The sequence below is a fragment of the Staphylococcus caprae genome (genome assembly GCF_002902725.1).
GTDB lineage: Bacteria > Bacillota > Bacilli > Staphylococcales > Staphylococcaceae > Staphylococcus > Staphylococcus caprae.
This window is the reverse complement of sequence record NZ_PPRT01000028.1, coordinates 115,344-196,830: the sequence shown is the minus strand read 5'-3', so window position 1 is coordinate 196,830 and position 81,487 is coordinate 115,344. Positions and strand designations below refer to the sequence as shown.

At 32.9% G+C, this 81,487-nt stretch carries 85 protein-coding genes and 1 riboswitch; of the genes, 77 read left to right on the top strand and 8 right to left on the bottom strand.

What is annotated here, in order from left to right; genetic code table 11:
• Together CD155_RS06285 and holA are read left to right on the top strand one after the other, a co-directional pair.
• The coding region (locus CD155_RS06285; protein WP_373364703.1) for a ComEC/Rec2 family competence protein at positions 1-437 on the top strand (437 nt) is incomplete at its 5' end.
• Positions 438-482: 45 nt separating this feature from the next.
• Positions 483-1,457 (top strand): DNA polymerase III subunit delta, encoded by a 975-nt coding sequence (holA, locus tag CD155_RS06280; RefSeq protein WP_103212828.1) that lies wholly within the window; start codon positions 483-485, stop codon positions 1,455-1,457.
• Positions 1,458-1,503: 46 nt separating this feature from the next.
• Here holA and rpsT read toward each other — a convergent pair whose 3' ends face one another.
• Positions 1,504-1,755: a 30S ribosomal protein S20 gene (gene rpsT / locus CD155_RS06275; RefSeq protein WP_002443172.1), complete on the bottom strand. Its 252-nt coding sequence runs from the start codon at positions 1,753-1,755 to the stop codon at positions 1,504-1,506.
• 390 nt (positions 1,756-2,145) lie between these two features.
• On the opposite strand from rpsT, the gene lepA reads away from it, so the two are divergent.
• The 19 genes from lepA to recO all read left to right on the top strand — a co-directional run bounded on the left by lepA (position 2,146) and on the right by recO (position 20,462).
• Positions 2,146-3,969, top strand: a complete 1,824-nt coding sequence (lepA, locus tag CD155_RS06270; RefSeq protein WP_070831056.1) for a translation elongation factor 4 — start codon at positions 2,146-2,148, stop codon at positions 3,967-3,969.
• A gap of 215 nt (positions 3,970-4,184) precedes the next feature.
• Positions 4,185-5,309, top strand: a complete 1,125-nt coding sequence (hemW, locus tag CD155_RS06265; RefSeq protein ID WP_103212827.1) for a radical SAM family heme chaperone HemW — start codon at positions 4,185-4,187, stop codon at positions 5,307-5,309.
• Between the two features lie 99 nt (positions 5,310-5,408).
• The gene (gene hrcA / locus CD155_RS06260; protein WP_103212826.1) at positions 5,409-6,386 is read left to right on the top strand and encodes a heat-inducible transcriptional repressor HrcA; all 978 of its coding nucleotides are present in this window, start codon (positions 5,409-5,411) and stop codon (positions 6,384-6,386) included.
• Between the two features lie 28 nt (positions 6,387-6,414).
• Positions 6,415-7,050: a nucleotide exchange factor GrpE gene (gene grpE / locus CD155_RS06255; protein ID WP_103212825.1), complete on the top strand. Its 636-nt coding sequence runs from the start codon at positions 6,415-6,417 to the stop codon at positions 7,048-7,050.
• Positions 7,051-7,105: 55 nt separating this feature from the next.
• Positions 7,106-8,935: a molecular chaperone DnaK gene (gene dnaK / locus CD155_RS06250; protein WP_002443161.1), complete on the top strand. Its 1,830-nt coding sequence runs from the start codon at positions 7,106-7,108 to the stop codon at positions 8,933-8,935.
• Between the two features lie 147 nt (positions 8,936-9,082).
• On the top strand, positions 9,083-10,219 hold the full coding sequence (gene dnaJ, locus CD155_RS06245) for a molecular chaperone DnaJ (protein WP_070831065.1): 1,137 nt from the start codon (positions 9,083-9,085) through the stop codon (positions 10,217-10,219).
• A 3-nt stretch (positions 10,220-10,222) separates the two neighbouring features.
• On the top strand, positions 10,223-11,161 hold the full coding sequence (gene prmA, locus CD155_RS06240) for a 50S ribosomal protein L11 methyltransferase (RefSeq protein ID WP_103212824.1): 939 nt from the start codon (positions 10,223-10,225) through the stop codon (positions 11,159-11,161).
• 1 nt (position 11,162) lies between these two features.
• Positions 11,163-11,915: a 16S rRNA (uracil(1498)-N(3))-methyltransferase gene (locus CD155_RS06235; RefSeq protein ID WP_172605820.1), complete on the top strand. Its 753-nt coding sequence runs from the start codon at positions 11,163-11,165 to the stop codon at positions 11,913-11,915.
• A gap of 5 nt (positions 11,916-11,920) precedes the next feature.
• Entirely contained in the window at positions 11,921-13,267 is a 1,347-nt protein-coding gene (gene mtaB / locus CD155_RS06230; RefSeq protein ID WP_103212822.1) for a tRNA (N(6)-L-threonylcarbamoyladenosine(37)-C(2))-methylthiotransferase MtaB, read from the top strand.
• A gap of 126 nt (positions 13,268-13,393) precedes the next feature.
• Positions 13,394-13,570 carry a 30S ribosomal protein S21 gene (gene rpsU / locus CD155_RS06225; protein WP_000048060.1) on the top strand — a complete coding sequence of 59 codons (177 nt, stop codon included), beginning with the start codon at positions 13,394-13,396 and terminating at the stop codon, positions 13,568-13,570.
• 320 nt (positions 13,571-13,890) lie between these two features.
• Entirely contained in the window at positions 13,891-14,571 is a 681-nt protein-coding gene (locus tag CD155_RS06220) for an NfeD family protein (protein WP_241159034.1), read from the top strand.
• A gap of 17 nt (positions 14,572-14,588) precedes the next feature.
• Complete coding sequence (gene floA / locus CD155_RS06215) at positions 14,589-15,578, top strand: flotillin-like protein FloA (RefSeq protein ID WP_002443149.1); 990 nt, start codon at positions 14,589-14,591, stop codon at positions 15,576-15,578.
• A 17-nt stretch (positions 15,579-15,595) separates the two neighbouring features.
• Positions 15,596-16,285 carry a hypothetical protein gene (locus CD155_RS06210; protein WP_002443148.1) on the top strand — a complete coding sequence of 230 codons (690 nt, stop codon included), beginning with the start codon at positions 15,596-15,598 and terminating at the stop codon, positions 16,283-16,285.
• Positions 16,286-16,594: 309 nt separating this feature from the next.
• Positions 16,595-17,542, top strand: a complete 948-nt coding sequence (locus CD155_RS06205; protein WP_002443146.1) for a PhoH family protein — start codon at positions 16,595-16,597, stop codon at positions 17,540-17,542.
• A complete protein-coding gene (gene ybeY / locus CD155_RS06200) occupies positions 17,543-18,010 on the top strand; it encodes an rRNA maturation RNase YbeY (protein ID WP_002443144.1) in 468 nt (155 codons plus the stop codon). It abuts the gene before it with no gap.
• Between the two features lie 2 nt (positions 18,011-18,012).
• Positions 18,013-18,357, top strand: a complete 345-nt coding sequence (locus CD155_RS06195; protein WP_002443141.1) for a diacylglycerol kinase family protein — start codon at positions 18,013-18,015, stop codon at positions 18,355-18,357.
• A gap of 11 nt (positions 18,358-18,368) precedes the next feature.
• A complete protein-coding gene (cdd, locus tag CD155_RS06190; RefSeq protein ID WP_103212821.1) occupies positions 18,369-18,773 on the top strand; it encodes a cytidine deaminase in 405 nt (134 codons plus the stop codon).
• A complete protein-coding gene (gene era, locus CD155_RS06185; protein ID WP_002443137.1) occupies positions 18,773-19,675 on the top strand; it encodes a GTPase Era in 903 nt (300 codons plus the stop codon). Before cdd ends, era begins: the two co-directional genes overlap by 1 nt.
• A 31-nt stretch (positions 19,676-19,706) precedes the next feature.
• Positions 19,707-20,462: a DNA repair protein RecO gene (gene recO, locus CD155_RS06180; protein WP_172605867.1), complete on the top strand. Its 756-nt coding sequence runs from the start codon at positions 19,707-19,709 to the stop codon at positions 20,460-20,462.
• A 133-nt stretch (positions 20,463-20,595) separates the two neighbouring features.
• On the opposite strand, the gene CD155_RS06175 is transcribed toward recO, so the two are convergent.
• A complete protein-coding gene (locus CD155_RS06175; protein ID WP_002443132.1) occupies positions 20,596-21,987 on the bottom strand; it encodes a glycine--tRNA ligase in 1,392 nt (463 codons plus the stop codon).
• A gap of 340 nt (positions 21,988-22,327) precedes the next feature.
• Between CD155_RS06175 and ccpN the strand changes: the two genes are divergently transcribed.
• From ccpN to gcvPB, 30 genes are all read left to right on the top strand, one after another.
• On the top strand, positions 22,328-22,951 hold the full coding sequence (ccpN, locus tag CD155_RS06170) for a transcriptional regulator CcpN (protein WP_080981459.1): 624 nt from the start codon (positions 22,328-22,330) through the stop codon (positions 22,949-22,951).
• A gap of 11 nt (positions 22,952-22,962) precedes the next feature.
• Positions 22,963-23,781 carry a pyruvate, water dikinase regulatory protein gene (locus tag CD155_RS06165; RefSeq protein WP_002443128.1) on the top strand — a complete coding sequence of 273 codons (819 nt, stop codon included), beginning with the start codon at positions 22,963-22,965 and terminating at the stop codon, positions 23,779-23,781.
• A gap of 60 nt (positions 23,782-23,841) precedes the next feature.
• Complete coding sequence (gene dnaG, locus CD155_RS06160) at positions 23,842-25,638, top strand: DNA primase (RefSeq protein ID WP_103212819.1); 1,797 nt, start codon at positions 23,842-23,844, stop codon at positions 25,636-25,638.
• A 294-nt stretch (positions 25,639-25,932) separates the two neighbouring features.
• On the top strand, positions 25,933-27,039 hold the full coding sequence (rpoD, locus tag CD155_RS06155; protein ID WP_002443124.1) for an RNA polymerase sigma factor RpoD: 1,107 nt from the start codon (positions 25,933-25,935) through the stop codon (positions 27,037-27,039).
• Positions 27,040-27,196: 157 nt separating this feature from the next.
• On the top strand, positions 27,197-27,889 hold the full coding sequence (locus CD155_RS06150) for a tRNA (adenine(22)-N(1))-methyltransferase (protein ID WP_103212818.1): 693 nt from the start codon (positions 27,197-27,199) through the stop codon (positions 27,887-27,889).
• Positions 27,876-28,976, top strand: a complete 1,101-nt coding sequence (locus tag CD155_RS06145) for a Nif3-like dinuclear metal center hexameric protein (RefSeq protein WP_103212817.1) — start codon at positions 27,876-27,878, stop codon at positions 28,974-28,976. The genes CD155_RS06150 and CD155_RS06145 overlap by 14 nt, the downstream gene beginning before the upstream one ends.
• 35 nt (positions 28,977-29,011) lie before the next feature.
• A complete protein-coding gene (locus tag CD155_RS06140; RefSeq protein ID WP_103212816.1) occupies positions 29,012-30,355 on the top strand; it encodes a DEAD/DEAH box helicase in 1,344 nt (447 codons plus the stop codon).
• Between the two features lie 9 nt (positions 30,356-30,364).
• A complete protein-coding gene (locus tag CD155_RS06135; RefSeq protein WP_070831099.1) occupies positions 30,365-31,255 on the top strand; it encodes a deoxyribonuclease IV in 891 nt (296 codons plus the stop codon).
• A 139-nt stretch (positions 31,256-31,394) separates the two neighbouring features.
• Positions 31,395-32,201 (top strand): metal ABC transporter ATP-binding protein, encoded by an 807-nt coding sequence (locus tag CD155_RS06130; protein ID WP_103212815.1) that lies wholly within the window; start codon positions 31,395-31,397, stop codon positions 32,199-32,201.
• A gap of 25 nt (positions 32,202-32,226) precedes the next feature.
• Positions 32,227-33,090: a metal ABC transporter permease gene (locus tag CD155_RS06125; protein WP_002443110.1), complete on the top strand. Its 864-nt coding sequence runs from the start codon at positions 32,227-32,229 to the stop codon at positions 33,088-33,090.
• Complete coding sequence (locus CD155_RS06120; protein WP_002443108.1) at positions 33,077-33,493, top strand: Fur family transcriptional regulator; 417 nt, start codon at positions 33,077-33,079, stop codon at positions 33,491-33,493. The genes CD155_RS06125 and CD155_RS06120 overlap by 14 nt, the downstream gene beginning before the upstream one ends.
• 261 nt (positions 33,494-33,754) lie before the next feature.
• On the top strand, positions 33,755-34,354 hold the full coding sequence (locus tag CD155_RS06115) for a superoxide dismutase (RefSeq protein WP_002433778.1): 600 nt from the start codon (positions 33,755-33,757) through the stop codon (positions 34,352-34,354).
• A 120-nt stretch (positions 34,355-34,474) separates the two neighbouring features.
• Positions 34,475-36,619 (top strand): peptidoglycan D,D-transpeptidase FtsI family protein, encoded by a 2,145-nt coding sequence (locus CD155_RS06110; RefSeq protein WP_103212814.1) that lies wholly within the window; start codon positions 34,475-34,477, stop codon positions 36,617-36,619.
• 95 nt (positions 36,620-36,714) lie between these two features.
• Positions 36,715-36,864: a 50S ribosomal protein L33 gene (gene rpmG, locus CD155_RS06105; protein WP_002433802.1), complete on the top strand. Its 150-nt coding sequence runs from the start codon at positions 36,715-36,717 to the stop codon at positions 36,862-36,864.
• Between the two features lie 129 nt (positions 36,865-36,993).
• Positions 36,994-37,545 (top strand): 5-formyltetrahydrofolate cyclo-ligase, encoded by a 552-nt coding sequence (locus tag CD155_RS06100; RefSeq protein WP_070872166.1) that lies wholly within the window; start codon positions 36,994-36,996, stop codon positions 37,543-37,545.
• Entirely contained in the window at positions 37,546-39,009 is a 1,464-nt protein-coding gene (locus CD155_RS06095) for a rhomboid family protein (protein WP_103212813.1), read from the top strand.
• Positions 38,990-39,193 carry a YqgQ family protein gene (locus CD155_RS06090; protein ID WP_002443096.1) on the top strand — a complete coding sequence of 68 codons (204 nt, stop codon included), beginning with the start codon at positions 38,990-38,992 and terminating at the stop codon, positions 39,191-39,193. The genes CD155_RS06095 and CD155_RS06090 overlap by 20 nt, the downstream gene beginning before the upstream one ends.
• The gene (locus CD155_RS06085) at positions 39,190-40,176 is read left to right on the top strand and encodes an ROK family glucokinase (protein WP_103212812.1); all 987 of its coding nucleotides are present in this window, start codon (positions 39,190-39,192) and stop codon (positions 40,174-40,176) included. Before CD155_RS06090 ends, CD155_RS06085 begins: the two co-directional genes overlap by 4 nt.
• Positions 40,176-40,499, top strand: coding sequence for an MTH1187 family thiamine-binding protein (locus tag CD155_RS06080; protein WP_002443093.1), 324 nt, complete (start codon positions 40,176-40,178; stop codon positions 40,497-40,499). Before CD155_RS06085 ends, CD155_RS06080 begins: the two co-directional genes overlap by 1 nt.
• Before the next feature lie 3 nt (positions 40,500-40,502).
• Positions 40,503-41,126 (top strand): MBL fold metallo-hydrolase, encoded by a 624-nt coding sequence (locus CD155_RS06075; RefSeq protein ID WP_002443090.1) that lies wholly within the window; start codon positions 40,503-40,505, stop codon positions 41,124-41,126.
• A gap of 54 nt (positions 41,127-41,180) precedes the next feature.
• The gene (comGA, locus tag CD155_RS06070) at positions 41,181-42,155 is read left to right on the top strand and encodes a competence type IV pilus ATPase ComGA (RefSeq protein WP_103212811.1); all 975 of its coding nucleotides are present in this window, start codon (positions 41,181-41,183) and stop codon (positions 42,153-42,155) included.
• Positions 42,127-43,194, top strand: coding sequence for a competence type IV pilus assembly protein ComGB (gene comGB, locus CD155_RS06065; RefSeq protein ID WP_103212810.1), 1,068 nt, complete (start codon positions 42,127-42,129; stop codon positions 43,192-43,194). Before comGA ends, comGB begins: the two co-directional genes overlap by 29 nt.
• Before the next feature lie 13 nt (positions 43,195-43,207).
• A complete protein-coding gene (gene comGC / locus CD155_RS06060; protein ID WP_002443081.1) occupies positions 43,208-43,525 on the top strand; it encodes a competence type IV pilus major pilin ComGC in 318 nt (105 codons plus the stop codon).
• Positions 43,515-43,952 carry a competence type IV pilus minor pilin ComGD gene (comGD, locus tag CD155_RS06055; protein ID WP_115177457.1) on the top strand — a complete coding sequence of 146 codons (438 nt, stop codon included), beginning with the start codon at positions 43,515-43,517 and terminating at the stop codon, positions 43,950-43,952. Before comGC ends, comGD begins: the two co-directional genes overlap by 11 nt.
• Complete coding sequence (locus tag CD155_RS06050; protein WP_103212809.1) at positions 43,939-44,232, top strand: hypothetical protein; 294 nt, start codon at positions 43,939-43,941, stop codon at positions 44,230-44,232. The genes comGD and CD155_RS06050 overlap by 14 nt, the downstream gene beginning before the upstream one ends.
• Entirely contained in the window at positions 44,219-44,647 is a 429-nt protein-coding gene (locus CD155_RS06045; protein ID WP_256605058.1) for a competence type IV pilus minor pilin ComGF, read from the top strand. Before CD155_RS06050 ends, CD155_RS06045 begins: the two co-directional genes overlap by 14 nt.
• A gap of 168 nt (positions 44,648-44,815) precedes the next feature.
• Positions 44,816-45,325, top strand: coding sequence for a shikimate kinase (locus tag CD155_RS06035; protein ID WP_172605822.1), 510 nt, complete (start codon positions 44,816-44,818; stop codon positions 45,323-45,325).
• Positions 45,322-45,473: riboswitch (glycine riboswitch) on the top strand. Its footprint overlaps the gene before it by 4 nt.
• 76 nt (positions 45,474-45,549) lie before the next feature.
• Positions 45,550-46,641 carry a glycine cleavage system aminomethyltransferase GcvT gene (gene gcvT, locus CD155_RS06030; RefSeq protein WP_103212806.1) on the top strand — a complete coding sequence of 364 codons (1,092 nt, stop codon included), beginning with the start codon at positions 45,550-45,552 and terminating at the stop codon, positions 46,639-46,641.
• A gap of 17 nt (positions 46,642-46,658) precedes the next feature.
• On the top strand, positions 46,659-48,005 hold the full coding sequence (gene gcvPA / locus CD155_RS06025; RefSeq protein WP_103212805.1) for an aminomethyl-transferring glycine dehydrogenase subunit GcvPA: 1,347 nt from the start codon (positions 46,659-46,661) through the stop codon (positions 48,003-48,005).
• Complete coding sequence (gcvPB, locus tag CD155_RS06020; RefSeq protein WP_103212804.1) at positions 47,998-49,482, top strand: aminomethyl-transferring glycine dehydrogenase subunit GcvPB; 1,485 nt, start codon at positions 47,998-48,000, stop codon at positions 49,480-49,482. Before gcvPA ends, gcvPB begins: the two co-directional genes overlap by 8 nt.
• 244 nt (positions 49,483-49,726) lie before the next feature.
• On the opposite strand, the gene CD155_RS06015 is transcribed toward gcvPB, so the two are convergent.
• Positions 49,727-50,113 (bottom strand): rhodanese-like domain-containing protein, encoded by a 387-nt coding sequence (locus tag CD155_RS06015; RefSeq protein WP_002443066.1) that lies wholly within the window; start codon positions 50,111-50,113, stop codon positions 49,727-49,729.
• A gap of 160 nt (positions 50,114-50,273) precedes the next feature.
• Here CD155_RS06015 and lipM point away from each other — a divergent pair, with 160 nt between their 5' ends.
• Positions 50,274-51,104, top strand: coding sequence for an octanoyltransferase LipM (lipM, locus tag CD155_RS06010; protein ID WP_002443064.1), 831 nt, complete (start codon positions 50,274-50,276; stop codon positions 51,102-51,104).
• 105 nt (positions 51,105-51,209) lie between these two features.
• On the opposite strand, the gene CD155_RS06005 is transcribed toward lipM, so the two are convergent.
• Positions 51,210-51,428, bottom strand: coding sequence for an SA1362 family protein (locus CD155_RS06005; RefSeq protein ID WP_002443063.1), 219 nt, complete (start codon positions 51,426-51,428; stop codon positions 51,210-51,212).
• Between the two features lie 13 nt (positions 51,429-51,441).
• Entirely contained in the window at positions 51,442-52,020 is a 579-nt protein-coding gene (locus tag CD155_RS06000; RefSeq protein ID WP_049402082.1) for a hypothetical protein, read from the bottom strand.
• A gap of 103 nt (positions 52,021-52,123) precedes the next feature.
• Between CD155_RS06000 and CD155_RS05995 the strand changes: the two genes are divergently transcribed.
• The 21 genes from CD155_RS05995 to CD155_RS05895 all read left to right on the top strand — a co-directional run bounded on the left by CD155_RS05995 (position 52,124) and on the right by CD155_RS05895 (position 72,744).
• Positions 52,124-53,185, top strand: coding sequence for a M24 family metallopeptidase (locus CD155_RS05995; protein ID WP_103212803.1), 1,062 nt, complete (start codon positions 52,124-52,126; stop codon positions 53,183-53,185).
• Between the two features lie 26 nt (positions 53,186-53,211).
• Positions 53,212-53,769 (top strand): elongation factor P, encoded by a 558-nt coding sequence (gene efp, locus CD155_RS05990; protein WP_002443060.1) that lies wholly within the window; start codon positions 53,212-53,214, stop codon positions 53,767-53,769.
• Between the two features lie 160 nt (positions 53,770-53,929).
• On the top strand, positions 53,930-54,952 hold the full coding sequence (gene argC / locus CD155_RS05985; RefSeq protein ID WP_103212802.1) for an N-acetyl-gamma-glutamyl-phosphate reductase: 1,023 nt from the start codon (positions 53,930-53,932) through the stop codon (positions 54,950-54,952).
• 16 nt (positions 54,953-54,968) lie between these two features.
• A complete protein-coding gene (gene argJ, locus CD155_RS05980; protein ID WP_103212801.1) occupies positions 54,969-56,162 on the top strand; it encodes a bifunctional glutamate N-acetyltransferase/amino-acid acetyltransferase ArgJ in 1,194 nt (397 codons plus the stop codon).
• A 9-nt stretch (positions 56,163-56,171) separates the two neighbouring features.
• Positions 56,172-56,915, top strand: coding sequence for an acetylglutamate kinase (argB, locus tag CD155_RS05975; RefSeq protein ID WP_103212800.1), 744 nt, complete (start codon positions 56,172-56,174; stop codon positions 56,913-56,915).
• Positions 56,912-58,060: an acetylornithine transaminase gene (locus CD155_RS05970; RefSeq protein ID WP_070872138.1), complete on the top strand. Its 1,149-nt coding sequence runs from the start codon at positions 56,912-56,914 to the stop codon at positions 58,058-58,060. Before argB ends, CD155_RS05970 begins: the two co-directional genes overlap by 4 nt.
• A 250-nt stretch (positions 58,061-58,310) precedes the next feature.
• Positions 58,311-58,784, top strand: a complete 474-nt coding sequence (gene accB / locus CD155_RS05965) for an acetyl-CoA carboxylase biotin carboxyl carrier protein (RefSeq protein WP_002443055.1) — start codon at positions 58,311-58,313, stop codon at positions 58,782-58,784.
• Positions 58,784-60,142 (top strand): acetyl-CoA carboxylase biotin carboxylase subunit, encoded by a 1,359-nt coding sequence (accC, locus tag CD155_RS05960; RefSeq protein WP_044466723.1) that lies wholly within the window; start codon positions 58,784-58,786, stop codon positions 60,140-60,142. Before accB ends, accC begins: the two co-directional genes overlap by 1 nt.
• A gap of 11 nt (positions 60,143-60,153) precedes the next feature.
• The gene (locus CD155_RS05955) at positions 60,154-60,516 is read left to right on the top strand and encodes an Asp23/Gls24 family envelope stress response protein (protein WP_002443053.1); all 363 of its coding nucleotides are present in this window, start codon (positions 60,154-60,156) and stop codon (positions 60,514-60,516) included.
• Between the two features lie 212 nt (positions 60,517-60,728).
• On the top strand, positions 60,729-61,115 hold the full coding sequence (nusB, locus tag CD155_RS05950) for a transcription antitermination factor NusB (RefSeq protein ID WP_103212799.1): 387 nt from the start codon (positions 60,729-60,731) through the stop codon (positions 61,113-61,115).
• Positions 61,116-61,133: 18 nt separating this feature from the next.
• A complete protein-coding gene (gene xseA, locus CD155_RS05945) occupies positions 61,134-62,471 on the top strand; it encodes an exodeoxyribonuclease VII large subunit (RefSeq protein WP_103212798.1) in 1,338 nt (445 codons plus the stop codon).
• The gene (locus CD155_RS05940; protein WP_037541476.1) at positions 62,464-62,694 is read left to right on the top strand and encodes an exodeoxyribonuclease VII small subunit; all 231 of its coding nucleotides are present in this window, start codon (positions 62,464-62,466) and stop codon (positions 62,692-62,694) included. The genes xseA and CD155_RS05940 overlap by 8 nt, the downstream gene beginning before the upstream one ends.
• A complete protein-coding gene (locus CD155_RS05935; protein WP_172605823.1) occupies positions 62,672-63,553 on the top strand; it encodes a polyprenyl synthetase family protein in 882 nt (293 codons plus the stop codon). Before CD155_RS05940 ends, CD155_RS05935 begins: the two co-directional genes overlap by 23 nt.
• Positions 63,554-63,817: 264 nt before the next feature.
• Positions 63,818-64,270, top strand: a complete 453-nt coding sequence (gene ahrC / locus CD155_RS05930) for a transcriptional regulator AhrC/ArgR (protein ID WP_037541473.1) — start codon at positions 63,818-63,820, stop codon at positions 64,268-64,270.
• Between the two features lie 15 nt (positions 64,271-64,285).
• Positions 64,286-65,962, top strand: a complete 1,677-nt coding sequence (recN, locus tag CD155_RS05925) for a DNA repair protein RecN (RefSeq protein ID WP_070872142.1) — start codon at positions 64,286-64,288, stop codon at positions 65,960-65,962.
• Between the two features lie 276 nt (positions 65,963-66,238).
• The gene (gene lpdA, locus CD155_RS05920; RefSeq protein WP_103212796.1) at positions 66,239-67,660 is read left to right on the top strand and encodes a dihydrolipoyl dehydrogenase; all 1,422 of its coding nucleotides are present in this window, start codon (positions 66,239-66,241) and stop codon (positions 67,658-67,660) included.
• A 14-nt stretch (positions 67,661-67,674) separates the two neighbouring features.
• Positions 67,675-68,673, top strand: a complete 999-nt coding sequence (locus CD155_RS05915) for a thiamine pyrophosphate-dependent dehydrogenase E1 component subunit alpha (protein WP_103212795.1) — start codon at positions 67,675-67,677, stop codon at positions 68,671-68,673.
• On the top strand, positions 68,666-69,649 hold the full coding sequence (locus CD155_RS05910; RefSeq protein WP_002443035.1) for an alpha-ketoacid dehydrogenase subunit beta: 984 nt from the start codon (positions 68,666-68,668) through the stop codon (positions 69,647-69,649). The genes CD155_RS05915 and CD155_RS05910 overlap by 8 nt, the downstream gene beginning before the upstream one ends.
• A gap of 12 nt (positions 69,650-69,661) precedes the next feature.
• A complete protein-coding gene (locus tag CD155_RS05905; protein WP_103212794.1) occupies positions 69,662-70,984 on the top strand; it encodes a dihydrolipoamide acetyltransferase family protein in 1,323 nt (440 codons plus the stop codon).
• A 330-nt stretch (positions 70,985-71,314) separates the two neighbouring features.
• Positions 71,315-71,752, top strand: a complete 438-nt coding sequence (gene brxB / locus CD155_RS05900) for a bacilliredoxin BrxB (protein ID WP_103212793.1) — start codon at positions 71,315-71,317, stop codon at positions 71,750-71,752.
• Between the two features lie 14 nt (positions 71,753-71,766).
• Positions 71,767-72,744 carry an aromatic acid exporter family protein gene (locus tag CD155_RS05895; protein WP_070872151.1) on the top strand — a complete coding sequence of 326 codons (978 nt, stop codon included), beginning with the start codon at positions 71,767-71,769 and terminating at the stop codon, positions 72,742-72,744.
• Positions 72,745-72,797: 53 nt separating this feature from the next.
• On the opposite strand, the gene prli42 is transcribed toward CD155_RS05895, so the two are convergent.
• On the bottom strand, positions 72,798-72,893 hold the full coding sequence (prli42, locus tag CD155_RS12950) for a stressosome-associated protein Prli42 (RefSeq protein ID WP_152333550.1): 96 nt from the start codon (positions 72,891-72,893) through the stop codon (positions 72,798-72,800).
• Between the two features lie 172 nt (positions 72,894-73,065).
• On the opposite strand from prli42, the gene CD155_RS05890 reads away from it, so the two are divergent.
• The 4 genes from CD155_RS05890 (at position 73,066) to CD155_RS05875 (ending at position 78,513) form a co-directional block, all read left to right on the top strand.
• Complete coding sequence (locus tag CD155_RS05890; RefSeq protein WP_103212792.1) at positions 73,066-74,190, top strand: M20/M25/M40 family metallo-hydrolase; 1,125 nt, start codon at positions 73,066-73,068, stop codon at positions 74,188-74,190.
• Between the two features lie 78 nt (positions 74,191-74,268).
• The gene (gene gnd, locus CD155_RS05885) at positions 74,269-75,675 is read left to right on the top strand and encodes an NADP-dependent phosphogluconate dehydrogenase (protein WP_070872155.1); all 1,407 of its coding nucleotides are present in this window, start codon (positions 74,269-74,271) and stop codon (positions 75,673-75,675) included.
• Between the two features lie 163 nt (positions 75,676-75,838).
• Positions 75,839-76,855 (top strand): LacI family DNA-binding transcriptional regulator, encoded by a 1,017-nt coding sequence (locus CD155_RS05880; RefSeq protein ID WP_256605092.1) that lies wholly within the window; start codon positions 75,839-75,841, stop codon positions 76,853-76,855.
• Between the two features lie 5 nt (positions 76,856-76,860).
• Complete coding sequence (locus CD155_RS05875; protein WP_103212790.1) at positions 76,861-78,513, top strand: glycoside hydrolase family 13 protein; 1,653 nt, start codon at positions 76,861-76,863, stop codon at positions 78,511-78,513.
• A gap of 187 nt (positions 78,514-78,700) precedes the next feature.
• Here CD155_RS05875 and CD155_RS05870 read toward each other — a convergent pair whose 3' ends face one another.
• Together CD155_RS05870 and zwf are read right to left on the bottom strand one after the other, a co-directional pair.
• Positions 78,701-79,576, bottom strand: coding sequence for an AraC family transcriptional regulator (locus CD155_RS05870; protein ID WP_172605824.1), 876 nt, complete (start codon positions 79,574-79,576; stop codon positions 78,701-78,703).
• A 250-nt stretch (positions 79,577-79,826) separates the two neighbouring features.
• Positions 79,827-81,311, bottom strand: coding sequence for a glucose-6-phosphate dehydrogenase (gene zwf, locus CD155_RS05865; protein WP_002443014.1), 1,485 nt, complete (start codon positions 81,309-81,311; stop codon positions 79,827-79,829).
• Positions 81,312-81,487 lie beyond the last annotated feature (176 nt).

Below are 81,487 nucleotides of genomic sequence, written 5' to 3'. Positions count from 1 at the left end.
AATTAAAATTTTTCAATACATTTATACCCGCCAGTTCAGATAAAAATGAACAATCCATTATCACACTCATCCAATACCGTAATAAAAATATTCTATTAATGGGGGATGCGACTAAGAACAATGAATCAATTCTTTTACAAAATTACAAATTGCCAAAAATAGATATATTAAAAGTAGGACATCACGGTAGTAGAACAAGCAGTTCTGAAGAATTTGTTAAAAACATACAACCCAAAATAAGTTTAATTTCAAGTGGCAAGCATAATAAATATCATCTTCCCAATGATGATGTTATATCTCGTTTAAAAGAGAATGGAAGCGAAGTTTATGATACACAGGATAATGGGGAACTAAGTATTAATTTAGATGACATAAAAACGAAGATTCAACGTATATATCAACGTCAATCAACTAATGCTAGAGAAGTAACGCAATAAAATGATATAATTTACAGGTATGAGAAATAGAGGAAGGGTGTACTTATGAGCGATAATATTGTGGCTATATACGGTGAAGTGCCTGAACTTGTTGAGAAGAAAAGTTCTGAAATAGTCAATCAATATCTTGGACAAGACAAAGATGATTTCAACTTTGTGAAATTTAATATGTATGAAAACGACTTGACGCCTATCATTGAAGAAACATTAACGATGCCCTTTTTCTCAGATAAAAAGGCTATTGTAGTAAAAAATGCCTATGTGTTTACTGGCGAAAAAGTAACTAAAGAACTCAATCATAGTGCTGAACAACTCATAGAGTTTATTGAAAAGTATGATGGCGAAAACTTAATTATCTTTGAAGTTTATCAAAATAAATTAGATGAACGTAAAAAGCTAACGAAATCGCTTAAAAAATATGCTCAATTAAAAAAAGTAGAACAGATGTCTGAAGAAGAAATAAAAAAATGGATTCAGCGCAAATTAAATGAGAATTATAAAGATATAAAACAAGATGCATTAAATCTTTTTATTGAGCTCACAGGCATTAATTTTAATATTGTCTCTCAAGAACTTGAAAAATTAATGCTTTTCTTAGGGGATAGACCTACAATAAATAAAGATGATGTCAATCAAATTATCAATAGAAGCTTAGAACAAAATGTGTTTTTATTAACTGAATTTATTCAAAAAGGCAGAAAAAATAAAGCAGTACGGTTAGTGAATGATTTAATCACAATGAAAGAAGAGCCTATTAAACTTTTAGCATTAATAACAAGTAACTATAGATTGTATTATCAATGTAAAATATTAGGTCAAAAGGGCTACAGCGGTCAACAAATAGCTAAAACAGTTAATGCGCATCCTTATAGGGTGAAATTAGCTTTAAATCAAGCTCGGAATTATCAATTAAATGATTTATTAAATATTATTGATTCATGTGCAGAAACTGATTATAAATTAAAATCTTCATATATGGATAAACAGCTTATTTTAGAACTATTTATCTTATCTCTTTAAAATAAAAAAGATCAAGCTCACCGCTTGATCTTTTTAATAAGTAGAATTATTTATTAGCTGTCATAAGTTTTGATTTAATACGATCAGCTTTGTTTGAGTGGATTAAGTTGCTTTGAGCAGCTTTATCAACTTGTTTAATCGCAAAATTTAATAATTCATTTTTGTTTTCAGCATCAGTTGAGATAGCTGTTTTCGCGCGTTTAACTGCTGTACGCATAGCATTCTTTTTAGAGATATTACGTGCTTCAGCTGTTTCAGTTGTTCTCACACGTTTAACTGCAGATTTAATGTTTGGCATTTCTGTCACCTCCTAAAAGTGAACTTAACTTATCAAAATTTATTTGATTACAACAAGAAATATTTTATCAAATGTCTAATCTTTGTGCAATCATTTATTTATCAGTATTGTGAATATAGTTTAAAGTCTTTAACTATTGGAAAGTGACCATTAACTCTATATAATTAAAATTGTTAGAACTTAAATGATACTGGAATAAAGGGGTTTATTCTGGATAGAAACCATTGTAATGACATAGAATGAAGTTTTCTTAGGAATAATGAAAATGTTATGAATGTCTCAACCTCAATAACTTTCTTTAAGTTCGTTTGCATTTAAACTTTAAAAACGTTATCATATCAAAGATGTATACATAAATCGGGTTATTTTTATGAAAGTGAGAAGGATAAGATGGATAAGCAAGAACGCTATAATAGAAGAGAAAATATAAGAAATTTCTCTATCATCGCACATATTGACCACGGGAAATCGACATTAGCTGATAGAATCTTGGAAAATACTAAATCAGTCGAAACACGCGAAATGCAAGATCAATTACTTGATTCTATGGATTTAGAGAGAGAACGTGGAATAACAATTAAATTGAATGCTGTTCGTTTAAAATACGACGCTAAAGATGGTCAAACTTATACTTTCCATCTTATTGATACACCAGGACATGTAGATTTTACATATGAAGTGTCACGTTCTTTGGCAGCATGTGAAGGTGCAATTCTTGTCGTCGATGCGGCTCAAGGAATCGAAGCACAAACCTTAGCTAATGTTTATTTAGCTTTAGATAATGATTTAGAATTATTACCTGTGGTGAATAAAATTGATTTACCAGCAGCAGAACCTGAAAGAGTAAAACAAGAATTAGAAGATGTTATCGGCTTAGATCAAGACGATGTTGTTTTAGCTAGTGCCAAATCAAATATTGGTATTGAAGATATATTAGAAAAAATAGTCGAAGTCGTACCAGCTCCAGATGGAGATCCAGAAGCACCATTAAAAGCCCTCATATTTGATTCAGAGTATGATCCATATAGAGGCGTTATATCTTCTATCAGAATTATAGATGGTGTAGTCAAAGCTGGAGATAAAATTAAAATGATGGCGACTGGTAAGGAATTCGAAGTAACTGAAGTGGGTATCAATACACCTAAACAGTTACCTGTTGAAGAATTAACAGTAGGTGATGTTGGTTATATTATCGCCAGCATTAAAAATGTAGATGATTCACGTGTTGGTGATACAATCACATTAGCTCATCGACCAGCTGACAAGCCACTTAAAGGCTATAAAAAGATGAATCCAATGGTTTATTGCGGATTATTCCCAATAGATAATAAAGATTATAATGATTTAAGAGAAGCATTGGAAAAACTTCAACTCAATGATGCGTCATTAGAATTCGAACCTGAATCTTCACAAGCTCTTGGTTTTGGCTATAGAACTGGATTCTTAGGTATGTTACACATGGAAATTATTCAAGAAAGAATTGAAAGAGAATTTGGAATTGAATTAATTGCGACTGCACCATCAGTAATTTACCAATGTATTTTAAAAGACGGCTCAGAAGTTACTGTAGATAATCCAGCCCAAATGCCTGAAAGAGATAAAATCGAACATATTTACGAACCTTTCGTTAGAGCTACAATGATGGTTCCTAATGATTACGTCGGTGCTGTTATGGAATTATGTCAACGTAAACGTGGTCAATTTGTGAATATGGACTATCTGGATGATATACGAGTAAATATTGTGTATGAAATTCCATTATCAGAAGTCGTATTTGATTTCTTTGATCAACTAAAATCTAATACTAAAGGATATGCTTCTTTCGATTATGAATTCATTGAGAATAAAGAAAGTAACTTAGTTAAGATGGATATTCTACTTAATGGTGATAAAGTTGATGCGTTAAGTTTCATAGTTCATAGAGACTTTGCTTATGAAAGAGGTAAAGCACTCGTAGAAAAATTAAAAACACTTATCCCAAGACAGCAATTCGAAGTACCAGTGCAAGCAGCCATCGGTCAAAAAATTATTGCTCGTACAAATATTAAATCGATGGGTAAAAATGTCTTATCAAAATGTTATGGTGGCGATATTAGCCGTAAACGTAAATTACTAGAAAAACAAAAAGCCGGTAAAGCTAAAATGAAAGCTGTAGGTAATGTTGAAATTCCTCAAGATGCTTTCTTAGCAGTGCTTAAAATGGATGATGAATAAAACTTTAATTCAAAGGTTGAGACATAAACACATGAGTCTCAGCCTTTAAAAACGTATCGAAAATGCCTAAATATGAGATAATCGAATAAATCCAATTTTTCTTTTATCCACTAGTTCAGCAACAATCATCCTTACCGAAGCGGAGCGATGAAATCATTTTAACTACAAGATTTCGCTTCCGCTCTTTTTTATGTTCATTATTGGGGGGGAGAATTTTGACAGTTACAAGCGCATATATTCATATTCCTTTCTGCGTACGAATTTGTACTTATTGTGATTTCAATAAGTATTTTATAGATAAACAGCCAGTAGATGAATACTTAGATGCTCTTATTAAAGAAATGCAGGTTAATAATAATAGACAACTTCAAACGATGTATGTTGGAGGAGGAACGCCTACTGCTTTAAATTTAACGCAACTTGAAAAATTACTTAAAGCGATTAATAATACGTTTACTATAAGTGGCGAATATTCATTTGAAGCTAATCCAGATGAGTTAACTTATGAAAAGGTAGCACTCTTAAAAAGGTATGGCGTCAATAGAATTTCAATGGGTGTGCAAACATTTAAACCAGAATTATTAGAAATACTTGGCAGAACTCATAAAAAAGAAGACATATACGAAGCTGTTGAAAATGCACGCAAAGTTGGAATTGAATCAATTAGTCTTGATTTGATGTATCATCTACCACAACAAACTTTGGATGATTTCAAACAAAGTTTGGAATTAGCTCTAAAGATGGATATTGATCATATATCTAGTTATGGGCTTATACTAGAACCTAAAACTCAATTTTATAATATGTATAGAAAGGGACATCTCAAACTTCCAAATGAAGATTTAGGTGCTGAAATGTACCAATATTTAATGCAAAGATTAGAACAATCAAATCTAAAGCAGTACGAGATTTCTAATTTTGGAAAAGCAGGGCACGAATCTACACATAATAAAGTTTATTGGCTAAATGAGGAATATTATGGATTTGGTGCAGGTGCAAGTGGTTACGTAGACGGGGTAAGATATACCAACTTAAATCCTGTTCGTCATTATATTGATGCTATTAGTAAAAATGAACAACCTATACTTACTCAAACAGAACCAACTTTTGAAGAAAAAATGGAAGAAGAAATGTTTCTTGGTTTAAGAATGAACCAAGGCGTTAATACTGAGAGATTTAAATACAAATTCGGATTACCGATTGAAAGTGTTTTTGGTCAAACAATTGAAAATTTATTAGGAAGAAATCTATTACAAATACAACAACAAAACATTTCATTAACTGAACGTGGTAAAGTGATTGGTAATGAGGTTTTCGAGGCATTTTTACTTAACCTCTAAAAATTTCGATATTTTAATGCTTTAACATTGACTTACTTTGACCTTTTTGATAAATTATAATTAGCACTTGAGATAAAAGAGTGCTAATGAGGTGAAAACATGATTACAAAAAGACAATTAAGCATCCTTAATGCAATTGTTGAAGATTATGTTGATTTTGGACAACCGATTGGTTCTAAAACTTTAATTCATCGACATAATTTAGATGTTAGTCCTGCTACCATTAGAAATGAAATGAAACAACTTGAAGATATGAACTTCATTGAGAAGACACATACCTCTTCAGGTAGGACACCATCCGAATTAGGTTTTAGATATTATGTCAATCGTTTATTAGAACAAACATCTCATCAAAATCAAAACAAAATTCAACGTTTAAATCAGTTATTGATTGAGAATCATTATGATATTTCTACCGCATTGACTTATTTTGCAAATGAATTATCAATGCAATCTCAATATGCAACGTTGGTTGTACGTCCAAATCACAATCAAGATATTATTAGTAATATTCATTTGATTCAAGCTAACAATCATTTGGTTATTTTAATTATGGTATTTTCATCAGGTCATGTTGAGAACATTCATGTTGTAACTCATGTAGAACTGAATCGTCTTAACTTAAATAAAATAGCTAACTTTTTGACTACACATTTTAATGAGAATCATAAAAATTTATCTCGTGATATTCATATGGTTGTAAATTCAGATGAAGAGAAAAAGTTAGTAAGCGAAATGATTGATTTGATGGAACAACATATTAATAATCAAAGTAATAGCATTTATATGGGAGGAAAGGTTAAACTTATTGATGCGTTGAATGAAACAAACGTGTCATCTATACAACCAATTCTTCAATATATCGAATCAAATCGAATCACTGAATTATTAGATGAAATATCAACATCTCAAATCAATGTTCGTATTGGCAAAGAAATTGATGAAAGTTTAAGTGATATTTCTATCGTGACAAGTCAGTATCATTTTGACGAGTCACTAAAAGGTCAAATTGCGGTCATAGGACCAACTGCTATGCATTATCAAAATGTAATTCAATTACTTAACCAAATATGGTAGTAATGAGAATTGTATTGGAGGTCAGACAATGACAGAAAAAGATCATACAGTGAATCAAACTGAGGAAGAAGTTAATTCAAAAGAAAGCGAAGATAATCAAACTTTTGAAAATAACGAAGAATCAGTAGATCACACTGATAAGAATGAAGTTAAAGATAATCAATTGAAAGATGATTCTGAAGAAACAGAGCAACAAGAAGATGTTGATCCTAAAGATGAAAAAATTCAAGAATTAGAAAAATTAGCAAATGATAATGAAGAAAAATATTTAAGATTATATGCTGAATTCGAAAATTATAAGCGTCGAATTCAAAATGAAAATCAAATTAATAAAACTTATCAAGCTCAAGGTGTTTTAACTGATATTCTTCCGTCAATAGATAATATTGAACGCGCACTTCAAATTGAAGGTGATGATGAATCTTTTAAATCACTTCAAAAAGGTGTGCAAATGGTACACGAAAGTTTACTAAGAGCTTTAAAAGATAATGGTCTTGAAGAAATTCAAGCCGAAGGGCAAGAATTTGATCCTAATTTACATCAAGCAGTGGTTCAAGATGATAATCCTGATTTCAAATCAGGTGAAGTCACTCAAGAATTACAAAAAGGATATAAACTTAAGGATCGTGTATTAAGACCATCAATGGTTAAAGTAAATCAATAAGTTGATTGAAAAAACATTGTAAATTTAAAACATATTAAATTGGAGGAATTTTATTATGAGTAAAGTAATCGGAATCGACTTAGGTACTACAAACTCTTGTGTTGCTGTATTAGAAGGCGACGAACCAAAAGTAATTCAAAATCCAGAAGGTGCACGTACAACTCCTTCAGTAGTTGCGTTTAAAAATGGAGAAACTCAAGTAGGTGAAGTTGCTAAACGTCAAGCAATTACAAATCCTAACACTGTTCAATCTATTAAACGTCATATGGGTACAGATTATAAAGTAGATATCGAAGGTAAATCATATACACCTCAAGAAATCTCAGCTATGATTTTACAAAACTTAAAAAGTACTGCAGAAAGCTATTTAGGTGATACTGTAGATAAAGCAGTTATCACAGTGCCAGCTTACTTTAACGACGCTGAACGTCAAGCTACTAAAGATGCTGGTAAAATTGCAGGTTTAGAAGTGGAACGTATTATTAATGAACCAACAGCTGCTGCATTAGCTTATGGTTTAGACAAAACTGATAAAGATCAAAAAGTTCTTGTATTCGACTTAGGTGGCGGTACTTTTGACGTATCTATCCTTGAATTAGGCGATGGCGTATTCGAAGTACTATCTACTGCAGGAGATAACAAACTTGGTGGTGACGACTTTGACCAAGTTATCATTGACTATTTAGTTTCTGAATTCAAAAAAGAAAATGGCGTAGATTTATCTCAAGACAAAATGGCATTACAAAGATTAAAAGATGCTGCTGAAAAAGCTAAAAAAGATTTATCTGGCGTATCTCAAACTCAAATTTCACTACCATTCATCTCAGCTGGTGAAAGTGGTCCATTACACTTAGAAATGAGCCTAAGCCGTTCTAAATTTGAAGAATTAGCAGATTCATTAATCAGAAAAACAATGGAACCAACTCGTCAAGCATTAAAAGATGCTGGTCTATCAACTTCAGAAATCGATGAAGTAATCCTCGTTGGTGGTTCAACTCGTATTCCAGCTGTACAAGAAGCAGTTAAAAAAGAAGTAGGAAAAGATCCTCATAAAGGTGTGAACCCAGATGAAGTAGTAGCAATGGGTGCAGCTATCCAAGGTGGCGTTATCACTGGTGATGTTAAAGACGTAGTATTATTAGACGTTACACCATTATCACTTGGTATCGAAATTATGGGTGGACGTATGAATACGTTAATCGAACGTAATACTACTATTCCAACATCTAAATCACAAGTTTATTCAACAGCTGCAGATAATCAACCAGCAGTTGATATTCACGTATTACAAGGTGAACGTCCAATGGCATCTGACAACAAAACATTAGGTCGTTTCCAATTAACTGATATTCCACCAGCTCCACGTGGTGTACCTCAAATCGAAGTAACATTCGATATCGATAAAAACGGTATTGTTAATGTAACCGCTAAAGATTTAGGTACAAACAAAGAACAAAATATCACTATCCAATCAAGCTCAGCTTTATCTGATGAAGAAATCGACCGTATGGTGAAAGACGCTGAAGAAAATGCTGAAGCAGATAAAAAACGTCGTGAAGAAGTTGACTTACGCAATGAAGCTGATAGCTTAGTATTCCAAGTTGAAAAAACTATCAGCGATTTAGGCGACAATATTGGCGAAGATGATAAGAAAAATGCTGAAGAGAAAAAAGATGCACTTAAATCTGCGCTTGAAGGCGAAGATATTGAAGACATCAAATCTAAAAAAGAAGAACTTGAAAAAGTTGTTCAAGAGTTATCAGCTAAAGTATACGAGCAAGCTCAACAAGCACAACAACAGGCTCAAGGAGAACAAGGTTCTCAAGATAGCACTGTAGAAGACGCTGATTTCAAAGAAGTTAAAGACGACGAAGATAAAAAATAATTCTGAGATGAGTTAGTAAATGAATTTAATTCATAACTAAGCCAAAAAAGTCAAAGTCAATTGAACATTGGCTTTGGCTTTTTATTTGGATAGTTAGAGTGAATTAGATAAACTAATCTTGTTAAACGTATAAAAGGAGAGATAGTTGTGGCCAAAAGAGACTATTATGAGGTCTTAGGCGTAAGTAAAAGCGCTTCTAAGGACGAAATCAAAAAAGCTTACCGTAAATTATCCAAAAAATATCATCCTGACATCAATAAAGAAGAAGGCGCAGATGAAAAATTTAAAGAGATCTCCGAAGCTTATGAAGTCTTAAGTGATGATAATAAACGTGCAAACTATGACCAATTTGGTCACGAAGGCCCTCAAGGTGGATTTGGCAGTCAAGGCTTCGGCGGTGCAGACTTTGGCGGATTTAGCGGAGGTGGATTCGAAGATATCTTCAGTTCATTCTTCGGTGGTGGTTCAAGACAAAGAGATCCAAATGCACCTCGTAAAGGTGATGATTTACAATATACTATGACCGTTACGTTCGAAGAGGCCGTGTTTGGTACTAAAAAAGAAATATCTATACGTAAAGACGTTACATGTCATACATGTGATGGTGAAGGTGCTAAACCAGGTACAAGCAAGAAAACTTGTAGTTACTGTAACGGCGCAGGACACGTATCTGTGGAACAAAATACTATCCTAGGTAGAGTGCGCACAGAACAAGTTTGTCCTAAATGTGAAGGTAGTGGACAAGAATTTGAAGAACCATGTCCTACATGTCATGGTAAAGGAACTGAAAATAAAACAGTTAAATTAGAAGTAACTGTACCTGAAGGTGTGGATACAGAACAACAAATTCGATTAGCCGGAGAAGGTTCACCTGGAATTAACGGTGGTCCTCATGGTGATTTATATGTTGTGTTTAGAGTTCAACCTTCTGATACGTTTGAACGTGATGGAGACGACATATACTATAATTTAAACGTAAGTTTCCCTCAAGCTGCTTTAGGCGACGAAATCAAAATACCTACATTAAAAAGTAATGTTGTTCTTACAATCCCTGCAGGAACACAAACAGGTAAACAATTCCGTCTTAAAGATAAAGGTATTAAAAACGTTCATGGCTATGGTCATGGTGACTTATTTGTAAATATTAAAGTAGTTACTCCAACTAAAATGAATGACAGACAAAAAGAAATCATGAAAGAATTTGCTGAAATTAATGGTGAAGAAGTGAATGAACAGCCATCAAATTTTAAAGATAGAGCAAAACGATTCTTCAAAGGAGAATAAGTAATGAATTGGACGGAACTCTCAATTGTAGTCAATCACGAAGTAGAATATGATGTAACAGACATACTTGAAAGTCATGGATCTAATGGCGTTGTGATAGAAGACTCCAAAGATTTAGTGGACCAACCTGCTGATAAATTTGGAGAAATTTATGAATTAAACCCTGACGACTATCCTGATCAAGGCGTCAGATTAAAAGCGTATTTCAATGAACTTACCTTTGATGACATGCTTAGAACTAATATTAAAAACGCAGTTCTGAATCTTCCAGAATTAGATAAAAATATAGTTACGTTTTCGGAAAAAGAAATCGCTGAAGTAGATTGGGCTAATGAATGGAAAAACTATTTTCATCCTTTTAAAGCTTCAGAACGATTTACAATAGTTCCAAGTTGGGAAACATATGAAAAAGAAAGTAATAATGAATTATGTATTGAACTAGATCCAGGCATGGCGTTTGGTACTGGAGATCATCCTACGACAAGCATGTGTCTGAAAGCCATTGAAAAATATGTCAAGCCTACAGATTCTGTGATAGATGTTGGAACAGGCTCTGGAATATTGAGTATCGCAAGTCATTTAATTGGTGTAAAACGAATTAAAGCATTAGATATTGATGAAATGGCTGTAAATGTTGCAAAAGAAAATTTCAAGAAGAATCACTGTGAAAACGCAATTGAAGCAGTTCCAGGTAATTTATTACAAGATGAAGAAAAAAAATTTAACATTGTTATAGCAAATATTCTTGCTCACATTATTGAAGAAATGATTGAAGATGCTTATAATACTTTAGTTGAAGAAGGTTATTTCATAACTTCTGGTATTATAGAAGAAAAATATGAAGAAATAGAATCTCAAATGAAGCGTGTTGGCTTTAATATCATTTCTGTTGAACATGACAACGGTTGGGTATGTATAGTTGGTCAGAAAGTGAGTGATTAATTTGCAAAGGTATTTTATTAATCAAAACGCTGATGAAAATCAGCGTTTTTTTATTGAAGATAGGGATGATGTACATCACATTACTCATGTAATGCGTTATAAAGAAGGTAATCATATCATTATTACCTTTTCAGATAAAAAGGTGTATAAATGCGAAATTATCTCTATCAACGACAATAATATCGAACTACGATTAGATGAAAAACAAGATATTAATACTGAATTACCTCAACATATTACTATTTGTAGCGGTTTGATTAAAGCAGATAAATATGAATGGATGATCCAGAAAGCTACTGAAATGGGTGCAAGCGAGTTTATCGCCGTGGGAATGGATCGCTCAGTCGTAAAATTAAATGAATCTAAAGTAGCTAAAAAAATAGATAGATGGCAAAAGATTATTAAAGAAGCAGCCGAACAAAGTTATAGATTAACTATTCCCAATATCTATTTTAAGTCGAATTTAAAAGCAATTTATGATATGATAAATCATTATGACTACGTTCTAATTGCATACGAAGAGCAAGCGAAGCATGGAGATTTAAGTCATTTTAAACATATTTTAAAACAATTTGAAGCACAAGATCGTGTTTTAATGATATTTGGGCCTGAAGGTGGACTATCAGATAAAGAAGTGTCGTTATTCCAAGAGCATAGTACACTTGTTGGTTTAGGCCCACGCATTTTACGGGCAGAAACTGCGCCTCTATATGCTTTAAGTGCAGTTAGTTTTGAAAAAGAATTATTGGGGTGAAGACTATGTCAACAGTTGCATTTCATACATTAGGTTGTAAAGTAAACCACTATGAAACTGAAGCAATTTGGCAATTATTTAAAGAAGCAGATTATGATAGAGTAGATTTTGAAACAAATGCGGATGTATTTGTAATCAATACTTGTACAGTAACCAATACTGGTGATAAGAAAAGTAGACAAATTATTCGTCGTGCAATTAGACAAAATCCAGAAGCTGTTGTCTGTGTGACAGGTTGTTACGCACAAACTTCTTCAGCTGAAATTATGGAAATTCCTGGCGTTGATGTCGTTGTAGGAACACAAGACCGTCATAAATTACTTGATTATATAGATCAATTTCAACAAGAAAGACAACCTATCAATGGTGTAGGTAATATTATGAAGAACCGTACATATGAAGAACTTGAAGTTCCTTATTTTACAGATAGAACTAGAGCTTCATTAAAGATTCAAGAAGGATGCAATAATTTCTGTACGTTCTGTATTATTCCATGGGCTCGTGGTTTAATGCGCTCAAGAGATCCTGAAAAGGTTGTCGAACAAGCTTCACAACTTGTGAACTCAGGCTACAAAGAAATTGTCTTAACAGGTATTCACACTGGCGGATATGGTCAAGATTTAAAAAACTATAATCTCGCTCAATTATTAAGAGATTTAGACGAAATTGATGGCCTAGAACGAATTCGTATTTCATCTATTGAAGCGAGTCAATTAACTGATGAAGTGATAGAAGTCATCGGAAATTCAAATAAAGTAGTAAGACATTTACACGTACCGTTACAATCAGGTTCTGACAGTGTATTAAAACGTATGAGACGTAAATATACGATGGAACACTTTTCAGAAAGATTAACTGAATTACACAAGGCTTTACCAGATTTAGCTGTTACTAGTGATGTAATTGTAGGTTTCCCTGGTGAGACTGAAGAAGAATTCCAAGAAACTTACGACTTCATCGTCAAACATCAATTTTCTGAATTACACGTATTCCCTTATTCTCCAAGAATTGGTACGCCCGCAGCTCGAATGGATGACCAAATTGATGAAGGAATTAAAAATAAACGCGTGCATAAATTAATTACACTTAGCAATCAACTTGCTAAAGAATATGCCTCTAAATTTGAAAATGAAGTTCTTGAAGTGATACCAGAAGAACAAGGGGAAAAACCTAACACATTAGTTGGATATGCAGATAATTATATGAAAGTTCAATTTGAAGGTGACGAATCATTAATTGGACAAATTGTTAAAGTAAAAATACTTAAAGCAGATTATCCACTAAATGACGGTAAAGCTATCCGCGTGGTTGAACATGCAACGAATAAATCAGAAGAAGAAGTACTTGTCTAAATATTTAAAAAATGTAAATTTTACTAATTGACCACCAATTTGAGTTATATTATACTAATAGTTGCATAGTTTTTACTGTGCATCGACTATAAAGTTCCGTTGATATTTGGAGGGAGGGAAATACAGATGTCTAAAACAGTAGTACGTAAAAACGAATCACTAGAAGATGCTTTACGTAGATTTAAACGTTCAGTATCAAAAAGTGGAACAATTCAAGAAGTACGTAAACGTGAATTTTACGAAAAACCAAGCGTTAAACGTAAAAAGAAATCAGAAGCTGCACGTAAACGTAAATTCAAATAATTAATAGCTCTGTTGACTCCCTCAACACGAATGTTAATTATAAATATCGCCCTAGTTTTTATAACTAGGGTTTTTTTATAAACTTTTTTCCTATTTCGATGTTACTTTTTATAAAACTCTTCAATAGACAGCTCCCAATTCTTATACTTTTTATTTTTCAGAAAATTAATCAAATATTATTAAACTACTTCAAATTAAATTACTTTTCTACAATTTAGCAATTTATATATTAGTGAAATGCTATATAATGTGGGCGTTTTCATGTATAATCATAATGAGGGTGAGGTGAAATAGTGAATTACTCCAATCTAATACATACGTTGCTTTTAACGAAACTTACTAGTGGAAATAATTGGGTTGATCATATTGCGCATTTGATAACTCAACCTTTCGTTTCGCTAATACTTACATGTATTATCTTCCTAGGTTTTCTATACCAATTATATTCAAAACGTATTAATATCATAGGAATCATTGCTTCATTAGCATTATTATTACTATTTTTAGGATTCCTTATTAATGGGGATGTCAACGTATTATCTGTACTCTTATTTACAATAGGCGTAATACTAGTTATTATAGAGCTGTTTATTATTGGTGCAGTCATTGGCATTATTGGTATGACACTGATTACATTAAGTATTATTATGCTAGGTGATAATATTATACTCATGCTTGGTAATGTTGTGGTTGCATTAATATTATCAATTATAGAGTGGGTGTTATTAGTGAAAATCTTCAAAAGAAAAATTCCATTTCTAGATAAAGTAATCTTAAAAGATTCAACAAATTCTGAGGCTGGTTATCGTTCACATGAAGACCGCTCTCATCTCGTGGGTAAAACCGCTCGAACAGTTACCGATCTTAGACCTGCAGGAATTATCACTTGTGACGATGAAAGAATAGATGCTGTATCAGATGGCACGTTTATTTTACGTAATAGACAAGTAAAAATTCTTGAGGTAGAAGGTACACGTGTAGTTGTTAGAGAAATAGAATAATATTAAGGAGCGATTCAATGTTTGGTATTGGTTTTATAATCATAGCTGTAATTATCGTAGTTGCATTATTAATCCTATTTTCATTTGTACCAGTAGGATTATGGATTTCTGCATTAGCAGCTGGCGTTCATGTCGGCATTGGTACACTTGTAGGTATGCGACTAAGAAGAGTATCACCAAGAAAGGTCATAGCACCTTTAATTAAAGCGCATAAAGCAGGCTTAAAGTTAACAACAAATCAATTAGAATCACATTACTTAGCTGGTGGTAACGTTGATAGAGTAGTAGATGCAAATATTGCAGCACAACGTGCAGATATAGATTTACCATTTGAACGTGGTGCCGCTATCGATTTAGCAGGTCGTGACGTACTTGAAGCTGTTCAAATGTCAGTTAATCCTAAAGTGATCGAAACACCATTTATCGCAGGTGTGGCAATGAATGGTATCGAGGTTAAAGCAAAAGCCCGAATCACAGTACGTGCTAACATTGCTAGATTAGTCGGTGGTGCTGGTGAAGAAACAATTATCGCCCGTGTTGGTGAAGGTATCGTTTCTACTATTGGTTCAAGTGAACATCATACCGAAGTTCTTGAAAATCCGGACAACATCTCTAAAACTGTATTAAGTAAAGGGTTAGACTCTGGAACTGCATTTGAAATATTATCTATCGATATTGCAGATGTTGATATTAGTAAAAATATTGGTGCTGATTTACAAACTGAACAAGCACTTGCAGATAAGAATATCGCACAGGCTAAAGCCGAAGAACGTCGCGCTATGGCTGTAGCATCTGAACAAGAAATGAAAGCTAGAGTTCAAGAAATGAGAGCTAAAGTTGTTGAAGCAGAATCAGAAGTACCATTAGCTATGGCTGAAGCATTAAGATCAGGTAATATCGGAGTTAAAGATTATTATAATCTGAAGAATATCGAAGCAGATACTGGCATGAGAAATGCGATTAACAAACGTACTGATCAAAATGATGATGAATCACCAGAACAATAATATAATGAGGTGATTAGATGAGTATCGGTATTATAATATTTATAATATCAATAATTGTTACAGCCATTAGTGCGATTCGTGATAAGAGCCACGAAGACAGACAAAATCAGAGACCACCTCAGAAATCACAAGGCGAACAACAACCTAAAAAAGGTGGATTCTTTGAAGAATTTGAGAAAACTTTTAAAGAACTGAATGATGAATTAAATGGTGAAACTGAAAAGAAACAGCGTAAAGACTTTGAAGAAACTCTTCCTCCTATAAATAAAGATTTAGATGAGGAAGAAGATAGACCATATAAAGAAACAACCACGTCGTCACAAACTCATACACATCCTAAACCAGATCCCACACCATATAACAATGAGAACAACAGTCCTCAACCTGTTGCCACAACATCAAGAGACGAAAGTGCTGAAAAACTAAGAAAAGAACTTGAAGCTAGTTTAACTGAGGATTTAAAAAACGTTCGTAGTGAGATTGATAGAGAAAAAGAAAAGCAACTAGAAATGATTGAGAAAAAAGCGAGAGATATTATTAAAGATAAATATTTATCAGAAAGAACAAAACGTTATCGCTTAAAACAGCTACTGAATTCTCAAAATGTTGAACGAAGTATGTCTCATTCAGCTTTCAAATTTGACAACGATGAGGTCATCAACGGTTTAATATGGTCAGAAATTCTAAGTAAACCGAAACAACTTTAAATGACGCATTTAATTTAATTACATCATTATTTAATTTTAAGTTAAAACTACGAGAGTAAGATTTGTATTCAATTTTTCCAAATGAGTACAGTTTTACTCTCTTTTTAGTTTGTCTAAATTGTAGGAGTTTAGTAAAATTTTTAATGAGATAGATGTTATATCAAACGTTATAAATTTCAACTTTGATTTAAAGCATAATCACATTAATTAGTAGAACAAGCGTGATATAATGAATATGGAATTCAACACATTTAATTATATTACGTAATCAATAATATTAACTATCGTAACTTGAAAAGGAGCGCGTTTATGCCAGGAATAATTCAAATTGACGACATTAATCAATCACAAGCTTTAATGGGAAATAATGATGAGCATCTTAAAACTATTGAAGACAACTTTGATGTCGTCATACATGCTAGAGGACAAGAAATTGCCGTCAAAGGTGAAAAGTTAGAGCATGTAGAAAAAGCAGAATTAGTTCTTACCAATTTATTAAAAGTTATAGAATTGGGAAATACAATTACACTTAAAGATGTAGAAGCTGCTATTAAAATGGCAGATAATAACACGATTCAGCACCTTTTAGATTTATACGATGAAGAAATTACAAAAGATGCATTCGGTAAAACGATTCGTGCTAAAACAATGGGACAACGAATGTATATCAATGCTATGAAAAGAAATGACTTAGTATTTGGTATAGGACCAGCAGGTACCGGCAAGACATTTTTAGCAGTTGTTTACGCTGCCAAACAATTACGTAAAGGTACCGTTAAACGTATCGTTCTAACAAGACCAGCAGTTGAAGCTGGAGAATCTCTTGGTTTCCTACCAGGTGATTTAAAAGAAAAAGTAGATCCTTATTTACGTCCGCTTTATGATGGATTAAATACTGTATTAGGAAGAGAACAAACAGAAAGATTTATAGAAAGAGGAATTATTGAAATTGCGCCTCTTGCATACATGAGAGGAAGAACGCTTGATGATGCGTTTGTAATCTTAGATGAAGCACAAAATACAACGCACGCTCAAATGAAAATGTTCTTAACACGTTTAGGTTTCGGTTCTAAAATGGTTGTTACTGGGGATCAAACTCAAATCGACTTACCTAAAGGCGTGAAGAGTGGCTTGAAAGAAGCAATTAAAAAACTATACGGTGTCAATGGTATAAGTATTATGAAATTAGACCAAAGTGACGTAGTGAGACATCCACTAGTAAGTAAAATTATAGATCGTTACGAAGGAGTTGATTAAATGTTTACTATAGATTTTAGCGACCACACTGATTTAGTCAAAGATGAATGGTATGAACAAATTGATTCTTTATTAACCTTTGCTAAAAAACAGGAAAATATAGAAAGTGACGCAGAACTATCAGTTACCTTCGTAGATAAAGATGAAATTCAAAACATCAATAAAGTCTATAGAGATAAAGATAAAGTGACTGATGTCATTTCATTTGCTTTAGAAGAAGATGAACCTGATATAGATATGAATGACTTAGAAATTCCACGTGTACTTGGAGACATAATTATTTGCACTGATGTTGCGCAAGAACAAGCAGAAAGTTATGGTCATTCTTTTGAACGTGAATTAGGATTTTTAGCGTTACATGGATTCTTACATTTATTAGGGTATGATCATATGACAGAAGATGACGAAAAAGAAATGTTTGGTCGACAAGATGCAATTCTAAATTCATACGGATTGACTAGAGACTAGTAATGAGACGTTTCAAATATGCTTACGATGGTTTTACAGCCATTTTAAAAAAAGACCAAAATTTCTTACTCCATATATTAGCTGGAATTATTGCTATCATAATGGGATTTATATTTCATATTAATCGTTCAGAGTGGATGTTTGTATTACTTGCTATTGCTTTAGTATTGAGTTTAGAAGCCATTAACACTTCAATCGAGTTTGTGGTCGATTTAGTTACTACTGAATATCATGAATATGCTAAACATGCCAAAGATATCGCAGCGTTTAGTGTAGTAATTGTATCCGTTTTAGCCATGTGTATTGGATTAATCGTTTTCGTACCACATATTTTAAGTTTATTTTAGGGGGAAAATAAATGAGCTATCAATCGCATTATTTTAAAGAAGTTAGGGAGGCACAAAATAATGCATATGCGCCTTATAGTCATTTTAAAGTTGGGGCCTATTTAAGAACAAAAGATGGACGCACGTTTCACGGGGCAAATGTTGAGAATGCGGCATACTCCTTAGGCATTTGTGCAGAACGTTCTAGTTTATTCGCAGCAATTTCAGAAGGTTATAGACCCGGAGACTTCAAATCTATTACAGTGACGGTTGACGCAGATCAACCTTCCTCTCCTTGTGGTGCTTGTAGACAAGTATTGAAAGAACTTTGCGATGATGATATGCCAGTATATATGACTAATCACAAAGGCGAAATGATAGAATCGACTGTAAGCGAACTATTACCATTAGGATTTTCAAGAAAGGATTTAAATTAATGACAGAAGAACATAAATCAGGATTTGTTTCAATCATTGGTAGACCTAATGTTGGTAAATCTACCTTTGTAAATAGAGTGATAGGACATAAAATTGCAATTATGTCTGATAAAGCTCAAACAACGCGCAATAAAATTCAGGGTGTGATGACAAGAGATGATGCTCAAATCATCTTTATAGACACACCTGGTATTCACAAACCAAAACATAAACTTGGTGACTATATGATGAGAGTGGCTAAAAATACACTTTCCGAAATTGATGCCATTATGTTCATGGTCAATGTAAATGAAGATATTGGTCGTGGTGATGAATATATCATGGAAATGTTAAAGAATGTTAAAACACCCATCTTTTTAGTATTAAATAAGATAGACCTTGTGCATCCAGATGCTTTAATGCCAAAGATTGAACAATACAAAGAATACATGGACTTTACAGATATTATTCCAATTTCAGCACTTGAAGGGTTAAATGTTGATCACTTTATCGATGTGCTAAAATCTTATCTACCTGAAGGACCAAAATATTATCCGGATGACCAAATTTCTGATCACCCAGAACAGTTTGTAGTGAGTGAAATTATTCGTGAAAAGATTTTACATTTAACAAGCGAAGAGATTCCGCACGCAATTGGCGTTAATGTTGATCGAATGATAAAAGAAGACGAAGACAGAGTCAGAATCGAAGCGACAATATATGTTGAGCGTGATTCTCAAAAAGGCATTGTCATTGGTAAAGGCGGTAAAAAACTTAAAGAAGTTGGAAAACGTGCACGACACGATATAGAAATGTTACTTGGTTCTAAAGTATATTTAGAACTATGGGTTAAAGTGCAACGTGATTGGAGAAATAAAGTAAACTTTATCCGCCAGATTGGCTATATTGAAGATCAAGATTGATCATTAGAGAGTCGGTGAATGTATCATGTTAATGAAACAAAAGGGCATCATTATTAAATCGGTTGATTATGGTGAGTCTGATAAAATCATTACAATTTTAAATGAGTATGGTGCGAAAATACCTTTAATGGCTCGACGTGCGAAAAAAGTTAAATCTGGTTTACAAGCTCATACACAAATGTTTGTGTATGGCTTATTTATTTATAATAAATGGCGTGGCATGGGAACTTTAAATTCTGTCGATGTCATTAACCAGCACTATGAATTACAATTAGATTTGTATGAAAGTAGTTATGCTTCTTTATGTGCAGAAACAATTGAAAGATCAATGGAAGAAAATGAGGTATCTAAATATAATTACGAGCTTCTTCATTTTGTACTTACGAAAATAAGCGAAGGCACGTCAGCTCAATTGATGTCTATCGTCGTTCTATTGAAATGTATGGCAAAATTTGGTTTTACTGCCTCTTTTAATCGTTGCGTCATAACAGGTAATGATGACCAATCCAAATTAATGGGCTATAGTTTCAAATTTGATGGAGCTATTTCTCAAGAAGTAGCATATCAAGACCCACACGCCTTGAAATTAACAAATCGCTCGCTTTATCTATTAGATATACTGCAAAAATTACCTATCAATAAGATGAATTCTCTGAGTATTCATCAAGAAATTTTAGACGAAATGTCAGAACTCATTATTATGCTTTACAGAGAATATGCCGGCATATTTTTTAAAAGCCAGAAGTTAATTAACCAACTTAAAAGACTAGAAAATGATCCACACTAAACCGTTTTACTTATAAAAGCGGCACAGTGTGGATTTTTCATGCATAAAAAACTCTCTTATCTGCAACACAAAAGATGTGCTCGATAAGAGAGTAAATGCAAATAATGATTTATCTTTCAAATATTATTTAATACTAAAATTTAATTTTTTCAGCTAAGAATGTTTCTAATTCTGAAATTGGCATACGTACTTGTTCCATTGAATCTCTATCACGTACAGTGACTTGATTATCTTCTAGTGAATCGAAATCAAATGTAATACAATATGGCGTACCAATTTCATCTTGACGACGATAACGTTTACCAATTGATTGTGATTCATCGAAGTCAATAGAGAAGTTTTGACTCAATTGTTCGAATATTTTAATTGCTTCACTAGATAATTTCTTACTTAAAGGTAATACTGCAGCTTTATATGGTGCTAAAGCAGGGTGGAAGTGCATAACCGTACGTGCATCTTTACTTCCTTCAACACCTTCTTCTTCATATGCATCACATAAGAAGGCTAATGTTACACGATCCGCACCTAATGAAGGCTCGATACAATATGGAACATATTTCTCGTTTGTTTCTGGATCATGATATTTGAAGTCTTCGCCTGAATGTTCACTATGTTTTTGTAAGTCAAAGTCCGTACGACTTGCGATACCCCATAGTTCTCCCCAACCAAATGGGAATCTGTATTCAATATCAGTTGTCGCATTAGAGTAGTGAGATAATTCATCTTCATCATGGTCTCTTAAACGCATATTTTCTTCATTAATATTTAAATCTTTTAACCATTGACTTGCAAATGTTTTCCAGAAGTTTTGCCATTCAATTTCTTCACCAGGTTTACAGAAGAATTCAAGTTCCATTTGTTCGAATTCTCTTGTTCTGAAAATGAAGTTACCAGGTGTAATCTCATTACGGAATGATTTACCAATTTGGCCAATACCAAAAGGCAATTTCTTACGCATTGAACGTTGAACATTTTTATAGTTAACGAAGATACCTTGAGCTGTTTCAGGACGTAAGAATAATTCATTTGTAGAATCTTCAGTTACACCTTGGAATGTTTTGAACATCAAGTTGAATTGACGAATATCTGTCCAATTCGCTGTACCACTTACAGGACAAACAATTCCTTCATCATCAATGATTTTCTTCATTTCATCAAAACTTAATCCATCAGCAATGAAATTTTCGTCGCCTTTTTCTTTTTGCATGTAATCTTCAATTAATTTATCTGCACGATAACGAATTTTACTGTCTTTATTATCAATCATCGGATCATTAAAGTTACCTAAGTGACCTGATGCCTCCCAAGTTTTAGGATTCATTAAGATAGCAGCGTCAATACCCACATTATAAGGTGATTGAGTAATAAATTTTTGCCACCATGCTTTTTTAATATTGTTTTTAAGTTCCACACCTAGAGGACCGTAATCCCAAGTATTTGATAAACCACCATAGATGTCACTTCCTGGGAAGACAAAACCTCTATGTTTCGCTAGTTGAACAATTGTTTCCATATCTTTTACCATAAAAACTCTCCTTACACATAAAAACGCCCCAAGACAATATACATATCAAATATGTCATATTATCTTGGGACGAGTTTAAAAGTATTTTTAGTCATTTGTACATGAAATACAAATGTTTACTTACATTTAACCCGCGGTTCCACCCAAATTAGTGTAGACACTCGCTTTTATTTCATTCATTTAGTCATGCGCCAATTTATCAATGTTAAGCTCACACCATCCTTAACTCGCTTCAACATTATTCTAATTGAAAGATTTTTTAATAGCAAGTATTTCTATGTATTTGTAGCAATTTATAATAAAAGTTATAATAAGAAGTATTCAAGAGGGGTGAGGACCTATAGAACTTAGTAAAAGACAGGAACAAATTATTGATATCGTCAAAACCAAAGGACCTATCACGGGTGAACAGATTGCTGAAAAGCTCAATCTCACTCGCGCTACTTTACGTCCTGACTTAGCAATACTGACAATGTCAGGCTTTATTGAAGCAAGACCTAGAGTCGGTTATTACTATTCGGGCAAATCTAAAAATAAAATTATTAATGAACAACTAAGACAATACGTGGTTAAAGATTATATGTCTCAACCTGTAATTTTGAAAGAGGAAATGTCTGTTTATGATGCAATTTGTACAATCTTTTTAGAAGATGCAGGTACATTATTTATCACAAATAAAGACAATGATTTCATTGGCGTTTGTTCAAGAAAGGACTTACTCAGGGCATCCATGATTGGCGAAGATATACATACAATGCCGATAAGCGTAAATATGACTCGAATGCCTCATATTACATTTCTTGAAGAAAGCGAGCTCGTCATTTATGCTGCCAATCAAATGATTGAAAAAGAAATCGACGCACTCCCCATTGTTAGAAAAAAAGACAATGACAAATATGAAGTCACTGGTCGAATTTCTAAAACAACGATAACTAAATTATTCGTATCATTATTTAAAGAATAGGTGGTAAATACATGGATAATATAAAGATAATTGTAGCCTCAGATTCGATAGGAGAAACAGCAGAATTAGTTGCTAGAGCAGGTGTTTCCCAGTTTAATCCTAAACAATGTAAACACGAATTCCTTCGCTATCCTTACATTGAATCTTTTGAGAATGTTGATGAAGTGATTCAAGTTGCGCGTGATACAGGCGCTATCATTGTTTACACACTAGTTAAACCAGAAATAAAGAAATATATGCTTGCCAAAGTAGAAGAATTTTCTTTGAAATCAGTTGATATCATGGGACCATTAATGGATTTATTATCAGAGTCAATTGATGAAACGCCTTATTACGAACCAGGTATCGTACATCGACTAGATGACGCTTACTTTAAGAAGATTGACGCAATTGAATTTGCAGTTAAATATGATGACGGTAAAGACCCTAAAGGTTTACCTAAGGCAGATATTGTACTGTTAGGTATTTCAAGAACTTCTAAAACACCGCTATCTCAATATTTGGCACATAAAAGTTATAAAGTGATGAACATTCCAATTGTTCCTGAAGTCACACCTCCAGATGCGTTATTTGAAATAGATACATCTAAATGTATTGCTTTAAAAATTAGTGAAGAAAAGCTTAACCGTATCCGTAAAGAAAGATTAAAACAACTAGGTTTAGGAGATACTGCTAGATATGCGACAGAAGCACGTATTCAAGAAGAATTAGATTACTTTGATGAACTCGTTTCTAAAGTAGGTTGCCCTGTGATTGATGTCACAGATAAAGCTATTGAAGAAACAGCAAATGATATTATATATTTAATTGAAGAAAGTAAATCGAAATGATTTCATTTTCCTAGTAAAAAAGATATAATGATATGACTAATATTTAATAGGTGATTCCCTTTGCGTATAGATCAATCGGTCATTAATGAAATTAAAGATAAGACAGACATTTTAGATTTAGTAAGTGAATATGTAAAACTTGAAAAAAGAGGGCGCAATTACATTGGTTTGTGTCCTTTTCATGATGAAAAGACACCTTCTTTCACAGTTTCTGAGGATAAACAAATATGTCATTGCTTCGGTTGTAAAAAGGGTGGCAATGTTTTCCAATTTACGCAAGAAATTAAAGATATACCATTTGTAGAAGCAGTTAAAGAGTTGGGTGAACGTGTCAATATACAAGTTGATATTGGCAACACACAACAGAATCAAGAATCTCAAATGGCCTCAGATGATCTGAAAATGATTGAGATGCATGAGCTTATTCAAGAATATTATCATTATGCTCTAATGAAGACTGTAGAAGGCGAAGAAGCATTAAATTATTTAAGAGAACGTGGGTTTACTGATGAATTAATTAAAGAAAGAGAGATTGGGTTCGCTCCAGATAACTCACACTTTTGTCATGACTTTCTAGAGAAAAAGGGTTATGATATAGAACTTGCTTATGAAGCTGGTTTGTTATCTCGTAACGAAGAGAATTTCAGTTATTATGATAGATTCAGAAATAGAATCATGTTCCCTTTAAAAAATGCCCAAGGACGAATTGTTGGTTATTCAGGAAGAACATATACTGGACAAGAACCTAAATATTTAAATAGTCCAGAAACGCCTATCTTTCAAAAACGAAGACTCTTATATAATTTAGATAAAGCCCGTAAATCAATACGAAAAAATGATGAAATTATTCTACTCGAAGGATTTATGGATGTTATTAAGTCAGATTATGCCGGTTTAAAACAAGTTGTAGCTAGCATGGGGACACAATTGTCTCAAGAACATGTCACATTTCTTAAGAAATTAACACATAATATCACATTAATGTTTGATGGAGATTTCGCCGGTAAAGAGGCTACTTTGAAAACTGGACAAACGCTTTTACAACAAGGTTTAAATGTGTATGTCGTTCAATTACCTTCTGGAATGGATCCAGATGAATATATTGGAAAATATGGTAATGACTCATTTTTAAATTTTGTTCAAAAAGATAAAAAATCATTCGTTTTATTTAAAGTTCAAACACATCAAGATGAAATCAATAATAATGACTTAGCTTACGAAAGATATTTTAAAGAAACGACGAATGACATTTCACTTGTCCAATCAACAATACTTCGAAATAAACTCATACACGATGTGGCTGACATTTTCAAAATAAATCCAGAAACCATTCAACATGAAGTAGGCGTAAATGCAACACCACAAGCACCACCAGCGGATTACGGTACTTATGGTTCTTCATCACAGGCACATACTCAATTATTTAATCGTTTATCGAAGCATGAGAAAGCAGAAAGGGCACTGCTTAAACATTTTATGAAAGATAAAGATACATTCTTAAATTACTATCAAAAGATTAGTAGTGATGACTTTACAAATAAATATTTTAAGAGTATATTTAATATTTTGCATGACTATTTTTCAGAACAAGATTATTATAGTATAAGTGACGTAATGCAATATATTGAATCTAATGATTTAAGAGAGGCTTTCATTGAACTAGAACAATATAATCTTAATGATGAACCTTATGAAAATGAAATAGAGGACTACATTCACATTATTAATAGCAATAGTGGTGAAGAGTCAATTGAAGCATTGAATCATAAATTAAGAGAAGCATCTCGTATAGGTGATGTAGAATTGCAAAAATACTATTTACAACTTATCGTAAATAAGAATAAAGGTAGAATGTAAATATAGTGAAATTGAAAAGCGTAATAATATAAAAGCGATACAATAATGAAAACATTCACACATTCTAAACAATGGTTACTAATAAGGTTGAGTGGGTAGTAAAACTATGTCACAATTTTTAAATGTATGATTGATTTTTAATTAAAATCTTGATGAAGTGCCTATATAAAATATTAAAATGGCTTAATTGAAAGTGATTAATTCAATATTTACAATATACAAATCATATTTAATTGATATAATATATAGTTATTGAAAGATTATCAGTATTTATTAAAATCGGGAGGCCTTTTCATGTCTGATAACCAAGTGAAAATTAAAAAACAAACAATTGATCCGACTTTAACATTAGAAGATGTTAAAAAACAATTAATTGATAAGGGTAAAAAAGAAGGTCATTTAAGCCATGAAGAAATTGCTGAAAAACTACAGAATTTCGAAATGGATTCTGATCAAATGGATGATTTCTTTGATCAACTTAATGATAATGATATTACTCTTGTTAATGAAAAAGATAGCTCCGATACAGATGAAAAATTAAACCCCAATGATTTAAGTGCCCCTCCTGGTGTCAAAATTAATGACCCAGTCCGTATGTACCTTAAAGAGATTGGTAGAGTCAATCTGTTAAGCGCTCAAGAAGAAATTGAATTAGCTAAGAAAATTGAACAAGGTGATGAAATCGCAAAATCACGATTAGCTGAAGCCAACCTACGTCTAGTTGTTAGTATTGCTAAAAGATATGTAGGTAGAGGTATGTTATTCCTAGATTTAATCCAAGAGGGTAACATGGGCTTAATTAAGGCCGTTGAAAAATTCGACTTTAGTAAAGGGTTTAAATTTTCAACATATGCAACTTGGTGGATTAGACAGGCAATTACAAGAGCGATTGCTGACCAAGCACGTACAATCCGTATTCCTGTCCATATGGTTGAAACGATTAATAAATTAATACGTGTTCAACGTCAATTATTACAAGATTTAGGTCGTGACCCTGCACCAGAAGAAATTGGTGAAGAAATGGATTTACCACCTGAAAAAGTACGTGAAATCTTAAAAATTGCGCAAGAACCAGTTTCTCTTGAAACACCTATTGGCGAAGAAGATGACAGCCACTTAGGAGATTTCATTGAAGACCAAGAAGCACAAAGTCCTTCAGACCATGCCGCATATGAATTATTAAAAGAACAACTTGAAGATGTGCTTGATACGTTAACTGATAGAGAAGAAAACGTGTTGCGTTTAAGATTTGGCTTAGACGATGGACGTACAAGAACACTTGAAGAGGTTGGTAAAGTATTTGGTGTTACACGTGAACGTATTCGTCAAATTGAAGCTAAAGCTTTAAGAAAACTAAGACATCCTAGTCGTAGCAAGAGACTTAAAGATTTCATGGATTAAAATAATAAAGTTGGGCAAGTGTCTATGAATGAATAAACATCGTTTTCTACCTCGCCCAATCGAATCATCACACTTGAAAGGGGTGGGATAATGAATTCAATTTTCAATATACTGAATTCAATCCCACTCTTTTTTAATACATATGAGGAGTTTAAACATGATTAATTTAAATCAACGATTATTGCGTGTGTGCTCATTTTTAAAGCAAGGAACACTAGCTGATATTGGTTCAGATCACGCTTATTTACCTATTTATGCAATACAAAACAAGATATGTACAAGTGCAATTGCTGGTGAGGTCATTAAAGGACCATATAAGGCTGCGGTGAATAATGTCGCTGAAAATGACTTAAATGAATCAATCGACGTCCGCTTAGGTGACGGTTTAGCCGTTATCAATCATGCTGATAACATTGATAATATAACGATTTGCGGCATGGGTGGACCTCTTATTGCTTCAATTTTAAAAGAAGGGCAAGAAAAATTAACACATCATCCAAGGCTTATCTTACAAAGCAATATCCAAACGCAAGTCTTAAGAAATGTCTTAACGTCACTGAATTATGAAATTATAGATGAGGTCATTCTTGAAGAAAAAGGGCATATTTATGAAATTGTAGTAGCAGAATTTAATCAATCTTTGAAACCACTCTCTACAAAAGAAGCAAAATTCGGCCCATATTTATTAAAGGAAAAGAATGATTATTTCTATAAAAAGTGGAATAGAGAACTCGAAGCACTCTATCATATTAAGTCACAATTGAATTCATCAACACATCATGAGAGACTTAAAGAAATTGAAAGTGAAATTAATCTCATACAAGAGGTGTTAGATAATGAAATTGAGTAAACTCATATCTATTTTAGATACACATGTGCCATTTTCCACAGCGGAATCATGGGATAATGTCGGATTACTAATCGGCGATGAAAACCAACAAGTCAATGGTATATTAACCGCCTTAGATTGTACTGAAGACGTCGTCAATCAAGCGATAGACAAAAATATAAATACCATCATTGCACATCATCCACTTATCTTCAAAGGGATTAAAAATATCGTTCAAACTGGTTACGGCAAGATTATACGCAAACTAATTCAAAACGATATTAACCTTATCGCAATGCATACAAATTTAGATGTAAATCCAAATGGCGTAAATAAGATGCTAGCAGACACGCTTGGTTTAAATAATATTAAACTAATTAACCAACAAAATACGACGTATTATAAGGTTCAAACTTTTATCCCTAAAGAAAATGTCGAAAACTTTAAAGACCAACTCAATCAACTCGGCTTAGCTAAAGAAGGAAATTACGAATACTGTTTCTTTGAAAGCGCAGGAAAGGGACAATTTAAACCTGTTGGAGAAGCCAATCCTTATCTCGGTCAACTCGATAGTATAGAATATGTAGATGAGATTAAACTCGAATTTATGATTTCTGAAAATGAAAAACAAATCACCGAACAGGCAATTATAAATTATCATCCTTATGAAACACCCGTATATGATTTTATTAAACTGCAGAAAAGAAGCAAGTATGGTTTAGGTATCATAGGTGAGCTTCCTCATACGATGACTTTAGATGAGTTTTCTAGTTACACTAAAGAGCAATTAAATATCAATAGTTTAAGATATACGGGTCATCCTGACGCAGTCATTAACAAAGTTGCTATGATAGGCGGTTCAGGAATTGGTTTTGAATATGAAGCGCAAAAATTGGGTGCTGATGTATTTGTAACTGGAGATATCAAACATCACGACGCATTAGATGCTAAAATACAAGGTGTTAATTTATTAGATATTAACCACTATAGCGAATTTGTAATGAAGCAAGGCTTAAAATCGTTGCTAGAAGACTGGCTATTTGAGTATAAAGATGAGTTACCTATCGAAGCCTCAGATATTAACACCGATCCATTCACTTATAAATAATATATTGCTTATTAGACTTTAAAGGAGGCCATATCATGGCAAAACATCCATTTGAGCATTTTAATTTAGACGAAAGTTTAATTAAAGCGGTTCAAGACCTTAATTTTGAAAAACCTACAGAAATACAAAATAGAATAATCCCTAGAATATTGAAAGGTACTAACTTGATTGGTCAATCACAAACAGGTACAGGAAAGTCACATTCTTTCTTATTACCTTTAATGCAAAAGATTGATGTAGATGTTCAAGAACCACAAGCCATTGTCGTTGCACCAACACGAGAACTCGCTCAACAATTATTTCAAACGGCTAGTCATCTGAGTCAATTCAAACAAGATGTAAGTGTTAAATTGTTTATCGGCGGTACTGATATCGAAAAAGATAAACAACGTTGTAATAGACAACCCCAATTAATTATTGGTACACCTACACGTATTAATGATCTTGCACAAGGCGGATATCTTCATGCGCACCTTGCCAGCAATTTAATTGTGGACGAAGCTGACTTAATGATTGATTTAGGTTTAATTGAAGATGTAGATTATATCGCAGCACGATTAGATGACGAGGCTCACATTGCAGTATTTAGTGCAACTATTCCTAAATCATTGCAACCATTTTTAAATAAATATTTAAGTCAACCTGAATTCGTTGAGGTTGATAGTAAGTCTCAAAATAAGAAAAACATTGAATTTTATCTTATACCTACAAAAGGTACTGCCAAAATCGATAAAACGTTAAGTCTTATCGATATGTTAAATCCGTATTTATGTATCATTTTCTGTAATAGTAGAGAAAATGCAAACGAACTTGCAAATTCTTTAAATAATGAAGGTATTAAAGTCGGTATGATTCACGGGGGCTTAACACCTAGAGAACGTAAACAACAAATGAAGCGTATTAGAAACTTAGACTTCCAATACGTGATTGCAAGTGATCTTGCTTCAAGAGGTATTGATATCGAAGGCGTGAGTCACGTGATTAACTTTGACGTACCAAATGATATTGATTTCTTTACTCATCGCGTAGGACGAACAGGAAGGGGTAATTATAAAGGAGTAGCAATTACGCTTTATAGTCCTGATGAAGAGCATAATATTTCATTAATCGAAGATAAAGGCTATCATTTTGAAAATGTAGACATTAAAAATGGCGAACTAAAACCGATTAAAGCACATGATACAAGACGAACAAGACAACGCAAAGATGACCATCTAACAAACGAAGTTAAACATAAAGTTCGAAGTAAATCCAAAAGAAAAGTTAAACCAGGTTATAAGAAAAAGTTTAAGCAAGAAGTAGAAAAAATGAAACGTCAAGAGAGAAAGCTTTATAGTAAAAGACAAAACAGACAAAAACGTAAAAATAATAAAGGATAGGTGAATGACATGTTATTAGGTTCTCATGTTTCAATGAGTGGTAAAAAGATGTTACAAGGCTCTGCAGAAGAAGCCCATAAATTCGGTGAATCTACATTTATGATATATACTGGAGCTCCTCAGAATACGAGAAGAAAAAGCATCGAAGATTTAAATATAGAAAAAGGACATGAGGCCATGAAAGAATATGGTTTATCTAATATTATTGTTCATGCACCCTATATTATTAACATCGCTAATACGACGAAACCTGAAGTATTCAACTTAGGTGTAGATTTTTTACAGAATGAAATTGAACGTACGCAAGCGATTGGTGCAAAAGATATTGTACTACATCCTGGCTCTCATGTAGGCGCTGGTGCAGACGTAGGTATTAAAAAGATTATCGAAGGCCTTAATGAAGTCTTAACACACGATAACGATGTGCGAATTGCACTTGAGACTATGGCCGGTAAAGGTTCAGAAGTAGGTCGCTCATTCGAGGAAATCGCTCAAATAATTGATGGCGTGACACATAATGATCGTTTGTCAATTTGTTTTGACACATGCCATACACATGATGCTGGTTATAATGTCAAAGAAGACTTCGATGGTGTGTTGAATGAATTTGATAAAATCATAGGCGTAGACCGTATTAAAGTTGTACATGTTAATGACAGTAAAAATGAAATAGGCGCACATAAAGACCGTCATGAAAATATTGGCTTTGGTCATATTGGCTTCGACGCTTTAAACTATGTTGTCCACCATGATGCATTTAAAGATATTCCTAAAATTTTAGAAACACCTTATGTTGGTGAAGATAAGAAAAATAAAAAACCACCTTATAAATTTGAAATCGAAATGTTAAAAGCACAACAATTTGATTCAGATCTTAAAAATAAAATTTTAAATCAATAAATAGCTTTTTCCTAATACAGGAAACACTCGACGGAGCGAGATTGAAATCATACCATTTGATAAATGATTTCAATCTCGCTTCTTTTATTTAGTCGTAAACATTACTATTTACATAACATTTGCAAAGCTGTATAGTTATATGCGAGGTGAAAACATGACGACGCCAGTTTTCGAATTACGAAATATAGATTATTATTTCGACAATAAACATGTATTAGAAAATATAAATATTAAAATTAACAAAGGAGAATTTCTTGCCATCGTTGGTCCAAATGGTGCTGGAAAGTCAACTTTACTTAAAATCATTTTAGGGCTGTTACCTTTACAAAAAGGAGAAATATTTGTTGAGGGTCATTTGTATAAAGGCAACAAATCATCTTTAAAGATTAGTTATGTTTCCCAAAAAGCAACAGCATTTAATGCAGGTTTTCCAGCAAGTGTAAAAGAAGTTGTATTAAGTGGTTTAACTAAGACAAAGAAACTTTTCCAGAAATTTAATAAAAGTGATAATAAAAAAGTGGAAGATGTATTAAAACGATTAAACATTTCTCACTTAATCAATAAAAATATTGCCGAATTATCAGGAGGCCAACAGCAACGTGTATTAATTGCTAGGGCACTGATTTCAAATCCGAGTGTATTAGTTTTAGACGAGCCAACCAATGGTATTGATGCGAAACATGTGAACAAGTTTTACGAAACATTAGATAGGCTCAAAAAAGAAGGTATCACGATTATTCTGGTGACACATGATATTGGAGTAGTTGCAGATACAGCTACGGAGGTTGCATGTCTGAACAAACATCTTCATTTTCATGGCACAACAGAAGATTTTAAATCATTAGATGAAGTAGAAATATCTAAAATCTATGGTCATCCAATTCAATTCGTTGATCATCAACATAACAGAGCGTGTTGCAATAACGATGAGGAAAAAAGCTCATGAAATTAAATATTAAGGAGTGTAACTTGTGATAGACGCGTTATTAAATTTTGATTTTATGAGGTACTCTCTGATTAGCGGCATTTTAATAGGGTTTATCGCACCTTTAATAGGTGCTTTTATAGTTGTAAGAAGGTTATCACTTATAGCTGATGCTCTCAGCCATGTCACTTTAGGGGGTATTTCATTTGGAATGTTTATACTCACAGTAATACCAGCTTTGTCTCTCATTAACCCAATGTGGTTCGGGATACTTTTTGCGGTTATTGGAGCACTTTTAATTGAAAAGTTAAGAACATCGTTTTCAAATTATCAAGAAATAGCGATTCCTATTATAATGAGTGCCGGTATTGCGCTAAGTGCGATCTTTATTTCATTAGCAGATGGTTTCAATCAAGAGATAGTGGGACTTCTATTTGGCTCTATTAGTGCTGTTAATTTAAGTGATTTAACTACAATAATCGTTATTACAATCATCGTCGTGCTATTTATTACATTATTTTATAAAGAGTTGTTCATACTATCATTTGATGAAGAATATAGTAAGGTTATTGGTATACCTAAATGGATTCAATTCTTATTTATTATTATTGTAGCTATGGTGATTTCAGCTTCAATGAGAGTTGTAGGGATATTGTTAGTAAGTGCATTGATTACACTTCCGATTGCCATCTCTATGCGTTTAACTAAAGGGTTTAAACAGCTCATTGCACTCAGTGTTGTCCTTGGTGAATCAGCAGTCATATTAGGTTTAGTTTTAGCATTTTATATGAACATTTCACCTGGTGGTGTTATTGTAGTATTATTAGTAATTATGCTGATGATAACAATGATTTACCAAAAGTTAAAAGTTAAGTTCAAAAAGGGAGCAATTTCAAATGAATACAAATGATGCGATTAAAATTTTAAAAGATAATGGACTTAAATATACAGATAAGCGTAAAGATATGTTGGATATATTTGTAGAAGAAGACAAATATCTAAATGCCAAACATATTCAACAAAAAATGGATAAAGACTATCCAGGCATTTCTTTCGATACAGTTTATCGAAACCTCCACCTATTTAAAGATTTAGGTATTATCGAAAGTACTGAATTAGAAGGTGAAATGAAATTTAGAATTGCTTGTACTAATCACCATCATCATCACTTTATTTGTGAACAATGTGGAGACACAAAGGTGATAGACTTTTGTCCAATTGAGCAAATCAAACAATTTTTACCTAACGTCGCGATACACACACATAAATTAGAAGTTTATGGTGTATGCGAAACATGTCAACGTAAAGCATAATTTCTAACCATCAGCTATTTAAGTTGATGGTTTTATTTTTAAAAGATTACATCATCAAAACATAGGCCGATAGTCTGAATTATTAATAAAAGATTAATTTTTAAGTATTTCTATGTTTAAATTTCACAGATTTGAGATATATTAAAGATGTAATAAAAATAATTGGTAGTTAGATTTGAATGTGTTGTAAGCATATTCATTGTTGCTATAAAAGCTACTTGTTATGATTATTGTACAGACAATTTAGGAGGATGATTATTTATGGCTTTTGAATTACCAAAATTACCTTATGCATATGATGCATTAGAACCACACATCGATAAACAAACTATGGAGATTCATCACGACAAACACCATAACACATATGTAACTAAATTAAACTCAGCAGTTGAAGGAACAGATTTAGAAGCTAAATCAATCGAAGAAATTGTTGCAAATTTAGATAGCGTACCTTCTGATATTCAAACAGCAGTACGTAACAATGGTGGCGGTCACTTAAACCACTCATTATTCTGGGAATTATTATCACCTAATTCTGAAGAAAAAGGTGAAGTTGTAGACAAAATCAAAGAACAATGGGGCTCTTTAGATGAATTCAAAAAAGAATTCGCTGACAAAGCAGCAGCTCGTTTCGGTTCAGGTTGGGCTTGGTTAGTAGTAAACAACGGTCAATTAGAAATCGTAACTACACCAAACCAAGATAACCCATTAACTGAAGGTAAAACACCAATCTTAGGTTTAGATGTTTGGGAACACGCTTATTACCTTAAATATCAAAACAAACGTCCAGATTATATCAGTGCATTCTGGAATGTTGTTAACTGGGAAAAAGTTGACGAATTATATAAAGCAGCAAAATAATTTTGCTACAAGATTGACGGTCTCAATTGAGAGACCGTTATTTTTTTGTCAAAATGATAGAAAAATAATCTAATATCATATATCATTTGTATGAGACACGTTGAATAGAGGTAGGTTGTTTTGCTGAAAAGATTAAAAGAAAAATCAAATGATGAAAAAACCAGAAACACCATGAACAAGAGGATTAATTTTGTATTTGGATTTATCGTATTAATCTTCGCAATTCTAGTGTTACGGTTAGGTTATTTGCAAATAGCACAAGGATCACATTACAAACAATTAATTAAGAACGATGAAAACATAACAGTTAACGAATCAGTACCAAGAGGGCGCATTTTAGATAGAAATGGTAAAGTCCTTGTTGATAATGCTTCAAAGATGTCAATTACATATACACGAAACAGAAAGACAACACAACAAGAAATGCTTGATACAGCTAAAAAATTATCTGGTCTCATTAAGATGGACACGGATAAAATTACAGAGCGCGACAAAAAAGATTTCTGGGTTCAAATCCATCCGGAACAAGCAAAACGTTTAATGAAAAAAGAGCAGTCATTATTAGAGAATGGTAGCATTACTCAAGAACAATATGACAATCAACAAAGAGATAAAATTGGTAAAAAACAATTAGATGAATTAAGTAAAAAAGATTTACAAATTCTAGCTATTTATCGTGAGATGAATGCTGGTTCTACGTTAGATCCTCAAACCATTAAAAATGATGGGGTAACTGAAAAAGAATACGCTGCTGTATCTCAACAACTTTCAAAGTTACCTGGAGTAAACACATCTATGGACTGGGATAGAAAATATCCATACGGAGATACTTTAAGAGGTATATTCGGAGGCGTTTCAACTTCTTCAGAAGGTATTCCAAAAGAATTGACAGAACAATATCTTTCTAAAGACTATTCAAGAAACGACAGAGTAGGTAAATCTTATTTAGAATATCAATATGAAGATGTTCTTAAAGGCACTAAAAAACAAATGAAATATACTACGGATAAATCTGGTAAAGTCATCAACTCTGAAGTCGTCAACCCAGGAAAAAGGGGTCATGATTTACAATTAACCATTGATATTGACTTACAGAAGAAAGTTGAATCTCTATTGGAAAAAGAAATTTCCACGTTGAGAAGTCAAGGCGCCAAAGATATGGATAATGCGCTCATAGTAGTACAAAATCCTAAAAATGGTGACATTCTTGCGATAGCTGGTAAGCAAATTGACAAGCAAGGTAAACTTAAAGACTTTGATATTGGAAACTTCACTGCACAATATGCAGTTGGTTCATCTGTCAAAGGTGGTACGCTATTAGCTGGTTATCAAAACCATGCCATTAAAGTAGGAGAAACAATGGTCGATGAACCATTACACTTCCAAGGCGGTCTAACTAAACGATCTTACTTTAACAAAGATGGTCGAGTGACAATTAATGATAAGCAAGCGCTTATGCATTCTTCTAACGTCTTTATGTTTAAGACAGCATTAAAATTAGCAGGTGACCCTTATTATTCTGGTATGCCATTACCTAATGACATTGCAACGGCAGGTCAAAAGCTACGAAAAGGACTAAATCAAGTTGGTCTCGGAGTTAAAACAGGTGTAGATTTACCAAATGAAACACCAGGTCAAATCGAACCACTAACAAATAATCCTGGTAACTACTTAGATTTATCTATCGGACAATATGATACGTATACACCATTGCAGTTGTCACAATACGTTTCAACAATTGCAAATAATGGTTATAGAATCCAACCGCACATAGGTTTAGCGATTCACGAATCAACGAATAAGGATGAATTAGGTCCTTTAAAACGTAAAATTAAAGGTAATGTTCTTAATAGAGTGAATAACTCTGAAAATGAAATCAAAGAAGTTCAAGATGGATTCAAAATGGCGTTTAATGAAAAAGATGGTACAGGATATGCCAGCTTTAGAAATACTGTCGTACCATCAGCAGGTAAAACGGGTACAGCTGAGGTATTCCAAAATGGTGAACCAAGAGTTAACTCTACTTATATTGGTTACGCACCTATTAAAGATCCAAAACTTTCATTCTCAATCGTCTATACCAATCAACCCGTCCCACCACCTTGGTTAAATGGTGGAGATTTAGGAAGAGACGTTATTAACTATTACTTTAGAGATAGAGAGAAAAAAGATAACAACGATTCCAATAAATCATCGCAAACTAAAAGCGATCAACAAAATAATGATTCAGACTCAGATAGTAATTCTGACGATGATGAGGAATAAGTTTACACGTAATATCAAAAAATTATTCTTTGCAATTACATTTGTAATTGGTATAATGATAAGGTCGTATTTAGAAAAGGTAAGGAGGAATAATCATGCGCGTAAACGTTACATTAGCTTGTACTGAATGTGGAGATAGAAACTATATCTCAACTAAAAACAAACGAAACAATCCTGAACGTATTGAAATGAAAAAATACTGTGCACGTGATAATAAACAAACTTTACACCGTGAAACTAAATAATTAATTTAGCTAACTACCCACAAAATCTTCATTTTGTGGGTAGTTTTTATATACTCGAATACATAGCAACTTAATGACATCATTATGGATAAACGTTATAATATGAATTGAACAAAGTGGGTGAAAATGTTGGGTAAAAAACATATACGTCAAGCAACAATTGAAAAACTAAAAAGTTTTAACAAAGATAAAAAAGCTGTTGCAGACCTATGGTTAGCAAATGAGTTATTTAATACGAAAGCTTATCAAGATGCTGAAAGCATAGGATTTGTTTTATCGATGCCTCATGAGGTCGATACCTATCAAATAATCGAAACGGCTATTAAACAAAATAAAAAAGTTTACGTTCCAGAAACAAATTATAAAGAGGGATTGATGACTTTTAAACGTCTATTATCTCTAAATGAAATTGAAAAAGATAATAAAGGTATTTATCATTCTATTTCAGATTCTGAACTTACTAACTATATGGATTTATTAGTAGTACCTGGTGTAGCTTTTGAAAAAAGTGGATATCGAATTGGCTATGGTGGGGGCTATTACGATAAATTTTTAAACCAATACAAAACGCAAACTGTTAGCTTGCTATATGATTTTCAACTTACTACATTTGACAAAGAATCATTCGATCAACCTGTAGATCAATTAATTATTTATGACAATGATGTAGTGGAGGAATAAATGAATATTGAGAAACTTTATTGGAAGACCTTATATTACTGGATTAGATATCTAAACTACGATGTAATAAGTCGAGATAAAGATGATGCAGAAATTTGGTTGGTACATAAACGCAAACAATCAGTAGTTATTTTTAGAAAAGATGTAAGTACGACTCAAGAAGTTAGATTTGATAAATCTAGGATTCTAGACCATCAAGATGATTTAGCGCAAAAGATTGGGTTTAAACCAAGTTCTTACAATTTTTATTACTTTACTGATAGGGAATTTTCTGAAGAAAAAATAAGCGAAAATGATCCTATAAAACTCAACTTCTTTATAATCAAAAATGAAGAAGATATAAAACAAATCACTCCAAATTTCGTCATCCATAAAATGCTTATCAATAACAATGATAAAAAGACTTATTCTCACTATAGACGAAAAGTATTAACAAATAATCTTTTAGATAAACACATGCATAGATTCACACCTGCAACTTACCTTTTGATTATTATAAATGTTGTTATCTGGCTATGTATGATTTTATATCTTAATAGATTTTCTGATGTTAAATTATTAGATGTTGGTGGACTTGTACATTTTAATGTCGTTCATGGAGAATGGTATCGTTTAATCACTTCCATGTTTTTACATTTTAATTTTGAACATATTTTAATGAATATGCTTTCTCTATTTATTTTTGGGAAAATTGTTGAATCCATTGTGGGTTCATGGAGAATGCTAATCATTTACTTTATTTCAGGATTGTTTGGTAATTTTGTATCACTTTCTTTTAACACATCAACAATTTCCGTTGGTGCTAGTGGTGCAATTTTTGGATTAATTGGGGCTATTTTTGCAATAATGTATTTAAGTAAAACCTTCGATAAAAAAGTTATCGGTCAATTACTCATTGCATTGGTTATCCTAGTTGGTCTGTCGCTTTTCATGTCTAATATCAATATTATGGCTCATTTAGGCGGCTTTATCGGTGGATTATTAATCACACTGATTGGATATTATTTTAAAAATAATCGTCAGTTGTTTTGGATATTTTTAATAATTTTATTAACTATTTTTGTTGCTTTGCAAATTAGGATATTTACGATTAAAGAAGATAATATTTATGACAAACTGATAAAAGATCAAATGTTAGCTGGCAACTATAGCGAAGCTAAAAGTGTGGTTACTCAAACTTTAAATAAAAAATATGCTGACGATGAAACATATTATTTAAGCGGACTAATCACAGCGACTGAAAGTTCACAATCAGAAGCGATATCAGAATGGGAAAGAGGTTTAAAAAGCTATCCCAATTCAGGCATACTCAATTATGAATTAGCAATAGCTAATCGCTCTCTTAGTGATAATAAGAAAGCATTAAAATATGTGAAAAAGGCAGTAAAAAGCGACCCTAGTAATACTAACTACAAAAACTTACAAAAAGAGTTGAGTGAATCTAGTGACTCGAAAGATAAATAATTTTTATGATGTTTTACAGTTACTTAAGAAATATGGTTTCATCATTTATTTTAAAGATCCTGAGGATATGCATGAAATGATGTTACAAGAAATAAAGTCTTTATATAACTATCAGTTATTATCTAAAGATGAATATCTAAAATGTATTTTGATAATTAATCAGAGAAGGAATGAACATAAATGACAAATATTATTTTAGCGGCCGACATCGGTGGTACTACTTGTAAATTGGGAATTTTCGATACACAACTAGAACAATTACATAAATGGTCAATTCATACAGATACTAGCGATCATACTGGTGAATTATTATTAAAAAACATTTATGATTCTTTTGTTCAAAAAGTACAAGAGTTTAATTTCAATTTTGAAGATGTTCAGGGTGTAGGAATTGGTGTACCTGGACCTGTTAACTTTGAAACCGGTGTTGTGAACGGTGCTGTAAATTTACATTGGCCTGGAAATGTAAATGTGAGAGAGATTTTCCAGAAATATGTAGACTGCCCTGTTTATGTGGATAATGATGCAAATGTTGCCGCTTTAGGTGAAAAGCATAAAGGTGCCGGCGAGGGTGCTGATGATGTTGTTGCAATTACTTTAGGAACTGGTCTTGGCGGTGGTATCATATCTAACGGGGAGATTGTTCACGGACATAATGGATCAGGCGCTGAAATCGGTCATATGAGAGCAGACTTCGATCAACGCTTTAAATGTAATTGTGGAAAATCAGGATGTATCGAAACAGTAGCTTCTGCAACTGGTGTTGTTAATTTAGTGAATTTCTATTATCCTAAACTTACTTTTAAATCATCAATTTTACAATTAATTAAGGATAATAATGTTACTGCTAAAGCTGTTTTTGATGCCGCTAAAGCAGGAGATCAATTCTGTATATTTATCACTGAAAAGGTAGCTAATTACATTGGTTATTTATGCAGTATTATTAGTGTTACAAGCAATCCTAAATACATTGTCTTAGGTGGTGGCATGTCTACTGCAGGACCGATTTTAATTGAAAATATCAAAACAGAATATAACAATCTAACATTTACTCCAGCTCAATTTGAAACCGAAATCGTTCAGGCAAAACTTGGAAACGACGCAGGTATTACTGGAGCTGCAGGGTTAATTAAGACTTATGTTCTAGATAAAGAAGGTGTAAAATAATGGCAATCGTAGACGTTGTAGTTATTCCAGTCGGCACAGAAGGACCAAGTGTAAGTAAATACATCGCAGAAATACAAACTAAACTGAAAGAATTTAAAGAACAAGGTAAAATTGATTATCAACTTACACCAATGAACACGCTTATAGAAGGTGACTTAAAAGATTTATTCGAAGTCATTCAAGCAATTCATGAATTACCTTTTGATAAAGGTTTAGACAGAGTATGTACGAATATACGTATCGACGACCGTCGTGATAAATCTAGAAAAATGAATGATAAACTTAAATCTGTTCAAAAACATTTAGATAATAGTGGTGAATAAATAATGAGAATTTCCAATTTAACTCTTGGTTTAGTGGATACAAATACGTATTTCATTGAAAATGATGATAGCGTTATTTTAATAGATCCTTCAAGTGAAAGTGATAAAATTATTAAAAAATTAAACCAGATAAATAAACCTTTAAAGGCTGTGCTACTTACACATGCACATTATGATCATATCGGTGCATTGGACGATATAGTTACAAAATATGATGTACCTGTATATATGCATGAAGACGAGTTTGATTTTTTACAGGATCCGGAGAAAAACGGTGCTTCTAAATTCAAACAATATGGTATGCCACAAGTAGTTAGCAATGCGAAACCTTTAAGTATTAATGAAGGGCCTGCCGAAATTAAAGGTTTTAAATTTAATGTATTACACACACCAGGACATTCACCAGGAAGTTTATCATATGTGTTTGATGAATTTGCTGTAGTAGGCGACACTTTATTTAATAATGGTATTGGACGCACAGATCTTTATAAAGGAGATTACGAAACTTTAGTCGACTCTATTAAAGATAAATTATTTGAATTAGAAGGCGACCTTCCATTATTCCCAGGCCATGGTCCTTATACTACAGTGGATGACGAACAATTAAATCCATTTTTAAATGGATAAATCAATAAAGTAATTTTTACACCTCCTACGTTGTTATATGTAGGAGGTGTTTTTATGAAAATGTTATTTCAAGAAATTGTAAATCATGCCATCAATAACAATGTCAGTGATATTCATTTTATTCCAAGTGAGCATCATACACTCATCAAACTTAGAATCAACGATCAATTGATTAATTATGATACGTTAGCTCATCCTATCTATAGTAAATTACTTATCTATATGAAGTTTAAATCAGGATTAGATGTCTCTACCCAACAAGTTGCTCAAAGCGGAAGATATATTTATAAATTAAGGAATATATATTATCTTAGGATTTCTACGCTTCCGCTATCATTAGGAAATGAAAGTTGTGTCATCAGAATCGTTCCTCAATATTTTCAACAAAAAAGAGAGTCTTACGAATTCAATGATTTTAAACACTTAATGAATAAAAAACAAGGATTGTTGCTATTCAGTGGTCCCACAGGTTCAGGAAAGAGTACATTGATGTATCAAATGGTCATGCATGCACATAAAAATCTGAATTTAAATGTTATTTCTATTGAAGACCCGGTTGAGCAATTACTAGATGGTATCACTCAAATATCAGTTAACGAAAAAGCAGGTATTAATTATGCTAATTCATTTAAAGCTATATTAAGATGTGATCCTGATGTCATTTTAATAGGAGAAATTAGAGATGCATACGTAGCAAAGTGCGTCATTCAAGCTAGTTTAAGTGGTCACTTAGTATTAACTACATTACATGCAAATGATTGTAAAGGAGCCTTACTCAGACTGCAAGAGATGGGAGCAACTGTACAAGAGTTATGTCAATCTATTAGTTTAATATCTAATCAAAGGTTAATTACAACGACTGCAAAGTCACGACAATTAGTATGTGAAGTGATGCACCAAAATCAAGTCAATTATTTCTTTGAACATAACCACGCATTACCTAAGACTTTCACAAATTTGTCCACACATCTAAGTAATATGTCTAAGGAAGGTATTATCTGTGAAGAAATTGTCGACAAATATATTTAAATTTAAAAAGCGAAAAAATCTTACCGAGCCTCAGTTAATTGAATTGCTTCAACGACTTAATCAATTATTACAAAATGGCTTTACTTTATTTGAAAGTTTCAGCTTTCTAAATTTACACTTCCCTTATAAAAATAAAACGATAGGTCAAAATATCATTGAATCATTACAAACAGGCGCAACATGTTATGAAATTTTAAAAATAATAGGCTATCCTGAAATCATCCTTAATCAAATTAAATTCGCAGAACAATATGGAAAACTTGAGAATGCGATAACAGATTCAATTGATTATATGAAGAGGAATTATAAAGCTAAAAAAGCACTCATTAAAACCATACAATATCCCATAGTATTAATAAGCATCTTCCTAGTGATGCTTATCGTTTTGAATATGACAGTTATTCCACAGTTCCAACAATTATATTCTACGATGAATGTAGAATTATCTACCTTTCAAAATATACTTACTTTTATCATAACGAAACTTCCAAACTTTTTATTTCTATTTCTGATTTTATCAATGATCATTTACTTTTCATTCATTACACTTTTAAATAAATTACCCATTGATAAAAAAATAGATTACATCCTCAAAATCCCAATTTTAAACTCTTATTACAAAATATATAGAACTTATCAGTTTTCTAATGAACTTTCATTATTCTATAAAAACGGTGTTAGTCTCCAACGTATCGTCTTTATCTATAAAAATGAACAAAACAACGAATTCTTTAAATACTTGGGAAGTCAATTATTAGAAGGAGCTGATAACGGAAGAACACTTCCGCTTATATTAAAAAATTTAAAATGCTTTAAAAATGATTTAATAAAATTTATCGAGCAGGGAGAAAAAAGTGGAAAGTTAGATATAGAGCTTAAATTATATAGTCAAATGCTATTGCAACATTTTGAAGATAAAGTCATAAAACAAACAAAATTGATCCAACCAGTTATTTTCTTTATTTTAGGCTTGTTTATTGTGTCTTTATATCTCGTCATCATGCTACCTATGTTTGAACTTATGCAAACGATTAAGTAAAGGAGAAGTCATTATGAACTTATTAAAAAAATTTAAAAAATCCAAAGCTTTTACACTTATTGAAATGTTACTAGTACTTTTAATTATCAGTTTATTACTGATTTTAATAATCCCTAATATTGCAAAGCAAACAGCACACATTCAATCTACTGGTTGCGATGCACAAGTTAAAATGGTAAATAGTCAAATTGAAGCATACGCATTGAAACATAATCGCAACCCGAGTAACATACAAGAATTAATTTCCGACGGTTTTATTAAAGAAGGACAGAAAAATTGCAAATCAGGACAAACAATTAGTATAGCTAACGGTGAAGCAGTTGCGAATTAGTAAAATAAACGCCTTCACACTTATAGAAATGATTATCATATTATTTATTATAAGTATATTATCAGTCACAACTTTGTGGTCTAGAAGTCTTATCAACTTACAGATAGTTAATGAAGAACACGAAATTAAACACTTCATTACAAAACTTAATTATTTTAAATCTAAAGCAATAAGTTCAAATAGTTCTATCGCTTTAATTTTCACTAATAATTCTGATACCATTCGGGTTGTCGAAGAGAAAGGCAACAAATATAAGTTTAATATTCCACACGGCAAAATAGTGAATATAGCGAAAATTAAAACCTTAAATTTTAATAAAGAGGGCAACATAAACCATTTTGGTTCACTTATTATTGCCATGAATCAACATACTTACAAAATAATTTTACACATTGAAAAGGGACGTATAAGATATGTTCAAATTTAAACTTAAAGCATCTTTATTATTAGATGGTTTACTTGCCTTTTTTATTATAGGAATTATCACGCTCATTTTTGTACCATCGCTTTCCTCATTTAATCAAACTTATCAACTCAATTTAAAAACCTTAGAAATCAAAAAAATCATACTTACTAGCATTTCTCATTTCAACGAAAATCAACTTAAACAAGGAATCGTGATAGAAAAATATGAAATTCAATTATCTCATGACAAAATTTGTGGTAAAGATAAAGAATTTAAAATCGAAACTTGTGTCTCACTATAAAATACCTGCATTTACTTTTATCGAATTACTCTTTACCTTGTCTATAGTACTTCTTAGCTTTTCATTATTACCAACTCTCATACATCTTACTTCCCATTATCTGAATTTAGCGCAAGACAATGACGATATAGAGTTTGAATTCTTTTCTCGAGATATATTAAAAGAAGCGCAACAATATAACAATCATATTAGTATTGAAGATTCATCGAAATTAATTATTCGAGGTAAGGAAGAAGAGATTAGATATATATTTAACCACAATAAAATTTATAAAAATATTAACCATAAAGGAAACATTACGTTATTGAATAATGTCGTTTCTAGCAAAATCATAAAAACGAACAATAAAACAATAAAAATAGAATTAAAGATAGGGGATACGAACAATACGAAAGACAAAACCATCATTTTATAAACAAAAGGCGTTCATTAGCTTATATTTAATAGTAATTTTTTCATTTTATTTATCAATTATATCTTTTTATATGACTCAATATGGTTTAAAATTAAAGACAATACATAACTTAGATATTTACTACAATAAAGTTATCGTTAATAAGTTAAAAAAGGCAGATTAAAATTGATGAAGAATAAAGTACCTATTATATTCATTGGCTTTATGGGCACTGGTAAAACAACTATTGGACAATATCTCTCTGAATTACAAAATTTAAGTTATGTTGATTTAGATCAATACATTGAATTAAATGAAGAGAAATCAATTCCAGATATTTTCAATGACAAAGGCGAGCATGAATTTCGCAAATTAGAATTTAAGTATTTAAAAGAGTGTCTAGATATTTTTGATATTATCTCAACAGGTGGAGGTATAATTGAGAATAGCGACTCATTAGCACTACTTAAAATGCAAAGACATGTTATCTGGCTAGATTGTAATATCGACGTTATTTATCGTCGCATTGTGAGTGATCCACATAGACCAAACGCCAAAAACAAGACGCTTGAACAACTAAATGCCTTGTATTTATCAAGGATTTCAAGATATAATGAAATCGCATTCATCAAGGTGAATAGTGGACTTACAGTTTCAGAGATTTATGAGGAAATTATAGAAAAATTATCTTGCGATTGATCAGTATTAGAGAGAATAAAGTAAAATATAATGTAATATTCTAGTTAATGTTTTTAGAATATTGTTAAAATTTAACTTTATCGCCGAAGGTGCAAGTTATATCAAATTATATAACGAAACTCTCAGGCAAAAGGATAATACTGTAACGCGTTCCTGGATGGATTATTTAAACAGGGTAGCTTTTAAGCTATTCTGTTTTTTAAATATTTATAGGAGGTTTTCAAATGACTGAAGAATTAAAAAAGACGCCTTTGTATCAAAATTATATAGATAGCGGTGCAAAAATAGTTGAATTTGGTGGATGGGCGATGCCTGTTCAATTTTCAAGTATTAAAGAAGAGCATAATGCTGTTAGATATGAAATAGGTTTATTTGATGTAAGCCACATGGGCGAAATAGAAATATCTGGTAATGAAGCCTTTCAATTTGTTCAATATATCTTATCAAACGATGCGAACAACCTTACAGATAATAAAGCAATGTATACTGCTTTATGTAATGACGAAGGTGGCATCATTGATGATTTAGTTACATATAAATTAGCAGATGATCGATTTTTATTAATTGTTAATGCAGCAAATACTGACAAAGATTTTAATTGGATCTCTAAACAGAGTAAAAATTTTGATGTTAACGTTAATAATACTTCTGATGAATACGGTCAACTTGCTATACAAGGGCCTAAAGCAAGAGACCTTGTTAACGAAAATGTAGATATCGATGTTAGCGATATGAAAATGTTTGAGTTTAAACAAAATGTCGATTTATTTGGTAAAAAGGTAATTCTTTCTCAATCAGGCTATACAGGCGAGGATGGTTTTGAAATTTACTGTAAATCTGAAGACACAGTGGATATATGGAATCAATTACTCAAACATGATGTAGTTCCATGTGGATTAGGTGCTCGTGATACATTACGTCTTGAAGCAGGTTTACCACTACATGGTCAAGATTTAACTGAATCTATTACACCTTATGAGGGTGGAATTGCATTTGCAGCGAAACCACTTATCGAAGACAACTTTATAGGTAAATCAGTACTAAAAGACCAAAAGGAAAATGGTTCTACTAAAAGAACTGTCGGATTAGAATTACTCGACAAAGGTATTGCGAGAACAGGTTATGAAGTTCTAAACCTTGAAGGTAATCAAATTGGAGAAGTAACTTCAGGTACCCAATCTCCTTCATCAGGTAAATCAATTGCTTTGGCTATTATCGATAGAGATGCTTTTGAAATGGGAAAAGAAGTACTTGTTCAAGTTCGTAAACGACAAGTTAAAGCTAAAATTGTGAAGAAGAATCAAATTACTAAATAAACAGAGGGGTGTAAATAGTGAGTCATCGTTATATACCTTTAACAGATCAAGACAAGCAAGAAATGCTAGATACTATTGGAGCAAAATCAATTTCAGAATTATTTGGTGATGTCCCAGCCGATATTTTATTAGATAGAAATTTAAATATTGAAAAAGGTGAAGCAGAAACAAGCTTAGTTAGAAGACTTAACCTTCTTGCGAACAGAAATATCACAAAGGAAACACATGCATCATTTTTAGGCGCTGGTGTTTATGATCATTACACTCCCGCTGTTGTAGATGCGATGATTTCTAGATCAGAGTTTTATACTGCTTATACACCATACCAACCAGAAATTTCTCAAGGTGAATTACAAGCTATTTTTGAATTTCAAACTTTAATTTGTGAATTAACAGAAATGGATGTTGCAAACTCTTCAATGTATGATGGTATGACTAGTTTTGCAGAAGCTTGTATTTTGGCATTCAGCCATACTAAAAAGAACAAAGTCGTTGTTTCAAAGGGATTACATTATCAAGCATTACAAGTCCTCCATACTTATGCTAAAACACGTAAAGAATTTGAAGTGGTTGAAATCGACCTAGATGGAACAATTACAGACTTAGAAAAGTTAGAACAAGCTGTTGATGATGATACAGCTGCTGTAGCCGTTCAATACCCAAATTTCTACGGCTCAATTGAAGATCTTGAAAAAATAAACAACTTTATTAAAGATAAGAAAGCATTATTCATCGTATACGCCAATCCACTCGCTTTAGGCTTATTAACACCTCCCGGAGCTTTTGGCGCTGACATCGTCGTAGGGGATACACAACCTTTCGGTATTCCTACACAATTTGGTGGTCCACATTGTGGTTATTTTGCTACAACTAAAAAATTGATGCGTAAAGTACCTGGTCGTTTAGTAGGACAAACTAAAGATGAAGAAGGCAATCGTGGCTTTGTATTGACGTTACAAGCTAGAGAACAACATATTAGAAGAGATAAAGCTACTTCAAATATTTGTTCTAACCAAGCATTAAATGCTTTAGCTTCTTCTATTGCTATGTCAGCATTAGGTAAACAAGGTATCTATGACATAGCAGTTCAAAATTTAAAACATGCAAATTACGCAAAAAATCAATTTAAAGCTCAAGGATTTGAAGTTTTAGATGGTAATTCATTTAATGAATTTGTAGTTAAATTTGACGAACCAATCAAAGAAGTAAATTTAAAATTAGCGGATGAAGGTTATATCGGTGGCTTTGATTTAAGTGAAGTATCAAGTGATTTCAAGAATCATATGCTTGTAGCCGTAACCGAATTAAGAACCAAAGATGAAATTGATACATTCGTTCAGAAAGCTGGTGAATTAAATGGTTAGAAAATCAAGCCCACTTATCTTTGAAAGATCTAAAAAAGGAAGATATGCATATTCATTACCACAAAGTGATATTGAGGACATTTCAATTTCTTCTGTTTTAGATGATAAATTTGTTCGAAAAGAGAAAGCTGAGTTTCCAGAAGTTGCAGAACTCGATTTAGTTCGTCATTACACTGAACTTTCAAATAAAAACTTTGGTGTTGATACAGGTTTTTATCCTCTAGGATCATGTACAATGAAATACAATCCTAAAGTAAATGAAAAGGTTGCTAGAATACCCGGATTTAGCGAATCCCATCCACTTCAAGAAGAGGAACATATCCAAGGTTCTTTAGAAATTATTTATAGTTTGCAAGAAGAATTAAAAGAAATCACTGGGATGGATGAAGTAACGCTACAACCAGCTGCTGGTGCACACGGTGAATGGACAGCTTTAATGATTTTCAAAGCGTATCATGAAAACAATGGTCAAGGCCACAGAGACGAGGTCATCGTACCAGACTCTGCACACGGTACAAACCCAGCTTCAGCATCTTTTGCTGGATTTAAATCAGTAACAGTTAAATCAAACGAACGTGGCGAGGTTGACATTGAAGATTTAAAACGAGTGGTTAATGACAACACTGCTGCGATCATGTTAACCAATCCAAATACTTTGGGTATTTTCGAGAAAAATATTATGGAGATTAGAGAAATCGTTCATGAAGCTGGTGGATTACTTTACTACGATGGCGCGAACTTAAACGCAATTATGGATAAAGTTCGACCTGGCGACATGGGATTTGATGCAGTTCACTTAAACCTACACAAAACGTTTACCGGACCTCATGGCGGTGGCGGACCTGGTTCTGGACCAGTTGGGGTTGTTAAAGAACTAGCCAGTTACTTACCTAAACCAATGGTTATCAAAGATGGAGATTTTTATAAATATGATAATGATATTCAAAATTCCATCGGTAGAGTGAAACCATTCTATGGTAACTTTGGTATTTATTTAAGAGCTTATACTTATATTAGAACAATGGGCGCAGAAGGACTCAAAGAAGTTTCAGAAGCTGCAGTACTCAATGCAAATTATATTAAAGCACGTTTGAAAGACCATTTTGAAATTCCTTATGAACAATATTGCAAACACGAATTCGTCTTAAGTGGAAACAAACAAAAACAATACGGTGTACGTACTTTAGATATGGCTAAAAGGTTACTAGACTTTGGCGTACATCCACCAACAATCTATTTCCCACTAAATGTTGAAGAAGGCATGATGATTGAACCGACTGAAACAGAATCTAAAGAGACATTAGATCACTTTGTAGATGCACTTATTCAAATTTCTGAGGAAGCCAAAGAAAACCCAGATATGGTACTGGAAGCGCCACATACTACTATAATTGATAGATTAGATGAAACTACAGCAGCACGTAAACCAATTCTTAAATTTGAAGAATTAAAAGAAGAAAAGACTATCGAACACTAAATAAATAGGGGAAGCGTCGCCCTAAAAATTAAAGCCAATAAATGAATTTTTAAATCAAGTTCATTTATTGGCTTCTTCTATAATCAAATACTGGATTTTTCTCTTATCTTAAAGTATCACTTAATCCAAGTTCACAACGAACTTTGTATATTCAAATAGATATAAAGATACCCTCGAAAATGATGACATTGTCATATCATCTTCGAGGGTAAATTTTAATTCACGGATAAATGTTATCGTAAAATTATTTTTTCGATTTAATTTTACCTGTCCATTTTTTATATCCGCCTTTTAGCATATAGATATCTTTAAATCCATTTTTTCTTAATATACGAGCGGCACGATAACTTGCAATTCCATTTGCATCACATAAATAAACAGGTTGATCTTTTCTTAATCCTTGATAACGTTGTTTAAAAATTGTGATTGGAATGTTTCGTGCACCATTAATATGTCCATAATCATAATCCACTTTCTCCCGAACATCTATTACTTGAGCTTTTCTCAAGCCTTTGTGGAATTCATTTTGGTCTAATTCTTTTACAGCTCGTTTATTAAAAATCTGTTGGACGACCATATATGCAATGATAATCACTATGATTCCAATTGCAATGTACAAAGAGATACTCATCTTGCATCCTCCCTAATTAACCGATATTATAATTATAAGACTGTTAGGGCAATTTATCAAAATATTTTTACGTGTGAGTTTATGTTTTAATCATATAATCTTAATATACATAGATATACTTAATGGTTTAGATTTCAAACATTTTGTTAGGGGTTTTTTTATGACTGAAACTTGGAATTTTATCAATACAGGTAGTCAAGATCCATATTACAATATGGCTATGGATGAGGCACTGCTTAATTTTGTTTCAAGAGGAGAAATTGATCCTGTAATACGATTTTATACATGGGATCCAGCAACACTTTCAATAGGTTATTTCCAAAGATTACAGAAAGAAATAGATATTGAAAAAGTTAAAGAAAAAGGATTTGGTTTAGTTCGACGTCAAACTGGGGGCAGAGGCGTTTTACATGACAAAGAATTAACTTATAGCGTTATTGTACCTGAATCTCATCCAAATATGCCTTCAACTATAACTGAAGCTTATCGTGTAATTTCTCAGGGATTGCTTGAAGGATTCAAAAATTTAGGTTTTGAAACTTATTTTGCTGTACCTCGTTCAAAAGAAGAACGTGAAAAATTAAAACAACCAAGAAGTTCCGTTTGTTTTGATGCACCAAGTTGGTATGAATTAGTTGTAGAAGGTAGAAAAATTGCTGGAAGTGCTCAAACAAGACAAAAAGGGGTTATCTTGCAACACGGGTCTATTTTACAAGATATTGATATAGACGAGTTATTTGATATGTTTATTTTTAAAAATGACCGATTAAAAGCAAAAATGAAAGAGGCTTTTGTAGAAAAAGCAGTAGCCATCAATGACATATCAGAAAAGCACATTACTTTAGAAGAGATGGAACAAGCATTTGAAGAAGGGTTCAAGACTGGGTTAAATATTGATTTCAAACCGTTAAAACTCTCTGACCAACAAATGGCTGAAGTCAAAGAATTAGAAGAAAAGTATCGTTCTGACGAATGGATGTATCGAAAATAAAATTATAATAATAAAAAAGCATTGAAGTTAATTGTTCTACATGTATTTCACCCTCAAATTCACTTTGAAAAGGGAACATGGAATTAACTTCAATGCTTTTATTTACTAATGTTTCTTGTTTCTTCGTTTATATTTTCTTGCAGCTCTTTTATATTTTCTTTGGTCTTCTGTTAAAAAGAAGAAGTAATATATAAGATAAATGATTAACGCTATCACTGCAAAACTGATTAAAGTTTTAACAATAGAAAATAGAAATTCATCTAAATTCATGATTAAACCAAAAGCAGCTATTGCTAAAACGATATAAAAAATGATATGACGCATTTAAAAACTCCTATTAACTTATATTGGAACTTACAGTCGCAAGTTTTTGCTGACCTTTTTTAATTTGCTTACTATCTTTAGATTGATAGCCATTTCGGATTTTATCCATAGCACTAGATAAATCTTTATCAAATTTACTGATTTCTTTTCTTTTTTGTTTATCTTCTTCAGATTTTGAATCACTATCTATAGAACTTTTATATTTAGAATATGCTTCATCAATTTCATTTGAAATTTTATCTAACTTATCCTGTACATCTTTCTTACCTTTATTCTTGGAAACGTCAGACTCAACATTTCTATAATCACCAATCGCATTAGCGATTTTATCATAATAATCAGAAGATGCTTTTAAATTTTTTATTTTCAATTTATTAGAGGACGTTTTTTTACTATTTTCTTTATCTTGTTGTAATCCAGCAATTTTTGATTTTTGGTTACTTATATCTTCATTAAGTTGCTGTATATCTAACTTAAGTTGGTGGTTATTATCTCGTAATTTAGTGGTTTTATCCTCTAAGGGTGCCAAATTTTGGCTCCCACAACCCGCTAACAAACAAGATGCTCCAAGCACTAATATAAACTTTTTCATTGTATTCTCCCTAAACCAAAAACTATTATTCTCATTATTAATTATGCTATCATTTTAATGTATAAAATAAAAATGTACAAACGTTAACATAGGAGTGATATAAATGAATAAATTGGAACAAGTTCATGAAATCTTAAATCATAAACGTTTGGATGCAATGATTGTTTTGTCTGATTTCAACAGAAGATATCTTTCAGGATTCACTGGTACAAGTGGTGCGTTAATTATCACGCATAATAAGAATTATCTGGTTACTGATTTTAGATATATTGAACAGGCGACTAAGCAAGCTCCAGAATTTGAAATAATCAATCGCCAAAATGGTTTAATCACAGAAATCAAAAATATATTAGAACAAGCGCAATTATCTAATATTGGATTTGAAGGCCATCAAATTAGTTATGATACATATGTTGAATTAAATAAAGGGATGATTACCTTAATTAGTATTTCTGATTCTATCGATAAAATTAGAAAAGTGAAAAGTGAAGAGGAAATTAAACTGATACAAAAAGCTGCAGAAATTGTAGACAAAACGTATGACTATATTTTAACTGTAGTAAAAGTGGGTATGAGCGAAAGAGAAATCAAGGCATTGCTTGAAAGTAAAATGTTAGAATTAGGTGCAGATGGACCATCTTTTGATACAATAGTAGCATCAGGATATAGAGGTGCCTTACCACACGGTGTTGCAAGTGATAAACTTATCGAAAAAGGCGATATGATTACACTAGATTTCGGAGCATACTATAGAGGTTATTGCTCTGATATTACACGAACGTTTGCTATAGGAGAACCTGATCCTAAGATGAAAGAGATTTACAACATCGTGTTGTCATCACAAATTAAAGCGATTGATGAAATTCGCCCTGGCATGACTGTTCAAGAAGCCGATGCATTATCAAGAGATTACATCGACGCACACGGTTATGGTCAAGAATTTGGTCATTCTTTAGGACATGGTATTGGTTTAGATATTCATGAAGGCCCATTGCTATCTAAAAATAGCACAGGCGAGTTACAAGTCAATAACTGTGTTACAATTGAACCCGGTATTTATGTCGATGGTCTGGGTGGCGTTAGAATTGAAGATGACATTTTAATTACGGAAAATGGCTGTGATGTCTTTACTAAATGCACAAAAGACCTTATTATTTTAGAGTAAGCGCGTATAATTGAGGAGGAGACTGAATGATTTCAGTAAATGATTTTAAAACAGGCTTAACAATTTCTGTAGATAATGGAATTTGGAAAGTAATTGATTTCCAACACGTAAAACCAGGAAAAGGTTCAGCATTTGTTCGTTCAAAATTACGTAATTTAAGAACAGGTGCAATCCAAGAAAAAACATTTAGAGCTGGCGAAAAAGTTGAACAAGCGATGATTGAAAATCGTCGTATGCAATACTTATACGCTGATGGCGATAATCATATTTTCATGGATAATGAAACATTCGATCAAATCGAATTACCTGGCGACTACTTAAAAGATGAATTAAACTATTTAAAAGCAAATATGGAAGTTCAAGTTCAATCATATGAAAGTGAAATCATTGGAGTTGAACTACCTAAGACAGTTGAACTAGAAGTAACTGAAACAGAACCAGGTATCAAAGGTGATACAGCTACAGGTGCAACTAAATCTGCAACTGTGGAAACTGGCTATACTTTAAATGTACCTTTATTCGTTAATGAAGGTGATATTTTAGTAATTAATACTGGTGACGGAAGTTACATTTCAAGAGGATAACTTTTAATACTTTATAATTTTCCAACCCCTAAAGGCTGCATCCATAGATGTAGTATACTTTAGGGGTTTCTTTTGTGATGTATATTCATTCAATTTTAACGTTGTAAAATAGTATAATATATGTATAATATTACATAATAATACATAAAGGGGTTTAAATATGCACATATCTATTGTTGGTATTACAGGTTATTCAGGTTTAGAACTATTACGCTTAGCACTCAATCATCCACGTATCACTATTGCTTCGATTCATGCTACTAAAGAGATTGGTAAATCAATCTCCGATATCTTTCCACATTTAAAAGGGATATGTGACTTAAAAATAGAACCGTTTAATAGTAGTTATATTATGAATCAATCTGATTTAGTATTTTTCGCTACACCAAGTGGCGTTGCTAAAAACTTATCACGAGCTTTTGTAGAAGCAAATTTTCCTGTCATTGATTTATCAGGGGACCATCGCTTAAGTCCCGATATATATGAAAATTGGTATCATAATACACCTGTCGACAAAGACATTCAGACTCAATTTGTTTATGGTTTAGCAGAATTTACTGACTTAAATCATCAAAAGTTCATTGCAAATCCTGGATGTTATGCGACTGCAACTGAACTGGCTTTAATTCCTTTAATAAAAAACCGCCTAATTGATATCGATTCTATTATTGTGGATGCAAAGAGTGGATTGTCTGGAGCAGGAAAAGCATTATCGAACATCTCACATTATGTAAATGTTAATAATAATTACACTACATATAAGTTAAATACGCACCAACACATCCCAGAGATTATTCAAGCGTTAAAAATTTTTAATCCAAATATACAGAATATTCAGTTTTCTACATCTTTATTACCACTTAACCGAGGCATTGTCGCAACAATTTATTGTCGACTTAATAGAAACTCCAACCCGGAAGACATTAGAAATGCTTATTTAAAAATATACGAAGACAAACCTTTCGTAAGAATTAAAGAATCAATTCCAGAATTACATGATGTTGTTGGTTCCAATTATACAGATATTGGCTTTCAATATAACAAACACACACAAGTACTCACAATTGTTTCTGTTATTGATAATTTAATAAAAGGCGCAGCAGGTCAAGCACTACAAAGTTTAAATTTAATGTACGGCTTTAATGAAACAGAAGGTCTTGAATCTTCTCCATTTTATCTATAGTTAGGTGGTATGAAATATGAAAGTGATTGAAGGTAATATTGCTAGTCCATTAGGTTTCTCAGCCGACGGACTTCATGCAGGATTTAAAAGAAAGAAATTAGATTTTGGATGGATAGTATCAGAAGTCCCTGCCAATGTTGCGGGTGTTTTTACAACTAATAAAGTCATCGCGGCACCTCTTATTTTAACTCAATCTTGTATTGAAAATGAAGGTCAAATGCAAGCAATTGTCGTTAACTCTGGAATAGCTAATTCGTGTACTGGTGAACAGGGACTACAAGATGCTCATACAATGCAACAATGGGCTGCTGAAAAACTACAAATTAAAAAAGAATACGTCGGTGTAGCTTCTACAGGTGTCATCGGTGAAATGATGCCAATGAATATTCTTGAAAATGGTTTTTCAAAACTGGTTATCAACGGTAATGCTGATGATTTCGCAAAATCAATATTAACTACTGATAAAGATACAAAAACGTGTGTTGTTACAGAAACATTTGATAAAGATATCGTGACTATGGCAGGTGTTGCTAAAGGTTCTGGAATGATACACCCAAACATGGCTACAATGCTAGCATTCATTACTTGTGACGCAAACATATCTACCCAAACACTTCAACAAGCGCTTAGCGAAATCGTACAGATCACATTTAATCAAATTACTGTAGATGGAGATACCTCAACAAATGATATGGTCATTGTCATGTCAAACGGATGTACAAACAATAAAGAAATTTTACCTAACACATCTGACTATACTAAGTTTAAAGCTATGCTTTTTCATATTATGCAAGATTTAGCAAAAAAGATTGCAAAAGATGGGGAAGGCGCAACCAAATTAATAGAAGTCAATGTCACAGGTGCACAAAATTCAGAATCAGCACGTATGATAGCTAAATGTATCGTAGGGTCGAGCTTAGTTAAGACTGCTATTTTTGGCGAAGATCCTAATTGGGGAAGAATTATTGCTGCAGCAGGATACGCAGACACAACTTTCAATCCTAATCAAATAGATATTGCAATAGGAAACATTACCGTGCTTTCTAAATCTTCTCCAATCCATTTCGACAAAGAAGAAATGCAAGATATCATGAGTAAGGATGAAGTAACTATACATATGAACCTCAATGGTGGTCAATGCGAGGGAAAAGCTTGGGGATGCGACTTATCATATGATTATGTAAAAATTAATGCATTATATACAACATAGGAGGGCAACATGAAGAATATTATAGTCATAAAAATTGGAGGTATAGCTACTGAAAATTTGAACTCGGAGTTTATAGAACAAATTGTAAAATGGCATGAACAAAATAAGCAAATGATTATAGTTCATGGAGGAGGTTTAGTGATTAGCCAAACCCTTCAAGAACATAAACATATAACTCATAAAGTAAATGGCATTAGAATTACTTCTAAAGAAGACTTACCTTTGATTTATCACGCTTTAGTGGATAAAGTAGGCAAACAACTTATCCATCAATTGAAAACGACCAACTTAAATATCGTTCAATGTACAGATATTTTAAAAGACTTAGTCAAAGCCCAATTTCTGTATAAAGATTTGTATGGATATGTTGGAAAAGTAAAAGAAATTAACGTTGGTATCCTCAAAACAATCACCTCTCACAATGCAATTCCAGTATTAGCAAGTTTAGGCGTCAACGATAAAGATGAATGGTTAAATATTAACGCCGATTATTTGGCAACTTCATTAGCAATAACTTTGAAAGCTGAACAACTCATCTTAATGACTGATGTACCTGGAGTAATTGATAATAATTCCGTCATAGATACGTTAACAATCCATCAAGCAAAAGATGAAATTCGAGATAATATTATTAAAGGTGGCATGATACCGAAAGTAGAAAGTGCTATCCATACTGTCCAATCAGGTGTAGCACGGGTGATGATTAGTAACAACTTGAAATCAGGTACGATAATCAGAGGTGATATAAAATGAGCTATCTATTTAAAAATTACTTGCGTGCAAATATAGAATTTATTAAAGCAAATGGCAATGAGTTAATCGATCAAACTGGTCGTTCATATATTGATTTCTCATCAGGAATTGGCGTAACCAATTTAGGATTTAACGAAGATGTAAAAGAAGCCGTAGAACAACAATTACAACTCATTTGGCATTCGCCAAATATTTACAAAAGTCAGCTACAAGAAAAAGTTGCTGAAAAATTAATTAGAACTGATGACTATGTGGCATTCTTTTGTAATAGTGGGACTGAAGCAAACGAAGCAGCGATTAAGCTTGCTCGAAAAACGACTGGCAAAACTGAAATCATTGCTTTTCATCAATCTTTTCATGGACGTACATATGGTTCAATGTCAGCTACTGGTCAAGATGCGATCAAATTAAATTTTGAACCTGTTGTTCCAGGATTTAAATTTGCTGAATTCAACAATTTCTCTTCATTTAAATCTTTAGTCACGAAGGATACAGCAGCAGTAATGCTCGAACTTATTCAGGGCGAATCTGGTGTAAGGCCTGCAAACAAAACCTTCATTCAGCAATTGGTAGAATTTTGTAACCAACATCACATACTAGTGATTATAGATGAAATTCAAACAGGTATAGGCAGAACTGGAAAGTTATTTGCGTATGAGCACTATGATATAAGTCCTGATATCATCACTTTAGCTAAAGGTTTAGGTAATGGCATACCTGTAGGTGCACTACTCGGTAAAAGAAATATTAGTGACGCGTTTGGTTATGGTAGCCATGGTACAACTTTTGGTGGCAATAGACTAGCAATGGCGGCAGCACTTAAAACGCTAGAAATTGTTAATGATTCAAATTTTCTAGAAAGTGTTTATCATAAAGGTCAATATCTATTAAATTGTTTAAATAAAGTTTTCATCGATTATCCACGTGTAACTGATATTCGTGGAAAGGGATTAATGATAGGGATAGAAACGACATGCAATATAAACGAAATAGTTTCTAAAGCAAGAACAAAAGGTTTAATTGTTTTAACTGCCGGCACAAATGTAATCCGTCTTTTACCACCTTTAACAATTACATATGAACAAATTGAAGAGGGCGTTTCAATTCTTAAGGAAAGTTTTAATGAACTGGATTTAGAACAATAACTATGAGTTATGCAATAAATAAGAAATTGCCCATTTATACTTTAAGACTGAAGAAATCATGCGCATTATTTTAATATTTATAATTTAATGCGTAAATGCTTCAGTCTTTTAATTTTGGTTATCCTTTTCCAAAATCATAAGTTATTATGCTAGTTATCCATGTGTCATCGTATGAACATGCTTGAATTGAGTCATTTACTCAAGTAAAATAGACGGGTAGATGAAAACAAACCTAAGGAGTCAGTACGAAATGAACTTTAAAGAAATAAAAGAATTAATTGAAATTCTTGATCAATCTAACTTAACAGAAATAAATATTGAGGATAATAAAGGTAGCGTAGTAAATCTTAAAAAAGAAAAGGAAACTGAAATTATTACGCCACAAGTTGCTCAACAACCAGCACAACAAATTGCTCAACCACAAGCGGCACCACAACCTCAAGTGTCAGCTGATGCAGGGAATGATACACAAGAATCAGCTAGTGATAATTACGAAACAATCAATGCACCGATGGTAGGTACATTCTATAAATCACCATCACCAGAAGAAGATGCTTATGTTCAAGTAGGGGACAAAGTTTCAAATGATTCAACTGTATGTATTTTAGAAGCAATGAAATTATTCAATGAAATTCAAGCTGAAACATCAGGTGAAATCGTAGAAATTTTAGTAGAAGACGGACAAATGGTAGAGTATGGCCAGCCGTTATTTAAGGTGAAATAATGAATAAGATTTTAATTGCTAATCGTGGTGAAATTGCTGTTAGAATTATTCGTGCAGCTCACGATTTAGGTATTCAAACAGTAGCAATATATTCTGAAGGAGATAAAGACGCATTACATACTCAAATTGCTGATGAAGCTTATTGCGTCGGACCTACTTTATCTAAAGATTCTTATTTGAATATACCTAACATCTTATCTATAGCAACTTCTACTGGCTGTGATGGTATCCATCCTGGTTATGGCTTTTTAGCTGAAAATGGAGACTTTGCAGAATTATGCGAAGCGTGTCAACTTAAATTTATAGGACCTAGTTATCAATCTATCCAAAAAATGGGAATTAAAGATGTAGCTAAAGCAGAAATGATTAAAGCGAACGTTCCTGTTGTTCCAGGAAGTGAAGGACTTATTCAAAGTATAGATGATGCTAAGAAAGTCGCTAAAAAAATTGGATATCCTGTAATCATTAAAGCAACTGCAGGTGGCGGCGGTAAAGGAATTCGCGTGGCACGTGATGAAAAAGAACTTGAAACTGGCTACCGTATGACCCAACAAGAAGCTGAAACTGCTTTCGGTAATGGTGGTTTATATCTTGAGAAATTCATTGAAAACTTTAGACATATAGAAATACAAATTATTGGAGATAGTTATGGTAACGTCATTCACTTAGGGGAACGTGATTGTACAATACAACGTAGAATGCAAAAATTAGTTGAAGAAGCACCTTCTCCAATTCTTAGCGAAGAGAAACGACAAGAGATGGGTAATGCTGCTGTAAGAGCTGCAAAAGCTGTCAATTATGAAAATGCTGGTACAATCGAATTTATTTATGACCTTGATGATGATAAATTCTATTTCATGGAAATGAACACACGTATTCAAGTAGAACATCCAGTTACTGAAATGGTTACGGGTGTGGATTTAGTTAAATTACAATTAAAAGTAGCTATGGGTGAAGCTTTACCATTTAAACAAGAGGAAATTACTATCAATGGTCATGCAATAGAATTTCGTATCAATGCTGAAAATCCATATAAAGACTTTATGCCTTCACCTGGTAAAATCACTCAGTATCTAGCACCAGGTGGTTTCGGAGTAAGAATCGAATCAGCATGTTATACTAATTACACAATACCACCGTATTATGACTCTATGGTAGCTAAACTCATCGTACATGAACCTACGAGAGATGAAGCAATTATGACTGGTGTTCGAGCTTTAAGTGAATATTTAGTACTAGGGATAGATACAACTATTCCATTCCATTTAAGACTTTTAAATAATGACATATTTAGAAGTGGCGAATTTAACACTAAATTCTTAGAGAAATATAATATTATGAGTGATAATCAATCATAGGAGGTTATAGAATGGTCAATGTAGCAGATTATTCTCAATCTAATCTAGGAAAAATTGAAATTGCACCCGAAGTATTATCTGTTATCGCAAGTATTGCGACATCAGAGGTTGATGGAATTACAGGCCATTTTGCTGAATTAAAAAAGACAAATTTAGAAAAAATTAGTCGAAAGAACCTCTATAGAGATGTAAAAATTGAAGCTAAAGATGATGGTATTTATATAGATGTATACTGTGCACTCAAACATGGCGTGAATATATCTAAAACGGCAAAGAAAATTCAAGCTTCAATTTTCAATTCAATAACGACTATGACAGCAATTGAACCAAATCAAATTAACATTCATATTACACAAATCGTTGTAGAAAAATAAATAAATTTTAATGCGGAAGTGGGTCAGAAATATAACATAGGAGAATTAATTTTGTTATCCCACATCCAACGGCAAGTATGGCTAGAATTGAGTGTAGCTCGCTTTAAGCACACTTTCAATTCAGACATATTCGCCACAATATAAATAAGGCTGAGATAATAAATGATGTCCCAGCCTTATTAATTATATTAATACGTTTGAAGGAGTAAAATATGAGTCGTAAAGAATCTAGAATTCAAGCTTTTCAAACTTTATTTCAATTAGAAATGAAAGATACAGATTTAACAATTATTGAAGCAATTAATTTCATTAAAGATGATCATCCAGAATTAGATTTTGATTTTATTCATTGGTTGGTTACAGGTGTTAAAGACCATGAATCTGTTTTAGATGAAAAAATTAAACCACATTTAAAAGATTGGTCTATTGAACGTCTACTTAAATCCGATCGCATTATTCTTAGAATGGCGACTTTTGAAATGCTACATAGTGACACACCGGAAAAAGTGATTATCAACGAAGCTGTAGAACTAACTAAACAATTTAGCGACGATGATCACTACAAATTTATCAATGGTGTTTTAAGTAATATAAATTAATTAAAATGAGTGATATTTATGACTGAATATTTAAGTGTTTCTACTCTAACTAAATACATCAAATATAAATTTGATCAAGATCCTCATTTACAATCTGTTCTATTAAAAGGAGAACTTTCAAATTTCAAGAAACATTCAAGTGGCCATTTATACTTTAATGTTAAAGATAAAGAGTCTGTGATTAGTGCAATGATGTTCAAAGGAAATGCTTCCAAATTAGGTTTCGAACCCAAAGAGGGGGACGAAGTACTATTGGAAGCTCGAGTCTCTGTTTACGAGAGAAGAGGTAACTATCAAATTTATGTGAATAAAATGCAACTTGATGGAATAGGAAACTTATACCAAAAGTTAGAAGAACTCAAAAAGAAACTTGCTAAAGAGGGATATTTTGATAATAACATCAAAAAACCTATACCAAAGTTTCCTAAGAAAATAGCTGTACTCACTGCAAGTACTGGTGCTGCAATTAGAGATATTCATTCTACAATTAACAGTAGATATCCCTTAGTGGAACAAATTCAAATTAGTACCTTAGTACAAGGAACTCAGGCTAAAGAAGATATCATCGAAAAAATTCAATATGCCGACTCTCTAAATGTAGATACTATTATTGTTGGTCGTGGTGGCGGTTCAATTGAGGATTTATGGAATTTCAATGAAGAAGAGGTTGTTAAAGCTATCTATCAATGTACTACACCAATCATTTCAGCTGTAGGACATGAAACTGACTTTACTTTAAGTGATTTTGTGGCAGATTTCAGAGCGGCAACACCAACTCAAGCCGCCGTAATTGCAACACCTGATCAATATGAATTAATGCAACAAATTAAGCAATATCAATTCTCGTTGACACGATTTATCAAACAATACATTGAGCAACAAAAGAAACAGTTAAGTCATTTATCATCCTATTATAAATTTAAACAACCTTCTTTATTGTATGATCAACAGATTCAAAAACGTGATGATTTGGAAAAGCAACTGAAACAAATCACACTCACTAACATTGAAAGACAACACCAACATCTTAAGTTATTAAGACAAAATTTTAATTTAAGAATACTTAGCCAACATATTAACCAGGATAAACAAAATATTTCACAACTTCGTTCTCGAATGTCTCAAAAAATAAACAATGATTTATCCAAAATGAAAGCAGATTTAAAAAATAAAATTGAAAATCTCAATAATTTAAGTCCTACCAATACAATGTTACGTGGTTATGCAATTGTGAATAAAGATGATAAGGTTGTTACAAGCACACATGATTTATCAGAAAATGATTCAATTTCTTTAACAATGAAAGATGGAAATGTCGACGCAATTGTCAAGAAAGTAAGGTGTAATGATGAGTAAAGAAAAGCAAAGTTTTGAAGAAATGATGCAAGAATTAGAAAGCATTGTTCAAAAACTAGATAATGAAACTGTCTCTTTAGAAGAGTCACTAGATTTATATCAACGAGGAATGAAATTATCAACTGCTTGTGATTCAACTTTAAAAGATGCTGAAAAGAAAGTGAATAAATTAATGCAAGAAGAAGCTGAGGATCAAGAAAATGAAGAAGCCGACAATGAATAATTTAATTGAACAAATTAATACTAAATTAAATCAGTCAATTCAAAATTCATCATTAAACACTGATTTAGAAGAAAGCATGATGTACTCTCTTCAAGCAGGCGGCAAAAGAATTAGACCCGTTTTATTATTATTAACACTTAATATGTTAAAAGGTGACTATGATAAAGGGGTACAAAGTGCCTTAGCACTTGAAATGATTCATACTTACTCCTTAATTCACGATGATTTACCTGCAATGGATGACGATGACTATCGCCGCGGTAAACTAACCAATCACAAAGTATACGGTGAATGGAAAGCAATATTAGCTGGAGACGCACTTCTAACAAAAGCTTTTGAATTGGTTTCTAACGATGAATTAATTGTAGATCAAGTTAAAGTCAAATTAGTACAAAGGTTATCTAAGGCAAGTGGTCATCTAGGCATGGTAGGCGGTCAAACTCTAGACATGCAAAGTGAAAATAAAACGGTTGATTTAACTACTTTAGAAGCGATCCATAAAGCTAAGACTGGTGCGTTACTTACTTTTGCAGTAATGGCTGCAGTTGATATCGCTCAAGTCGATCAAGAGACATCTGATCACTTAGAAAAATTTAGTCAACATTTAGGGCTGATGTTCCAAATCAAAGATGATTTATTAGATGTTTATGGTGATGAAGAAAAACTTGGAAAAGCTGTTGGAAGCGACGAAACGAATCATAAAAGCACTTATGTTTCATTGTTAGGAAAAGAAGGCGCAGAAGATAAATTAGATTATCATATGAAACAAGCATTATATTGTCTAGATTGTTTACCATCACAATTTGACACTGCTCAATTAAAGGAAATTGTAGATTTATTTTATAATAGAGATCATTAAGATTAATGAACGATTGATGAAAAATTGCATCAATCGTTTTTCTTTTTATCCTAACTTTATACGCATATACAAAAAATATTCATAAATTAATTTTTATACAAACGGCTGGACTTTACTTTTAAAAAGTTTAAATTTTACAATAAATACTGTTATCATGCCAAAGAAAAAATATAATAAAGTAATAGATAAATAGTGTTTAGTAGTAGTTATGAGATGCATGTGTTAAAATCATTGTATAAATATTCGTAACTAGAGGTGTTTATTGTGCCAAAAAAATCGGTTAGACATATAAAAATTAGAGAGATTATTTCAAACGAACAAATAGAGACACAAGATGAATTGGTAAAACGATTAAATGAGTATGATTTAAACGTGACACAAGCGACAGTTTCAAGAGATATTAAAGAATTACAATTAATCAAAGTTCCAGCACCATCAGGTCAATATGTATACAGTTTACCTAATGATAGAAAATATCATCCATTGGAGAAACTTGGAAGATACCTTATGGACTCCTTTGTTAATATTGAAGGAACTGGAAACTTACTTGTACTTAAAACACTTCCAGGTAACGCACAATCAATTGGAGCAATTTTAGACCAAATTGATTGGGAAGAAGTGCTTGGTACGATTTGCGGCGACGATACATGTTTACTCATCTGCCGTGATGAAGAAGCTAGTGAAGAGATTAAAACACGAATTTTCAATTTATTATAAGGATGCGATGAATTTATGTTACAAACCTTATCAATAAAGCAATTTGCGATTATAGATGAACTTGAAATTCATTTTTCAGATGGATTAACCGTGTTAAGTGGTGAAACTGGATCAGGTAAATCCATTATTATTGATGCAATAGGACAATTAATCGGTATGCGTGCATCTTCAGATTATGTGCGTCACGGCGAAAAGAAAGCCGTTATTGAAGGTATATTTGATATCGATGAAAGTAAAGATGCCATTTCAATTCTTGAAAATTTATCTATAGATGTGGATGAAGATTTTCTTCTAGTAAAAAGAGAGATATTTAGTTCAGGTAAAAGTATTTGTCGTATCAATAATCAAACTGTAACGCTTCAAGATTTGAGAAAGGTAATGCAAGAACTATTAGATATACACGGCCAACACGAAACGCAATCTTTGCTTAAACAAAAGTATCATCTTAAATTGTTGGATGATTATGCTGAAGATCAATATTCTAATTTGTTACATCAATATCAGGATGTTTTTTCAAAATATAAAGATAAAAGAAAAGAATTAGAAGAGTTGGAATCGGCAGACCAAGCATTATTACAACGACTTGATCTAATGAAATTTCAATTTGAAGAGCTTACTGAAGCTTCACTTAAAGAAGACGAAGTTGAACAACTCGAAACCGATATAAAACGCATTCAAAACTCTGAAAAGTTAAGTTTAGCTCTAAATAGTGCACATCAAGTACTTACTGACGAAAATGCAATTCCAGATCGATTATATGAATTGAGTAACCACTTACAATCTATTAATGATATTGTTCCAAAGAAATATGAAAAATTAAAAGAAGACGTTGATCAATTTTACTATATTCTTGAAGATGCAAAGCACGAAATTTACGACGAAATGGCTAACACTGAATTTGATGAACAAATACTTAACGACCTTGAATCTAGGATGAATCTTTTAAACAACCTTAAACGTAAGTATGGAAAAGATATATCTGAACTCATTGCATATCAAGGTAAATTAGAAGAGGAAATTAATAAAATTGAAAATTACGAACAAAGCACATCACAACTTAGAGAAGAAATCAGTCGACTTTATAAAGAAGTATTTGAAGTAGGCAAAGAACTTTCTAAAGAACGGAGACGTGTTGCAAGAGAATTACGCGACCATATTGTTTCAGAAATTCAAAATTTACAAATGAAAGATGCTAATTTAGAAATTTCATTCAAACCACTTGATGAACCTAATCAAGAAGGTATAGAATTTGTAGAATTTTTAATTAGTCCGAATAAAGGAGAACCTTTAAAAAGCTTGAACAAAATTGCTTCAGGTGGCGAATTATCTAGAATTATGCTTGCACTAAAAAGTATTTTTGTTAAATCACGCGGACAAACAGCGATACTATTTGATGAAGTCGATTCAGGCGTTTCTGGACAAGCGGCACAAAAAATGGCAGAAAAAATGAGAGATATTGCCGAATATATACAAGTCATTTGCATTTCTCACTTACCACAAGTTGCTTCAATGAGTGATCATCATCTTTTAATCAGTAAAGCTTCTAATGACGATAGAACAACAACCCAAGTTAAAGAATTATTAGAAGATGATAGAATTGACGAAGTCGCACGTATGATTTCAGGCGCTAGCGTCACTGAATTAACTAGAGAAAATGCTAAGGAAATGATTGCCCAAAATCATCAATCCTAAATGTCACAAGTTCTCAAATTTTAATTTTGAAAACAATATCCTAAAACAATTGTCATTAAGGATATTCAAAAATTTCATTATTTTTAAATGTATTAACAATGCAAATTGATGTAGAATAGGAAAGTATTATTTTTTATTAGCACCTTGATAGTTACATTTTATTAAATTTGTAAACGTATCAATGTCTAAATGAGCAAATCTATTAGGGGACTAAAATGCACTGGTGAGCAATTGTTCTTGCATATTTAGTCTTCTAAGTATTTAAGGAGTAAGACCATGTCAGAAAAACAATATGATTTAGTCGTCCTTGGTGGAGGCACTGCCGGATACGTTGCGGCTATTAGAGCTTCACAATTAGGCAAAAACGTTGCAATCGTTGAAAAATCTTTATTAGGTGGCACATGTTTGCATAACGGCTGTATACCTACTAAATCGTTATTAAAATCTGCTGAAGTACACCATACAATTAAGAATGCAACATCATTCGGTATTGATGTAAATGATTTTAATATTAATTTTGAAAACATTTTAAAACGTAAAGATGCCATTGTAAGTCAAATGTATCAAGGTGTTAATCAATTAATGCAACACCATCATATTGACGTTTATAACGGCACAGGCAGAATACTTGGAACATCAATTTTTTCTCCTCAGAGCGGAACAATCTCTGTAGAATATGACGATGGCGAATCTGACTTAATACCAAATCAGTTTGTACTTATCGCTACAGGTTCCACGCCTAAGTCGTTACCTTTTATTGATTTTGATCATGAACGTATTCTATCGAGTGATGATATTTTAGCATTACAAGAACTACCTGAACATTTAGCTATTATAGGCGGGGGAGTCATCGGTTTAGAATTTGCATCTCTCTTAAATGATTTAGGAACAAAAGTAACAGTGATTGAAGCAAACGAACGTATATTGCCAACTGAAAGTAAGCAAATCGCATCCACATTGAAGAACGAATTAACACAACGTGGCGTGACATTCCATGAAGATGTTCAACTCGATGAAAATAGTATTCAAAAAGACGATGATGGTGTTACAATTCATTTTGGAGATAATCAAATCCATGTAGAGAAAGTTTTAATATCTATAGGTCGACAACCCAATACACACGATATTGGATTAAACAACACTAAAATTAAAACAAACGAAGCTGGTCATATTCTTACAAATGAATTTCAACAAACGGAAGATAAACATATCTATGCTGCTGGCGATTGCATAGGTAAACTTCAACTTGCGCACGTTGGCTCTAAAGAAAGTATGGCAGCAGTAGAGCACATGTTTGAAGGGTCACCTATACCTGTTGATTATGACCTGGTACCAAAATGTGTATATACGTATCCAGAAGTTGCCTCTATAGGTAAGAATTTAGAACAAGCTAAAGCTCAAAATATTAAAGCACGTGCTTATAAAGTACCATTCAAAGCTATTGGTAAAGCAATGATAGACGATATTGGCGAGCAAAAAGGCTTTTGTGAAATGATTATTAATCAAGAAACAGATGAAATTATTGGTCTTAATATGATTGGACCTCATGTAACGGAATTAATTAATGAAGTTTCATTGTTACAGTTTATGAATGGCTCTTCTTTAGAACTTGGTTTAACCACACATGCACATCCTTCTTTATCAGAAGTATTAATGGAACTAGGTCTAAAAGTAGAAGGTAGAGCGATTCACGTATAGTAGGAGGAAAAAAGATGATTGATTATAAGTCTGCAGGCCTTACAGAAGAAGACCTCAAGAATATGTATAAATGGATGGACTTAGGAAGAAAAGTAGACGAAAGATTATGGCTACTGAATCGCGCAGGCAAAATCCCCTTTGTAGTTAGCGGTCAAGGTCAAGAAGCAACTCAAATAGGCATGGCATACGCCATGAAAGAAGGAGACATTTCTTCACCATATTATCGAGATTTAGCGTTTGTTACATACATGGGTATTACGCCATTAGATACAATGCTCTCTGCATTTGGCAAACGAGATGATATCAACTCTGGTGGTAAACAAATGCCTTCTCATTTTAGTCATAGAGAAAAAGGAATCCTATCGCAAAGTTCACCAGTCGCAACACAAATTCCTCATTCTGTCGGTGCAGCACTAGCGTTAAAAATGGATAAAAAACAAAACATCGCTACTGCTACAGTAGGGGAAGGAAGTTCAAACCAAGGTGATTTCCATGAAGGACTTAACTTTGCTGGTGTACATGATTTACCTTTTATTTGCGTGATTATTAATAACAAATATGCCATTTCTGTGCCAGATTCTCTTCAATATGCAGCAGAAAATTTATCTGATCGTGCATTAGGATATGGTATGCACGGAGAACATGTCGATGGTAATGATCCTATTGCCGTTTATAAAGCAATGAAAGAAGCTAGAGAACGTGCGTTAAATGGTGAAGGCGCAACTTTAATAGAAGCTGTTACCTCTCGTATGACACCACACTCTTCAGATGACGATGATAAATATCGTACTCAAGAAGAACGTGACTCGTTAAAAGAAGGGGATTGCAATCTTAAATTCAAATCGTTTCTACTCGAAAATACCATTATCGATGAACAATGGTTATCTGAGTTAGAACAAGAACATAAAGATATCATTAATAAAGCAACTAAGACTGCTGAAGAAGCGCCATATCCTTCAACTGAAGAAGCATATGCATATGTCTATGAAGAAGGAGTGCAAGACAATGACTAAATTATCTTATTTAGAAGCCATTCGACAAGCTCATGATTTAGCTCTCGAAAAAGATAAAAACACATTTATTCTTGGAGAAGATGTCGGTAAAAAAGGTGGCGTTTTCGGCGTAACACAAGGTTTACAAAGTAAATATGGAATTGAACGCGTGATTGATACACCACTCGCAGAATCTAACATTATTGGAACTGCTATAGGTGCTGCGATGATAGGTAAACGTCCTATTGCTGAAATTCAATTTGCTGATTTTATTTTACCGGCAACGAACCAAATTATTAGTGAAGCCGCTAAAATGAGATATCGTTCTAATAATGATTGGGGTTGTCCTATTACAATAAGAGCACCATTTGGTGGTGGCGTGCACGGTGGATTATATCACTCACAAAGTATTGAAAGCATTTTTGCTTCTACGCCTGGTTTAACAATTGTTATTCCTTCTTCACCATATGATGCTAAAGGCCTTTTATTATCATCGATTGAATCTAATGATCCAGTATTATATTTTGAACATAAAAAGGCATACAGATTCTTAAAAGAAGAAGTTCCTGAAGCATATTACACAGTGCCACTAGGTAAGGCCGATGTTAAAAGACAAGGTGATGACATAACAGTATTCTGTTATGGTTTAATGGTTAACTACTGTTTACAAGCGGCTGATATTTTAGCAGAAGATGGTATTAATGTGGAAGTAGTAGACTTAAGAACCGTCTATCCACTTGATAAAGAAACGATTATTGAACGCGCAAGTAAAACAGGTAAAGTCCTTTTAGTAACAGAAGATAATCTAGAAGGTAGTGTAATGTCAGAAGTCTCAGCAATCATTGCTGAACATTGTCTATTTGATTTGGATGCGCCAATCATGCGATTAGCGGCACCTGACGTTCCATCTATGCCATTTTCACCTGTCCTCGAAAATGAAATTATGATGAGTCCTGAAAAAATACAAGATAAAATGCGAGAATTAGCGGAATTCTAAGGAGGGTGTCAATTGGAAATTAAAATGCCTAAATTAGGTGAAAGTGTACATGAAGGTACTATCGAACAATGGTTGGTTTCTGTTGGAGATGAAGTAGGCGAGTACGAGCCACTATGCGAAGTCATTACTGACAAAGTGACTGCCGAAGTTCCTTCTACAGTATCAGGTGTTGTAACTGAACTCATTGTAAATGAAGGCGAAACGGTGAATGTTGATGCTGTCATTTGTAAAATTGATACCGGTGAAGAAAAAGACGAATATGAACTAAGTCAAGCCGATGAATCTCAACCTGAAAATGATGGTGCACGTAACGAGGCGACACAAAGAAAGCAATCAAGTGATAATAAAGATCAAAAAGAAGAATCTTCTGTGAAACCGAAAAATAATGGTCGTTTCTCACCCGTTGTATTTAAGTTAGCATCTGAACACAATATCGATTTAACTCAAGTACAAGGTACTGGGTTCGAAGGACGTGTAACTAAAAAAGATATTCAACATGCCATTGAACATCCTGAAACAGTTAGCCGCTCAAACGAAACTGAAACTAACAACGAAGAGAAAAATAGCAGTACTCAATTTTCAAACGAAACAACGCATCAATCACGAAGTCAAAACAATCAAAGCCCAACATATAATCAAGGTAGTACAATTCCAGTTAAAGGCGTACGTAAAGCTATCGCTCAAAATATGGTGACAAGTGTGACTGAGATACCACACGGTTGGATGATGATTGAAGCAGATGCTACAAATTTAGTTAAAACAAGAAACCATCACAAAAATGCATTCAAGCAAAATGAAGGCTATAATTTAACATTCTTCGCTTTCTTCGTTAAAGCAGTTGCAGATGCATTGAAAGCAAATCCTTTACTCAATAGTACATGGCAAGGCGAAGAAATCGTTATTCATAAAGATATTAATATATCCATCGCGGTTGCAGATAAAGACAAGTTATATGTTCCAGTCATCAAACACGCTGATGAAAAATCTATCAAAGGCATTGCACGTGAAATCAACGATTTAGCTAACAAAGCACGTCATGGACAGCTTACGCAAAAAGATATGGAAGGCGGTACATTTACTGTCAATAACACAGGTTCGTTTGGTTCTGTATCTTCTATGGGTATTATTAACCATCCTCAAGCTGCGATATTACAAGTTGAGTCTGTGGTTAAAAAACCAGTTGTCATCGATGATATGATTGCAATTCGAAATATGGTTAACTTGTGTATTTCAATAGATCATCGAATCCTAGATGGACTACAAACTGGCCAATTTATGAACCATATTAAAAAACGTATTGAACAATACTCAATTGAAAACACTAATATTTATTAAGTAATTGCCTATAATGATAAATATTTAATAAGTATTTAATCTCAAATTAGGAAGTTTCTCCCAAAATAATAGTTCTAAGAGAATAAGACAAAAACGTTTAGGATTTAGGTAAAATCGAACTCGTTATGTCTAAGCCTCTTAGAACTTTTTATGTTTATATACATACTTCGTTCAACTTTTAATCATTAAGCATGTGATGACATTACATTGATTTAATATCAGTTTCGTACACACTAAAGAAATTCATCAATCAAGCTTGTTGAACAATGCACTTTTAATTAGTAGAATAAAAGAAGTTAAAATTAACAATGGAATGAAAGGTGACCTAATATGGATTTAAATTTTGATTTATATATGAACGGGGTTGTAGAACAAGCACGTAACGAAATTGAAAATGCTGGTTACGAACAATTAACAACTGCTGATGAAGTAGATAATGTATTAAAACAAGATGGCACATCATTAGTCATGGTTAACTCAGTTTGTGGTTGTGCTGGTGGTATTGCACGTCCATCTGCGACACATGCTTTACACTATGATAAATTACCGGACCGCTTAGTAACAGTTTTCGCTGGTCAAGATAAAGAAGCGACACAACAAGCAAGAGATTATTTCGAAGGTTATGCACCATCAAGCCCTTCTTTCGCTTTAGTTAAAGACGGTAAAATCACAGAAATGATTGAACGTCACCAAATCGAAGGTCATGATGTTATGGATGTTATCAATCAACTGCAAGGCTTATTCGATAAATATTGTGAAGAAAGATAAGAGGCAAGTAACCCATGTTAAAGTTAAATCCTTATAAGATTGGATTTAGAACTCTTAAAACCGCTGTGGGTATGACGCTCGGCGTCATCATTTGTAAACTACTAGGATTAGACAACTATGCTTCAAGTGCAATTTTAGTTGTGCTATGTATCAAACATACTAAAATGCATTCTGTTCAAGCTATTATTTCACGTTTAGTCTCATGTTTATTAATTTTGTTTTTAGGCGCTGCTATATTTAGTTTATTAGGTCAACATGCATTAGTATTAGGACTCATTGTACTGTTATTTATACCTTTAACAGTTGTGCTTAACGCGCAAGAAGGTGTGATAACGAGTTGTGTTATCTTACTACACGTATTTAATGCTAAAGCAATTAATGGCCACCTCATTATTAATGAAATATTGTTATTAACAGTAGGATTAGGTATTGCGTTCATTATGAACCTTATGATGCCTAGTTTAGATAAAAAATTAAAACGATATAAAAACGATATCGAACATCAAATCACAGATGTATTTACGATATTTAGTAACGCTTGTTCTATACGTAAAGATCAATTAGATATAAAATTTGAAGCTTTATTATTTAATATTAAAAAGGCGAAATCATTAGCTTTTAGGGATGTTAAAAATCACTTTGTTAGAAATGAAAACTCTTATTATCACTATTTTGATATGAGAGAAGAGCAAGTTGAGTTATTAAAAAGAATGACCCATCTTATCGAAAGCATATCGACTGATGATCCTATACTTGGTAAAATATCTCAATTAATGACAGAGATTGGTAGCAACGTTAATAGTAACGATTATACAGCTTTGCGACTCCATTCGCTTTATGAGATTCGACTATCCCTCGACGAATTACCACTACCAACTACACACGAAGCATTAAATTCACGTGCTAATATTATTCAAATCTTGAATGAACTGGAAGAGTATTTGAATATTAAATCTCAATTTGGTTCTTTAAAACTGCATAGTGAAATATAAATTAAACCGTTACATTAAACTTTATCATTGAGTCTAATGTAACGGTTTTCTCATTAATTCATTATTGGTGCTAAACTTGTCAATAATAAGGCTAAAACGACTGCAACGAGCATGACAACAATAATGATACGTAAAACTTTGTTATTCAATTCTAAATTCCTCCACATATGGTCAAATCGCTTCTAAACATCAAACGCGATTCAAAATACGCTATTATAAAGTAACCATAAATGATTTATTTCTAAAAAGCAATCAATTTATTTTTGATAAACTTTAAAGTCAGTTAAAATAAGTTTATATACGAAAGGGGATTTTGCATTCATGATTAACAAAGAACGTATACTTAACACATTTCTAGAATTAGTGAAAATTGATTCAGAAACAGGCAATGAACAAACGATTCAACCTATCTTAAAAGATAAATTTGAAAGTTTAGGCTTACAAGTTGAAGAGGATCATGCTTCAAGTATAGAAGGTTTAGGCGCTAATAATTTAATATGTACATTACCAAGTAACATTTCAGATAAGAAAGTTCCGAAACTTTATTTTACGAGTCATATGGATACAGTCGTGCCAGGAATAAATATCAAGCCTCAAGTTAAAGATGACGGATACATTTATTCTGATGGAACAACGGTACTAGGCGCTGATGATAAAGGTGGATTAGCTGCTTTAATTGAAACGATTGAACAAATTAAAGAACGAGATTTACCTCATGGTCAAATTCAATTTGTCATCACTGTAGGTGAAGAGTCAGGATTAGTTGGAGCTAAAGCGTTAGATACTCAATTATTAGATGCCGACTTTGGTTATGCAGTCGATGCAAGTAAGGATGTAGGAACAACTGTAGTTGGCGCTCCTACTCAAATGAAGATTTACACAACCATTAAAGGTAAAACTGCGCATGCGAGTACGCCAACCAAAGGTGTTAGTGCGATTAATATTGCAGCTAAGGCTATTAGCAGAATGAAATTAGGTCAAATCGATGAATTAACTACAGCTAATATTGGGAAATTCCACGGTGGTTCGGCTACAAATATCGTTGCGGACGAAGTCATTCTTGAAGCTGAAGCACGTTCTCATAATGATGAAAGTATTCATACACAAGTCCAACATATGAAAGAAACCTTTGAAACGACAGCGAAAGAATTCGGTGGAGAAGCACATGTTGAAATCGAAACGAGCTATCCAGGATTTAAAGTTGAAGATGATGAGGACGTAACAAAATTTGCTAGAGCAAGTGCCGTTGCTTTAGGTCTTAAAGGGGACACTTGCATTGCTGGCGGTGGCTCTGATGGTAATATTATGAATAGATATGGTATTCCATCCGTCATATTAGGTGTAGGTTATGAAAACATCCACACAACATCTGAAAGAATTTCAACGAATGATTTATATATGCTAGCTAGTCAAATCTTAAAAATCATTGAACTTGTTACTGAGTAATACGGTCTTTTAGTAATTGTTAAGAGACGTTTTATGTTACAATATTATTGAAAATTTTGAACAAGAGAGGTAAGTAATATGACACAACAAATAGGAGTAGTAGGTTTAGCTGTAATGGGTAAAAACCTTGCTTGGAACATCGAATCACGTGGATATAGTGTTTCAGTTTATAACCGTTCAAGACAAAAAACAGATGAGATGGTTGAAGAATCACAAGGTAAACAAATCCATCCAACATACTCTTTAGAAGAATTTGTTAATTCTTTAGAAAAGCCCCGTAAAATCTTATTAATGGTTAAAGCTGGTCCTGCTACCGATGCAACAATTGATGGCTTATTACCTTTATTGGACGATGATGATATTTTAATCGATGGTGGTAACACTAATTATCAAGATACAATTCGACGCAATAAAGCTTTAGCTGAAAGTGGCGTGAATTTCATCGGAATGGGAGTATCCGGTGGTGAAGTAGGTGCATTAACTGGACCTTCATTAATGCCTGGTGGACAAGAAGATGCTTACCATAAAGTAAGTGATATCCTAGACGCTATTGCAGCTAAAGCTAAGGATGGCGCATCATGTGTCACATACATTGGACCAAACGGTGCAGGTCACTACGTTAAAATGGTACACAATGGTATTGAATATGCTGATATGCAATTAATTGCAGAAAGTTATGCAATGATGAAAGACTTATTAGGCATGTCACATGAAGAAATTTCTAAAACATTTAAAGAATGGAATGCTGGCGAGCTAGAAAGTTATCTTATCGAAATCACTGGCGATATCTTTACTAAGTTAGACGAAGATAACGAAGCACTAGTGGAGAAAATTCTTGATACTGCTGGTCAAAAAGGTACTGGAAAATGGACTTCAATTAATGCACTAGAATTAGGTATTCCATTAACAATTATTACTGAATCAGTATTTGCACGTTTCATTTCTTCAATTAAAGAAGAACGAGTAAATGCGTCAAAATCTTTAAATGGACCTAAAGCTTCATTTGATGGTAATAAAGAAGAATTTTTAGAAAAAATCCGCAAAGCTTTATATATGAGTAAAATTTGTTCTTACGCGCAAGGTTTTGCTCAAATGCGTAAAGCGAGTGAAGATCATGAATGGAACCTTAAACTTGGTGAATTAGCAATGATTTGGAGAGAAGGTTGTATCATCCGCGCTCAATTCTTACAAAAAATTAAAGACGCTTATGATAACAACTCAGAGTTACAAAACTTATTATTAGACCCTTACTTCAAAAACATTGTGACTGAATATCAAGATGCTTTACGTGATGTTGTTGCAACAGGTGTGAAAAACGGTGTTCCAACACCTGGTTTCTCAGCAAGCATTAATTACTATGATAGTTATCGTTCAGAAGACTTACCTGCAAACTTAATTCAAGCACAACGTGACTACTTCGGAGCTCACACTTACGAACGTAAAGATCGTGAAGGTGTATTCCATACTCAATGGGTTGAAGAATAATTAATATATGTGATTCAATAACTAGCCTTGCTCATTTAATGTTGAGTGAGGCTATTTTTTTAGCGATTTAACGCAAACGTTTGCACTTATCTCTGAAAGGAATTATTATAATAAATGTAAACGCTTTCTATTTTGGAAAAAGAGGTGATTTCTCACGGTAACAATTAAAGATGTCGCACAGGTTGCACAAGTATCTCCATCAACGGTTTCCAGAGTCATTCAGAATCACCCAAGCATTAGCGACAAAACTACTGCACACGTTAAAGCAATCATGACTGATTTAGGTTACATCCCAAATTTAACAGCACGCTCACTCATTACTAAAAAGACAAAAACAATTGGTATTATTTTAAAAAGCGCTTCTAAAGATATTCGACAAAATCCTTTTTATAGTGATGTATTACATGGAATCACACAACGATGTAACGAAGAAGGATACGCTATCAAAAGTACGATATCGACTTCAGAAGAAAGTCTTTTTCAAGAAGTACAAGGGATGATACATACGCATGCTGTAGATGGATTTATTTTACTTTTTTCTAAAAGTAATAATGTAGTTAAACAATTATTAATCGATGAAGACGTTCCGTTTGTGGTTATTGGTAAACCATTAGATGAAAAAGACCAATTTATCATACATATTGATAATGATAATGAAAAAGCAGGTCATGATTTATGTAGTTATCTATATCATAAAGGCCATCGTCACATTATTTTCATCAATGAATCAGGTCAATATGCTGTGACAGATGACAGGTCTACTGGTTTCCGCGATGAAGCGCGTCAAAGAGGTATAACTCACGAAATTTTAGAAACAGAAAATAATAGAGAAAGTATTCAAAATCTATTGCAAACATACTTTATGAAGAAAGAACTTTCAGTTAGACCAACAGCAATCATATCGTCTGATGGCGTCATTCACCATACAGTGTTAAGTGTGTTATATAACTTAAATATTCAAATACCTACTGATGTATGTACTGCAACATTCAATGATTCTCTACTAACTGAAATGGGAAGTCCTCCGCAAACAACTGTGAATATTCATCCTGTTGAACTTGGAAACAAATCAGGAGAGAAAATTATACAATTATTAAATCAACGTGAAGTATCTAAAGATAACGTATGGATTCCAACTACAATTATTGAACGCAAATCTACAAATAACATGAAGGAGTGATACAAGTGAATAAACAATGGCGGAAAGAAGCAGTCGCATATCAAGTTTATCCGAGAAGTTTTAATGATAGTAATGATGATGGTATTGGGGACTTACCAGGTGTGATTGAGAAATTAGATTATCTTAAAGATTTAGGTATAGATGTTATATGGTTAAGCCCGATGTACAAATCGCCTAACGATGATAATGGTTATGATATAAGTGATTATAAAGCGATTATGGATGAATTCGGAACAATGGAAGATTTCGATGAGCTATTATCGAAGACACATGAACGTGGTATGAAATTAATTTTAGATTTAGTTGTAAATCATACTTCCGATGAACATCCTTGGTTTATCGAATCTAAATCAAGTAAAGATAGTCCTAAACGAGATTGGTACATTTGGGAAGACCCAAAGGATGATGGCACAGAACCTAATAATTGGGAAAGCATTTTCAATGGATCAACTTGGGAATACGATAGCCATACAGGTCAATATTACTTCCACTTATTTAGTAAAAAGCAACCAGATTTAAATTGGAATAACCCTGATGTGCGTAATGCAGTCTTTGAAATGATGAACTGGTGGTTTGAAAAAGGTATTGACGGTTTCCGTGTCGATGCAATCACTCATATTAAGAAAACATTTGAAGCAGGTGACTTGCCTGTCCCAGAAGGTAAAACGTATGCACCAGCCTTTGATGTAGATATGAATCAACCAGGTATTCAAGACTGGCTACAAGAAATGAATGACAAATCTCTAAGTCAATACGATATTATGACAGTAGGTGAAGCGAATGGTGTAAATCCTGATAATGCTGAAGAATGGGTAGGAGAACATAAAGGTAAATTTAATATGATTTTTCAATTTAAGCATTTAGGATTGTGGAGTACTGGCGACACACAATTTGATGTGAAGTCGTATAAAGACGTTTTAAATCGTTGGCAGAAACGTTTAGAAGGCAAGGGTTGGAATGCCTTATTTATTGAGAATCATGACCAGCCTCGACGTGTGTCTACGTGGGGAGATGACCAACAATTTTGGTATGAATCTGCAACGAGTCATGCTGTCACATATTTTTCACAACAAGGAACACCGTTTATCTATCAAGGCCAAGAAATTGGTATGACAAATTATCCATTCGAAAGTATCGAAACATTCAATGATGTTGCAGTTAAAAATGAATATCAAATTGTTAAAGAACAGGGGGGAGATGTGAATCAACTCTTAGATAAGTATAAAATGGAAAATCGAGATAATTCTAGAACGCCTATGCAATGGAACGATTCAATGAATGGCGGTTTTACAAAGGGTACACCTTGGTTCCCTGTGAATCCAAATTATAAAACAATTAATGTCGAACAAGAGAGTAAAGATCCACATTCTGTACTTAATTTCTATAAAGCTTTAATCCAATTGAAGAAATCTGATGACATTTATACATATGGCCAGTTTGATTTAGTCGATGAAGAGAATCCTAACATTTTCGCATATACACGCACGTTAAATGATCGAACTATACTTGTCGTTGGTAATTTAACCGATCAAGTCAGTCAACTTAACGTTCCTTATCATTTGGAAAATGACAACCAAGTGAAGTTATACAACTATATCAATCACACTATCGACTTTAATCAAATACAACCATACGAGGCCTTTGTGGCAGAATTATAAAATATCAGTAAGCATAAGTATGGGCGAAATCATACGCAGATTCCCGTACAACAACAAATCGCTTCCACAAGTATCAACACATTCACTCATGGGAAACACCCCATACCATATTCCTCAACATAAAAAAGGAGTGGAGCAACGAAATTATATTCGTTGCTCCACTCTCTAACTTTTGTCATTTTCAAATTTAGTCTAGTTCTTCTAAATCATAAACTTCTTGTTTAATAGGCAACCACAATTGAATCTTAGTGAACGGGTCATTAAATGAAATATCAAGTGGATACACCTCAACATACAAACTGTTCCGTTCATACGGTAGCGTGAGTTGCAAACTTGATTCAATATAATACCACGCTTCATTCGTAGCGTAATCAATTTCACCTTGTAAATTAAATGTTGCATAATGTCTGCCTGGTAGTAATCTACTCTCTAAATGTGCTGGATAACGTTCACTTGGTACGCCTACAAATATCTCCAATCCTTCATCAAGAGGACAACTAACAACAAATAATTCATATGGACTTACATCGTTGTATCGTCTAAGTTCTTTAATATGACCTTCAACGAGTAAATCCTCTAAGAAATCCGGTACATTGAAAGGGTTTGATAAATGCTTTGTAGGAATAAACCTTGAATACCCAACTAGAGAAATATCCTCAGTTTCTTGAAGTCTATATGTATATGGTGCTCTCTCTGTCGTTGATAATTTAATATATAATCTCTCTTGAAATTTAAGCTCATCTTTTTTTGTTGAAGCTTGGATAGGTGAAATCCCATGAAAATCACTAAAATCATTCGCAAAGTCATTTGAATTCGCATAGCGATATTTTTTAGCTACATCCATTAAACGACTTGCGCCATGTATCACATCTGTAGCAGCTATCGTCATTCTCCGAGCACGTGCGTATTCCTCTGGTGATTGACCGACAATCATTTTGAAAGATTGATCCAAATGATACGGCGAAAGACCAACGTAATCACTAAGTTCTTGCAAATTAAACGGCTCTAATAGACGATCTTCAATATATACGATTGCCTGTTGTATTTGCTTGATAACGTCCAAAACTTTCACTCCAATTACTTTCAATCATAATCATTATTGTACATTATTTTTAACTAAGATACACCTTAAAGCTATAGTATTTTTAAAAATAAAAAAGTGAACGACAAAGGTCTATAAAGTTGAAGTGGCAAAGTAGTTATCAACCAACCATTCTAAATAGACCTATCATCATTCACAATATTGTTAATATGACATAATCATTATCATTAAAAAATGATTACGCCACTGAAATACTTATATTCAATACACTTTAATGAATATCGTCCCACCAGTGATTACCATCACGACTTAATAATAAATCACTTTCTAATGGACCGTTCGTACCTGATTCGTAGTTAGGGAAGCAAGGTTCGACCATTGTCCATTCGTCTTGAATAGCATCTACAAATTTCCATGTAGATTTTAATTCTTCCCAATGCGTAAAGTTTGTCGCATCACCTTTAAGGCAATCAAAGAGTAAATTCTCATATGCATCTACTGTGTTCATTTTATCTTGTGCACTCATCGCATAGGAAAGTTGCACAGGTTCAGTATCAATACCTTGAATATTCTTCTTCGCATTTAAATGTAATGACACACCCTCGTTAGGCTGAATATTAATAACTAGTAGGTTAGAATCTAATAATTTATCTGTTTCATAGTATAAATTCATTGGTACTTCTTTAAACTCAACAACGACTTGAATGGTTTTTGATTTCATACGTTTTCCCGTTCTAATATAAAAAGGAACGCCAGCCCATCTAAAGTTATCGATCGTAAGCTTACCTGATACAAATGTTGGTGTATTAGAATCTTCAGCTACACGATCTTCTTCACGATATGGTTTGACTTCTTTACCTTCAATGATTCCTTTATCATATTGACCGCGCACAAAATTCTTTCTTACTTCTTCAGGTTTTAATTGACGTAATGATTTAAGAACTTTAACTTTTTCTGCTCGGATATCTTCACTATTTAAACTAATAGGGGCTTCCATTGCTAATAAAGCAACCATTTGTAACATATGATTTTGTACCATATCTTTTAATGCACCACTAGATTCATAATATCCTCCGCGGTCTTCAACACCTAGCACTTCTGAAGATGTGACTTGGATATTTGAAATGTATTTATTATTCCATAACGGTTCAAACATCGCATTCGCAAAGCGAAGAACTTCAATGTTTTGTACCATATCTTTACCTAAATAATGATCGATACGATAAATTTCTTCCTCTTTAAATGAACGTCTAATTTGATTATTAAGTGATTCTGCAGATTTCAAATCACTACCGAAAGGCTTTTCAATGACTAAACGTTTGAAACCAGTCGTATTCGTTAGACCTGACGACTTTAAGAAATCAGAAATAACACCAAAGAATTGTGGTGCCATCGCTAAATAGAACAGGCGATTGCCTTGTAATCCAAATTCAGAATCTAATTGATTGCTAAATTTTAATAATGAATCATAGCTTTCCTCATCACTGACATCTGTTTTGTGGTAAAACACATGATTCATAAATTCATCAATTCTATTCGTATCTTCGACGTGCTTTTGAATTGATGATTTAACTTGATTGCGGAACTCATCATTTGAATAATCGCGACGACCTATACCGATAATCGCAATGTGCTCATCTAAATTGTCTTGTTGAAATAAATGAAATATAGAAGGGAATAACTTTCTGTGACTAAGGTCACCAGTGGCACCGAATATTGTTATTAAACAAGGGATGTGTTTACTTTTAGTACTCAAGATTAAAACCTCAATTCTTAAATAGATATATGATGAATGATGATTTACTCACCGATTTTACGATAGTATTTATGCTTTTATTTTTAATAAATATATCATCTTACTAGATTATTATATTATATGATAACCGTCACTTGTGGTCATCAAATTTGCTTGAAATTAAGCACAATTTATTT

Excerpts from the sequence above, each read along its gene's own strand:
- recO (WP_172605867.1), top strand. The coding sequence starts at position 19,707 with ATGAAACAAAAGGGCATCATTATTAAATCGGTTGATTATGGTGAGTCT.
- CD155_RS06015 (WP_002443066.1), bottom strand. The coding sequence starts at position 50,113 with ATGAGTATCTCTTTGTACATTGCAATTGGAATCATAGTGATTATCATT.
- CD155_RS06095 (WP_103212813.1), top strand. The coding sequence starts at position 37,546 with ATGAATATTGAGAAACTTTATTGGAAGACCTTATATTACTGGATTAGA.
- ybeY (WP_002443144.1), top strand. The coding sequence starts at position 17,543 with ATGTTTACTATAGATTTTAGCGACCACACTGATTTAGTCAAAGATGAA.
- CD155_RS06115 (WP_002433778.1), top strand. The coding sequence starts at position 33,755 with ATGGCTTTTGAATTACCAAAATTACCTTATGCATATGATGCATTAGAA.
- gnd (WP_070872155.1), top strand. The coding sequence starts at position 74,269 with ATGACACAACAAATAGGAGTAGTAGGTTTAGCTGTAATGGGTAAAAAC.
- xseA (WP_103212798.1), top strand. The coding sequence starts at position 61,134 with ATGACTGAATATTTAAGTGTTTCTACTCTAACTAAATACATCAAATAT.
- efp (WP_002443060.1), top strand. The coding sequence starts at position 53,212 with ATGATTTCAGTAAATGATTTTAAAACAGGCTTAACAATTTCTGTAGAT.
- CD155_RS05910 (WP_002443035.1), top strand. The coding sequence starts at position 68,666 with ATGACTAAATTATCTTATTTAGAAGCCATTCGACAAGCTCATGATTTA.
- CD155_RS06175 (WP_002443132.1), bottom strand. The coding sequence starts at position 21,987 with ATGGTAAAAGATATGGAAACAATTGTTCAACTAGCGAAACATAGAGGT.
- argC (WP_103212802.1), top strand. The coding sequence starts at position 53,930 with ATGCACATATCTATTGTTGGTATTACAGGTTATTCAGGTTTAGAACTA.
- gcvT (WP_103212806.1), top strand. The coding sequence starts at position 45,550 with ATGACTGAAGAATTAAAAAAGACGCCTTTGTATCAAAATTATATAGAT.
- recN (WP_070872142.1), top strand. The coding sequence starts at position 64,286 with ATGTTACAAACCTTATCAATAAAGCAATTTGCGATTATAGATGAACTT.
- grpE (WP_103212825.1), top strand. The coding sequence starts at position 6,415 with ATGACAGAAAAAGATCATACAGTGAATCAAACTGAGGAAGAAGTTAAT.
- prmA (WP_103212824.1), top strand. The coding sequence starts at position 10,223 with ATGAATTGGACGGAACTCTCAATTGTAGTCAATCACGAAGTAGAATAT.
- nusB (WP_103212799.1), top strand. The coding sequence starts at position 60,729 with ATGAGTCGTAAAGAATCTAGAATTCAAGCTTTTCAAACTTTATTTCAA.
- comGA (WP_103212811.1), top strand. The coding sequence starts at position 41,181 with ATGAAAATGTTATTTCAAGAAATTGTAAATCATGCCATCAATAACAAT.
- CD155_RS06120 (WP_002443108.1), top strand. The coding sequence starts at position 33,077 with ATGAATACAAATGATGCGATTAAAATTTTAAAAGATAATGGACTTAAA.
- CD155_RS06135 (WP_070831099.1), top strand. The coding sequence starts at position 30,365 with ATGTTATTAGGTTCTCATGTTTCAATGAGTGGTAAAAAGATGTTACAA.
- CD155_RS06085 (WP_103212812.1), top strand. The coding sequence starts at position 39,190 with ATGACAAATATTATTTTAGCGGCCGACATCGGTGGTACTACTTGTAAA.
- CD155_RS06140 (WP_103212816.1), top strand. The coding sequence starts at position 29,012 with ATGGCAAAACATCCATTTGAGCATTTTAATTTAGACGAAAGTTTAATT.
- rpsT (WP_002443172.1), bottom strand. The coding sequence starts at position 1,755 with ATGCCAAACATTAAATCTGCAGTTAAACGTGTGAGAACAACTGAAACA.
- CD155_RS06195 (WP_002443141.1), top strand. The coding sequence starts at position 18,013 with ATGAGACGTTTCAAATATGCTTACGATGGTTTTACAGCCATTTTAAAA.
- hrcA (WP_103212826.1), top strand. The coding sequence starts at position 5,409 with ATGATTACAAAAAGACAATTAAGCATCCTTAATGCAATTGTTGAAGAT.
- era (WP_002443137.1), top strand. The coding sequence starts at position 18,773 with ATGACAGAAGAACATAAATCAGGATTTGTTTCAATCATTGGTAGACCT.
- mtaB (WP_103212822.1), top strand. The coding sequence starts at position 11,921 with ATGTCAACAGTTGCATTTCATACATTAGGTTGTAAAGTAAACCACTAT.
- CD155_RS05895 (WP_070872151.1), top strand. The coding sequence starts at position 71,767 with ATGTTAAAGTTAAATCCTTATAAGATTGGATTTAGAACTCTTAAAACC.
- CD155_RS05955 (WP_002443053.1), top strand. The coding sequence starts at position 60,154 with ATGGTCAATGTAGCAGATTATTCTCAATCTAATCTAGGAAAAATTGAA.
- argJ (WP_103212801.1), top strand. The coding sequence starts at position 54,969 with ATGAAAGTGATTGAAGGTAATATTGCTAGTCCATTAGGTTTCTCAGCC.
- accB (WP_002443055.1), top strand. The coding sequence starts at position 58,311 with ATGAACTTTAAAGAAATAAAAGAATTAATTGAAATTCTTGATCAATCT.
- rpmG (WP_002433802.1), top strand. The coding sequence starts at position 36,715 with ATGCGCGTAAACGTTACATTAGCTTGTACTGAATGTGGAGATAGAAAC.
- CD155_RS06035 (WP_172605822.1), top strand. The coding sequence starts at position 44,816 with ATGAAGAATAAAGTACCTATTATATTCATTGGCTTTATGGGCACTGGT.
- rpsU (WP_000048060.1), top strand. The coding sequence starts at position 13,394 with ATGTCTAAAACAGTAGTACGTAAAAACGAATCACTAGAAGATGCTTTA.
- gcvPB (WP_103212804.1), top strand. The coding sequence starts at position 47,998 with ATGGTTAGAAAATCAAGCCCACTTATCTTTGAAAGATCTAAAAAAGGA.
- floA (WP_002443149.1), top strand. The coding sequence starts at position 14,589 with ATGTTTGGTATTGGTTTTATAATCATAGCTGTAATTATCGTAGTTGCA.
- CD155_RS06210 (WP_002443148.1), top strand. The coding sequence starts at position 15,596 with ATGAGTATCGGTATTATAATATTTATAATATCAATAATTGTTACAGCC.
- holA (WP_103212828.1), top strand. The coding sequence starts at position 483 with ATGAGCGATAATATTGTGGCTATATACGGTGAAGTGCCTGAACTTGTT.
- CD155_RS06000 (WP_049402082.1), bottom strand. The coding sequence starts at position 52,020 with ATGAAAAAGTTTATATTAGTGCTTGGAGCATCTTGTTTGTTAGCGGGT.
- CD155_RS06130 (WP_103212815.1), top strand. The coding sequence starts at position 31,395 with ATGCGAGGTGAAAACATGACGACGCCAGTTTTCGAATTACGAAATATA.
- CD155_RS05890 (WP_103212792.1), top strand. The coding sequence starts at position 73,066 with ATGATTAACAAAGAACGTATACTTAACACATTTCTAGAATTAGTGAAA.
- CD155_RS06145 (WP_103212817.1), top strand. The coding sequence starts at position 27,876 with ATGAAATTGAGTAAACTCATATCTATTTTAGATACACATGTGCCATTT.
- CD155_RS06165 (WP_002443128.1), top strand. The coding sequence starts at position 22,963 with ATGGATAATATAAAGATAATTGTAGCCTCAGATTCGATAGGAGAAACA.
- lepA (WP_070831056.1), top strand. The coding sequence starts at position 2,146 with ATGGATAAGCAAGAACGCTATAATAGAAGAGAAAATATAAGAAATTTC.
- brxB (WP_103212793.1), top strand. The coding sequence starts at position 71,315 with ATGGATTTAAATTTTGATTTATATATGAACGGGGTTGTAGAACAAGCA.
- CD155_RS05915 (WP_103212795.1), top strand. The coding sequence starts at position 67,675 with ATGATTGATTATAAGTCTGCAGGCCTTACAGAAGAAGACCTCAAGAAT.
- lipM (WP_002443064.1), top strand. The coding sequence starts at position 50,274 with ATGACTGAAACTTGGAATTTTATCAATACAGGTAGTCAAGATCCATAT.
- CD155_RS05935 (WP_172605823.1), top strand. The coding sequence starts at position 62,672 with ATGAAGAAGCCGACAATGAATAATTTAATTGAACAAATTAATACTAAA.
- cdd (WP_103212821.1), top strand. The coding sequence starts at position 18,369 with ATGAGCTATCAATCGCATTATTTTAAAGAAGTTAGGGAGGCACAAAAT.
- CD155_RS06050 (WP_103212809.1), top strand. The coding sequence starts at position 43,939 with ATGTTCAAATTTAAACTTAAAGCATCTTTATTATTAGATGGTTTACTT.
- CD155_RS06150 (WP_103212818.1), top strand. The coding sequence starts at position 27,197 with ATGATTAATTTAAATCAACGATTATTGCGTGTGTGCTCATTTTTAAAG.
- CD155_RS05970 (WP_070872138.1), top strand. The coding sequence starts at position 56,912 with ATGAGCTATCTATTTAAAAATTACTTGCGTGCAAATATAGAATTTATT.
- CD155_RS06205 (WP_002443146.1), top strand. The coding sequence starts at position 16,595 with ATGCCAGGAATAATTCAAATTGACGACATTAATCAATCACAAGCTTTA.
- CD155_RS05940 (WP_037541476.1), top strand. The coding sequence starts at position 62,464 with ATGAGTAAAGAAAAGCAAAGTTTTGAAGAAATGATGCAAGAATTAGAA.
- CD155_RS06005 (WP_002443063.1), bottom strand. The coding sequence starts at position 51,428 with ATGCGTCATATCATTTTTTATATCGTTTTAGCAATAGCTGCTTTTGGT.
- rpoD (WP_002443124.1), top strand. The coding sequence starts at position 25,933 with ATGTCTGATAACCAAGTGAAAATTAAAAAACAAACAATTGATCCGACT.
- accC (WP_044466723.1), top strand. The coding sequence starts at position 58,784 with ATGAATAAGATTTTAATTGCTAATCGTGGTGAAATTGCTGTTAGAATT.
- CD155_RS06080 (WP_002443093.1), top strand. The coding sequence starts at position 40,176 with ATGGCAATCGTAGACGTTGTAGTTATTCCAGTCGGCACAGAAGGACCA.
- CD155_RS06075 (WP_002443090.1), top strand. The coding sequence starts at position 40,503 with ATGAGAATTTCCAATTTAACTCTTGGTTTAGTGGATACAAATACGTAT.
- dnaK (WP_002443161.1), top strand. The coding sequence starts at position 7,106 with ATGAGTAAAGTAATCGGAATCGACTTAGGTACTACAAACTCTTGTGTT.
- argB (WP_103212800.1), top strand. The coding sequence starts at position 56,172 with ATGAAGAATATTATAGTCATAAAAATTGGAGGTATAGCTACTGAAAAT.
- comGC (WP_002443081.1), top strand. The coding sequence starts at position 43,208 with ATGAACTTATTAAAAAAATTTAAAAAATCCAAAGCTTTTACACTTATT.
- CD155_RS05995 (WP_103212803.1), top strand. The coding sequence starts at position 52,124 with ATGAATAAATTGGAACAAGTTCATGAAATCTTAAATCATAAACGTTTG.
- lpdA (WP_103212796.1), top strand. The coding sequence starts at position 66,239 with ATGTCAGAAAAACAATATGATTTAGTCGTCCTTGGTGGAGGCACTGCC.